Source organism: Nocardiopsis eucommiae (assembly GCF_965344335.1).
Lineage (GTDB): Bacteria > Actinomycetota > Actinomycetes > Streptosporangiales > Streptosporangiaceae > Nocardiopsis > Nocardiopsis eucommiae.
Genome location: NZ_CBDRIY010000013.1, coordinates 1 through 110,824, shown reverse-complemented (window position 1 = coordinate 110,824; position 110,824 = coordinate 1). Strand labels below are relative to the sequence as shown.

Annotated in this window: 116 protein-coding genes (1 of these 116 cut by a window edge); 64 read left to right on the top strand and 52 right to left on the bottom strand. The window is 71.2% G+C overall.

Translation table 11 applies throughout. The features are described from left to right. Positions 1 to 1,140, bottom strand: the 5' portion of a protein-coding gene (locus ACRWK8_RS10770; protein ID WP_431869948.1) for an acyltransferase family protein. 30 nt of this gene lie to the left of the window's left edge; the window shows 1,140 of its 1,170 coding nt (coding positions 1–1,140); its start codon is at positions 1,138 to 1,140; the stop codon falls past the left edge of the window. A 40-nt stretch (positions 1,141 to 1,180) separates the two neighbouring features. Beyond that, on the bottom strand, positions 1,181 to 1,801 hold the full coding sequence (locus tag ACRWK8_RS10765; RefSeq protein ID WP_431869946.1) for a TetR/AcrR family transcriptional regulator: 621 nt from the start codon (positions 1,799 to 1,801) through the stop codon (positions 1,181 to 1,183). Positions 1,802 to 1,935: 134 nt separating this feature from the next. On the opposite strand from ACRWK8_RS10765, the gene ACRWK8_RS10760 reads away from it, so the two are divergent. From ACRWK8_RS10760 to ACRWK8_RS10745, 4 genes are all read left to right on the top strand, one after another. Next, entirely contained in the window at positions 1,936 to 2,361 is a 426-nt protein-coding gene (locus ACRWK8_RS10760; RefSeq protein WP_378740399.1) for a fluoride efflux transporter FluC, read from the top strand. Continuing rightward, on the top strand, positions 2,358 to 2,720 hold the full coding sequence (crcB, locus tag ACRWK8_RS10755; protein ID WP_378740397.1) for a fluoride efflux transporter CrcB: 363 nt from the start codon (positions 2,358 to 2,360) through the stop codon (positions 2,718 to 2,720). The genes ACRWK8_RS10760 and crcB overlap by 4 nt, the downstream gene beginning before the upstream one ends. A gap of 26 nt (positions 2,721 to 2,746) precedes the next feature. Beyond that, positions 2,747 to 3,406: a class I SAM-dependent methyltransferase gene (locus ACRWK8_RS10750; RefSeq protein WP_378740395.1), complete on the top strand. Its 660-nt coding sequence runs from the start codon at positions 2,747 to 2,749 to the stop codon at positions 3,404 to 3,406. Positions 3,407 to 3,515: 109 nt separating this feature from the next. Beyond that, positions 3,516 to 4,121, top strand: coding sequence for a class I SAM-dependent methyltransferase (locus tag ACRWK8_RS10745; RefSeq protein WP_378740392.1), 606 nt, complete (start codon positions 3,516 to 3,518; stop codon positions 4,119 to 4,121). A 164-nt stretch (positions 4,122 to 4,285) separates the two neighbouring features. Here the strand turns inward: ACRWK8_RS10745 and ACRWK8_RS10740 are convergent, their stop codons facing one another. Then, positions 4,286 to 4,828, bottom strand: coding sequence for an NUDIX hydrolase (locus ACRWK8_RS10740; protein WP_378740390.1), 543 nt, complete (start codon positions 4,826 to 4,828; stop codon positions 4,286 to 4,288). A 276-nt stretch (positions 4,829 to 5,104) separates the two neighbouring features. Between ACRWK8_RS10740 and ACRWK8_RS10735 the strand changes: the two genes are divergently transcribed. Then, positions 5,105 to 6,145, top strand: coding sequence for an AsmA family protein (locus ACRWK8_RS10735; RefSeq protein ID WP_431869943.1), 1,041 nt, complete (start codon positions 5,105 to 5,107; stop codon positions 6,143 to 6,145). Between the two features lie 16 nt (positions 6,146 to 6,161). Then, positions 6,162 to 6,416 carry a hypothetical protein gene (locus tag ACRWK8_RS10730; RefSeq protein ID WP_431869941.1) on the top strand — a complete coding sequence of 85 codons (255 nt, stop codon included), beginning with the start codon at positions 6,162 to 6,164 and terminating at the stop codon, positions 6,414 to 6,416. A gap of 52 nt (positions 6,417 to 6,468) precedes the next feature. Here ACRWK8_RS10730 and ACRWK8_RS10725 read toward each other — a convergent pair whose 3' ends face one another. Further along, positions 6,469 to 6,879 carry a RidA family protein gene (locus ACRWK8_RS10725; RefSeq protein ID WP_378740384.1) on the bottom strand — a complete coding sequence of 137 codons (411 nt, stop codon included), beginning with the start codon at positions 6,877 to 6,879 and terminating at the stop codon, positions 6,469 to 6,471. A gap of 81 nt (positions 6,880 to 6,960) precedes the next feature. Between ACRWK8_RS10725 and ACRWK8_RS10720 the strand changes: the two genes are divergently transcribed. Further along, positions 6,961 to 7,332: a winged helix-turn-helix transcriptional regulator gene (locus tag ACRWK8_RS10720; protein ID WP_378740382.1), complete on the top strand. Its 372-nt coding sequence runs from the start codon at positions 6,961 to 6,963 to the stop codon at positions 7,330 to 7,332. 37 nt (positions 7,333 to 7,369) lie between these two features. On the opposite strand, the gene ACRWK8_RS10715 is transcribed toward ACRWK8_RS10720, so the two are convergent. Then, positions 7,370 to 8,032, bottom strand: coding sequence for a helix-turn-helix domain-containing protein (locus tag ACRWK8_RS10715; protein ID WP_431869938.1), 663 nt, complete (start codon positions 8,030 to 8,032; stop codon positions 7,370 to 7,372). Positions 8,033 to 8,143: 111 nt separating this feature from the next. On the opposite strand from ACRWK8_RS10715, the gene ACRWK8_RS10710 reads away from it, so the two are divergent. From ACRWK8_RS10710 to ACRWK8_RS10700, 3 genes are read left to right on the top strand one after another with little or no spacing between them, the layout of a single operon-like run. Beyond that, entirely contained in the window at positions 8,144 to 8,890 is a 747-nt protein-coding gene (locus ACRWK8_RS10710) for an aspartate/glutamate racemase family protein (RefSeq protein WP_378740377.1), read from the top strand. A 24-nt stretch (positions 8,891 to 8,914) separates the two neighbouring features. After that, the gene (locus ACRWK8_RS10705) at positions 8,915 to 10,414 is read left to right on the top strand and encodes an NCS1 family transporter (RefSeq protein WP_431869936.1); all 1,500 of its coding nucleotides are present in this window, start codon (positions 8,915 to 8,917) and stop codon (positions 10,412 to 10,414) included. A gap of 32 nt (positions 10,415 to 10,446) precedes the next feature. After that, entirely contained in the window at positions 10,447 to 11,943 is a 1,497-nt protein-coding gene (locus ACRWK8_RS10700) for an NCS1 family nucleobase:cation symporter-1 (RefSeq protein WP_378740493.1), read from the top strand. 82 nt (positions 11,944 to 12,025) lie between these two features. Here the strand turns inward: ACRWK8_RS10700 and ACRWK8_RS10695 are convergent, their stop codons facing one another. Next, positions 12,026 to 14,305, bottom strand: a complete 2,280-nt coding sequence (locus ACRWK8_RS10695) for an ATP-binding cassette domain-containing protein (protein WP_431869934.1) — start codon at positions 14,303 to 14,305, stop codon at positions 12,026 to 12,028. 82 nt (positions 14,306 to 14,387) lie between these two features. Between ACRWK8_RS10695 and ACRWK8_RS10690 the strand changes: the two genes are divergently transcribed. Continuing rightward, positions 14,388 to 15,227, top strand: coding sequence for a TetR/AcrR family transcriptional regulator (locus ACRWK8_RS10690; protein ID WP_431869932.1), 840 nt, complete (start codon positions 14,388 to 14,390; stop codon positions 15,225 to 15,227). Beyond that, positions 15,224 to 15,847, top strand: coding sequence for a nucleotidyltransferase domain-containing protein (locus ACRWK8_RS10685; RefSeq protein ID WP_378740369.1), 624 nt, complete (start codon positions 15,224 to 15,226; stop codon positions 15,845 to 15,847). The genes ACRWK8_RS10690 and ACRWK8_RS10685 overlap by 4 nt, the downstream gene beginning before the upstream one ends. Before the next feature lie 294 nt (positions 15,848 to 16,141). Here ACRWK8_RS10685 and ACRWK8_RS10680 read toward each other — a convergent pair whose 3' ends face one another. Then, complete coding sequence (locus tag ACRWK8_RS10680; protein ID WP_378740366.1) at positions 16,142 to 16,903, bottom strand: class I SAM-dependent methyltransferase; 762 nt, start codon at positions 16,901 to 16,903, stop codon at positions 16,142 to 16,144. A 76-nt stretch (positions 16,904 to 16,979) separates the two neighbouring features. Between ACRWK8_RS10680 and ACRWK8_RS10675 the strand changes: the two genes are divergently transcribed. The 4 genes from ACRWK8_RS10675 to ACRWK8_RS10660 all read left to right on the top strand — a co-directional run bounded on the left by ACRWK8_RS10675 (position 16,980) and on the right by ACRWK8_RS10660 (position 19,550). After that, complete coding sequence (locus ACRWK8_RS10675; protein WP_431869929.1) at positions 16,980 to 17,948, top strand: aminoglycoside phosphotransferase family protein; 969 nt, start codon at positions 16,980 to 16,982, stop codon at positions 17,946 to 17,948. A 49-nt stretch (positions 17,949 to 17,997) separates the two neighbouring features. Further along, positions 17,998 to 18,786 carry a phosphodiesterase gene (locus tag ACRWK8_RS10670; RefSeq protein WP_431869927.1) on the top strand — a complete coding sequence of 263 codons (789 nt, stop codon included), beginning with the start codon at positions 17,998 to 18,000 and terminating at the stop codon, positions 18,784 to 18,786. 78 nt (positions 18,787 to 18,864) lie between these two features. Then, positions 18,865 to 19,308: a pyridoxamine 5'-phosphate oxidase family protein gene (locus tag ACRWK8_RS10665; RefSeq protein ID WP_378740360.1), complete on the top strand. Its 444-nt coding sequence runs from the start codon at positions 18,865 to 18,867 to the stop codon at positions 19,306 to 19,308. Between the two features lie 32 nt (positions 19,309 to 19,340). Then, a complete protein-coding gene (locus tag ACRWK8_RS10660; protein WP_378740358.1) occupies positions 19,341 to 19,550 on the top strand; it encodes an LbetaH domain-containing protein in 210 nt (69 codons plus the stop codon). Positions 19,551 to 19,553: 3 nt separating this feature from the next. On the opposite strand, the gene ACRWK8_RS10655 is transcribed toward ACRWK8_RS10660, so the two are convergent. Further along, a complete protein-coding gene (locus tag ACRWK8_RS10655) occupies positions 19,554 to 20,060 on the bottom strand; it encodes a DinB family protein (protein WP_431869924.1) in 507 nt (168 codons plus the stop codon). Positions 20,061 to 20,269: 209 nt separating this feature from the next. On the opposite strand from ACRWK8_RS10655, the gene ACRWK8_RS10650 reads away from it, so the two are divergent. Together ACRWK8_RS10650 and ACRWK8_RS10645 are read left to right on the top strand one after the other, a co-directional pair. Further along, the gene (locus ACRWK8_RS10650) at positions 20,270 to 20,401 is read left to right on the top strand and encodes a hypothetical protein (protein WP_378740353.1); all 132 of its coding nucleotides are present in this window, start codon (positions 20,270 to 20,272) and stop codon (positions 20,399 to 20,401) included. A 90-nt stretch (positions 20,402 to 20,491) separates the two neighbouring features. Next, positions 20,492 to 21,466, top strand: coding sequence for an aldo/keto reductase (locus ACRWK8_RS10645; protein ID WP_431869922.1), 975 nt, complete (start codon positions 20,492 to 20,494; stop codon positions 21,464 to 21,466). Between the two features lie 72 nt (positions 21,467 to 21,538). Here the strand turns inward: ACRWK8_RS10645 and ACRWK8_RS10640 are convergent, their stop codons facing one another. Beyond that, positions 21,539 to 22,147 (bottom strand): TetR/AcrR family transcriptional regulator, encoded by a 609-nt coding sequence (locus ACRWK8_RS10640; RefSeq protein ID WP_378740348.1) that lies wholly within the window; start codon positions 22,145 to 22,147, stop codon positions 21,539 to 21,541. Positions 22,148 to 22,261: 114 nt separating this feature from the next. On the opposite strand from ACRWK8_RS10640, the gene ACRWK8_RS10635 reads away from it, so the two are divergent. Both ACRWK8_RS10635 and ACRWK8_RS10630 read left to right on the top strand, forming a co-directional pair. Beyond that, entirely contained in the window at positions 22,262 to 22,912 is a 651-nt protein-coding gene (locus ACRWK8_RS10635; protein ID WP_378740346.1) for a hypothetical protein, read from the top strand. Positions 22,913 to 22,932: 20 nt separating this feature from the next. Next, positions 22,933 to 24,165 (top strand): DUF418 domain-containing protein, encoded by a 1,233-nt coding sequence (locus tag ACRWK8_RS10630; protein ID WP_378740344.1) that lies wholly within the window; start codon positions 22,933 to 22,935, stop codon positions 24,163 to 24,165. Positions 24,166 to 24,302: 137 nt separating this feature from the next. Here ACRWK8_RS10630 and gdhA read toward each other — a convergent pair whose 3' ends face one another. Beyond that, positions 24,303 to 25,673, bottom strand: coding sequence for an NADP-specific glutamate dehydrogenase (gdhA, locus tag ACRWK8_RS10625; RefSeq protein ID WP_378740341.1), 1,371 nt, complete (start codon positions 25,671 to 25,673; stop codon positions 24,303 to 24,305). 156 nt (positions 25,674 to 25,829) lie between these two features. Continuing rightward, positions 25,830 to 26,528: a GNAT family N-acetyltransferase gene (locus tag ACRWK8_RS10620; protein WP_378740339.1), complete on the bottom strand. Its 699-nt coding sequence runs from the start codon at positions 26,526 to 26,528 to the stop codon at positions 25,830 to 25,832. 99 nt (positions 26,529 to 26,627) lie between these two features. Between ACRWK8_RS10620 and ACRWK8_RS10615 the strand changes: the two genes are divergently transcribed. Further along, positions 26,628 to 27,671, top strand: a complete 1,044-nt coding sequence (locus ACRWK8_RS10615; RefSeq protein ID WP_431869918.1) for a Gfo/Idh/MocA family protein — start codon at positions 26,628 to 26,630, stop codon at positions 27,669 to 27,671. A gap of 171 nt (positions 27,672 to 27,842) precedes the next feature. After that, on the top strand, positions 27,843 to 28,679 hold the full coding sequence (locus tag ACRWK8_RS10610; RefSeq protein WP_431869916.1) for an aminoglycoside phosphotransferase family protein: 837 nt from the start codon (positions 27,843 to 27,845) through the stop codon (positions 28,677 to 28,679). Between the two features lie 17 nt (positions 28,680 to 28,696). On the opposite strand, the gene ACRWK8_RS10605 is transcribed toward ACRWK8_RS10610, so the two are convergent. Then, entirely contained in the window at positions 28,697 to 29,257 is a 561-nt protein-coding gene (locus ACRWK8_RS10605) for a helix-turn-helix domain-containing protein (RefSeq protein WP_378740333.1), read from the bottom strand. 41 nt (positions 29,258 to 29,298) lie between these two features. Here ACRWK8_RS10605 and ACRWK8_RS10600 point away from each other — a divergent pair, with 41 nt between their 5' ends. Both ACRWK8_RS10600 and ACRWK8_RS10595 read left to right on the top strand, forming a co-directional pair. Beyond that, the gene (locus ACRWK8_RS10600) at positions 29,299 to 29,811 is read left to right on the top strand and encodes a GNAT family N-acetyltransferase (protein ID WP_378740330.1); all 513 of its coding nucleotides are present in this window, start codon (positions 29,299 to 29,301) and stop codon (positions 29,809 to 29,811) included. Positions 29,812 to 29,887: 76 nt separating this feature from the next. Beyond that, the gene (locus tag ACRWK8_RS10595; RefSeq protein ID WP_431869913.1) at positions 29,888 to 30,859 is read left to right on the top strand and encodes an EamA family transporter; all 972 of its coding nucleotides are present in this window, start codon (positions 29,888 to 29,890) and stop codon (positions 30,857 to 30,859) included. Between the two features lie 68 nt (positions 30,860 to 30,927). Here ACRWK8_RS10595 and ACRWK8_RS10590 read toward each other — a convergent pair whose 3' ends face one another. Beyond that, a complete protein-coding gene (locus tag ACRWK8_RS10590) occupies positions 30,928 to 31,857 on the bottom strand; it encodes a ribonuclease Z (protein WP_431869911.1) in 930 nt (309 codons plus the stop codon). A 44-nt stretch (positions 31,858 to 31,901) separates the two neighbouring features. Then, on the bottom strand, positions 31,902 to 32,663 hold the full coding sequence (locus tag ACRWK8_RS10585) for an MBL fold metallo-hydrolase (protein WP_378740324.1): 762 nt from the start codon (positions 32,661 to 32,663) through the stop codon (positions 31,902 to 31,904). 158 nt (positions 32,664 to 32,821) lie between these two features. Here ACRWK8_RS10585 and ACRWK8_RS10580 point away from each other — a divergent pair, with 158 nt between their 5' ends. From ACRWK8_RS10580 to ACRWK8_RS10570, 3 genes are all read left to right on the top strand, one after another. Continuing rightward, on the top strand, positions 32,822 to 33,826 hold the full coding sequence (locus ACRWK8_RS10580; RefSeq protein WP_431869909.1) for a pirin family protein: 1,005 nt from the start codon (positions 32,822 to 32,824) through the stop codon (positions 33,824 to 33,826). A 210-nt stretch (positions 33,827 to 34,036) separates the two neighbouring features. Next, complete coding sequence (locus ACRWK8_RS10575; RefSeq protein WP_431869907.1) at positions 34,037 to 35,656, top strand: sodium-dependent transporter; 1,620 nt, start codon at positions 34,037 to 34,039, stop codon at positions 35,654 to 35,656. Continuing rightward, positions 35,656 to 35,769, top strand: a complete 114-nt coding sequence (locus ACRWK8_RS10570; protein WP_378740319.1) for a methionine/alanine import family NSS transporter small subunit — start codon at positions 35,656 to 35,658, stop codon at positions 35,767 to 35,769. The genes ACRWK8_RS10575 and ACRWK8_RS10570 overlap by 1 nt, the downstream gene beginning before the upstream one ends. A 91-nt stretch (positions 35,770 to 35,860) precedes the next feature. On the opposite strand, the gene ACRWK8_RS10565 is transcribed toward ACRWK8_RS10570, so the two are convergent. From ACRWK8_RS10565 to ACRWK8_RS10555, 3 genes are all read right to left on the bottom strand, one after another. Next, on the bottom strand, positions 35,861 to 36,403 hold the full coding sequence (locus ACRWK8_RS10565) for a type 1 glutamine amidotransferase domain-containing protein (RefSeq protein ID WP_378740317.1): 543 nt from the start codon (positions 36,401 to 36,403) through the stop codon (positions 35,861 to 35,863). A gap of 267 nt (positions 36,404 to 36,670) precedes the next feature. After that, entirely contained in the window at positions 36,671 to 38,509 is a 1,839-nt protein-coding gene (locus ACRWK8_RS10560; protein WP_431869904.1) for an outer membrane protein assembly factor BamB family protein, read from the bottom strand. A 416-nt stretch (positions 38,510 to 38,925) separates the two neighbouring features. Beyond that, the gene (locus ACRWK8_RS10555; RefSeq protein ID WP_431869902.1) at positions 38,926 to 39,132 is read right to left on the bottom strand and encodes a hypothetical protein; all 207 of its coding nucleotides are present in this window, start codon (positions 39,130 to 39,132) and stop codon (positions 38,926 to 38,928) included. A gap of 861 nt (positions 39,133 to 39,993) precedes the next feature. On the opposite strand from ACRWK8_RS10555, the gene ACRWK8_RS10550 reads away from it, so the two are divergent. Then, on the top strand, positions 39,994 to 40,605 hold the full coding sequence (locus ACRWK8_RS10550) for a histidine phosphatase family protein (protein WP_431869900.1): 612 nt from the start codon (positions 39,994 to 39,996) through the stop codon (positions 40,603 to 40,605). A gap of 1 nt (position 40,606) precedes the next feature. Here ACRWK8_RS10550 and ACRWK8_RS10545 read toward each other — a convergent pair whose 3' ends face one another. The 3 genes from ACRWK8_RS10545 to ACRWK8_RS10535 form a co-directional block, all read right to left on the bottom strand. Next, positions 40,607 to 41,290 carry a type III secretion system chaperone family protein gene (locus ACRWK8_RS10545; RefSeq protein WP_378740312.1) on the bottom strand — a complete coding sequence of 228 codons (684 nt, stop codon included), beginning with the start codon at positions 41,288 to 41,290 and terminating at the stop codon, positions 40,607 to 40,609. Between the two features lie 47 nt (positions 41,291 to 41,337). Beyond that, complete coding sequence (locus tag ACRWK8_RS10540; protein WP_431869898.1) at positions 41,338 to 41,967, bottom strand: helix-turn-helix domain-containing protein; 630 nt, start codon at positions 41,965 to 41,967, stop codon at positions 41,338 to 41,340. Between the two features lie 188 nt (positions 41,968 to 42,155). Further along, on the bottom strand, positions 42,156 to 42,833 hold the full coding sequence (locus ACRWK8_RS10535) for a GntR family transcriptional regulator (RefSeq protein ID WP_431869896.1): 678 nt from the start codon (positions 42,831 to 42,833) through the stop codon (positions 42,156 to 42,158). 120 nt (positions 42,834 to 42,953) lie between these two features. Here ACRWK8_RS10535 and ACRWK8_RS10530 point away from each other — a divergent pair, with 120 nt between their 5' ends. From ACRWK8_RS10530 to ACRWK8_RS10505, 6 genes are all read left to right on the top strand, one after another. Further along, entirely contained in the window at positions 42,954 to 44,306 is a 1,353-nt protein-coding gene (locus ACRWK8_RS10530) for a malonyl-CoA decarboxylase domain-containing protein (RefSeq protein WP_431869894.1), read from the top strand. A 47-nt stretch (positions 44,307 to 44,353) separates the two neighbouring features. Next, entirely contained in the window at positions 44,354 to 45,874 is a 1,521-nt protein-coding gene (locus ACRWK8_RS10525; protein WP_431869892.1) for an AMP-binding protein, read from the top strand. 67 nt (positions 45,875 to 45,941) lie between these two features. Then, positions 45,942 to 46,340 carry a malonate transporter subunit MadL gene (madL, locus tag ACRWK8_RS10520; protein ID WP_378740302.1) on the top strand — a complete coding sequence of 133 codons (399 nt, stop codon included), beginning with the start codon at positions 45,942 to 45,944 and terminating at the stop codon, positions 46,338 to 46,340. Between the two features lies 1 nt (position 46,341). Continuing rightward, positions 46,342 to 47,106 carry a malonate transporter subunit MadM gene (gene madM / locus ACRWK8_RS10515; RefSeq protein WP_378740300.1) on the top strand — a complete coding sequence of 255 codons (765 nt, stop codon included), beginning with the start codon at positions 46,342 to 46,344 and terminating at the stop codon, positions 47,104 to 47,106. A gap of 417 nt (positions 47,107 to 47,523) precedes the next feature. Continuing rightward, positions 47,524 to 47,808, top strand: coding sequence for a hypothetical protein (locus ACRWK8_RS10510; RefSeq protein WP_378740298.1), 285 nt, complete (start codon positions 47,524 to 47,526; stop codon positions 47,806 to 47,808). A 26-nt stretch (positions 47,809 to 47,834) separates the two neighbouring features. Beyond that, a complete protein-coding gene (locus tag ACRWK8_RS10505) occupies positions 47,835 to 48,548 on the top strand; it encodes a MerR family transcriptional regulator (protein ID WP_378740296.1) in 714 nt (237 codons plus the stop codon). Positions 48,549 to 48,621: 73 nt separating this feature from the next. On the opposite strand, the gene ACRWK8_RS10500 is transcribed toward ACRWK8_RS10505, so the two are convergent. Next, positions 48,622 to 50,010 (bottom strand): FAD-binding oxidoreductase, encoded by a 1,389-nt coding sequence (locus ACRWK8_RS10500; protein WP_431869889.1) that lies wholly within the window; start codon positions 50,008 to 50,010, stop codon positions 48,622 to 48,624. Between the two features lie 237 nt (positions 50,011 to 50,247). Between ACRWK8_RS10500 and ACRWK8_RS10495 the strand changes: the two genes are divergently transcribed. After that, positions 50,248 to 50,994 (top strand): SDR family oxidoreductase, encoded by a 747-nt coding sequence (locus tag ACRWK8_RS10495; protein ID WP_378740292.1) that lies wholly within the window; start codon positions 50,248 to 50,250, stop codon positions 50,992 to 50,994. A gap of 70 nt (positions 50,995 to 51,064) precedes the next feature. On the opposite strand, the gene ACRWK8_RS10490 is transcribed toward ACRWK8_RS10495, so the two are convergent. Continuing rightward, positions 51,065 to 52,300: an erythromycin esterase family protein gene (locus ACRWK8_RS10490; RefSeq protein ID WP_378740289.1), complete on the bottom strand. Its 1,236-nt coding sequence runs from the start codon at positions 52,298 to 52,300 to the stop codon at positions 51,065 to 51,067. Positions 52,301 to 52,358: 58 nt separating this feature from the next. Here ACRWK8_RS10490 and ACRWK8_RS10485 point away from each other — a divergent pair, with 58 nt between their 5' ends. Continuing rightward, positions 52,359 to 53,123 carry a TioE family transcriptional regulator gene (locus ACRWK8_RS10485; RefSeq protein WP_431869886.1) on the top strand — a complete coding sequence of 255 codons (765 nt, stop codon included), beginning with the start codon at positions 52,359 to 52,361 and terminating at the stop codon, positions 53,121 to 53,123. Between the two features lie 189 nt (positions 53,124 to 53,312). Here the strand turns inward: ACRWK8_RS10485 and ACRWK8_RS10480 are convergent, their stop codons facing one another. Genes ACRWK8_RS10480 through ACRWK8_RS10470 form a run of 3 tightly spaced genes read right to left on the bottom strand, consistent with a single transcriptional unit; the run spans position 53,313 to position 55,998 of the window. Beyond that, positions 53,313 to 54,182 carry an ABC transporter permease gene (locus tag ACRWK8_RS10480; RefSeq protein WP_431869884.1) on the bottom strand — a complete coding sequence of 290 codons (870 nt, stop codon included), beginning with the start codon at positions 54,180 to 54,182 and terminating at the stop codon, positions 53,313 to 53,315. Beyond that, complete coding sequence (locus tag ACRWK8_RS10475) at positions 54,179 to 55,174, bottom strand: ATP-binding cassette domain-containing protein (protein ID WP_431869882.1); 996 nt, start codon at positions 55,172 to 55,174, stop codon at positions 54,179 to 54,181. The genes ACRWK8_RS10480 and ACRWK8_RS10475 overlap by 4 nt, the downstream gene beginning before the upstream one ends. Then, positions 55,171 to 55,998 carry an alpha/beta hydrolase gene (locus ACRWK8_RS10470; RefSeq protein WP_431869880.1) on the bottom strand — a complete coding sequence of 276 codons (828 nt, stop codon included), beginning with the start codon at positions 55,996 to 55,998 and terminating at the stop codon, positions 55,171 to 55,173. Before ACRWK8_RS10470 ends, ACRWK8_RS10475 begins: the two co-directional genes overlap by 4 nt. Positions 55,999 to 56,209: 211 nt before the next feature. Between ACRWK8_RS10470 and ACRWK8_RS10465 the strand changes: the two genes are divergently transcribed. Both ACRWK8_RS10465 and ACRWK8_RS10460 read left to right on the top strand, forming a co-directional pair. Then, entirely contained in the window at positions 56,210 to 56,950 is a 741-nt protein-coding gene (locus ACRWK8_RS10465; RefSeq protein ID WP_378740278.1) for a hypothetical protein, read from the top strand. Between the two features lie 15 nt (positions 56,951 to 56,965). Further along, positions 56,966 to 57,787: a nucleotidyltransferase gene (locus ACRWK8_RS10460; protein WP_431869878.1), complete on the top strand. Its 822-nt coding sequence runs from the start codon at positions 56,966 to 56,968 to the stop codon at positions 57,785 to 57,787. Between the two features lie 239 nt (positions 57,788 to 58,026). Here the strand turns inward: ACRWK8_RS10460 and ACRWK8_RS10455 are convergent, their stop codons facing one another. Both ACRWK8_RS10455 and ACRWK8_RS10450 read right to left on the bottom strand, forming a co-directional pair. Next, on the bottom strand, positions 58,027 to 59,238 hold the full coding sequence (locus tag ACRWK8_RS10455) for an FAD-dependent oxidoreductase (protein WP_431869876.1): 1,212 nt from the start codon (positions 59,236 to 59,238) through the stop codon (positions 58,027 to 58,029). After that, on the bottom strand, positions 59,235 to 59,813 hold the full coding sequence (locus ACRWK8_RS10450; protein ID WP_378740273.1) for a TetR/AcrR family transcriptional regulator: 579 nt from the start codon (positions 59,811 to 59,813) through the stop codon (positions 59,235 to 59,237). Before ACRWK8_RS10450 ends, ACRWK8_RS10455 begins: the two co-directional genes overlap by 4 nt. A gap of 154 nt (positions 59,814 to 59,967) precedes the next feature. On the opposite strand from ACRWK8_RS10450, the gene ACRWK8_RS10445 reads away from it, so the two are divergent. Then, entirely contained in the window at positions 59,968 to 60,831 is an 864-nt protein-coding gene (locus tag ACRWK8_RS10445; RefSeq protein WP_431869874.1) for a helix-turn-helix transcriptional regulator, read from the top strand. 129 nt (positions 60,832 to 60,960) lie between these two features. After that, a complete protein-coding gene (locus ACRWK8_RS10440) occupies positions 60,961 to 61,608 on the top strand; it encodes a dioxygenase family protein (protein WP_431869872.1) in 648 nt (215 codons plus the stop codon). 48 nt (positions 61,609 to 61,656) lie between these two features. Here the strand turns inward: ACRWK8_RS10440 and ACRWK8_RS10435 are convergent, their stop codons facing one another. Further along, positions 61,657 to 62,898, bottom strand: coding sequence for an RNA polymerase sigma factor (locus tag ACRWK8_RS10435; RefSeq protein WP_431869870.1), 1,242 nt, complete (start codon positions 62,896 to 62,898; stop codon positions 61,657 to 61,659). Between the two features lie 25 nt (positions 62,899 to 62,923). Next, entirely contained in the window at positions 62,924 to 63,295 is a 372-nt protein-coding gene (locus ACRWK8_RS10430) for a YciI family protein (protein WP_431869868.1), read from the bottom strand. Between the two features lie 226 nt (positions 63,296 to 63,521). On the opposite strand from ACRWK8_RS10430, the gene ACRWK8_RS10425 reads away from it, so the two are divergent. Then, on the top strand, positions 63,522 to 63,956 hold the full coding sequence (locus tag ACRWK8_RS10425; protein WP_431869866.1) for a hypothetical protein: 435 nt from the start codon (positions 63,522 to 63,524) through the stop codon (positions 63,954 to 63,956). 105 nt (positions 63,957 to 64,061) lie between these two features. Here ACRWK8_RS10425 and ACRWK8_RS10420 read toward each other — a convergent pair whose 3' ends face one another. Next, entirely contained in the window at positions 64,062 to 64,682 is a 621-nt protein-coding gene (locus ACRWK8_RS10420; protein ID WP_378740259.1) for a TetR/AcrR family transcriptional regulator, read from the bottom strand. An 83-nt stretch (positions 64,683 to 64,765) separates the two neighbouring features. Between ACRWK8_RS10420 and ACRWK8_RS10415 the strand changes: the two genes are divergently transcribed. From ACRWK8_RS10415 to ACRWK8_RS10405, 3 genes are read left to right on the top strand one after another with little or no spacing between them, the layout of a single operon-like run. After that, positions 64,766 to 65,671, top strand: coding sequence for an oxidoreductase (locus tag ACRWK8_RS10415; protein WP_431869864.1), 906 nt, complete (start codon positions 64,766 to 64,768; stop codon positions 65,669 to 65,671). 14 nt (positions 65,672 to 65,685) lie between these two features. Then, the gene (locus tag ACRWK8_RS10410; RefSeq protein WP_431869862.1) at positions 65,686 to 66,603 is read left to right on the top strand and encodes an SDR family NAD(P)-dependent oxidoreductase; all 918 of its coding nucleotides are present in this window, start codon (positions 65,686 to 65,688) and stop codon (positions 66,601 to 66,603) included. Continuing rightward, positions 66,600 to 67,061, top strand: coding sequence for a nuclear transport factor 2 family protein (locus ACRWK8_RS10405; protein ID WP_431869860.1), 462 nt, complete (start codon positions 66,600 to 66,602; stop codon positions 67,059 to 67,061). Before ACRWK8_RS10410 ends, ACRWK8_RS10405 begins: the two co-directional genes overlap by 4 nt. Before the next feature lie 301 nt (positions 67,062 to 67,362). On the opposite strand, the gene ACRWK8_RS10400 is transcribed toward ACRWK8_RS10405, so the two are convergent. Together ACRWK8_RS10400 and ACRWK8_RS10395 are read right to left on the bottom strand one after the other, a co-directional pair. Next, positions 67,363 to 67,557 carry a hypothetical protein gene (locus ACRWK8_RS10400; RefSeq protein ID WP_431869858.1) on the bottom strand — a complete coding sequence of 65 codons (195 nt, stop codon included), beginning with the start codon at positions 67,555 to 67,557 and terminating at the stop codon, positions 67,363 to 67,365. Between the two features lie 823 nt (positions 67,558 to 68,380). Further along, positions 68,381 to 69,115, bottom strand: a complete 735-nt coding sequence (locus ACRWK8_RS10395) for a TetR/AcrR family transcriptional regulator (protein ID WP_431869856.1) — start codon at positions 69,113 to 69,115, stop codon at positions 68,381 to 68,383. A gap of 89 nt (positions 69,116 to 69,204) precedes the next feature. Between ACRWK8_RS10395 and ACRWK8_RS10390 the strand changes: the two genes are divergently transcribed. Next, a complete protein-coding gene (locus ACRWK8_RS10390; RefSeq protein WP_431869854.1) occupies positions 69,205 to 71,079 on the top strand; it encodes a CPBP family glutamic-type intramembrane protease in 1,875 nt (624 codons plus the stop codon). Positions 71,080 to 71,495: 416 nt separating this feature from the next. Here ACRWK8_RS10390 and ACRWK8_RS10385 read toward each other — a convergent pair whose 3' ends face one another. Further along, the gene (locus ACRWK8_RS10385; RefSeq protein WP_431869852.1) at positions 71,496 to 72,446 is read right to left on the bottom strand and encodes an NAD(P)-dependent alcohol dehydrogenase; all 951 of its coding nucleotides are present in this window, start codon (positions 72,444 to 72,446) and stop codon (positions 71,496 to 71,498) included. Positions 72,447 to 72,571: 125 nt separating this feature from the next. Here ACRWK8_RS10385 and ACRWK8_RS10380 point away from each other — a divergent pair, with 125 nt between their 5' ends. Next, a complete protein-coding gene (locus tag ACRWK8_RS10380; RefSeq protein ID WP_431869850.1) occupies positions 72,572 to 73,168 on the top strand; it encodes a TetR/AcrR family transcriptional regulator in 597 nt (198 codons plus the stop codon). 156 nt (positions 73,169 to 73,324) lie between these two features. Here the strand turns inward: ACRWK8_RS10380 and ACRWK8_RS10375 are convergent, their stop codons facing one another. From ACRWK8_RS10375 to ACRWK8_RS10360, 4 genes are all read right to left on the bottom strand, one after another. After that, entirely contained in the window at positions 73,325 to 73,636 is a 312-nt protein-coding gene (locus ACRWK8_RS10375) for a winged helix-turn-helix domain-containing protein (RefSeq protein WP_431869848.1), read from the bottom strand. Then, positions 73,633 to 74,124, bottom strand: a complete 492-nt coding sequence (locus tag ACRWK8_RS10370) for a hypothetical protein (RefSeq protein WP_431869846.1) — start codon at positions 74,122 to 74,124, stop codon at positions 73,633 to 73,635. The genes ACRWK8_RS10375 and ACRWK8_RS10370 overlap by 4 nt, the downstream gene beginning before the upstream one ends. A 325-nt stretch (positions 74,125 to 74,449) precedes the next feature. Next, positions 74,450 to 75,232, bottom strand: coding sequence for an SDR family NAD(P)-dependent oxidoreductase (locus ACRWK8_RS10365; protein WP_431869844.1), 783 nt, complete (start codon positions 75,230 to 75,232; stop codon positions 74,450 to 74,452). Between the two features lie 627 nt (positions 75,233 to 75,859). Continuing rightward, positions 75,860 to 76,825: a phosphotransferase family protein gene (locus tag ACRWK8_RS10360; RefSeq protein ID WP_431869842.1), complete on the bottom strand. Its 966-nt coding sequence runs from the start codon at positions 76,823 to 76,825 to the stop codon at positions 75,860 to 75,862. A 163-nt stretch (positions 76,826 to 76,988) separates the two neighbouring features. On the opposite strand from ACRWK8_RS10360, the gene ACRWK8_RS10355 reads away from it, so the two are divergent. Continuing rightward, a complete protein-coding gene (locus tag ACRWK8_RS10355; RefSeq protein WP_431869840.1) occupies positions 76,989 to 78,290 on the top strand; it encodes a purple acid phosphatase family protein in 1,302 nt (433 codons plus the stop codon). A gap of 73 nt (positions 78,291 to 78,363) precedes the next feature. Here ACRWK8_RS10355 and ACRWK8_RS10350 read toward each other — a convergent pair whose 3' ends face one another. Beyond that, positions 78,364 to 79,320, bottom strand: a complete 957-nt coding sequence (locus tag ACRWK8_RS10350; protein WP_431869838.1) for an NAD(P)/FAD-dependent oxidoreductase — start codon at positions 79,318 to 79,320, stop codon at positions 78,364 to 78,366. A gap of 136 nt (positions 79,321 to 79,456) precedes the next feature. On the opposite strand from ACRWK8_RS10350, the gene ACRWK8_RS10345 reads away from it, so the two are divergent. Continuing rightward, entirely contained in the window at positions 79,457 to 80,479 is a 1,023-nt protein-coding gene (locus ACRWK8_RS10345; RefSeq protein WP_431869836.1) for an aminotransferase class V-fold PLP-dependent enzyme, read from the top strand. Positions 80,480 to 80,535: 56 nt separating this feature from the next. Here the strand turns inward: ACRWK8_RS10345 and ACRWK8_RS10340 are convergent, their stop codons facing one another. Continuing rightward, on the bottom strand, positions 80,536 to 80,961 hold the full coding sequence (locus ACRWK8_RS10340; protein WP_378740491.1) for a pyridoxamine 5'-phosphate oxidase family protein: 426 nt from the start codon (positions 80,959 to 80,961) through the stop codon (positions 80,536 to 80,538). A 338-nt stretch (positions 80,962 to 81,299) separates the two neighbouring features. Next, positions 81,300 to 82,463 carry an aminotransferase class V-fold PLP-dependent enzyme gene (locus ACRWK8_RS10335; RefSeq protein ID WP_378740489.1) on the bottom strand — a complete coding sequence of 388 codons (1,164 nt, stop codon included), beginning with the start codon at positions 82,461 to 82,463 and terminating at the stop codon, positions 81,300 to 81,302. A gap of 188 nt (positions 82,464 to 82,651) precedes the next feature. On the opposite strand from ACRWK8_RS10335, the gene ACRWK8_RS10330 reads away from it, so the two are divergent. After that, a complete protein-coding gene (locus tag ACRWK8_RS10330) occupies positions 82,652 to 83,635 on the top strand; it encodes an adenosine deaminase (RefSeq protein WP_378740221.1) in 984 nt (327 codons plus the stop codon). Positions 83,636 to 83,704: 69 nt separating this feature from the next. On the opposite strand, the gene ACRWK8_RS10325 is transcribed toward ACRWK8_RS10330, so the two are convergent. Further along, positions 83,705 to 84,688 (bottom strand): DUF2332 domain-containing protein, encoded by a 984-nt coding sequence (locus tag ACRWK8_RS10325; RefSeq protein ID WP_378740219.1) that lies wholly within the window; start codon positions 84,686 to 84,688, stop codon positions 83,705 to 83,707. 285 nt (positions 84,689 to 84,973) lie between these two features. On the opposite strand from ACRWK8_RS10325, the gene ACRWK8_RS10320 reads away from it, so the two are divergent. Beyond that, positions 84,974 to 85,651, top strand: a complete 678-nt coding sequence (locus tag ACRWK8_RS10320) for an ABC transporter ATP-binding protein (RefSeq protein ID WP_431869834.1) — start codon at positions 84,974 to 84,976, stop codon at positions 85,649 to 85,651. A gap of 9 nt (positions 85,652 to 85,660) precedes the next feature. Further along, the gene (gene soxR, locus ACRWK8_RS10315) at positions 85,661 to 86,125 is read left to right on the top strand and encodes a redox-sensitive transcriptional activator SoxR (protein WP_378740215.1); all 465 of its coding nucleotides are present in this window, start codon (positions 85,661 to 85,663) and stop codon (positions 86,123 to 86,125) included. 78 nt (positions 86,126 to 86,203) lie between these two features. Here soxR and rnhA read toward each other — a convergent pair whose 3' ends face one another. Continuing rightward, entirely contained in the window at positions 86,204 to 86,677 is a 474-nt protein-coding gene (gene rnhA / locus ACRWK8_RS10310; RefSeq protein ID WP_378740213.1) for a ribonuclease HI, read from the bottom strand. 307 nt (positions 86,678 to 86,984) lie between these two features. Here rnhA and ACRWK8_RS10305 point away from each other — a divergent pair, with 307 nt between their 5' ends. After that, on the top strand, positions 86,985 to 87,644 hold the full coding sequence (locus ACRWK8_RS10305; RefSeq protein ID WP_431869831.1) for a 5' nucleotidase, NT5C type: 660 nt from the start codon (positions 86,985 to 86,987) through the stop codon (positions 87,642 to 87,644). 310 nt (positions 87,645 to 87,954) lie between these two features. On the opposite strand, the gene ACRWK8_RS10300 is transcribed toward ACRWK8_RS10305, so the two are convergent. The 3 genes from ACRWK8_RS10300 to ACRWK8_RS10290 all read right to left on the bottom strand — a co-directional run bounded on the left by ACRWK8_RS10300 (position 87,955) and on the right by ACRWK8_RS10290 (position 90,325). After that, on the bottom strand, positions 87,955 to 88,773 hold the full coding sequence (locus ACRWK8_RS10300) for an MBL fold metallo-hydrolase (RefSeq protein ID WP_431869829.1): 819 nt from the start codon (positions 88,771 to 88,773) through the stop codon (positions 87,955 to 87,957). A gap of 341 nt (positions 88,774 to 89,114) precedes the next feature. Beyond that, positions 89,115 to 89,780, bottom strand: a complete 666-nt coding sequence (gene def, locus ACRWK8_RS10295; protein WP_378740206.1) for a peptide deformylase — start codon at positions 89,778 to 89,780, stop codon at positions 89,115 to 89,117. Between the two features lie 101 nt (positions 89,781 to 89,881). Continuing rightward, positions 89,882 to 90,325, bottom strand: a complete 444-nt coding sequence (locus ACRWK8_RS10290; protein WP_049579761.1) for an SMI1/KNR4 family protein — start codon at positions 90,323 to 90,325, stop codon at positions 89,882 to 89,884. 248 nt (positions 90,326 to 90,573) lie between these two features. On the opposite strand from ACRWK8_RS10290, the gene ACRWK8_RS10285 reads away from it, so the two are divergent. The 3 genes from ACRWK8_RS10285 to ACRWK8_RS10275 all read left to right on the top strand — a co-directional run bounded on the left by ACRWK8_RS10285 (position 90,574) and on the right by ACRWK8_RS10275 (position 93,551). Then, positions 90,574 to 91,536 (top strand): hypothetical protein, encoded by a 963-nt coding sequence (locus ACRWK8_RS10285; protein WP_352387852.1) that lies wholly within the window; start codon positions 90,574 to 90,576, stop codon positions 91,534 to 91,536. 147 nt (positions 91,537 to 91,683) lie between these two features. Continuing rightward, on the top strand, positions 91,684 to 92,952 hold the full coding sequence (locus ACRWK8_RS10280; RefSeq protein WP_378740202.1) for a sensor histidine kinase: 1,269 nt from the start codon (positions 91,684 to 91,686) through the stop codon (positions 92,950 to 92,952). After that, complete coding sequence (locus ACRWK8_RS10275) at positions 92,904 to 93,551, top strand: LuxR C-terminal-related transcriptional regulator (RefSeq protein WP_378740199.1); 648 nt, start codon at positions 92,904 to 92,906, stop codon at positions 93,549 to 93,551. Before ACRWK8_RS10280 ends, ACRWK8_RS10275 begins: the two co-directional genes overlap by 49 nt. Positions 93,552 to 93,602: 51 nt before the next feature. On the opposite strand, the gene ACRWK8_RS10270 is transcribed toward ACRWK8_RS10275, so the two are convergent. The 5 genes from ACRWK8_RS10270 to ACRWK8_RS10250 all read right to left on the bottom strand — a co-directional run bounded on the left by ACRWK8_RS10270 (position 93,603) and on the right by ACRWK8_RS10250 (position 99,563). Then, the gene (locus ACRWK8_RS10270; protein WP_431869826.1) at positions 93,603 to 95,612 is read right to left on the bottom strand and encodes an AMP-binding protein; all 2,010 of its coding nucleotides are present in this window, start codon (positions 95,610 to 95,612) and stop codon (positions 93,603 to 93,605) included. A gap of 141 nt (positions 95,613 to 95,753) precedes the next feature. Beyond that, a complete protein-coding gene (locus ACRWK8_RS10265) occupies positions 95,754 to 97,010 on the bottom strand; it encodes a multidrug effflux MFS transporter (protein WP_431869824.1) in 1,257 nt (418 codons plus the stop codon). A 206-nt stretch (positions 97,011 to 97,216) separates the two neighbouring features. Continuing rightward, positions 97,217 to 97,645, bottom strand: a complete 429-nt coding sequence (locus tag ACRWK8_RS10260; RefSeq protein WP_352387824.1) for a DUF3037 domain-containing protein — start codon at positions 97,643 to 97,645, stop codon at positions 97,217 to 97,219. Next, the gene (locus ACRWK8_RS10255) at positions 97,642 to 98,409 is read right to left on the bottom strand and encodes a HipA family kinase (RefSeq protein WP_431869822.1); all 768 of its coding nucleotides are present in this window, start codon (positions 98,407 to 98,409) and stop codon (positions 97,642 to 97,644) included. The genes ACRWK8_RS10260 and ACRWK8_RS10255 overlap by 4 nt, the downstream gene beginning before the upstream one ends. Positions 98,410 to 98,846: 437 nt before the next feature. Next, positions 98,847 to 99,563 carry a protein kinase family protein gene (locus ACRWK8_RS10250; protein WP_431869820.1) on the bottom strand — a complete coding sequence of 239 codons (717 nt, stop codon included), beginning with the start codon at positions 99,561 to 99,563 and terminating at the stop codon, positions 98,847 to 98,849. Positions 99,564 to 99,747: 184 nt separating this feature from the next. On the opposite strand from ACRWK8_RS10250, the gene ACRWK8_RS10245 reads away from it, so the two are divergent. From ACRWK8_RS10245 to ACRWK8_RS10225, 5 genes are all read left to right on the top strand, one after another. After that, positions 99,748 to 100,815: an AAA family ATPase gene (locus tag ACRWK8_RS10245; RefSeq protein WP_378740183.1), complete on the top strand. Its 1,068-nt coding sequence runs from the start codon at positions 99,748 to 99,750 to the stop codon at positions 100,813 to 100,815. A gap of 21 nt (positions 100,816 to 100,836) precedes the next feature. Next, entirely contained in the window at positions 100,837 to 101,805 is a 969-nt protein-coding gene (locus ACRWK8_RS10240; RefSeq protein WP_431869818.1) for a DUF58 domain-containing protein, read from the top strand. An 88-nt stretch (positions 101,806 to 101,893) separates the two neighbouring features. Next, on the top strand, positions 101,894 to 102,841 hold the full coding sequence (locus tag ACRWK8_RS10235; RefSeq protein ID WP_378740179.1) for a VWA domain-containing protein: 948 nt from the start codon (positions 101,894 to 101,896) through the stop codon (positions 102,839 to 102,841). A 129-nt stretch (positions 102,842 to 102,970) separates the two neighbouring features. Then, positions 102,971 to 103,705: an HAD family hydrolase gene (locus ACRWK8_RS10230; protein ID WP_431869816.1), complete on the top strand. Its 735-nt coding sequence runs from the start codon at positions 102,971 to 102,973 to the stop codon at positions 103,703 to 103,705. Beyond that, the gene (locus ACRWK8_RS10225) at positions 103,702 to 104,481 is read left to right on the top strand and encodes an NUDIX hydrolase (protein ID WP_431869814.1); all 780 of its coding nucleotides are present in this window, start codon (positions 103,702 to 103,704) and stop codon (positions 104,479 to 104,481) included. Before ACRWK8_RS10230 ends, ACRWK8_RS10225 begins: the two co-directional genes overlap by 4 nt. Before the next feature lie 76 nt (positions 104,482 to 104,557). On the opposite strand, the gene ACRWK8_RS10220 is transcribed toward ACRWK8_RS10225, so the two are convergent. Both ACRWK8_RS10220 and ACRWK8_RS10215 read right to left on the bottom strand, forming a co-directional pair. Then, on the bottom strand, positions 104,558 to 105,820 hold the full coding sequence (locus tag ACRWK8_RS10220; RefSeq protein WP_378740170.1) for an APC family permease: 1,263 nt from the start codon (positions 105,818 to 105,820) through the stop codon (positions 104,558 to 104,560). 289 nt (positions 105,821 to 106,109) lie between these two features. Then, positions 106,110 to 106,610: a dsRBD fold-containing protein gene (locus tag ACRWK8_RS10215; protein ID WP_378740168.1), complete on the bottom strand. Its 501-nt coding sequence runs from the start codon at positions 106,608 to 106,610 to the stop codon at positions 106,110 to 106,112. Positions 106,611 to 106,748: 138 nt separating this feature from the next. Here ACRWK8_RS10215 and ACRWK8_RS10210 point away from each other — a divergent pair, with 138 nt between their 5' ends. The 4 genes from ACRWK8_RS10210 (at position 106,749) to ACRWK8_RS10195 (ending at position 110,765) form a co-directional block, all read left to right on the top strand. Further along, positions 106,749 to 107,396 (top strand): class I SAM-dependent methyltransferase, encoded by a 648-nt coding sequence (locus ACRWK8_RS10210; protein WP_431869811.1) that lies wholly within the window; start codon positions 106,749 to 106,751, stop codon positions 107,394 to 107,396. Between the two features lie 190 nt (positions 107,397 to 107,586). After that, positions 107,587 to 108,147, top strand: coding sequence for a TrmH family RNA methyltransferase (locus tag ACRWK8_RS10205; protein WP_378740163.1), 561 nt, complete (start codon positions 107,587 to 107,589; stop codon positions 108,145 to 108,147). A gap of 228 nt (positions 108,148 to 108,375) precedes the next feature. Continuing rightward, positions 108,376 to 109,758 carry a hemolysin family protein gene (locus tag ACRWK8_RS10200; RefSeq protein WP_431869809.1) on the top strand — a complete coding sequence of 461 codons (1,383 nt, stop codon included), beginning with the start codon at positions 108,376 to 108,378 and terminating at the stop codon, positions 109,756 to 109,758. After that, positions 109,755 to 110,765 carry a hemolysin family protein gene (locus tag ACRWK8_RS10195; protein WP_378740157.1) on the top strand — a complete coding sequence of 337 codons (1,011 nt, stop codon included), beginning with the start codon at positions 109,755 to 109,757 and terminating at the stop codon, positions 110,763 to 110,765. Before ACRWK8_RS10200 ends, ACRWK8_RS10195 begins: the two co-directional genes overlap by 4 nt. The last annotated feature ends 59 nt before the right edge of the window (positions 110,766 to 110,824 follow it).

Genomic DNA, 110,824 nt, shown 5'->3' with positions numbered 1-110,824 from the left:
CCGGACCCCGGCGGCCACGACCCAGCACAGCGGCACGGCCAGCACCGCCATCCCGGCGAACTTCGCGAGGGCGACCGCCTCCCAGCCGCTCAGCGCCAGCCCGAGCGCGACCAGGACCAGGGCGTGCAGCACGTAGACCGCGAAGGCGTTGTCGGAGAGGAAGGCCAGGAAGCGGTTGCTCCGGTCGAACAGCCTTCGGAAGAGCACCAGCAGCATGACCACCACACCCATGGCGAAGAGGGTCTCCCCCAGGATCTGTGCCAGCGCCTGCCAGCTGCCGGGGGTCAGGGAGTCCACACCCAGGACCGCCAGGGTCGCGGCCAGGGAGACCAGGCCCAGCACAGCCATCGCCAGACCTCCCCACCCGGCCGAGTTCGGCAGCCGTGTGAGCCACTCGCGCCGGTAGGCGAACACGCCGACGGTGAACAGGGCCGCGTACTGGGGCAGGTAGCCGGGGCTGGGCAGCCCCACGACCGGCCAGTAAGGCGCGGGGAAGGCGAACCGCCACGCGAAGGTGACCAGCGCCAGACCCACGGAGAAGAGGACGACCGGGACGAACCAGCGCAGCGGCTCGGAACCGGCCGGGCGGGAGACCTCCCGGTCCGCGCCGGCGGCGCGACGCTCGCCCGGTCCCCGGACCACCACGTAGACCAGGCTCATCACCAGCAGGACCTCCACGAACCACAGCGGGCCGGGGTCGATCGAGAACAGGTAGAGCATCCAGTACGACAGGTCGGGGTCGGCGGCGAGCAGGTCCGCGTGCGCGGGCGCCATGACCAGGGGGCGCAACAGCACCAGGAACAACAACAGCGGCACCCCCAGACGGACCAGGCGTTCGCGGACGAACGGCCGCCGTCCCCTGCGATCCACGGCGCCGGGGACGAAGTACCCCGCCAGCAGGAAGAACAGGCCCATGAAGAAGGTCTGGTTGAGGATCACGAACAGGTCCAACAGGCCGCCGGTGGGGTCCTGGGCGGGTTCGGTGTAGAACCACAGCGGGATGTTGCCGTAGGTGACGGCGACGTGGTGCAGGACCACCAGCACCGTGAGGAAGACCCGCAGGTTGTCGACGAAGAACAGGCGTGCCCGTGGGGCCTGGGGCGGGGTCGCGGGGGTCGTGGTGGGGTACTGCCGTGTCATGGTGCCCTCGCGTCCGGGAGTGAACGAGCTTCGGGGGCAGTCAGTCGGCTCGGGCGGCGCGGACCAGGAGTTCGCCCAGCTCGTCGGCGTGCGTGAGCAGGTCGTGGTCGGGGTGGACGCGCCAGTACTCGAACATGGCGTCGATGGACGACTGCTGGCTGACCGCCATCACGCGCACGTCGAAGGCGCGGAACTCCCTGCTCCGCTGTCCGAGCCGGTAGAACGCTTCGAGGCCCTGGTAGAGCGGTTCCGCCTGGCGCCCCCCGAACCGGGGAGCGCCGTGGGCGTCGCGTGCGTGGATGAGGATCTGCGCGAGGGCGGCCATGCGGTCACGGTGTTCCAGCGCGTACTCGGCGACGCTTCGCACGTGGGCGCGCAGCATCTCCTCAGCGGTGGTCTGTGCCGTGACCCTGGCGGCGACGGTCTCCGCGATCTCCGTGTAGACACCCGTCACCACCTGGTCCATCAGTTCGTCCTTGCCGTCGAAGTGGTAGGAGATCACGCCCTTGCTGATCCCCGCCTCCCGTGCGATCCGCGCCAGGGAGGCGCTGGGGTAGCCCACCTCGGCGATGGTGCCCACCGCAGCCTCGATGATCTGCGCCCTGCGGGCCTCCTCGATGAAGGACCGCTTCTGTCCGTCTGGCTTGTTTTCTGACTGCATGGCCAGAATCCTATCTAGCGGACCAGGAATCCATGGGGGATGGCCCTGAACGCCCCCTGAACCCGGACCCTGAGGCCCCGCGACGCACCGGTGGCCCATGCGCGGAGAGGGGCGGGCGGGTGGAGAATGGCCCCATGTCCCTTTCCGAACGGGGGCCGCTGCTGCCCCTGGTCGCCACGGTGTCCGCCGGTGGGGCCCTGGGCGCCCTGAGCCGCCACGCCCTGGACGTACTCTGGCCGCCCGCTGCCTCCGGGGTCTCCTGGACGATCCTGGCCGTCAACGTCACCGGCAGCCTGCTGATCGGCCTGCTCATGGAACTGGTCGTGCACCGCTGGCCCGGGAACCGCCTCGTCCGCCCCTTCTGGGGAGTGGGGTTCCTCGGCGGCTACACCACGTTCTCCGCCTACGCCACCGACGTGGTCACGGCCCTCGAACGGGGCGCCCCGCAGGTCGCGCTGGTCTACCTCCTCCTCACCCTGGCGGGGGCGCTCACCGCGGCCTGGGCGGCCTCGTCACTGGCCCACCGGTTCCTCACACACGGAGGAGGGCGCAACCCGTGAGCGCGCTGATGGTCGTCCTGGGCGCGGCCGTGGGAGCCCCCGTCCGCTTCCTCGTGGACCTGGAGCTCAAGCGCCGGTTCGGGGAGGGCTTTCCCTGGGGGACCCTGGTGGTGAACGTGGTCGGCAGCCTGGCCCTGGGCGCGCTGCTGGCGCTCCCCCTGTCCCCTGAGCTGTCGGCACTCCTGGGTGTGGGCCTGTGCGGGGCGCTGACCACCTACTCCACGTTCGCCTACGAGACGGTGCAGCTCTCCCGGACCGGTTCCCGCGGCCGCGCCCTGGTGAACGTGCTGGCGCACCTGTGCCTGGGCGTGGGCTCCGCCTGGGTCGGACTGACCGTGGCCGGGGCACTCCTGGGCTGACTGACGCTCGTCACTACTGTGTCGGTATGCCTTCCCTGACGCCGGTGACCACCTGGCTGGACCGCCTCAACCAACGGCATCCGTGGAGCCACAACGACCGTCTGGGACCCTGGGTGGTGCGCCGCGTCGCGGCCAGCGGTGCGCGCGACGTCCTGGACGTGGGCTGCGGCACCGGAAACCTGCTGGCGCGGCTGCGTCGGCGCGTGGACGAGGTCGTGGGCCTGGAGCCCGATCCGGCCGCCGCCGCGCTCGCCGGGGGGCGGTTCGCGGACGATCCGGGAATCACCGTCATGCGGGCGGGCTTCGCGGAACGCGACCCCGACCGGCGCTGGGACGCCGTCACCCTGGTGGCGGTCCTGCACCACCTGCCGCTGGAGGCGACCCTGCGGGAGCTGCGCGCGAGCCTGGCACCCGGCGGTCGGCTGGTGGTCGTGGGCTGCCACCGTGACGGCGACCCGGCCGACCACCTCACGGGACTGGTCTCCGCCGTCCTGAACCCGTTGGTGGGCCTGGTCAGGCACCCGGGCGCCGCCACCGAGCCGCCCCCGCACATGCGCGCCCCCACCAGAGAACCCGAATGGACCCTCGACCGGATCCGCGCGGTGGCCGCCCGGGAGCTGCCCGGGGCCCGTGTGCGCCGACGCCTCTTCTGGCGGCACACCCTCGTGTACGACCACCCCGCCTGAGCGTTTGCCGTTCCGGCAAAGTTTCTTGCCCCCCACCTCGTTCCGGGGTCACCTTGGTGGCGGAAGGGTCAGCGGACCTCTCCTCACCCCATCACCAAGGAGCACGAACATGGACGCGCAGTTCTGGGACGACAGGTACGGCGGTCGGACGCGGCTCTTCAGCGGCGAGCCCAACGGCGTCCTCGTCACCGAGCTGGCCGACCTCCCGCCGGGCCAGGCGCTCGACGTGGGCTGCGGCGAGGGCGGAGACGCCCTCTGGCTGGCCCGCGCGGGCTGGCTGGTCACCGGAGTCGACATCTCGCGGGTCGCCCTCGACCGCGCGGCCGCCGCGAGCACCGACGTCCGGGACCGGGTCTCCTGGAAGCAGGGCGACCTGACCACGGCGCCGCCCCCGGTCGGCGCCTTCGACCTGGTGACCGTCCACTACTTCCCGCTCCCGCGCGAGCCCGAGCACACCGCCCTGCGCGCCCTGCTCGCCTCGGTCGCCCCGGGCGGCACCCTCCTCTTCGTCGGACACGACATCACCCCGCTGCCCGAGCGGCTGGACGACGGCCACGCCCCCGCCGACTACTACCAGCCCGCCGAAGTGGCCCGGCTCCTGGATGCCGACTGGACCGTCACCGTCAACGAGACCCGGGCCCGGGTGTCCCCCGCTCCCCCGGGGTCGCACCACACCCACGACACCGTCCTGCGTGCCCACCGCGCACGGCGCTGACCCCGTGACCGGGTCTCCGGTGCCAGGGTCGCCGAGGCCACCGGCCGCGACTGCGACGCCTGGCTCACGCTGCTGGACGCCTGGGGCGCAGCCTCCCGGTCCCACACCGAGATCGCCGCGTGGCTCGTCGGGGAACGGGACGTGCCCCAGAAGGTCCTGGAGGGTCAGACCCACACGTAGTCGTCGTCGGTCACCGCTGGCAGGGCGGCGTCGGCGACGACCGCGCGCGGGTGCGGGAGCGCCGCGAGAGCCGGGCCGATCAGCGGGAAGATCGGCAGGTCGGCGGTGCTCCGGTAGTCGACCCACTCCACGATGCCGATCTCGTGCCCTCCTCCGGGCTGCTCGTCGTACTCCTCCACGGCCAACACGTCGCGCACCTCGGGCGTGACGTGCAGGCGGTGGATCAGGTGGAGCTTGCGCGGTGGCGGCGTCGGCCCGGGGCGGCTGACGCGCTGGTCCACCACCCACAGCAGCTGCGGCGGGGTGGACTGGTGCGGTCGCAGGTCCAGCTCCTCGGCCAGTTCGCGCCGGAGTGCGACGTCCAGGTCCTCGCCCGGCTCGACGTTGCCGCCGGGTGGCGTGTAGTGGACCGACCCGGGCCGGTCGCGCCGGATGAGCGCCACCTCGTCGCCGCAGAACACCAGCGCCCCCACACGGATCTTGATCCGGGTGAACGGCACGGGTGGGGAACCGGATGAAGTCGTCATGCGGCCCAGTATCGCGCGGCGACCCGGTGCGGCCCGAGAGCCGTGGTGTCCTCCCGCCCCCGATCCACCAGGAAAACCACCTCTGAGCAGGGGGAACAGTTTCCCGGAGCGCGCGTCGGGTACATGGGGCGGACACGCTCTCATCGACCCCACAACGGTGACCGGCGGAACACTCCGGGCAGGAGTCCGCGACCGAGGCCGACCGTGCGATGACACCCCCTGGAAGGGCGCTGAGAACGCTGGGTGTGCCCAGCCACGTGGAAGGTTGTGGGAAAGGTGGAAGACACTCCAAAGACCGGAGCGAGCACGTACGAGGACGCGGCGAGTGCCTCGAAGGAACTGGAACCGGAGGGTGTGGGCGCGGAGGCCGTTCCGGAGCCGCGCCGAGAACCGGACGGCAGCCCGGTGGCGGGCAGCGACACGGACGTCCTTCTCGAGGTCCCGAATCTGCGGGTCGACGAGATCGACCTCGAGGTCGACAACCTGGTCGCCTCCGTCTCGCTCCAGGCCGAGGTGCTGGACCTCCTCAAGCTGAAGGTGGGAGCCGACGTCGGACTCGGCCGCGTCCACCTGAACATCAAGGGTGTCGAGGCCGAGGCCCTGCTCAAGGTCAGGCTCGACAACGTTCGGGAGATCATCGCCCGGGTCCTGCACACCGTCGACACGAACCCGGAGGTGCTGGAACACGTGGCGCGCGGCGTGGAGTCCACCCTCGATGAGGTGGGCGGCGGCGCGGGCCGGGCCGTCGGAGCCCTGGGCGAGGGTGCCGGTGGCGCGGTCGAGGACGTCGGCTCCGGCGCTGGAAGCGCCGTCAGGGACGTTGGCTCCGGGGCCGCGAGGACGGTCCAGGATGTCGGTTCTGGCGCTGGAAGCGCGGTCGAAGATGTCGGTTCTGGGGCCGGTGGTGCCGTCGAGGATGTCGGTTCGGGCGCTGGAAGCACGGTCGAGGACGTGAGCCAGGTCGCGGGAGACACCGCCCGGGACGCGGGTTCCGACGCCGCGAGCACGGTCGGGGACGTCGCACAGGATGACGAATCCGGCGATGACGATGGGGCGTCGGAGGAGCCCGACCCGGACATCGAGGACGAGGCGCCCGACGAGGCCCGAGGGTCCGACGACACGGACGACGACCCGGCGGAGGACACCGGCTCGCTCCCCGACGATGCGGTGAGGTCCGTGGAGGCGGCGGCGAAGAGAGCGGAGGCCGCCGCGAAGAGCGCGGGGGAAGCCGCACGGACGGCCGCGAACGTGTTGGGCAGCGCCGCGAAATGGGCCGGTGACACGGTGAGGCGTTCCGGTGGCGAGGCCGACCGGTGAATCGGAGGTGATCACCATGGGCAGCCGGAGGGAACCCGAGTACGACGTGGAGATCGGCGCGTCCGTCACCGCGAGCGAGCTGACGTTCCACGAGGTGCCGGACGTCGAGTCCCGCCACCGGGCGAGCCCCCGGTCGGAGGGTACGGCGGGCAGTGACCGATCGGGCGTTCCCCGGCCCGTCGAGCCCGGGAAGGTCTACGAGGACGTTCGTGTCGACTACCGGCTCGCCAGCCGAGTGCGGCCCGAGGAGGACGAACCCGAGGAGGGCTGAGCCGCGACTCCGACGGGGTGGCCCCGCTCGGTGCGGCGGGGCCACCCACGGGTCAGTCCAGGATGGCGTCGGCCTCCAGCTCGACGAGGACGTCGGGCTCCCAGAGGTAGTTCACACCGATCAGCGACGTGGGCGGAAGCGGGGTCGGAAGCCCCAGTTCCTCGGTGACGTTCTCGATGCCCTTCATGAAGGCCTCGGCCTTCTCCGGCTTCCAGTCGACGGCGTAGAAACGCAGGCGCACGACGTCGGAGAAGGTCGCCCCCGCCCCGGCGAGCGCGCGGGCGGTGTGGCGAAGGACGATCTCGACCTGACCCGTGAGATCGCCGGTGGCCAGGTGGTTGGCGTCGCCGTCACGGGCGATCTGGCCGGACACCACCACGTGGCGGCTGCCGGTGCCGACCGCGACGTGGTGGTAGGGAACGGGCTGGAACAGGCCTTCGGGGGAGAGCAGCTGCACGGTCATGGAAGGTTCCTCCGGTTGGCGTTTGGCAGGTATCCCATGTCTACTAGGTGCCCAAAGGGAACTTCAACGAGACCAGGTATCATGCCGGAAACCACGCCCGCCCAGCCCGTCCCCCAGATCACCGCCGAACACCGCGAGCTCCTCGACCAGACGCTCGACAAGTGGTCGCTCCAGGTGCTGGACTGCCTCTGCGAGCAGCCCCTGCGCTTCAACGGCCTGCGCCGCGCGATCCCCGTCATCACCCAGAAGTCCCTCACCGCCACCCTGCGCCGCCTGGAGCGCAACGGGATGGTCGACCGGGTCGTCGTGAGCACCCGGCCGCTGGCCGTGGAGTACCGCATCTCCTCCCTCGGCAGGACCCTCCAGGACCTCGTCGACGCGCTCCTGCGCTGGACCACCGAGACCATGCCGGACGTCGAGCGCGCCCGGGCGAGGTTCGACGAACTGCCCTGAGCACTCCGGGTGGCGCCGACCCTCGTGCGAGCGCCCGTCAGTCCAGGTTGAGCCAGACGGCGACAGCGTCGCTGTCGCCCTGGTTGGAGATCCGGTGCGGGGTGGTGGAGGGGTACGTGATCGAGTCGCCGGGCCGGAGCTCGTAGGTGTCGAACCCGACGTCCACGGTGAGCACCCCGCTCACGACGTTGCCGATCTCGTGTCCCCGGTGCCGCACGTACTCGGCGTTCTGGCTGGAGTAGGAGCCGGGCGGGTACACGGACTCGAAGTAGTTCATCCCCGGGACCGGCCCCGGGGTCAGGCGGCGGTAGCGCACCCCGTGGCCGAGTTCCAGGGTGGCCGCCTCGTCCCGTCGGGTCACCGCGACGCGGCCCACGGCGGTGTCCCCGGGCTCCCAGCGCGGACCGGGCGCCTCCCCCATGGGGGTCGTGTAGGCGTCGGGCGCCGCCGGGGCGCTCTCCTCGGGGCTGAACACGGCGGCCATGGGCACGTTCAGCTCGCCCATGATCTGGTACAGCCGGGTCACCGAGGGGCGCATCCTGCCGCGTTCGATCTGGGAGAGCGCGCTCGCGCTGATCTCCAGCCGCCCGGACAGCTCACGCAGGGACAGGCCGCGCGCGGTGCGCAGTTCGCGGATGCGCTCACCGATCCTGCGCTCGTCGAACCGTGGGGGCGCGGGGTTCTGGGTGAAGTCAGCCATGGCGCGTTAAGTATAGATGCCGGTCTTGTGAAGTCATGGCTTTAACGATACTGAAGTAATAGCTTCAATCGTGGGCGGGGTCACCCCCCGCACGGCTCGCGAAGGGACCGCATGCGCCTCCTGATCGTCAACGTCAACACCTCGACGGCCATCACCCGTGCCCTGGCCGAACAGGCCCGCGCCGTCGCCCGGCCCGGTACGGAGGTCGAGGGGCTCACCCCGCGCTTCGGCCCCGAGTCGGTGGAGGGCAACTTCGAGAGTCACCTGGCGGCCGTGGCCGTCATGGACCGCGTCATGACCTACGAACGCCCCTACGACGCCGTCATCCAGGCGGGCTTCGGCGACCACGGCAAGGAGGGCCTCCAGGAGCTCTGCCCCACCCCGGTCATCGACATCACCGAGGCCGCGGCCCACACCGCCTGTCTGCTCGGCCACCGGTACTCCGTGGTCACCAGCCTGGACCGGACCGTCCCCATGATCCGGGACCGCCTCACCCTGGCCGGACTCCACACCCGCTGCGCCTCGGTGCGCGCCAGCGGCCTCGGTGTCCTCGAACTGGAGAGCGACCCCACCGCCGCCGCGCGTGCCGTGGCCCACCAGGCCCGGGCCGCCGTCGAACGGGACGGAGCCGAGGTGATCGTCCTCGGCTGCGGCGGCATGGCCGGAATGGAACTCACCCCCGAGGACACCGCGGGAGCGCCGGTCGTGGACGGCCTCACCAGCGCGGTCGCCCTGGCCGAGTCCCTGGTGGGCCTCGGCCTCACCACCAGCCGGGTCCGCACCTTCGCCGCGCCCCGCCCCAAGAGCGTCACCCACTGGCCGCTGAGCCCCGCACTGGAAACTCCCCACCACCCCTGACCCCCTCCGGAGGAGCACAGGCCCATGGACACCTCCACCCCCCGTCAGAGCGTCCCGCCCAACAACCACCTGCTCGAAGAGTCGATCCTGCCCACCTGGCTCAACCAGCGCCCCATCTCGCTGTTGGGCTTCGTCTGGATGTGGGTGGCCCTGGCCATCGTCATCGTCACCTTCCAGTACGGCGCCAACGGCGTCGAGGGCGGGCTCTCCCTGCCCATGGTCATGGTGGTGGTGCTCACCGCCACCATGGCGCTGGCCGTCATCATGACCCTCACCGCCGACATCGGCACCGAGCACGGCCTGTCCTTCGCGGTGTTCCTGCGCGCTCCCTTCGGCACCATCGGCACCCACATCCCCTCGGTCTCGCGCGGGGTGGTGGCCGCCTGCTGGTTCGGCATCCAGACCTACATCGGGGCCCTGGCCATCAACGGCCTCGTGGAGTACTGGACCGGGTTCTCCTCCTGGCCGCTCTGGTACGCCCTGTTCCTGGCCGTGCAGATCGCCAACGTCGCCCTCGGCATCAAGGCGGTCGAACGCCTGGCCTCCGTCGCCGCCCCGTGCATCCTGGCCATCTCGATCTGGATGTACTACACGCTGGATGGTGTGGCCGACCTGGAGGGCACCAACATCTGGACCTTCGCCTCCGGCGGGGACCTGTCGCTGGTGGCGTTCTTCCTGATCAACATGGTCGTGTGGGCGCCGCTGGCCGTGGACATCCCGAGCATCACCCGCTTCGTGCGCACCGCCCCCGGTGAACGCCGCTTCCTGCGCCGCAACCGGGCGGTCCTCACCGCCCACTTCGTGGCCCTGCCGATGATGCAGGCCTGGATCTCCTTCATCGGCGCGGTCTCCTTCATCGTCACCGGGGAGTGGAACCCCGTCGACGTCATCCAGGGGCAGAGCACGGGCCTCGTACTCGGCGTCCTGCTGCTGATGATCGTCCTGGCCCAGTGGTCCACCAACACGGCGGCCAACGTCGTGCCCGCGGCGCTCAACTTCGTCAACGCCGCCGCGCCCCACCTGTCCTACCGCTCGGGCGTGGTGCTGGCCGGGGTGGTCGGCACCGCCGTCATGCCCTGGCTGCTGCTGGACAACCTGTTCACCTTCCTGAGCTACTACGGCGGCTTCATCGCGGCCATCGCCGGGATCATGATCTGCGACTACTACCTGCTGCGCCGCCGTCGTCTCAACGTGCCCGCCCTGTACGACCCCCACGGCCAGTACCGGTACGCGAGGGGGCTCAACCCGGCCGCGCTCATCGCCTGGTTCGGGGCCTCGGGTGTGTCCCTGTGGCAGCCCGACTACGCCTACGTCATCGGGTTCCCGGTCGCCTTCGTGCTCTACCTGGTCCTGATGCGCGGCTGGATCCTGCGCCGCCATCCGCAGGCGGAGATCGACGACCCGAGCGACGCCTACCTGGCCACCAGTGTGGGACGCAGCTGGGTCCACGACGCCGACGCGGGCACCTTCCGCCGTCTGGCCATGGAGGAACTGCCGGAGAGGGGCCGCCGCGCCGACATCTGACCCGCCCGGCCCCCACCCCCTTGAGGATCCCCATGAGCGACACCGCGTCCCCCTCGCCCGCCGACTCCGCGGTCGGCCCCGACGGCACCGACCTCACCCTCCACTCCCCCGACCCCTCGCTGCACAACGACGACCTCGCACCCGTGCCCCGGAGCCGGCGCGGCTGGGGCGGTTTCGAGATCTTCAACGTCTGGACCAACGACATCCAGAGCCTGTTCGGCTACACGCTGGCCGCCACGCTCTTCATCTCCTACGGCCTGAACGGCTGGGCGGTGTTCGCCGGGATTATCCTGGCCGGACTCATCGTCATGTTCCTCTGTGACCTCGTCGGCCGCCCGAGCGTGCGCTACGGCATCCCCTACGCCGTCATGGCCCGCGCCAGCATGGGTGTGCACGGCACCCAGTTCCCCACGCTCATCCGGGGCATCACCGCCATGTTCTGGTACGGGGCCCAGACCTACTTCGCCTCCACGGCGATGGCCCTGCTCATCACGGCCCTGTTCGGCCCGGGCCCCGAGGGCACCTTCCTCGGTCTGTCCGCCGTGGGCTGGATCTCCTACGTGATCGTGGCCGTGGTCCAGCTGGCGCTGTTCAGCCGTGGCATCAGGTCGATCGGCGTGTTCCTGAACTGGGCCGGACCAGCGGTGTACGCGGTCATGATCGCCATGATGATCGCGTTGTGGGCGATGGCCGGGGGCGACCTGCTGTCCGAGCTCGGTACCGTGTTCGCCGGGGACGGTGACTACCCGGGGGGCACGATCGCGGCCTTCTCGGCCGTGGTGGGCACGATGGTCGCCTACTTCGCGGCGGTGGTCGTCAACTACGGGGACTTCGCCCGGTTCGCCCGCTCCGAGCGCGCCATGCGGCGCGGCAACCTGTGGGGGCTGCCGGTCAGTCTGGCCCTGTTCTCCTTCCTCACCCTGGTCATCACCGCCGGAAGCTCGGTGCTGTACGGGGAGGCGCTCACCAACCCGGCCGACATCGTCGCCCGCGTGGACAACATCTGGCTGACCGTGGTGGCGGCGCTGACCTTCTTCGTCGCCACCGTGGGCATCAACCTGGTCGCCAACTTCATCCCGCCCGCGTACGGCCTCGCCAACCTGGCGCCCTCGGTCATCAGTGCCCGCACGGGAGGCCTCATCACGGCCTCGGTGGGCTTCGTGGTGGGAGCCCTGTGGGTGGCCTACATCGACAACATCGGTATCGCGTCGTTCGTGGACACCCTCGGCGCCGTCCTGGCCCCGCTGTACGGCATCATCGTCGCCGACCACTACCTGCTGCGGCGCCAGCGCCTGAACCTCGCGGCCCTGTACTCGGCCGACCCCGGTGCGGAGTACTACTTCACCCGGGGCTGGAACCTGCGTGCCCTGTCCGCCTTCTGCCTGGCCTCGGTGTTCTCGGTGACGGCGGTGTGGCTGCCCGCCCTCGCGTCCTGGTCCGGGTTCGTGTGGATCTTCGGCGCCCTGCTGGGCGGCACCCTGCACTACGTGATCGCCCGTGCCCGCAGGGGTGACCCGGCGGCGTCCTGAGCCACGGCGTCGGGACCCCACACGGGTCGGGCCCACCACCGGAGGTGCTCCGGTGGTGGGCCCGACCCACGTCCGGCGTCGGCTATCTTTCGCGGCCCAGGTAGGCGCGCAGGTGACGGGCGGTGAGGGTATCCCCCGTCTCGACCAGCTCGGCCGGGGTGCCCTCGAAGACCACCCGGCCGCCGTCGTGACCGGCCCCCGGACCGAGGTCGATCACGTGGTCGGCGTGGGCCATCACCGCCTGGTGGTGCTCGATCACCACCACCGTGTTGCCGGCGTCCACCAGACGGTCCATGAGCGCCAGCAGCCGGTCCACGTCGGCCAGGTGCAGCCCGGTGGTCGGCTCGTCCAGAACGTACACGGCACCGTTCCTGGCCATGGAGATCGCCAGCTTCAGCCGCTGGCGCTCCCCGCCGGACAGCGTCGTGAGCGGCTGCCCCAGGCCCAGGTACCCGAGGCCGACGTCGTACATCCGGTCCAGGATGACGCGGGCGTTGCCCGAGGAGAAGAACTCGCGCGCCTCGACCACGGACATGGCCAGCACCTGGCTGATGTCCCTCCCGCGCAGCTTGTGTTCGAGGACCTCGGCCCTGAACCGGCGCCCCTCGCACTTCTCGCAGGTGGTGGCCACCCCGGCCATCATGGCCAGGTCGGTGTAGATCACCCCGGCGCCCTTGCACTCCGGGCATGCGCCCTCGGAGTTCGCGCTGAACAGGGACGGCTTCACCTTGTTGGCGCGGGCGAAGGCGGTGCGGATGGGGTCGAGCAGGCCGGTGTAGGTGGCCGGGTTGGAGCGGCGCGACCCGCGGATCGCGGACTGGTCCACGACCACCACGCCCTCGCGACCGGGCAGCGCTCCGTGGATCAGCGAGCTCTTGCCCGAGCCCGCCACCCCGGTGACCACGGTCAGCACGCCCAGCGGCACGTCCACGGACACGTCCCGCAGGTTGTGGGTGCTGGCCCCCCGGATGGGGATGGTCCCGTTGGGGGTCCGCACCTCCTCCCGCAGCCGCGCCCTGTGGTCCAGGTGGCGCCCGGTGAGCGTGCCGGAGGCGCGCAGACCGGCCACGTCACCGCTGTAGGTGACGGTGCCGCCGGTGGGACCGGCGCCCGGACCCAGGTCCACCACGTGGTCCGCGATGGCGATGGTCTCGGGCTTGTGCTCGACCACCAGCACGGTGTTCCCCTTGTCGCGCAGGCCGAGCAGGAGGGTGTTCATCCGCTCGATGTCGTGCGGGTGCAGGCCCACGGTGGGCTCGTCGAAGACGTAGGTGATGTCGCTGAGGCTGGAGCCCAGGTGGCGGACCATCTTGACCCGCTGGGCCTCCCCGCCGGACAGGGTGCCCGACTCCCGGTCCAGGCTCAGGTACCCGAGGCCGACCTCCACCAGCGAGTCCAGGGTGTGTCCGAGGGTGTCCGCGAGCGGCTTCACCGAGGGGTCGTCGATCTCTCGCACGAACGCCGCCAGGTCACTGATCTGCATGGACGCGCACTCGGTGATGGTGCGCCCGTTGACCTTCACCTCGCGGGCGGCGGCGTTGAGCCGGGTCCCCTCGCACTCGGGGCAGATCGAGAAGACCACGGCGCGGTCCACGAACGCGCGGATGCCGGTCTGCATCTTCTCGCGCTCCTTGGCCAGGTAGGTCCGCTTGATCTTGGGGACCAGGCCCTCGTAGGTCAGGTTGCTGTTGCCGACCCTCACCTTGGTGACGGGCTGGTGGAGGAGGCTGTGCCACTCCTCCTCGGAGTAGTCACGGAGCCTCCGGTCCGGGTCCAGCAGCCCCGAGGTGGTGAAGATCTGCCAGTACCAGCTGTCCACGGCGAACCCGGGGACGGTGATGGCGCCCTCGTTCAGGGAGAGGTTCCGGTCGTAGAGCTCCTCGACGTCGATCTGGTTGGTGCGGCCCAGCCCCTCGCACTCGGGGCACATACCCTCGGAGTTGTTGAAGCTGAACGCGCTCGCCGGCTCCAGGCGGGGGGTGCCCACCCGGCTGAACACGATGCGCAGCATGGCGTGGGCGTCCGTGGCGGTGCCCACCGTGGAGCGCGCGTTGGCGCCCATGCGCTCCTGGTCCACGATGATCGCGGCGCTGAGGTTGCGCAGCGCGTCGACGTCGGGGCGGCCCACGCTCGGCATGAAGGACTGGAGGAAGGCGGTGTAGGTCTCGTTGATCAACCGCTGGGACTCGGCGGCGATGGTCCCGAAGACGAGCGAGGACTTCCCCGAGCCGGAGAGCCCGGTGAACACGCTCAGCCTCCGCTTGGGGATGTCGACGGAGACGTTGTCGAGGTTGTTCTCCCTGGCCCCTCGGACCTGGATGGTGTCGTGGGTGTCCGCCAGGGTGGTGGGTTCGGAAGACAAGCTGCTCCTCAGGGTCCTCGGAAAGCCTTATGCGGTAAACTAACAGCCAGCGAACGTTAGTTTATTCCATAAGGAGATGCAAGTGGTTGTCTACGCCGGGCAGGGTGACCCCCGTCGCTCCATGCAGCTGCTGTGGCGCGACCACGAACCGCCCGAGCGCACCGGGCCCGGCCCCCGCGCCCAGCTCAGCGTGGACCTGGTGGTGGAGACCGCCATCGCGGTCGCTGACGCCGAGGGTCTGCAGGCCCTGTCCATGCGTGCCGTGGGCGAACGCCTGGGCCGCACCGCCATGTCCCTCTACACCTACGTGGCCAGCAAGAACGAACTCGTCGACCTGATGTACGACCACTCCTTCGCCGAGCTCGTCCGCGAGTGGGAGGAGACCACCGGTCCCGCGAGCCTAGGCGCGGGCACCGACAGAACGGAGTGGCGCGAGGAGGTCCTGGCCTGGTCCGGCCAGTTGTGGCGCTTCTACCTGCGCCACCCCTGGACCCTGGATATCTCCGCGGCCCGCCCGGTGCTGGGCCCCCACGAGTACCGGCTCTTCGAGTCCCTGGCCACGGTGCTGTACGGCGCCGGACTCCCCGCCAAGGCGGTCGGCGGCGCCTACAACAGCATCGTCAACCTGGTCCGGGGCATGGTCCGCACCGCCGCCGAGGCCCGCCAGGCCGAGGCCGTCACCGGACAGCCGGAGGACCAGTGGTGGTTCGCGCGCTCCGCGCAGCTGGAGGAGATCGTCGACGACTTCTCCGAGCGCTTCCCCACCCTGACCCTGATGACGGAGCAGGGGGCCTTCGACAACGCCGACTCCACTGCGCCGTACCTCGAGCAGGAGGCGCGGGAGTCCTTCCAGTTCGGCCTGGACGCCCTGCTGGACGGCGTGGGCGGCCGCATCGCCGCCGCCTCGGACACTCCGGCGTGAGCTCCGCCGCCGACCCCGCCGCCCCCTGGGACCCGTTGCCGCCCGAAGCGGTCGCCACGCTGTTCTCCGGGGTCGGGGCGCGGTGGTGGATCGCGGGCGGGCACGCCGTCGCGTTCGCCGTGGGCCACCGGTTCCGGGAACACGCCGACACCGACGTGCTGCTGCTCCGCCGTGACCAGCACACCGTCCGGGAGGCGCTCCCCGACTGGGAGTGGTGGGCGGCGGACCCACCCGGCACGCTCCGCCCCTGGCACGCGGGCGAGACCCTGCCCGAGGCCGTCCACGACCTGTGGTGCCGCCCCGGCCCCGCCGCGCCCTGGCGGCTCCAGTTCATGCTCGACGACGCCGTGGGCGAGCGCTGGACCTACCGCCGGGACGCGCGGATCACCCTCCCCCTGTCCAGGTTGGGACGGCGTACCGGGGAAGGGCTGCCCTACCTGACCCCGGAGGTCCAGCTCCTGTACAAGGCCAGGGGCACGCGACCCAAGGACGAGCGGGACCTCACCGCCGTACTGCCCGTCCTCGACACCGACCAGCGCCGGTGGTTGGCCCGGGCGTTGGCACGGGCCCACGGGGCCCGCCATCCGTGGCTGCCGCGCCTGGGCCGGGAGAGCCCGTGAGGGAGCCCTAGATCCAGCCGAGCAGGTAGAGCACCAGCAGGGTCAGTCCGGCCGAGAGCAGCAGGGAGGTCACACAGCCCAGGCGGCTGCTGTAGAAGAAGAACACGGACGCCTCCTCGTGGGGTCGCTCGGCCTCCAGTATCCCGCCCCGCCTCGCCCCCGGGTACCGAGGCCCCGCGGACGGTCATCGCTCAGCCGGTTGGAACGCCTCCGCGACGGCCAGTGTGTCCTCGGGCGTGCGCTCGCGGACCGCGAGACCGGTGCCGCCGCGCCCCCGCCCTCGGACCCGCGTTCTCAGGCGGGGCGGGCGAAGGTGATGATCTCCATGCTGGTGTCAGTGAGCGGGCTCCGGTCCCAGTAGCCGTACTGCGCGGTCACCCGGAACCCGGCCTCGACCAGGAAGCCGTTGAGGCGGTCAGCGTCCAGGAACCGCAGCGTGCTTCGGCTGACCAGCGGTTCCGACCACCCCTCGACCAGGTGGTCCGAGGTGAAGGTGACCAGCTCGCCGTCCACCTCGCGCAGCCGGTGCACGCGGGTCGCGTCCCGGCCCCCCGGCCCGCGCACCGTGCGCGCCCGCTCGGGAACCCAGGCCTCCCAGGCGCGATAGGCGGGATTGCGGGTCTCGAACACGAACCGTCCGTCAGGGGTGAGCGCACGCCGCACGGCGGCCAGGTTGGCGCGCACCTCCTCGTCGGTGGTGAACACCTGGAAGGCGTGCCCGGACATCATCACCAGGTCGAACGCGTCCTCGAACGGCCCCGCCGCCCTGGAGCGGGGGCCCGAGACCAGGTCGCCCAGGGTCCACTCGACGTCGTCGCGGTCCCGGCGGCCCACCTCCAACATCGCGTCGGCCGGGTCCAGGCCCACCAGGCGGCCGGTGTGCCCGCGCTCGCGCGCCACACGCTGGATCTTCCCGGTTCCGCAACCCACGTCCAGCACGGAGCGGGCGCCCATCACGAGGTCGAGGTAGAAGTCGTCCTGCGGACTGCTCCGCCAGGGGTGGAAGGAGTCGTAGAGGTCAGCGAGTTCCGGGGCGGAGAAGTGTCGGTCGACCATCCGGCCATTCTGGCGGGCGACTCCGGACGACGGCAAAGGTTTTCTCCCTGGTGCCCCGACGTGGAATCATCGCCCCGTGACTGCCTATCTCACCCCTGAACAGCTGGCCCAGCGCACCTCCGACGCCGTGAGCGCCGTCGTCGGGGCCGGGCGCGACCTCGGACTCACCGTGACCGACCCGCGCGTGCTCCACGACCTGTTCTCCGTGGTCGTCCACCTGGCGCCCGCACCGGTCGTGGCCCGTGTCCCCACCGTCCTGCCGGACTCGGTGACCGTGGACTCCGTCACCGCCCGCCAGCGCGCGGAACTGGACGTCACCCGGTGGCTGTCGGAACAGGGCACCCCGGTGCTCCGGCCCAGTCCGCTGGTGCCGTGCGAGCCCGTCCAGCGCGACGGCCTCTCCATCACGTTCTGGGAGTACGTCGAGGAGAGGCGCGGCGAGGAGCCCGACTACGTCGCCAACGCCGAGAGCGTCCCCGCGCTGCACGCCGCCCTGCGTGACTACCCGGGAGAGCTGGAGTTCCTCGGCGCGGCCGAACCGCCCTCCCTCACCGCCGCCCTGGAACGGCTGGAGGAGAGCCCCGACCTCATCTCCCCGCACGACCTGGCCCGGGCCCGCGACCAGTGGCGCGTCCTGGAGCCGATCGCCGCCTCACGTGAGGCGTTCGAGCGGGCCTACCCGGGTATCGGACTCCAGCCGATCCACGGTGACTCCCCGCCCGCGAACGTCTTCTCCGCCCTGGACGGGGACCGTCACGCCGACTTCGAACTGGTGTCGCTGGGACCGGTGGAGTGGGACCTGGCCGCGCTCGGCCCCGAGCTGGAGGCCGCCTACGACCGGGGCGCCCGCCGCGTCGGCACGCGTGAGCTCGACCGGGACGTACTGGCCTTCGTGAACGCCGTGGGGGCCCTGCGGGTCGTCGCCGCCCTCGAACTCGTGCCGAAACTGCCCGTGCTGGCCGGGTTCCTGAACCCGGCCGTCGACCAGTGGCGGGCCACACCCTTCACCGTCGACCCGCCCGGCCCCGACCGACTGAGCGGCTGACAGCCAACCCTGTTGCCCGCGAGGCGTCCGCTGGGGCACTGTGTCCGTCATGACCCCTTCCTCCGGATCCACCTCCGTCTCGGTCGCGCACCTGAGCGACCCCCACCTGGCGGCGGGTGCCGCCGCGCCCGCCGCCGGGCTGAGCCGGGCGCTCGCCCAGGTACTGACCCTGAACCCGCCTCCCACCTGCGTGGTCATCTCCGGGGACCTGGCCGACCTCGGTGCCCCGGAGGAGTACGACCTCCTCCGTGAGATCGTCGACGGCTTCCCGCTCCCCCTGTTCCTGGCGACCGGCAACCACGACGACCGCGAGAACCTGGTGGCCGCCTTCGGTGGCGGCGAGCACCTCGGCGGGGGCGAGAGCGCCCACTACCTGGTGGAGTATCCCGAGCTCACCCTCGTGGTCCTGGACTCCCTTGTCCCGGGAGCTCCCGGAGGGCTGCTCGGCTCCGAGCAGCTGGACTGGCTGGACACGGTCCTGGACCGTCGGCCGGAGGTCCCGGCCCTCGTGTGCGTCCACCATCCGCCGGTCCCCCTCGGCCTCCCGTTCCAGGACGGGATGCGGCTGGACGACGGCGCGGAGCTGGAGGCGGTGGTGGCCCACCACCCGAACGTCGCGCGGGTCCTGGCCGGACACGTGCACCGCCAGACCGCCACCGGCTTCGGCGGCAGCGTGCTCTCCACCGCCCCGAGCACGTACCTGCAGAGCCCCCTCCAGAGGGACTCGGACGGTCCGCCGGGATTCGCTCCCGAGCCCACGGCGTTCCTGCTGCACCAGCAGACCGACCACGGCTGGGTGACCCACACCGTCCAGGTCAACCACGTCGTGAACCCGTGACCGTCGGCGCCTCGTCCACCGGACGGTGCGGCCGCTCCCCTACCGTCACCGTGCCCGCCTGGTCCCTAGTCTGGATGCATGACCGACACCCCTCAGCCCGAGCACCCCTTCGACGTCGACGCCTTCCTCTCCCGGCCGTTGGTGGCCCGCGTGGCCACCGTCAACGCCTCCGGGGCGCCCACCGTTCGGCCGGTCTGGTTCCTGCGGGAGGGAGGGGTCCTGTGGTGGATCACCGGCGAGTACGCGGTGATGGCCCGGCACCTGGAGCGGGACCCGCGGACGGCGGTGGTGGTGGACACCTGTGACCTGGAACGACACGAGTTCCTCCAGGTGATCATGCGCGGCGTCGCGGAGGTGGTGCCCTTCGACCCCGCGCTGAGCAGACGCAAGCTCCGCCGATACCTGGGCGACGACGAGACCACGTGGCACCCCGACTTCCGGTACTTCGCCGACGACGCCCGCCTGGTCCGCTTCGTGCCCGAGCGCACCGTCGTCAAGGACCTGTCCAAGACCTTCTCCTGAACGCGGGAGACGATCCGACCTACCCGTTCACCGTGCTCGGCGGAGACGTCGCACCCTACGCGCTGGTGGGCGGGAACCCGGCGCGCCACGTCCGCTCCCGGTTCCCGGAGCCGGACGTGGCGCTGCTGCTGGAGGCCCGCTGGTGGGACCGGCCGATCGAGGCCGTCACCGAACACGCCGCCCTCATCATGGGCGGCGCACCCGCCGACCTCGCGGCGGTCGCCCGGGGCGTCCGGGGTTGAGGGCTACTCCCCCGTCGCCCCGTCGACGCGCTCGCGGATGAGGTCGGCGTGGCCGTTGTGGCGGGCGTACTCCTCGATCATGTGGACGAGGATCCACCGGAGGGAGCAGTCCTCGCCGTGCCGTTGGCTCTTACCGACGGAGTCGAGAGAGAGCCCGGCCGACGCCCGCCGGGCGCCGTCGATCTCCGAGCGCCACACCGCGAAGGACTCCTCGACCGAGGCGGTGTCGACGTCCAGGAAGTCACCGTCCGGGTTGTCGGGCTCCTTGATCGGTGAGTGGGGCTGCTCTCCCGCCAGGACCACGCGGAACCACATGTGCTCCACGTGGGCCATGTGCCGCACCAGTCCCAGCAGGCTCATCGGCGAGGGCGGAGTGGAGCGTTCGCGCAGCTGCTCGTCGGTGAGGCCCTGGCACTTGACGGCGAGGGTCTGCCGGTGCCACTCCAGCCAGTTCTCCAGCATGGTGCGTTCGTCGGTGACGAAGGGCGGGTCGACGCGGGGATCGTTCATGATCCGCGACCCTAGGCGGACACCGTCCCGTCGGCAACGGAATTGATCCGTCGCAACCCTACCCACGAACGCCCTGCATTCCGCTGTCGAAGGATGAGGCCTCCACCAGGGGCTGAGCGTGACCGCGAATCGGAGGGTCGCGTTGCGCGGGCCCTGAATCCGGCCGCCGCCCAGGTCCGCGCCAAGGCAGGGCGATGAGGCGGGCCTGCTTGCGATGGCCCGGCACCCTGGCCAGGAAGGACACCGTCGCTACGCTGGGCGCGCCGCACACCGGGGCCCTGTTCGCCCTGGTCACGCGCCTAGTCGTGGCCGTGGTGCGCGGTGCCCTCGCCCGGTGCTGACCGCGTACACGGGAGATGGAGGTCCAACTCCGGCGGACCCGGGCCCTAAGCCCCGTGTGGGAGCGATTCCAGAGGACTTAGGATCACGCCATGGACACACGTGAACTCGGTACCGTCGCCCGCGTCGGAGCCGTCGGATTCGGCGCCTGGCAGATCGGCTCCGCCTGGGGCGAGGTCAGCGAGGCGGACGCCATGAGCGCCCTGAACACGGCGGTGGAGGAGGGCGTCACCTTCGTCGACACCGCCGACGTCTACGGCGACGGACGCAGCGAACGGCTGGTCGGCCAGCTGCTCAAGGTCCACCCCCACCTCACGGTGGCCACCAAGATGGGCCGCCGCATGGCCCAGGACCCTGCCCACTACAACTCGGGCAACTTCCGTGCCTGGAACGACGACTCCCGCCGCAACCTGGGCGTGGACACCGTCGACCTGGTCCAGCTGCACTGCCCGCCCTCGACGGTCATCGACAGCGACGCCGTGTTCGACGACCTGGACGCGATGGTGGACGAGGGGCGTATGCGCGCCTACGGGGTCTCGGTGGAGACGTGCGACCAGGCCCTGGCCGCCATCGCCCGGCCGAACGTGGCCAGCGTGCAGATCATCCTCAACGCCTTTCGCCACAAGCCCCTGGAACGCGTCCTCCCCGCCGCCCGCGAGGCCGGAGTGGGGATCATCGCGAGGGTCCCCCTGGCCAGCGGGCTGCTGTCCGGTCGGTTCTCGGCCGAGAGCAGGTTCGGGGAGGACGACCACCGCAACTTCAACCGCGGGGGCGAGGCCTTCGACCGGGGCGAGACCTTCTCCGGCGTTGACTTCGAGACCGGCCTGGAGGCCGTCGAACGCCTGCGACCCCTGGTTCCCGAAGGTGCCACCCTGGCCCAGTTCGCGTTGCGCTGGATCCTCGACCAGGAGGGGCTGAGCGTGGTCATTCCCGGCGCCCGCAACGCCGATCAGGCCCGGGGCAACGCGGCAGCGGCGCACTTGCCGCCGCTCGACGCCAAGACCCACGACCAGGTCCGCGAGATCTACGACGAGCTCATCCGTCCCCAGGTCCACCACCTGTGGTGATCCCGGTCGGGGCCGGGCGCTGACGCGTCCTTCCAGCGCCCGGCCCGACCGCGGGGGGCACCCGGGCCCCTCCTACACACAGCCGCCCAGGACGCCGTCGACCGCGGCGAACAGAGTGGCGGCCTCGGACTCCAGCAGGGACTCCGAGGCAGGCAACGCCCTTTCGAGCGTGACGCCGTTGACCACGGTGAGCAGGAACTTCGCGCGCCTGCCGTTGTCGCCCTCAGCGAGCGCTCCCTCCTCCACGAGCACGGAGAGCCAGTGCTCGACGCGGTGCTGCATCTGCCCCTCGACCTCCAGGTACGTCCTGCGGGCGGCCTCGGTCGGTTCGGAAGCGATGAAGGTCTCGTAGGTCCTGCGCAGGGCCTCCCTCGCCTCGTTCCCGGTCCCGGCGTGCGCGAGGATCTGCCGTAGGCAGGCGACCAGGCGTTCCCGCGCTGGCAGCGTCGTGTCGTGGATGGGCTCGCCCGGGGCGATGTGCGCGTAGATGCCCGCGAGCACCGCGTCCATCAGGGCCCGCTGCGTGGGGAAGTGGTGCCGTAGAGAGCCGGTGCTCACCCCCGCTCTGGCCGCCACCGCCCGCACGCTCGGCCGCTCCGCCGGGTTCTCGCCCACCATCGTCGCCGCCGCGATGAGGATCCTGTCGCGCGAGCTCCGCTGGGCGTCGTCTGCTTCCTTCATCACTACCTCCTGCCCCCACCTTACTAGTACACCGTACTAGCACAGTGTGTTAGTGTCTCTCGTGTCGCCAACACACTGTGTTGGAAGTGGATCGGTGAGAGGCGGAGGAGAAACATGCTCGACCAGTGGCGCCGCCGACGCGCGGCGCACCGCGTCACGACCGGGGACGGCCGCCGCCTGAAGGCCTTTCGCTGGTGGCAGCTCTTGAGCCGATCCCTGTTCCACCTTCCCCTCCGCCAGGCAGACGGGCGCACCACGCTCTGTTCGGTCGACGTCCGACACTGGGGCCGGAAGGAGGACGGTGAGGTCACGGCTGACCTGTATCTCGACGGCGTACGGCACGCCCGCTCCACGATGCCCGCGGTCCTTCCCGTCCCCGGCGGCCGTGTCGAGGTCGCCACGAGCTCCTTCGGACTCCGACGCTGCCACCACGTCCCCGACGACGGAGCGGAGCGGCAACTCGTCCCGGACCCCCGCTCCGCCGAGGGACGACGCGCCCGCCTCGACCGCGAACACCCGGCCCTGAGCCGCTGGATCGGCGCGGTCTCGGTGGCTCTGCTGGTGGTCGGACTCGGCCTCAACCTGCTCCAGGCCCTCGAACCCCTCTCACAGATCCCCCCGGTCAACGACGTGACCGGAACCTTCACCTCGCCCGTCCTCCTGCCGCTCTGGCTCAACGTCACGCTCGGCGTCGGCGCGGCCCTGGGCAGCGTCGAGCGCGCCCTCCGCCTGCGCTACTCCTGGCTCGACGACGCGGGCAACTGAACACCCCCCGAAAGGACGACATGACCACCCGCACCCCTGATCACGCGCCGCCCCCCTCCGGGGGGCCGATCCGCTCGACCCCGCTGTCCGAACGCTCCCTGGCGCCCGACATCGCACGGGGGATGATGCTCCTGCTCATCGCCTTGGCGCACACCCCGTACTTCCTGTACACGGCGCAGGTGGGATCCGTGGGTCTGCACCCGGTGGAGGGCGGTCTGGCCGACCGGATCGCCCAGGCGCTGACCCTCGTCGTGGTGGACGCCCGGGTCCACACGATGTTCGGGTTCCTGTTCGCCTACGGCATCGGCCAGATGTACGCGCGCCAGACGGCCAAGGGGACCAGCCCCCTCCAGGCCCGACGACTCCTGAGACGACGCCACCTGTGGATGCTCGTGTTCGGCGCCGTCCACGCGCTCCTGCTCTGGCAGGGCGACATCATCGGGGTCTACGGACTGATCGGCCTCCTCATGGTGCCGCTGTTCTTCGGGCGCTCGGACCGCACCCTCAAGATCTGGATCGGCGTCCTGCTCGGTCTGGGCGCGCTGGTGGCCGTGGCGGGGATGGTCGTCCCCGCCGACGCGGGCACGGCCGCCGCCGACATGCAGCGCGCCAGCATCGCCGAGGAGTCCTACCTGGCCGCGGCCATGGTGCGGCTCACCACCTGGTCGTTCCAGCTCGTCGCGGGGGTCGCGACGCTCGCGCTGCCCGCCGCCTTCCTCATGGGCGTCCTCGCCGCCCGTCACCGGATCCTGGACGAGCCCTCCCGACACCTCGTGCTGCTGCGGCGGCTCGCCGTGTGGGGCATCGCCGCCGGGTGGATCACCGGCGCCGTCCTGGCCCTCCAGCACACCGGGGTCGTCACCGAGATCGCCCCGGTGTCGGCGCTGACCGGCCTGAACTTCTACACCGGGATCTTCACCGGTGTCGGCTACGCGGCGCTGTTCGGACTCGTGGCGCACCGGCTGAGCGGGCGGGCGGCGGCCACGTCACTCCCGGTGCGGTGGCTCGGTGCCCTGGGCCGCCGGTCCATGAGCGGCTACCTGGCGCAGTCCGTGGTGTGGGGCCCGGTGATGGCCGCCTGGGGTCTGGGACTGGGCGCGCACCTGTCGAGCTGGTCGGCCTCGGCCCTGGCCGTCTCCACCTGGGCCCTCACGGTGGTCGGCGCGGCCGCCATGGAACGCGCGGGCCGACGGGGACCGGCGGAGGTCCTGCTGCGCCGGCTGACCTACCGTCCTCGGTCCGTCGACGCCTGATCCGGGCCCGGCCCTCCGCCCCGAACAGAGTGAAGGGCGGCCACCTCGGGCCCACGGATCCGGCCACCGACCGACGAGAACGCCGTGCCCGTGTCGCCCCGGCGACACGGGCACGGCGTGTGTCCGCAGAACTCGGCCTAGATGAGGCCCTGGGCCAGCATCGCGTCGGCGACCATCTCGAACCCGGCGACGTTGGCACCGAGCACGTAGTCACCCTTGGCGCCGTGCCGGACGGCCGCCTCCTCGCAGCGGTCGTGGATACCGGCCATGGTCTCGGCCAGCTCCGACTCGGCGTGCTCGAAGGACCACGAGGTGCGCCGGGCGTTCTGGCGCATCTCCAGCACGCTCGTGGCCACACCGCCCGCGTTGGCGGCCTTGCCCGGAGCGAACAAGACCCCGGCCTGACGGAACACCTTGGCCGCCTCTGGCGTGGTGGGCATGTTCGCGCCCTCGGCCACCGCGAGCACGCCGTTGCCGACCAGTGCCTGGGCGGCCTTCGCGTCGAGTTCGTTCTGGGTGGCGCACGGCAGCGCCACCTCGCAGGGGACGTCCCACACGCTGCCGCCCTCGACGTACGTCGCGCCACCGCGCCGCTCGGCGTAGGCGCTGATCCGCGCGCGCTCGACCTCCTTGATCTCCTTGAGCAGGTCGAGGTCGATGCCCTTGTCGTCCACCACGTAACCGCTGGAGTCCGAACACGCCACCACGGTAGCGCCCAGCTGCTGGGCCTTCTCCACCGCGTAGATCGCCACGTTGCCCGATCCGGACACGACCATGCGGCGTCCCGCCAGGCCCTTGCCCGCACGCTCCAGCATCCGCTCGGTGAACATCACCGCTCCGTACCCCGTGGCCTCGGTACGGACCGCCGAACCACCCCAGTCCAGGCCCTTGCCGGTGATGACCCCGGCCTCCCAGCGGTTGCTCAGCCGCCGGTACTGCCCGAACATGTAGCCGATCTCGCGGCCACCCACACCGATGTCGCCGGCGGGGATGTCGGTGTACTCACCCAGGTGACGGTGGAGCTCAGTCATGAACGACTGGCAGAAGCGCTCGATCTCCGCGTCGGAGCGACCCTTGGGGTCGAAGTCGCTGCCACCCTTGCCGCCGCCGATGCCCATGCCGGTGAGCGCGTTCTTGAAGATCTGCTCGAACCCGAGGAACTTGATGACGCCCAGGTTCACGCTGGGGTGGAAGCGCAGACCACCCTTGTACGGGCCCAGGGCGCTGTTGAACTCCACCCGGAAACCACGGTTGACGTGCACCCGCCCCTGGTCGTCCCGCCACGGGACGCGGAAGATGATCTGCCGCTCGGGCTCACAGAGACGCTCCAGTACTCGCTGGTCGACGTACTCGGGGTGGCTCGACAGCGCGGGAGAGAGGCTCTCCAGCACCTCCAGGACCGCCTGCTGGAACTCGGGCTCGTCCGGGTTGCGCCGGGCCACGTGCTCGAACGCCGAACGCACGCCCGGGTGGTGGTTCTCCATTTCGGAGCCGATGACAGAGGTCATGTGGGTCTTGGGTCCCTTCGGCGCTGGCGCCCCTCACGGGTCACCGCCCTGGGGGACGTCAACGCGATCAGTGATGCGGCCACGTTCGAGGCCCTCAACGACGTTACACGTCCGGTTCCGGACCTCCTCGACCGCTCCCCGCTCTGGCCCGTGTCGTCACTCGACCCCGGGCGCCCGCGCGACCACCACCGTCGCGCGGGGCCGCCACCCCAGGGAGGAGTACAGGCCGCGCCCCTGCGGGGTCGAGACCAGGAGCCCGCCCCGGCCCCCGAGCGCGCGGGCACGGGAGGTCAGAGTCCCCATCACCACCGAGCCCAGCCCGCGCCGACGGTGCTCGGGCTCGGTCCCGATGGCGTGGGCGATCATGTCGGTGCCCACCAGCGCGCCGATCCCGCTGCCCGCCCGGACGTGCCCGGGCGCCGACAGACTGGCTCTGAGCACCGTCTCCCGACCGGGCACCACGCACTCCTCGTCCAGGTGGACGGTGTAGGGGGCGACGGGCGGCGTCGCCGCGGGGTGCTCGACGAGGTTCGTGGTCATGAGGGTCTCGTGCGCGGGGTCCACCTCCAGCCCCGTCCCGGCCAACAGCCGAACGGTCGCCTCGGCGTCGCGGGTGGGCACGGTGAGCCAGTCCGGATCCGGTGAGGCGGCGACCCGTTCCGCCAGGGCCAGCGTCCGCTCCGGGTGCCGGTCGGCGTCGAGGACGATCCGCTCGACCCATCTCCTGGGCCGCTCGAACCGTACGTGCAGCGCGCCGTCGGCCTCCGTCGCCGGGGTGAGCGCGGCGGCCAGCGCCCACCCTCGCTGCCAGCGTCGGACCAGGGGTGCCAGGGTGTCGGGGGATGTCGGCCTCATGCGGGCATTCCATCATCCGGGGACGACGTTCCGAGGCCGATCACCGGCACCGCGCGCGATGCGCTTGCGGCCCCACGCGGTGACCGCCATGATCGCCCCATGCGCGTGGGAGTGGTGGGACTGGGGATGGGATCGCTCCTGGCGACCTGGTGCGAGCGGCTCGGGATGCGGGTCGAGGCGGTGTGCGACCGTGATCCGGCGGTGCTGTCCCGGGCCGGTGCGGCCCTGCCCGACGCACGGAGGGTGAGCGACTGGCGCGACCTGCTGGACACGGGCCTGGACGGCGTGATCCTGGCCAACGACTTCGACGCCCACGCGCCCCTCGCGGTCGCCTTCCTCGACCGGGGCGTGCACGTGCTGTCCGAGACGGCCGCGTGCGCCGACGAGGAAGAGGGGCGCCGCCTCGTCGAGGCGGCCGACCGCTCCAGTGCCAGCTACTCCCTGGCCGAGAACTACGTGCTCCTGCCGCACGTGCGCCTGATCCGCGAGGCCCTGCCCGAGATCGGCCGTGTCACGCACGTCGAGGCCGACTACCTGCACGGCATGTCGCCCCAGGACGTCAACGGCCTCATCGGGGACCCGGGCCACTGGCGGGGCACGATCGCCCCCACCGCCTACTGCACCCACTCGCTCTCCCCCATCCTGGCCCTGACGGGCGCGCGTCCCGTGGAGGTGACGGCCTTCACCGCCGACACCACCGCGCCCCGCCAGGCCAGCGTCATGGCGGTGCGCCTGTCCACCGGGGCGCTGGCCCTCACCCGCAACGGCTTCCTGCAAGGGGAGCCGGACAGCCACTGGAGCTGGGTGTCGGTGCGCGGCGAACGGGGGCTGGCCGAGTCGGTCCGGGCCCGGGGCGACCAGGCCTGGTCCGTGCGGGTGCGGACCGAGGGGTGGACCCAGGTCGACGGCCGTCCCCGCGAGGAGGTGCGCGTTCCCCCGGAGCTGACCCTGGACGGCGCGGCCGTGGACCGGAGCGCGGAGGGCACGGTGCTGCTCCTCCAGGCCTTCCGCGCCACCGTCGAACAGGGGGCGCCACCGGTCACCGGCGTGCGCGAGGCCGTCGCGGCGTCCCTGGTGGGGGTGGCCGGAGCCCGTTCCCTCGAACAGGGCTCGGTCCCCGTGCCCCTGCCCGACCTGGGGTGAGCGCGATCAGCCGTGGTTGAGCGGCTTCTCCTCCCGGGACCGCCAGCGGCGCGGTACGGTGCCTCACGGTCCACTCACGACCGGGTCCGAACGGTGACACGCGGCCGGGTTCATCCGGGACACCCACCACACTTCCCACGCACGTCACGCGTTGAGGCACGGAGGTCGGACATGAGCACCGGACACCAGGAACGGGACCAGCCGCTGAGCGGCGGCATGATGAACACGGTCGTCCGTCGGGGCGAGCGCGTGGTGCGCGTGGCCCCGCCCCACGCCGCCGCGCTGCACGACTTCCTTTCCGCCCTGACCGGCGGCGGGTTCACCGGTGCTCCCCGTCCGCTGGCCCTGCGCCCCGCCGAGGGAGACGAGGGGCCCGGGACCGAGGAGCTGACCTTCGTGGAGGGCGACGTGGCCCTTCCTCCCTTCCCCGCCTGGTCCCGAGCGGACCGCGTGGTGGCCAGCGCCGCCCGGCTCCTGCGCCGCTACCACGACGCCGCCGAGCACGTCCCCCTGCGCGCCGGGACGGCCTGGCCCACCGCCCTGAGCGACCCCGAGGGCGGCACCGTGCTCTGCCACAACGACCCCTGCCTGGAGAACCTGGTCTTCCGGGGCGGCGAGGCCGTCGCCCTGATCGACTTCGACCTCGCCGCCCCGGGGCGCCCCGTCTGGGACCTGGCCGCCCTGGCCTTCTACCTGGGCCCCGCCCTGCCCCCGGAGGCCCTGGCCCGTACGGAGTTCGCCGGCGCCCGCCTCCCGCACCGGCTCCGTCTGATCGCGGACGGCTACGGCCTGTGCGACGCCGAACGCCGTTCCCTTCCCGAGGCCCTGGAGCAGTACGACGAGGTCTCCCGCGACTTCGCCCGGGACATGGTGGACCAGGGCAGCCCCCCGTTCGTCCGGAGCGTGGAACGGGCGGGCGGCTGGGCCGCGTGGGAACGGACGAAGGCCCGTCGCGGGCGGTGGCTGCGCGAGCAGCGTCCCGTCCTCCTCTCCGCCCTGACCGGCTGATCCCTGGCAGCCGGGCGCTACGCCCTGCGGGTCACTGCCACCAGGTAGCGGCAGGCACTCCCCGTCGGGTTGCGGTACTCGCAGGGCGCGGGGGCGCCGAGTTGGAGGCAGTCCCCGCGCTCCAGGAGGTGTTCCGTCGGGCCCTCGCGGAAGGCGAGCACGCCCTCCAGGACCCAGATCTGGTGGTGGGTGAAGGTGAACACCTCCTCCGGGTAGGGCACCCGGGCACCGGGAGGAAGTTCCACCTCCACCAGTTCGAGTGATCCCCCGGAGGTGGGCGAGACCGCGCGCCGCCGGTAGCCGGTCTCGGGGTCGGTCCACAGGGGCTGCTGGTCACGGCGTGCCAGACGACGGTCCCCCTGTTCGGCCTGGGCGATGAGTTCGGACAGGGTCAGCCCGAGGGCCCCGGAGAGACGTCCCAGCAGCGCGGCGGTGGGCTGGGCGTCCCCGTTCTCGATCCGGCTGATCATGGCCCGGGAGACCCCGGAGAGGTCGGCCAGGGCGGCGCCGCTGAGTCCGCGGTCGCGGCGCAGGGTCTGGAGGGTCACGGCGAGGGCGGGCCCCAGTTCGTCACTCATGTGTTCACCATAGTGGACAACCTCGTTTATCATGCTCAATTATGGACGCCCTGCTCACGCACGACAGCATCCGCGACGCCACCGTCACCGACGCGGCGGTGTGCGCGGCGATCTACGCCCCCTACGTCACCGACACCTCCATCACCTTCGAGCTCGAACCTCCCTCGGAGGAGGAGATGGCCCGGCGCATCACCGAGGCCCAGCGCCACCACGCGTGGATCGTCATGGAGGACGAGGAGGGCGTGCTCGGCTACGCCTACGGCGGCACCTTCCGTACCCGCGCCGCCTACCGCCGGACCTGCGAGGTCAGCGTCTACCTCGAACGCGGGCGCCGCCGCCGGGGCGCGGGACGAGCCCTTTACACCGCGCTGATGCCGCGCCTGGCCGCACGCGGGATGCGCACCGCCATCGCCTGCATGACCCTGCCCAACGACGCCAGCCTGGGCCTGCACCGGGCCATGGGCTTCGAGGACGTGGGAGTCATGCGTCGGGTGGGCCACAAGCACGACGCCTGGCACGACGTGGCCTGGGCCCAGCTGGACCTCACCCCGTAGCCACGCCGACCCCCCGCACACCGGCCCCCTATGCTCGACGAGGTCCCCTCTCCCCACCATCCCCCTGGAGTGACCCGTGTCCGCGCACACCGCCCGCCACCGCCCCTCGGGGCTGGCCTTCGCGCTCGCCGCCGCCCTGGCCTTCGGCGGCGCGGGGGTCTTCGCCCGCCCACTGCTGGACGCGGGCATGGACCCGCTCCAGGTCACCTGGCTGCGGGTGGCCGGGGCCGCGCTCATCCTGCTCCCCGTCGCCGTGCGGCACTGGCGCACGGCCCGGAACCGGCCGCTGCTGGTCCTGGCCTACGGAGTCTTCCCCATGGCCGGAGTGCAGGCCCTGTACTTCGCCGCCGTCGCCCGCATCCCGGTGGGGATCGCGCTGCTCGTGGAGTTCCTCGGCCCGGTCCTGGTGCTGCTGTGGGTCCGGGTGGTGCGCCGCGACCGGGTCTCCCCCGCCGCCGTCGTGGGGGTCGTCCTCGCGGTGGCCGGGCTCGGCCTGCTCCTGGAGATCTGGGCGGGCATGAGCCTGGACGCCATCGGCGTGGGTCTGGCCCTGGGCGCGGCGGCCGCGCAGGCCGCCTTCTTCCTGCTCGGGGACGCCATGGGTCAGGACACCGACCCCCTGGCCGTGATCGCCTTCGGCGCGCTGATCGCCGCCGTCCTGCTGGGGGCACTCGCCCAACCCTGGACCCTGCCGTGGGGCCTGCTCGCGGACCCGCTCCCGCTGGGGACGCTCACCCTGCCGGGCTGGGCCCTGGTGCTGTGGCTGTGCCTGGTGTGCACCGCCGTCGCCTACTTCGCCGGGGTCTCGGCGATCCGACGCCTGTCGCCGCAGGTGGCGGGTGGTGTGGCCTACCTGGAGGTGGTCACCGCGATCGTGCTCGCCTGGGTGCTGCTGGGCGAGGCGCTCAGCCTCGTCCAGGTCGTCGGCGCGGTCGTCATCGTGACCGGAGCCTTCATCGCCCAGACCTCCGTGCCGAGCTCTCCGACGCCCGCCACGGAGGACGCCCCGGCCGCCCCCGAGCCGGAACACGCTCCGGACCGGAGCTGACCTGCGAGGACGCCGTCACAAGACATCGGACCGACCCGTCCGCACCGGGGGAGGCGCCGCCGGGCGCGTCAACGCCGTGGCGGCACCGCGATCCGGTCCAGGTCAGCGGCGAGCACCACCTGCCCGTCGAACTCCTCGCCCGCCTGGGCCGTGAAGAGGCTCTCGTCTGCCTCCTCGTAGCGCTCCGACAGATGGGTCAGCACCAGCGTGCGTGCCCCCGCACGAGCGGCGATCCGCCCGGCCTGGCGCGCCGTCAGGTGGCCGTACGCCTCGGCCAGGTGCTCCTCGGAGTCCAGGTACGTGGACTCGATGACCAGCATGTCCGCCCCACGGGCCAGCTCCACCGCCTGCTCGCACTCACCGGTGTCCATCACGAACGCGAACACCTGGCCGGGGCGGGGCACCGCGCAGTCGGCCAGCTCCACCACGCGGCCGTCCGCCAGTTCCAGGGATCCCTCCCGCCGCAACCGGGAGATGGCGGGGCCGCGTACCCCCAGGTCCCGCAGACGGTCGGGCAGCATCCGCCACCCGTCGGGTTCGGTCAACCGGTACCCGTAGGCGGGCATGGAGTGGCGCAGGGGCAGGGCCGTGACCGTGAACGGCTCGTCCGGGCCCACCACGCAAGTCCCGGAGCCGCCCACCGGCTGGGGCACGATCACGTCGGTGTCGCGGAAGGAGGTGGCGTGCCGCAGGCGCCGCCAGTACTCCTCACCGGCGCCCGGGTAGGCGATCCGCACCGTGTGCTGGACCTGGTCACGGGCGATGCGCTGGAGGACTCCGGGCAGTCCCAGACTGTGGTCCCCGTGGAAGTGCGTCACGCAGACCCTGGTGATGTCGTTGGCGGCCAGACCGGCCAGACGCATCTGCCGCTGGGTTCCCTCCCCCGGGTCGAACAGCACACCCTGGTCGCCCCAGCGCAGGAAGTAGCCGTTGTGGTTGCGCCGACGGGTGGGCACGGCACTGGAGGTCCCGAGGACCACGAGTTCGCGTACGGACATGGAGCGTATGGTCCCACTCTGCGTGGCGGCGGCGCCTCTCGGTTTCAGCGGACTCCGGTGGCGCGGGCGCGGATCATCGCGGCACGCGGACCCTCGGTGAAGGGAGCGCCGTGTCCCGGCAGCAGCACGCTCCGCTCCGGCAGCGCGGCCAGGCTCTCCAACGACTCCATCGCCCGGGCGCTGTCGTGCGTGGACATCCGGCTGACCACCCGGGGCCCGTCGCACCCCGTGCTGGGATCGGTGGTGACCAGGGCGTCCCCGGTGAAGGCCACCCCACGCTCCTCGAAGACCACCAGCACACTGCCGGGGGTGTGCCCCGGCGCGGACACCACCCGCGGCTGGCCCGGCACCTCCTCCAGTACCTGGTCGTCACCGAAGACGGAGAACTCGCTCACCCGGTCCGAGGTGAACGCCCCGGCGTGCCCCAGCCGCACCAGGACCCGCACGGACGCCGGGTGCCGCGCCAGGTAGGGGAGCAACGGTCGCTCAGGGCGCGCATGGATCATCGCGCTGGTGGGCCCGTCCACCAGGATCGGCGCGTCGGCCTCGTGTACCCACACCCGGGCGCCCGCCTTGTCACGGGCCCGCTCGGCCAGGCCCGTGTGATCCGGATGGGCGTGGGTGAGCACCACCGCCCGCAACCGGCCCCCCACCCAGGCGACCGCGTCCAGGAACCGACCGCTGTGCGAGGGCAGACCGGCGTCGACCATCACCAGCCCCTCCACGGTCTCCACCAGGTAGAAGTTCACGAGCGGGTCACCGATCCGGTACACACCGGGGGCGACCTCCTCGGGGACATGGGTCATGATTCCTCCCGGACGGGCACGCGTGAGAACCCGAGAACGGACCCCGTCCCCCACTCCTACCCGCGAACTCACCGTCTAGCGCAGTACGACTCACCCACCTCTTCCGCCACACCCCCGCCCACGTGCGTCAGCACCCCGGCTGGACTAGCGTCGACCAGGTGAGCAACATCGAACCCCACCCCACCGAACAACGAGTCTGTGAGGCCGACGCCCCCGGCCCCGAACACGGCACCGAACTCCTCGAACCACGCGAGGTCCCCCTCGGCGGACCCCGCGCCATGCTCGTCCACCGCGCCCTCCCCGGCCGGAACCGCCGCATGGTCGGCGCCTGGTGCTTCGCCGACGTCTACGGGCCCGCCGACGTCAGCACCGGTCCCGGCATGCAGGTGCCGCCCCACCCCCACATCGGGTTGCAGACCGTGAGCTGGCTGGTCCAGGGCACCGTCCACCACCTGGACGGCCTCGGCTCCGACCAGGTGGTCCGCCCCGGCCAGCTCAACCTCATGACCGCCGGAAACGGCATCGCCCACTCCGAACGCACCCCCGAGCACGCCCCCGACCTCCTCCAGGGGGCACAGCTGTGGGTGGCCCTGCCCGGCCACGACCGGCGGGGACCCGCCCGCTTCGAGCACCACGACGACCTGCCCGGGTTCTCCCTGCCCGGGGCCCGGGTCACCGTGATCATGGGCGAGCTCGGAGGCCACCGCTCACCCGCGCGCACCCACACTCCGCTGGTCGGCGCCGAGGTCGTCATCGAGGCGGGAAGCACCGTCACCCTGCCCGTCCGACCCGGTTTCGAACACGGACTGCTCCCCCTGGACGCCCCCGTGCGGGCCCACGGTCACCGGGTCGTCCCCGGCTCCCTCCTCTACCTCGGCACCGGACGCGACCACATCGAGTTCCACGCCACCGAACGCACCCACCTGCTCGTCATCGGCGGCGAACCCTTCGCCGAGGACCTGGTGATGTGGTGGAACTTCGTGGGTCGCGACCATGACGAGATCGTGCGCGCCCGCGCGGACTGGGAGGAGCAGCGCGAAGGCCACGACCGGGGCGAGGGCTTCCGGTTCGACCCGGTGCGCGCCGACGGCGGCGCCGCGCTGCCCGCTCCCGACCTGCCCAACGCAAGGCTGCGTGCGCGCCCCCGACACCGCGGTGCCTGACCCGGCGCCCCGCCCTCCGGCTGAGGGGCGCTGAACGTGAAGGGTAAGCGGGGCTTGCTCAGGCCTCCAGAGTGAAAGCTGGACGATTCCGCACGAAATGCCGACCGAACGACGACATCCAGCGCCCGGACCTGCCCCAACGATGCTCAAGGGCACAAATCCTGCTACGGTGCGGGTCGCGAACTACGGGATGATTTAGGAGACCTGAACATGGGGCAACAGCCTCGCGAGCAGTGGGGGACGCGCGCGGGATTCCTGATGGCCGCGATCGGATCGGCCATCGGACTCGGCAACATCTGGCGATTCCCCTACGTCGCCTACGAGAACGGGGGCGGCGCGTTCCTGCTGCCCTACCTGATCGCGATGCTGACGGCGGGCATCCCGCTGCTCATCCTCGAGTACGGCATCGGGCACAGGTACCGTTCCTCGGCTCCGCTGTCCTACCGGCGCATCTTCCGCCCGGCCGAGGCCATCGGGTGGTGGCAGGTGGCGATCTGCTTCGTGGTCGCGGTCTACTACGCCGTGATCATCGCCTGGGCCATCCGCTTCACCTGGTTCTCCGTCAACCAGGCCTGGGGTGACGACCCCGACGGGTTCTTCTTCAACGACTTCCTCCAGATGAGCCCCGAACCGGGCGTCGTCTCCGGCTTCGTCTCCGGGGTGGCCTGGCCACTGGTCGCGGTCTGGTTCGTGACCCTCGCGGTCCTGATCATCGGGATCCGGCGCGGCATCGAGATCCTCAACAAGATCACCATCCCGCTACTGGTGGTCCTGTTCGGCCTCCTGGTCATCCAGGCGCTCACCCTCGACGGCGCCGTCATCGGCCTCAACGCCTTCTTCACACCCGACTGGGAGGCGATGCTGACCGGCAAGGTGTGGATCGCCGCCTACGGACACGTGTTCTTCTCGCTGTCCATCGGCTTCGGCATCATGGTCACCTACGCCTCCTACCTGCGGCGCAAGTCGGATCTGACCGGCTCGGCCATGGTGGCGGGCTTCGCCAACAGCTCCTTCGAGCTCCTGGCCGGCATCGGCGTGTTCGCCGCCCTCGGCTTCATGGCCACCGCCGCCGGAACCGCCGTTGACGAGGTCGCCACCTCCGGTATCGGACTGGCCTTCATCGCCTTCCCGCAGATCATCTCCAGCCTGCCCTTCGGCGGTTCGCTCTTCGGCGTCCTGTTCTTCGGGTGCCTGGTCATCGCCGGACTCACCTCGCTGATCAGCATCGTCCAGGTGATCGTCTCGGCCGTGCAGGACCGCACCGGCCTGGGCCGCACCCAGACCGTGCTGCTGGTCGGCGGCGCCACCGCGCTCGCCTCGATCCTGCTCTTCCCGACCCCGGAGGGCCTGCACTTCCTGGACGTCTTCGACCACTTCATCAACCAGTACGGCATCGCGCTGGCCGGTCTGGTCCTGGTCATCTTCGTCGGCTGGGGCGTGCGCAAGCTGCCCCTGTTCCAGTCGCACGTCAACGCCGTCTCCAGCATCCACCTGGGCCTGTGGTGGCGCGTGACGCTGGGTGGCGTCACGCCGGTCCTGCTCGGCATCATGATGTGGGACAGCCTGCGCACCGAGCTGGCCACCAACTACGGCGGCTACCCGACCGGGTACCTGCTCGCCGCGGGCTGGGGTGTGGCCATCGGCGCCATTGTCTTCGGCGTCGTGATGTCCTGCTTCCCGTGGAAGCGTGCCGACGCCATCGCCCGCCACGACGCCGAACGCGTCTCGGACGAGGACGGCACCCCGGTCCAGTTGGAGGCGCCCAACGACATCGCGCCCTCCGGCACCGCCGTCCCGGCCTTCGACAAGGAAAAGGAAGAGGACCGCTGATGTCCACCAGCGCCATCGTCATGATGGTCATCTCCATCACCGTGCTCTGGGGCGGCCTCGTCGCGGCCGTCATCCACCTGCGCCGCCACCCCGACGACCCCGGGTCCGAGTGACCACCAGCCTCAGCCCGAGGGGCCGCGAACCGCACACGCGGTCCGCGGCCCCTCGGCCGTGTACGGGACGCTCCGTTCCCTGCGGGGAGGGTCAGGCCGCGAACTCCCGGACGATCCGCGCGCAGAACGCGGGCAGGTCGTCCGGGTCGCGGCTGGTGGTCACGCCGTGGTCGGTGACCACCTCCTCCTCCACCACGGTCCCCCCGGCGTTGCGGATGTCGGTGCGGATGCTGGGGAAGGAGGTGACGGTGCGCCCGCGCACCACGTCGGCCTCCACCAGCACCCAGGGCCCGTGGCAGATGGCCGCGACGGGCTTGCCCCGGGCCACGAAGTCGCGCACGATCCGCACCGCGTCCGCGTCCGACCTCAGGTTGTCCGGGTTGATCGTGCCCCCCGGAACCATGAGCGCGTCGTAGTCGTCGACACCGACCTCCGACACCACCCGGTCCACCGCGAACCGGTCGGCCGGTTCGATGTCCCCGTTCATGGCCTGGATCTCTCCCTCACGCAACGAGACCAGATCCACCTGGGCTCCGGCCTCGACCAGCGCCTGGCGTGGTTGGACCAGCTCCACCTGCTCGACACCGTCCGCGGCCAGAATCGCCACCCGGCGTCCGGTGAGTGGGTCAGCCATCGTGTCCCCCTGTGTGCTCCTCGGGTGCGCGGATCCGAACGGATCCGCCGACACGTGCGGCCCTACCCGCCCAGCCCCCTCCGCTCACGTACCGCCGAGGGATCGATCCCCGGGACTCCCCCGCTCCCCGGAGCCGCCCGACGGTGATCGGTGTGCTCATGGGCGCGACGATGTCGACGTCATCATCAGGTGGCCCAGGCTCCCGTTCAGCGTTCGTGCGGGCACAGTGGTGCGGAACATGCCGTGCTCGACTGGATGATCAGCGTTTCAGTCCGCCGGGGACGGCAGCCCGAACATCACTGTCTCCGCAGGCCGGTTCGCGACGGACTGGGTGAAGAGGTTCCCGGAGGGCAGACCGGTGTGGCTCAGGAAGACGTCCGCGCCCTGCTCGATTTCATCGGCCTTCAGAGGGCCCGCGGCGATGTCCCCGTTCCGGGCGTCCACCGCGACCACACGTCCGCCCTTGTAGGCGTGGCCGTAGAGGAACCCGTCCCGCACGACGTGCCTGCTGCCGGAAGGCAGTCCGATGCGGTACTCCGGTTCCCAGGCGTCGGACCCGTCACTGATGTGGAAGGCTCTGTCACTCTTGGCGAAGACCCCGTCGACCACCTGGACCACCCCGGAGAGGCCGTAGTCGCCCAGCGCGAGCGACCAGTCGGCACCGGGTTCGGGGGCCGTACGGTGCCACAGTTCCTCCCCGGAGGGGTCGAAGGCGATCAGCTCCGTGCCCTGGTAGTTGCGGCTGGAGCGGGAGTCGTGGCTGTCGACCTCCACCACGGTCGCCGCTTCGTCAAGGATGACGTTGTACACCGCGTGCCCGTCCTCCTCGTCCAGTTCGCGCGTGCTGGGAGCAGGAGCCGGGAGCGTCGCGTCGTGGATCGGGCTTCCGACCGCGGAGTCGTAGACGGCGATCGCTGGCCCTCTGGTCAGCACGATCCGACCACCTCCCAGCACGGCCCGCTCGGTGGGCCAGTAGGCAGCGGAGAACAGCCCCATCCTGCTTTCCTCCGGAGCCACATGGGCCAGAGAGGTCTGGTCGATGTCGAGAGTTGCCACGGTGCGGCCGTCGTCCGGGTTCAGCAGGTTCCAGGAACCGTCGAAGACCGCGATGCGGTCATGGGTGTCCGGATCCACCTGGAGACTCGTGAAGCCCACCGCGCACCAGAGCCGTTCTCCGGTCTCCATGTCGAAGGCGAGCAGGGCGTCCTTCGGAAGTGCGCCCCGACCCCTGTCGGGGCTGAGGTGGACGAGCAAGGTCTCGCCGAGGGCGTGTACGCGGTCGCCGTGGATGCTTCTCTGGCCGTCGTCGCCCCTCCGACCGAACGCCCCGTCGATCCCGCTCTCGAGCGTCCAGCGCACCCGGCCGTCGTCCGCGTCGTAGACGCCGATCCCGTCCACGTCCACCATGGCCACCGAGGTGGAGTTGCCCGTGGCGACCCCGCCCCAGAGCGGAACCCACCAGGCGGCCGTACCGAAGCCCGCGTTGCCCTCGAACTCCTCGGCGGCGTCCAACATCGCCGAGTCCTCTCGCCTGGAGTCGCGTTGGGTCAACGGACGCGCGTCGGGCCACACGTCGTCGGCTCCCTGCTGCACCGTGGGCCGTGCGCACAGTGCCGCACCGGCGGCCGGGGACCAGTACCAGGGAGACAGGGCTCCGGCGAGGACCGCCATCGCGATCGCCGCCATCGCGGTGCGGGCGCCGATTCTTCCCAGGCGCCCTCGGTCACCGTCCACCAGCCTGATCCAGGCCCTCAGCCGGAAGACGGTGTCGGCCGTGACGAGCCCGACGACACCGACCGCGACCGGTGTCGGCCAGAGGGCCCAGGCCGCGACGGCCGAAGCGCCGAACAGCACGATCTCTCCGATGACCAGCAGGAGCCCGGGTGCTCGGACGAGGGGGGTGCCGTCGCGGCGGGGCAGCCGCAAGGCGATCAGGGTGAGCACGGCGACTGCCCCGACCAGGGCCGCGATGAGCGAGAACACGCCGAGTGCCCACACCACCGCCAGCAGGCTCACCAACAGCGTGGCGGCGTGCAGGGCGGCAAGGCCGATGCTGGCGGGTCTCCGCGAAGGAGGAAGAGATGTATTGGGGGATTCGTGGGTCACTTCGACAGCTTCCTACGGCGCGATGGGCTGCTCTGGCTTGCGGTGCGCCGATCAGCGGGGCGCGGGCTCCTTGAGCCGCCCGTGAAGGTCTGGGCCACACCGAACGGCCGGTGATCGACACGGAACCCCTGTACGTCACCGGGCGGAGCTGACCGAACCCACCGCCATACGTTGGTCCCCGTGTTCCCGGCGTCGTGGAGCGCGGGAGCTCGCTGTTGAGACCAGCCTCCGTCCTCCGGTACCCAGCCCGGGTGAAGGGACCACCGCGTTGACCCAGGGCATGGTCCTGGGTCAACACGATCTCGCGACCTCGTAGCTCACGAGATGACCTAGCGGGGACATCGGACACGGTGACCGGCCTGGCGGTGGGTGCTGTGGCCCATTGGACCCCAACGGCCCGAACGGTAACGAGGGGGTCAGCAGCCCTTGGTGACGTCGGTGATGGCCGTGGCGTTGTAGCGGACGTTGCTCTTCGTCCCTGCCTTGGTCACCAGGCACACCGAGGGGACGACGGCGCCACGCAGTTTGACGGTGACGCGCTGGTCATGGCTGCAGTGGTTGTTGTAGTACAGCGTCGTGGTGACGATGCCGTTGCTCCACGAGAAGTTGACCTTGTTTCCCACCGGCTGGTTGCAGCTGATGCTCCTGGTGGCCTGGGTTTGGACATCAGCTGCTGCTGAAGGCACAGGGTTGAGTGCCAGGACGAGGGCGAGGGACGCGGTCAGGGCCAGAGCACGCTTCATCAGACGCACAGGGGACCTCTTTTCAGGTCGTGTCGGGGTATCTCTTAAGGAATCAAACTTCTGCTGGAGGGTTCCGCGTAAGCCATCTACACTTATTGGCCGAATGAGGCCACCGAAAGATCACGAGGGTTCGCGGAACAGGCTCCCAGCATCTGGTTCGGAAGATCACCGCATCAATTTCCGTGATCCGTGAAGGTTGTCGGACAAATCGCTAGTGATAGGAATGGGGATGCCAGTCTCCCCCCCCCACGGCCTCTCGCCGACATGCGAAACGATCTTCGAATGCTACTCAGGCCCTTTGGTCAGGAGCGCGTGGGCGGATCCCCATGGAATACAGGGGAAATGGGGAATGTGCTCGCTCATCAAGTTTGGCGAGAACTGTGTCTGAGAGTCCATAGCCTGTGGTGAACTCTTCTTGGTCCAGAGTGAACTGGTGGAGGCGCTGACTCACAGCCGCGAAATGCTGTGAGTACGGTAAGCGACCTCCTCACCCCGGCGGCTGGGGCGGTGACCGACAGGACCGAGTCGTGCGTGGTTCTCGATTCAGTTGAGGGGTCCAGCCCAACCACGCCCTCCGGGGCCGAGGCGATGGCGCCGACGGTGACGACTCGGCGGCTCGCTCGGGGGTGGTTCGGCACCGAGGACGGAGGCCTCCCACTCGTCCGAGGTGAACCAGGCGCCATCGAGGTGGGTCCCAGGAGGGGAACACCACCAGCAGCCCCCACCCGGAAGGGGTCCCCCATGGCCGCGACCCGACGCCTGTATCTGGCCCGCCACGCCCAGGCCGACCCCGACACCGGGGATCTCACCGACACCGGACGCCGCCAGGCCGACCTGCTCGGAGCCCGTCTGAGCGAGTTCGCGCCCCACACCCTCCGGCACGGCCCCCTGCCCCGCGCCGCCCAGACCGCACACCTGGTGGCCTCCCATCTGGAGGACGTGACCCCGGTGGAACTCCCCGAAGCCGGGGACTACGCCCCCTACCTGCCCGAACGCCACGAACTGCCCCCGACCCACGCCGACGGTGTCCTCGACTTCCTGCACCGCGTCCCACCCGACGCACGCTCCGCCGACCTGGGCCGCAGGGCGCTGGAGCTCCTGACCGGCCCCGTCGAGGGTCGGACGGAACTCCGGGAGGTGGTCATCACCCATGCCTACCTCGTCGGTTGGCTGGTGACGGCGGCGCTCGACGCGCCGCCCTGGCGGTGGGTGAGCGTGGGCGCGGCCAACGCCGGGCTGACCGTCATCCGGTACGCCCCGCACGGCCCGGCCTCGGTGGTCACCCTCAACGAGCTCACCCACCTGCCCGACGAGCTGCGGTGGACTGGTTTCCCGCCCCACCTGCGGCCCTGACTCAGCTCGGGGTTCCCTCCCACGCCTGGGCGGGGACCTTCTCCAACAGGTCGATCAGGGTGTCGGCGTCCGTCACCACGGCGTCGGGTTCGATCCTGCCCGAACCCCAGGTCATGAGATGGTCACCGGTGAACCGGAACGGGACCCGCTCCTCGGCGCCCGCCAACAGCCAGGCCCGCAGCTCCGGTCCCAGCACCGCCAGGGCGAACGCGTCGTCCTGCGCGGTGATCCGGAAGGTCCCGTCGAAGGTCGGCTCTCCCACCTGGAGGTCGTGCACGCCCAACAGGCCGAGCAGGGTGTGTCCGAGGTGCTCGTTCCTGACCTCCAGGACCGACGTACGCGGGGTGCCCACCGCCACGACGTTGAAGCAGTGCGTGGTCGTGGTCGTGTTCTGACCGTTGTGGCTGGTCGTGGTGTACGAGTACTCGAAGGCCAGGACCCTGTGCCCCCGGTGGTCGGCCGTCAGCACGTGTCGGGCCTTGGCGTTGGAACGCCCCGACCGGAAGGGGGTGCCGTGGAACCGGTAGGTCAGCTCGGGACGTTCCCTCTCGTAGCTCCAGCCCCGTTCCCGGGCCCAGGTCTCCAGGTACTCAGCCCGCTGTCGTTCGGCGGCCGAGGACATCACCACGATCGCGATGACGATGACGACGGCGATCATCATGATCGCCAGGGTGCCACCAGACATGGGTGAATCTTCCTCTCAGTGCGGCTCTGCACCCACTGAGACGCCGTTCACTCCTCGCCCGGTTCCCCCCTTTTTTCCGAGTCCTCCCTGGGGCGCACCCGCACGTGCGCCCGTTCTCCCTGCGGTCCGAACAGGCCCAGGTACTCGACGGGGCCCGGCCCGGGGTTGGCCAGCGCGTGCGGGATCCGGGTGTCGAACTCCGCGACCTCACCGGCCTCCAACACCATGTCGTGATGGCCCAGGACCAGCCGCAACCGCCCCTCCAGGACGTAGAGCCAGTCGTGCCCCTCGTGGGTGCGCTGTTCGATCTGGTCCGCCGGAACGGTGAGCGGGGCGTTCGGCGTCGGGTTGGTGATCCGGTACGCCTGGAGACCGCCCGGCCTGCGGTTGAGGGGGACGTAGGTGACACCGTGGCGGACGAAAGCCCCGCGCTGGACCCGGGGGTCCCGCACCGGGGGCTGTCCCACCAGCCGGTCCAGGGGCACCTCGTACACGCGGGACAGCGGTAGCAGGAGTTCCAGGGTGGGACGCCGCTGTCCCGACTCCAGCCGGGACAGGGTGCTCACCGAGATCCCGGTCTGCTCCGACAACCCCGCCAACGTGGTGCCCCGTTCCCTACGCAGGGACCGCAGCCGCGGCCCCACCGCCTCCAGCACCGGGGTGAGTTCGTCGTCCATACCCCGAATCTGTCACAGCTCCCCCGTCACCTCCGACACCGCACGCCCTCACGGCCTCCCCGGAACGTCGAACCCGTTCAGGCGGGCAGGCTCGTGTGGAATGACCGTACTCGCCGCCATCGACCACCCGCCCCGACCCAGCAGCCGGGGTCGAGCCCTCCAGTTCGGGGCGGTCGTCCGCCCGGTCCTCACCCGACTCCGCGCGCCGAATCGGTGAGGTGCCGCCAGGTCCGTACGAGCTGGCTGAACTCCTTGACCTGCACGAGCACGTGGTCGCGGGCGGCGTTCTCCGCGGCCTCGGCGTCCCCGGCCACGATGGCGTCGGCGATCGCGCGGTGCTCGGCCAGGGAGCGCCGCATACGGTCCGGTACCCGAAGCTGGAGCCGCCGGTACGGCTGTAGGACCCGTTTGAGCGCCTGGGCCTGCTGTCGCAGGTATTCGTTGCCGCACGCCTCGTAGACGACGCCGTGGAAATCGGCGTTGGCGTAGTAGTACCCGTCGGCGTCCCCCGCCGTCGCGTGCCGCTCGCACGCGCGCAGGGTGTGCTCGAGCCGGTCCATCGACTCCCGTTCGATGCGGCGTGCGCAGAGGCGTGCCGCCATCCCCTCGAGTTCGGCCATGACCTCGAAGCGCTCGGCCAGTTCGGAGACGCCGAGCTCGGTGACGTACGTGCCCTGTTTGGGGCGGATCTGCACCAGCCCGGAGCGCTCCAGAGCCTGGAGCGCCTCCCGGATCGGTGTGCGCGAGCACCCGAACTCGCGCTCGAGCCGCGCCGGGTCCAGGCGCTCACCCGGCCGGTACCGGCCCTCGACGACGGCGTTCTCCAGCGCGTCCCGTACGCGGTGGGATTCCGGAACCCGAGCCATCGACACCTCCGTGCCCAGATTAGCCGACCGGCCGCGGGGGGTTGCGCTCCCCTGTTCCCTGCCCTACGTTCCCTGTTATATATATCACCCCCCGTGATGTATGTTACTGAAGGAGCGGAGATGCGGCCCGACGAAGCGTGCGAGACCGGTCCGGTCCGACCGGCGAAAGAGGGGCACGGCGGTGGCCCCCAGACGGCCGGCACGTCGGGGACGCCTGCCCTGGACCGCCTGATCACCGCCTGCGAGGTCCTCATGGGCGACGTGGGCGAGGCCTCCGTCCGCGCGGTCGCGGCGCGGGCCCTGGCCGCCTACGGCGAGCTCGACGACTCCGGCAGGACGGCCTTCTTCACCCACGTCATCAAGGACCACGGCGTCGACCCCGACCGGGTCCGCACCGCCTTCCACCGCTGGGACGAGGCCAGGAACAGCGGGTCCGGGGGCGAGGAGGAACTGGTCGGGCTCTTCGACGCGGTCGAGCCGGCGCGCCAGCGACTGCTCCGCCGGATGAACCACGCGCCCGACGCCACGCTCGCCCTGGTCGGGATGCGCGCGGACCTGCGCCGACTGATGCGCCGCCGTCCGGAGCTGCGGCCCCTGGACCACGACCTCCACCACCTGCTCGCCTCCTGGTTCAACCGCGGTTTCCTCCGCCTGGCGGAGGTCACCCCGGACTCGCCCCGGCGGTTGCACGACCACCTGCTGCGTTACGAGAGGGTCCACCCGATGGCGGACCGCGCCGATCTCCGCCGCCGACTGGAGCCCGCGGACCGCCGCGTCCACGCCTTCTTCCACCCGGCCACCGGCGACGTGCCGCTGATCTTCGTGGAGGTCGCCCTGGTGCGTGGGACGCCGGGCGACATCACCCCCCTGCTGGAGCCCGGCCCCGCCTTGGACCCCGGGGAGGCCGACACAGCGGCGCTCTACTCGATCAACAACGCGCTGGACGGCCTGACCGGGATCTCCTTCGGCAGCCTCCTCATCAAGCAGGTCATCGAGCAGGTGCGCGACCGGTTGCCGCACCTGGCGCACTTCGTCACCCTGTCACCGATCCCGGGGTTCCGGCGTTGGCTCGAGGAGCGGGCCGGAAGCGAGGCCGACCTGCGGGGGCTCGCCCGGGACCTGGGAGCCGCGGACGGACCGGCCGACCTCGGCCCCGCGGACACCGCGCGGATCCGTTCTCGCCTCCTGCCCGTCCTGGCCCGGTACATCGCGACCGAGAAGCGCGGCGACGGGCGGCCCCTCGACTCGGTCGCCCGCTTCCACCTGGGCAACGGAGCCGCCGCGTGGAGGCTCAACTGGCCGGCGAACACCTCGGCTCAGGCCTGGCGGCAGTCCTACGGCGCGATGGTCAACTACCGCTACGAGCCGGAGAAGCTCGAACGCCGCCACGAGGACTTCGTCCGCCGCCGCACCGTGGCGCTCGACGGCCCGCTGCGGGACGCACTGCCGGACGCCCCGGGCTCCGACACGTGAGACACCTCCACCTCCACCGCACCGAACGAGAAAGAGGAACACCACCGATGGCGCCATTCACGGCCATTCACCGATCCTTCGCCGAGCAGGCGCGGCGGCGGCCGGACCGGACCCTGTTCGCGCTGCCCGGCGGCGGGAACATCACCTACGGGGAGACCGAGGAGACCGTGCGGCGGATCGCCGCCCGCCTCCTCGCCGACGGCGTCACCCCCGGCGACCGGGTCGCGATGCAGGTGGAGAAGTCCCCCGAGGCCGTCGCGCTGTACCTGGCGACCCTGCGCGTCGGCGGGGTCTTCCTCCCGCTCAACACCGCCTACACCGACGCGGAGATGACGTACTTCCTCGGCGACGCCCGGCCCCGTGTGCTCGTCTGCTCCCCCGGCCGCCGAGCCGAGCACGCCGGTCGCGAAGCCGAAGGGCTCGTCGTCGAGACCCTGGGCACCTCCGGCGACGGCACCCTCCTGGAGGGGGGCGGCCACCACGACGGGGACCACGACGCCTCGGCCGAGGACCCGGCGGCCATCCTGTACACCTCCGGCACCACCGGACGGTCCAAGGGGGCCGTGCTCACCCACGGCAACCTCGCCTCCAACTGCGAGACGCTGCTCCAGGCCTGGCGGTACACCTCCGAGGACCGGCTGATCCACGCCCTGCCGATCTTCCACGTTCACGGGCTCTTCGTCGCGGTCAACATGACGCTGGCGGCGGGCGCGTCCATGCACTACCTGTCCGGGTTCGACACCGACGCGGTCATCGACCTGCTGCCGCGCGCCACCGTGCTCATGGGCGTCCCCACCTTCTACACCCGCCTGCTGAAGAGCGACCGGCTCACCCCCGAGTCCTGCGCCCCGATGCGGCTGTTCGTCTCCGGCTCGGCCCCGCTGCTCGCGAGCGACGCCGAGGACTTCCGGGCCCGCACCGGCCACGCCATCCTCGAGCGCTACGGGATGACCGAGACCGGGATGAACACCACCAACCCCTATGAGGGGCCGCGCAAGCCCGGCACGGTCGGACGGCCACTCCCCGGCGTCGAGATCCGGGTGGCGGACCGGGAGACGGGACGGGAGCTCCCCGACGGAGAGGTCGGCATCATCGAGGTCCGCGGCCCCAACGTCTTCTCCGGTTACTGGCGGATGCCGGAGAGGACCGCCGCCGAGTTCCGCGCGGACGGCTTCTTCGTCACCGGCGACCTGGGCCGCGTCGACGAGGACGGCCACCTGTGCATCGTCGGCCGGGACAAGGACCTCGTGATCTCCGGCGGCTACAACATCTACCCCAAGGAGCTCGAGGAGCTCATCGACGCGCACCCGGGGGTGTTGGAGTCCGCCGTGATCGGCGTCCCCCACCCGGACCTGGGGGAGGCTGTGGCGGCCGTCGTCGTTCCCCGGCCGGGGGAGGAGCTCCAGGCCGGGGAGCTGCTGGAGTCCATCGCCGCAGACCTCGCCCGGTTCAAGCGGCCGCGCGCGGTGCGCGTCGTCGCGGCACTGCCCCGCAACGTCATGGGGAAGGTGCAGAAGGCCGAACTGCGCGAGCGCTACGCGGACCTGTTCACCGGCACGGTCGCCTGACAGCCTGCCGCTCCGGTCACCCCCCGGCGCTCCCGCCGACCCACCCCCCGAAGCAAGGAGAGAATCGATGGTCCTCTACGGAGTCGCGGCCCTGGCGGTGTGCCTGCTCACGGGTGCGCTCGTGGGCGAACTCCTCGGTGCCGCGGTCGGCGTCGACGCCAATGTCGGCGGCGTCGGCTTCGCCATGATCATGCTGGTGCTCGTCTCCGACCGGCTGCGCAGGAACGGGAAACTCCCCGAGGCCACCGAGCAGGGCGTGCTCTTCTGGAGCGCGATGTACATCCCGGTCGTCATCGCCATGGCCTCCACCCAGAACGTGGTCAAGGCGATAGCGGGTGGTCCGATGGCGATCACCGCGGGCCTGGGAGCGATCGTCGCGGGGGCCGTCCTGGTCCCCCTCCTGTCGCGGATCGGCGAACCAGCGGAACCGCTGCCGCCGCTGGTCGAGGAAGGACGGGAGGTCTGAGATGGACCGGATCATCGGCGTCTTCGAGAGCAATGACCTGCTCGTGGCCTTCGTGGTGGTCGGCGGGCTGATGGCGGTCTCCGGGTGGCTGTCCAAGAAGCTCACCCGCGGCTGGCTGCACGGCTCGGCCATCGCCATCGTCCTCGGCCTGGCTCTGGCGTACTGGGGTGGATGGGCAACCGGCGGCGAGCACGGACTGGCTGACATCGCGGTCTTCTCCGGACTGGGCCTCATGGGCGGCGCGATGCTGAGGGACTTCGCGATCGTCTCCACCGCCTACGGCGTGGACCTGCGGGAGATCAGACGCGCCGGAATGGTCGGCGTGCTGTCGATCGTGCTGGGCGTGCTGGTCTCGTTCGCCGTCGGGGCGGCGATCGCGGCCGCCTTCGGCTACACGGACGCCGCGTCGATGGCGACCATCGGCGCCGGCGCGGCCACCTACATCGTCGGTCCGGTGACCGGGACCGCGGTGGGCGCGAGCTCGGAGGTGATCGCGCTGTCCGTGGCCGCCGGGCTCGTCAAGTCCGTGGTGGTGATGGTGGGGACGCCGCTGATCGCCCCGCTGATCGGACTGAACAACCCCAAGTCCGCGATGGCCTACGGAGGCCTGATGGGCACCACCTCCGGTGTGGCGGGCGGGCTGGCGGCCACTGACAAGCGCCTGGTGCCCTACGGCGCCATGACCGCCACCTTCTACACGGGCCTGGGCTGCCTGCTCGGACCGTCGCTGCTGTACGTGGTGCTCAGGGCCCTCGTCGGCGGGTGAGGCGGGTCGGGTGCGCGGCCTCCGGGAAGGCCGGGTCAGCCGCGCATCCGCTCCAGCCGTCGGTGCCTACCGCCGCCCGAGCCGAGTGTGGTCGGGCTCCGACCCGGTCACCCGCACGGGACGGCTGGCCCGGCCCGAACGCGACCACCTGACGACCACCCGCTCACTGGACCGCCGGGCCGCTGTCACCGGCACGGCCACCGCCCCGTCCTCGAGGTACGGGTGTCCTCCAGGGTGAGGACGGTGGTGGCGCCCCCGTTCTGGACCTCTTCAATCGAGTGTGACGTCGGCGGTCAGCTCCCCCTCAGGAGACCCCCTGGCCGAAGCCCCGTCGAAGGACGCACCCGACCCCCGACCTTCGTCGTGACAACCAGCCGCAGAGCACCCTCACCACGGCTCCCGTCCTAGGCTGACCCCATGCGACTCGGCCTGCCCACCCCCGACCGGCACACCCTGCCGGATGTGGCGGCCGTCGGGATCAGCGCCGCCATGGGGGCCGCCCTGGCCCGCACGGTCCCACCCGACTCCCCCGTCCCGGCGGCAGTGGTCCTGACCGCCTGCCTCCTGCTCTCGGCCACCCTGCTGTGGCGGCGCACGCACCCCATGGCCGTACTGTGGTCCGCCCCGCAGCCGAGGCTCCGATCAAATGGGGGCAGACAGGCCCGCCTCCCCCGCCGCACCGGGGGCCGCGCCCTATCCTGATCACCCACAGCCGGGAGGAACCCACCTTGGACGCGCCCACCGACCGCCTCCGCCCCATCGACCTGGCGCGGGCCGCCGGGATCTCCACGCAGCAGGTGCGCAACCACGCCGACGAGGGCGTCCTCCCCCCGACCGGCCGCACCGCCTCCGGCTACCGGATCCTCACCGACCTGCACCGCCGGGCCCTGCTCACCTTCCGCGCCCTGAGCGCGGGGTTCGGCGGCGCCACCGCACGCGCCGTCATGGCCGCCGTGCACGAACACGACCTCCCCACGGCGCTGGCGCTGATCGACGCCGCCCACCACACCCTGCACGAACAACGCACGGCCCTGCACGCCACCGGCCGGGCCCTGGCGGCGGTCGCCGAACACGCCCCCGACGCGCCCGCCGCTCCCGACGGCGACGTGCGTATCGGTGAACTCGCCGCCCACCTGGGCGTACGCACCTCCACCCTGCGCGTGTGGGAGGACGCCGGGCTGCTCTCCCCCCGGCGCGAACACCCCACCGGGTACCGCCTGTACTCCCCCGCCGACGTCCGCGAGGCCCGGATGGTGCACCTGCTGCGCCAGGTCCGCTACCCGCTCACGGACATCCCACCGGTCATCCGCGAACTCCGCCGCAGCGGACACAGCCGGGCCCTGCACACCGCCCTGGACCAGCGGGCGGACGAACTCACCCAGCGGTCAAGGGCCATGCTCACCGCCGCCGCCCTCCTGGACGACTACGCCCGCACCGTGTGAACCGCGACCCCGTTCCCACACGGGTGCGGGCCGCCCGGGACCGCCCGGACGGCCCGGGATCCTCCCCCGTGCCTCAGGCCTCCTCCGGGGCGAAGACCTTGCCCGGGTTGAAGATCCCCTCGGGGTCCAGCGCCCCCTTGACCGCCCGGTGCATCGCCAGCACGTGCGGGCCCAGCTCGTCCGCGGCGCCGCGCATCTTCAGCAGACCCACCCCGTGCTCGCCGGTGACGGTCCCGCCCACAGCGAGGGCCTCGTCCACGATCACCTCGAACGCCTGCTTGGCCCGCCGCTTGGCCTCCTCGTCACCGGCCGGGACGATGAACAGGGGATGCAGGTTCCCGTCGCCGGCGTGCGCGATGTTGCCGATCCTGGTGTCGAACCGCTCCCCGGCAGCCTCGATCGCCTCCAGCATGTGCGGCACCCGGGCCTTGGGCACGCACACGTCCTCGGTCAGCAACGGCCCCAGCCGCTCCAGCGCCGGGTAGGCCAGCCGTCGCGCCTGGAAGAGCGCCTCGGCCTCCTCCTCGTCGGTGGAGCGCACCGCGTAGACCGCCTTCTCCTGCTCGAAGCACTCCAGGATGCGGTCGGCCTCCTCCTGCCCGGAGGCCCCGGGCAGGTCGCTGCGGGCCAGCAGCAGCACCTCGCCCTCGGCGGACAGCCCCATGTTCTTCCACTCGTCCACGGCCTGGAGGCAGAACCGGTCGATGAGCTCCAGCGCCGAGGGCACGATCCCCGCGGCGGACACCGCCGCCACCGCCCGCCCGGCGTCGGTCAGCGAGTCGAAGTAGCCCACCACCGTGTGCTCCACGCCCCGGCGCAGCGGCACCAGACGCAGCGTCACCTCGGTGACCAGGCCCAGCGTCCCCTCCGATCCCACCATGAGTCCGGCCAGGTCGTACCCGGTCACCCCCTTGGCGGTGGTCCTGCCCAGCCGCACCACCTCACCGGTCCCGACCACGGCCTCCATGCCCAGCACGTAGTCGCGGGTGACCCCGTACTTCACGCAGCAGAGCCCGCCGGCGTTGGTGGCCACGTTCCCGCCGATCGTCGACCACGGCGCCGAGGCCGGGTCCGGCGGATACCACAGTCCGTCCTGGGCGACCCGCGCCCGCAGGTCGTCGTTGACCACACCGGGCTGGACCGTGGCCGTCTGCTGGACGGTGTCCACCTCCAGCACCCGGTTCATGCGCTCGAAGGAGACCACCACCCACCCCCGACCGGAGTTGGCCGCACCCGACAACCCGGTTCCGGCACCGCGCCCGACCACCGCGACCCCGCTTCGCGCGCAGACGCGCACCACCGCCGCGACGTCGGCGGTGTCCCGGGGCCGGACCACCGCCGCCGGTGCCCCGTAGGGTGCCCACTCGGCCTCGTCATGCGAGTAGCCCTCCATCACGGCGGGATCGGTGACCACCTGTTCGGTCCCGATCGCGGCCACCAGCTCCTCGACGACCCCCGGCATGGACCCTCCTTCACCTGTGTGGCGGCGCTCACTGCGCCGACGCTGCCCAGCACTCTAACCGGATGCCCCACCCCAGGAGTCACTCACGTACCAGGATGAACAGGGACGTTCCCTCACCCCACGCCTCGGCAAAGCACCACGAAATCCCATCAAACCTCCCCAAAAACGGACCCGTGCGGTGTTAGCTTGGACCTCCGGCACCCCAGTCACACCACCAACGGCCGCGGAGGTGGGCACATGAGCACGATCCTGGTCACCGGCGCCACCGGAACCCTCGGCGCACCCCTGGTGGAACGACTGCGCGAGACCGACCACCGCATCCACACCCTCAGCCGCCACCCCGACCCCCAGGACCCGAACGCCCACGCCGTCGACCTGCGCACCGGGGACGGACTCGACGCCGCCCTGAACGGCGTCGACACCGTGGTGCACTGCGCCAGCGCCCCCACCGGCGGCGACATCCCGGCCGCCACCCACCTCCTGCGCGCCGCCAGGGCCAACGGCGTCACCCACCTCGTCTACGTCTCCATCGTGGGCTGCGACCAGGTGCCCCTGGGCTACTACCGGACCAAGCACACCGTCGAGGAGGCCCTGCTCGCCTCCGGCCTGGGCGTGACCGTCCTGCGGGCCACCCAGTTCCACCAGCTCGTCGCCGCGGTCTGCGCCCATGCCGCCCGCATGCCCGTGATGCCCTACCCCGACGTCGACGTCCAGCCCGTCGACCCCGCCGAAGTCGCCCTGCGCCTGGCCCGCCTGGCCCAGGAGGAACCGGCCGGACGCGTCCCCGACCTGGGCGGACCCCGGGTGGAGTCCTTCCACGACCTGGCCCGTACCTACCTGGACGCCACCGGAACCGAGCGCCGCCTGCTGCCGCTGCGCCTGCCCGGAGCGACCTTCGCCGCCTACCGCGCCGGAGCCCACCTGGCCCCGGAACACGCCGTGGGGCGCACCACCTTCACCGAGTACATGGCCGCCCACGCCTGAGCGGACACACACCGGTCCCTGCCGCGCGGTCCCGGCACGGGCCCGCACCTGCCCAGGCTCCGTGACGCCCCTACGCTCCGGAGTGCTCCCCGCCACCCGCCCCCACCGAGGGGACGACCTCCCGGACGAACACCAGACCGTCGGCGCCCGCCAGGTGCGCCGGATCCAACGCGGCGTACCCGAACCACGGCGACACCCGGGGCTCGGCACCACCCTCGCCCAGCACCCGCGCCAACCCGGGGGCGTCCACCACGCACCGCTCCGCACCCAGCGCGTACAACTCGCCCTCCACACTTCCCCGGGACGGATCCTCCACCCCGTGGTGCCGCAGCGTGCCCAACGCGGTGGGCAGGAACGCGTACCCGCGCCCCAGCCGCCCCGCCACCAGCGCGCCCGCGCTCCACCACTCCATCAACCCCTGCCACATCCGCATCGAGCTTCTCTCCCGTTGCAGGTGGGAGTTGTGCGCGTGCACCAGCACCGGCCCCCGGTCGGCCAGAGCCAGGAGATTGTGCGCCATCATCTGGTCCCGCACCCCCAACAGTCGGTTGACGCGTGCGGGCGAGGTGTCGGCCAGCCAGTGGTGGTAGCGCAACAACCCCACGGCCGTGCGCCCGTACAGCTCGGCCCGTTCCAGTTCCGCGCGCGAGGTCGCCGCCACCAAGTACGGGGCCTGCGCGCCCAACAACGCCACGAGGTCGTCCGCGACCAACCGCAGCGCACCCGCCTCCGACGTCCGCCCCACCGACCGCCCCGGGTCCATCATCGTCTCCGGGTCGGCCCACGGCCCGTCCGCCCCGAGCAGCCGATCGAGGGTCCCGGCCGAGCAGGGCAGCAGGTCCGCCTCGACCTGTTCCGCGAGGTAGTCGTACAGGGCGCTCAGGGACTGCCGAGGGCTCTCCGCGCCGGAGATCTCCAACGGACCGTCGAACCCGGCGAACCGCACACGCTCCCCGACGGGGCGCCCCTCGTTGTGGGCACGCAGCCACCGCACCAGTTCACGGTTGGCGGTGTAGGCGCCGAAACCGTGGCTGAACCCCCGTTCCATCACCTCGTCGAGCGTTCCGTGGCCCGAGGTGACGTACTCGTCCACGAGCAACCCCCGAAGACAGTCGCTCTCCACCGCGACGGTCCGGAACCCCTCCTCCTCCACGAGTTCACGGAACAGGTCGTTGCGCGCCCACAGCAGCGAGCCGTCGTCATGGGTCGGCTCACCCAAGGCGAGCACGCGCGGCCGCTCGGAGAGCAGTCCCATGACCGAGGCCGCCCCGAACGCGCGGACAGTGTCCTTCGTCTTCGTAGCCATACCTTCGACGGTATCGCTGAACCCTCGGTGGAGACTTTGATCAGCTAGCATCGCGAACATGGCGGAAAAGCTTCAAAGCGGTGTGCGTCTGAGGCCGATCGACCTCGCCCGACGGCACGGCCTGTCCACCCAGGCGATCCGGAACTACGAGGCCGAGGGCATCCTCCCGCCCGCCGAACGCTCCCCCCACGGCTACCGGACCTACACCCCACCGCACGCCTCGGCCCTGCGCGCGTTCCTGGCCCTGCTCCCCGGCCACGGCCACCGGCGGGCCGCGGCCATCATGCGGGCGGTCAACAACGGAGCGATCGAGGAGGCCCTGCACCAGATCGACCTGAGCCACGCCCAACTCCTCGAGGACCGCGGCACCCTGACCGCCGTCCGGAACGCACTGCGCGACCTGGAGACCCACCGTGCGGCGCCCCCGCAGCGCCCCACCCCGGTGCTTTCCGGTCTCACCCCCACGGACGACGCGTCCCGGGCCACCTTCATCGGGCCGCTCGCGGACCGCCTCGGCGTCCGACCGGCCACCCTGCGCAAATGGGAGCAGGCCGGACTGGTCCGCCCCGGCCGCGACCCCCGGACCGGCTACCGGGTCTACGACGCCGCCGCCGTACGCGACGCCCGACTGGTCCACCAGCTCCGGCGCGGCGGCCACCCGCTGGGACGGATCGCCCCCCTCATCGACCAGGTGCGCGCGGCCGGAGGCCTCCAACCCCTGGAGGAGACCCTGGACGGCTGGCACCGGCGCCTCGACGCGCGAGGGCGCGCGCTCCTGGCCGGGGCCGCCCAGCTGGAGGACCACCTGTCCACACACACGTGACGCCCACCCGCGTGCCACCGGTCCCTCGAACCCGGACCGTCCCCCGTCGCACGGCTCCGTGGACCGACACCACACGCACCCGGGCTCCACACCGCCCTCTCCCCGGACTCCTTCTCCCCGCCGAGAGCGCGGCCCCACCACGAACCACCGGGACGCGCGCCCCCGCACGCGCCCCCGACCGAAGAGGGCTCAGCGGCCCAGCTTCCGGTACCGTCGCGTCGCCAACGGAACGAACACCGCCAGCAACACCAGCGGCCACACCACCGCCATCAGCAACGCGTTCTGCGCCACCCACGACTCACCCACCACCGTGGTGCTCCCGAACAACTCCCGGCACGCCAGCACCGTCGCCGACAGCGGGTTCCACTCCGCCACCGGAGCCAACCACGTCGGAATCACCTCCGTGGGCACGAACGTCTCGGCCACCATCGCCAGCGGGAACACCAGCGAGAAGAGCTTCATCGCCGCCTCGGGACCGCGCACCAGCAACCCCAGGTAGATCCCGATCCACGTGAACGCCAACCTCAGCAGCAACAACAACCCCAGGGCGGCCAACGCCGACCCCGGGCCCTCATGCCACCGCCACCCGACCAGCAACCCCATCCCCACGAGGACCACAAGGTCCACCAGGGCCGAGACCACGTCGGCCATGCTCCGCCCCACCAGCAACGCCGAGGGCGCCATCGGCAACGTCCGGAACCGGTCCACCACACCCCGGCCCACGTCCGTGACCACCGCGATCGTCGTGTTCCCGATCCCGAACGCCATCGTCAACGCGAACAACCCCGGCATCAGGAACTCGCGGTAGTCCTCACCGCCCACCCCCATGGCGGCGCCCATCGCCTCACCGAACACGAATCCGAACAGCAGCACCGCCAGCACCGGAATCATCAGCGTCCCGACCAGCTCGTCGGGCTTGTACACCAGGTGGGCCAGGTAGCGGCGGGCCACGACGGTCGCGTCGGCCACCGCCCACCCCGCACGCCCCGCCCAGGCACGCGGCCCACGGGGCTCACCCTCCACCGGAAGCGGCTCCGCGCCCCGCCCCGTCACGGTCATGACCGCTCCCCCAGGGCTCCGCGCCCCTCCGTGTCCCCGACGTCCGTACCGTGCCGCCCGGTCAGCCCCAGGAACACGTCGTCCAGGGTCGGCCGCCGCAACGCGATGTCCTCCACGCCCAACCCGCCCTCGTCCAGAGCCCGCACCACCTTGGTCAAGCCCGCTCCGCCTCCACACACCGGTGCGCTCACCCGCAACGCGTCCCGATCCACCTCCGGCGGCGCACCGGCCATCCGGCCCAGCACCTCAGCCGCCACCGGCAACTCCCCGGCGTCGGCCACCACGACCTCCACCCGGCCACCGCCCACCCGCGACTTCAGTTCCTCCGGGCCGCCCTCGGCGATCACCCGACCCCGGTCCAGCACCGACACCCGGTCCGCCAGACGGTCGGCCTCCTCCAGGTACTGGGTGGTCAACAGCACCGTCGTACCCCCCGCGACCAGCTCCCGCACCGCCCGCCACACCTCGGCCCGGCTACGCGGATCCAACCCCGTCGTGGGCTCGTCCAGGAACAGCACACGGGGGTCCAGCACCAACCCCGCCGCCAGGTCCAACCTCCGACGCATCCCACCCGAGTACGTGCGCACCGAACGGTCAGCCGCGCCGGTGAGGTCGAACCGCTCCAGCAGCTCCACGGCACGCTCACGCGACCGCCGCCGCCCCAGGTGGTAGAGGCGCCCGAACATCTCCAGGTTGCGGCGCCCGCTGAGGATCTCGTCCACCGCCGCGTACTGTCCCACGAACCCGATGCGCGAACGCACCAGCCGGGGCCGCGAGGCGACGTCGGCCCCCGCCACCCGGGCCCGGCCCCCGTCGAACCCCAGGAGGGTCGCCAGCACCCGCACCGTCGTCGTCTTGCCCGCGCCGTTCGGCCCCAGCAGCCCGTGCACGGTGCCCGGCTCCACCGCCAGGTCCACCCCGTCCAGCGCCACGCCGCCCCCCGGGTAGAGCTTGCGCACCCCCTCGGCCAGGATCACCGGTCCACCGCTCACGAGGCCACCGCCTCCGCGACCCGCACCTCGCGCGGCCGACGCGGTCGCGGCACCGTCACGGGCGTGACCTCCTCGTACCGGCCCACCGCGATCCGCGCGATGTTGCGCACCGACTCGCTTCCGGACCGGTAGTACGAGCAGTGCCCCGGGATGTCCCCCGTCTCGAACACGCGCGCCCCGTACCCGCGCCGTGTCGGTGAGGGCCCGTGCCCGGCCTCCCCCACGTGTCCCCGAGGGAAGAACCGGATCCAGTCGTTGGGACCCCGCGCCGCCCACAGGTTCCCCGTGAACCCCAGCTCCTCGCGCGAGCGCGTCCCCATGCCGGGGCTGCCCAGCGCCACGCAGTCACTGACCCGCCCCCGCCCCAGGGCCAGACCGCACACCACCGTGCCGTAGCTGTGCCCCACCAGCGTCACCCGCGCCGAGCCGGGCAGGAAACGGGTCAACCGCACCAGGTCCGGCGCCCCCTCGATCGCCGGGCGACGCGAGACCGCCTCCCCGAACCCGCGCGGCGTCCGGTACCCCACCCACACCACCACCGCCACACGCTCCTCCGGTGCCACCTCACGCATCGTGCGCAGGAGCGTCTCCCCGTTGGCGCGGGGCCGCGTGGCCCGCTTCTGGTTGAAGTAGTTGCCGAGGTAGTTGTCGTTGCCCGGGACCAAGACCGCGACGTGGTCCGCGGTGGCCGCGTCCCCCAGCTCCTCCACGATCCGCCCGTCCTCGGTCCCGTCGCACGCCAACAGACGAACCCCGTACCCCTGGGCGCGCTCGTACCGCAACGGCTCCGGGGCCGGGATGGTGGATGGGCCCGCCGCGATCATGGCTCTCCCGAAGTTCCTCGTACACCAGGCTCTCTGACACACCCAACGCTAGAACCGCGGGTACGACGGACACGATGACGCTGACACCCTCTTGCGAGTCCACTCCCACCCACCTCCCTCAGTGGTGCCAGCACTACCGGGCTCCCGACCCACCCTCCTGACCGGCCGTAATCCGCTTGCCCCGCCCACGGCGCCCTGCCACGATGCACCCATGCCGATCGTGACCCTGGCCCAGCGCCCCGACCTCGTCGAGGTCATGGAACGCCCCGAGCTCAACCCCGGCCCCGAGGTGATGTTCCAGGACACCACCGCGCACCGGTACTGGGGCCGCCTGGCCCACGACTTCGCGAAGTACCAGATCGCCCTCGTACGCGGCGACGAGGTCGTCGCCCGAGCCAACAGCGTCCCCCTGGCCTGGCACGGCACCCCCGACGAACTCCCCGACGAGGGCTTCGCCTGGGCCCTCGAACAGGCCTTCGCGGACAGGGACGCCGGACGCGCACCCACCATCGCCTCGGCCCTGTACATCGCGGTCTCCACCCGCCACCAGGGCGCCGGGGTCAGCGCCCTCATGGCCCAGGCCCTGCGCGACAACGCCTCCGCACACGGACTGACCGCCCTGGCCGCGCCCCTGCGCCCCACCCTCAAGCACCGCTACCCGCTGATCCCCATGGCCGAGTACGCCAGCTGGACCCGTGAGGCCGACGGGCTGTCCACGGACCCCTGGCTCCGCACGCACCAACGCCTGGGCGCGCACCTGCTCCACCCCTGCGAGACGTCCATGCGCGTGGAGGGCACCGTCGCCCAGTGGCGCCAGTGGGCCGGGATGGACCTCCCCGGCAGCGGCCGCCACATCGTGGAGGGAGCCCTGGCCCCCGTCACCATCGACCTCGCCGCCGACCAGGGCACCTACCTCGAACCCAACGTGTGGGCCTGGCACCCGCTGACCTGACCCGGAGCCGCCTCCGTGACACCGCCTCCCCCCGTCCGGGGGCTCCACCCCGACGGCACCATCGCCCGCGAAGGCTCCCCGGACCGGGTCACCGCCGCCTTCACCCCCGTGGTCGAGGCCCTGCGCGGCCGACTCCACGAGGTCTTCGGCGCCCGGATGCACAGTGCCTACCTGTACGGCAGCATCCCTCGGGGCACCGCCGTCCCCGGTGTCTCGGACCTGGACGCCCTGGTGGCCCTGCACACCGCACCCGATCCCACCGACCGCGACCGGACGCGCGCCCTCCAGGAGGAGATCGACGCCGCTTTCCCGCAGGTCGACGGCGGCGGCATCCTCCTGGACGGGGTGGCCAACCTGACCAGCGCCCTCGAACGGCACGACGCCGGATTCTTCGTGGCCTGCCTGTGCACCCCCCTGGCCGGCCCCGACCTGGGCGCGCGGCTACCCCGGTACCGGCCCACCAGCCTCCTGGCCCGCGAGACCAACGGAGACCTGCACCTGACCCTGCCCCGTTGGCGCGCCCGCCTGGCCGAGGCCGCCACCGACGACGACCTCCGCGTCCTGAGCCGACGTGTGGCCCGCCGACTGATCCGCACCGGGTTCACCTTGGTCATGCCGTCCTGGGGTGGATGGACCAGCGACCTCACCCTGGCGGCTGACGTCTTCGGCCACTACCACCCCGACCGCCACGGGCTGATGCGCACCGCGGCCCACACGGCCCGGAACCCCGGCAGCGACCGCGACCACCTGTGCGCACTCGTCGAGGACCTCGCCCCGTGGTTGGCCCGGGAGTACGCGGCCACCCACGGCCTCAAGGCACCCCGCCCCGCTCCCTGAGACCGTCCCGTGCGGTCGGTCGCCGTCACAGGTCCTCCGGCTCCCCGGACCCGCCCGCCATCGTGGCGCGGTCGGGGGGCAGGGCGACCCGACCGCCCTGCCCCCACTCCTGGTCCTAAGGGTGCTCGCGGCGCTGCTCGTCCTGCTCCTCGCCTCCAGGGCCGCCTACTGGCGGCGTACGGGCGGCGGATCGGACCTCGGCAGGACGAGCGGCCACGGCGGGGAGTGGGCACCCCCGGTCAGCTCCCCGGGGAGGCCACGGGCCCCAGATCCTTCACCACCCGGCTGGGTTTGCCCGACAGAGAGGTCGCCACCCACCGATCGACGCCCGGCAGAGCGGACCACCGCAGGAACAGCCTGCGCAGACGCAACCTCCCGGAAGTGGTCGGCAGGAACCAGGAGGTCCCCCGACGGGCGACCCGCTGGCGCTCCTCCACGACCGGACGCCAACGCCGTTCGTAACGCTCCAACCCCTCACCCACGCTTCTCGCCCGGGCCAACTCCTCCCCCAACACGAAGGACCCGCCCACCCCCATCGAGGCGCCCTGCCCCGCGAGCAACGACACCGCCTGACACGCGTCACCCACCAGCACCGTGCGGCCTCGGCTCCACCGCTCCATCTCCACCTGGGCGACGTGGTCGTAGTACACCCGCTCGGGCTCCGGACACAACTCCAGCGCACGCGGAACCACCCAACCCAGCCCCGAGCACGCCGCGCGCAACGCCTCCCGGGGGTCCCCGGGCAGCCGGGTGTCCCGGCTGCGGTGCACGGTGAAGGCCGCCACCCGGTCCCCCTCCAACGCGTACAACCCCATCTGCGCCCCCAGACTGTCGGTGAGCCGGAAGCTCCCACGGGTGGCCGCGTGCACACGGGCGTCCTCGAAGGTGAACGCGCCGGTGTGGAAGCCCAGGTGACGCAGGTACCCCTCCTCCTCACCGAAGACCAGCCGCCGCACGGTGGAGTGGACCCCGTCGGCGCCGACCAGCAGGTCCGCTTCCAGCACCTCGCCTCCGGTCAGGCGCACCCGCACCACCCGCCCGTCGTCGGTGACCGCCTCGGGGGAGGTGGAGTGGCGCACCTCCACCCGGTCGGGCAACGACTCGCGCAGGGCCCGCTCTAGGTCGGGGCGCATGATCGAGACCAGTTCCCCGCCCAGAGCCTCGGCGAAACGAGCGAAGCTGATCGAGGCGCGCTCACGGCCGTGCTCGTCCACGAGGGAGGCCTCGGTGAAGTGGTGGCCCAGCTCACGCAGGCGTGGACCCAACCCCATCCGCTCGGCCGCGTCGTAGCCAGGACCGAAGAAGTCGATCATGTACCCCTGTGGTCGCGGGCCAGGCGCCCGCTCGACCACGACCACCCGCCATCCGTGCTGGTCCAGGCGCTGCGCCAGGGACAGCCCGGCGATCCCGGCACCCACGATGACCACACGCCCGCGCCGCACGCCGTTCACTCCCCCTCCCCGGCGCCGACGGGCGCGGGAACCAGGAGACGGCGCAGCACCGGCCCCACCGTCTCGGCGCCCAGACGCGGATCCAGTGTCCGGTGCAGCATGACCCCGTCCAGAGCCGAGGCCAGAACCCGGGCGGTCGCCTCGGGGTCGGCGACCCCACCCGCCCGCAGCCAGTCGGTGAGCGGGGCGCGAAACCGTTCCAGGAGCGCGGTGATGCCGTCGCGCAGATCATCGTCACGCCCGGCCGCGAGGTAGGCCTCGACGAACAGGGCGGAGACGGGGTCGTCACCGGGGTAGACGTCCAGTGCCGCCAGCATCATCTCCAGCCCCGGGCCGGGGTCGGTCCCCTCCAGCTGCTCGGCGGTCCGCTCGGCCACGGCACGCATCGTGGCCAGGGCGGCCTCGTTGAGCAGGGCGTTCAACGAAGGGTAGTGGTAGTGCACCAGCCCCGGGCCGACCCCGGCGCGCTCGGCCAGCATCCGTGTGCTCACCGCGCCCCAGCCCACCTCGGCGATCAGCTCGCTGGCCGCGCCGAGCAGGCGCTCCCGCACCTGGCGGCCCCGTTCCGTGGTCATCCCGGCTCCTCCGGATCGCGTGACTTGGGCATCCGCCTTGGACGAACGCCTTGGGCGAGTGCCCAAATCCAAGGATGCCACGCACCCGACGCCCGTGTACACCCCCGGCCCACCGGAGCGGAGTAGCGGCCCCCCGCCCGGGTAGGGAGCGCCCATGCGCAACGCCTCCCCCCTGGAACTCCACCGGCTGGAGGTCCCCGCCCCGCAGCACCTGCCCTTCGCCATCGGGACCTTCGACTCCATCGGCCCACTGTCCCGAGCGGCCTTCCCCCACCGCCACACCTTCCACGAGATCGTCCACGTCACCGCGGGCACCGGAGAACACGTCATCGACCTGCACCGATGGCCCATCACCCCACCCAACCTCGGCATCCTCGCCGCCGGACAGGTCCACCACTGGGGCCGCGCCCACGGTGTGCAGGGCCGTGTCCTGCTCCTGGAGGACGCCTTCCTCCTGGACCACCCCCGGGACCGCGAACTCCTGCGCCGCCTGGCCACCGAACGCCCCTGGCACACGCCCACCGCTGAGACCGCGGCGCAGATCAGCGCCCTCCTCGACGAGATGCTGAGCGAGTTCCGCGCCCGCCGCCCCGGCATGGCCTCGATCCTGCGCGCCTACCTGCACATCCTGCTCACCCGCACCGCACGCGCCTACGATCGCGACCCCCGCCCCGTGGCCCCCACCGCCGACACCCTCGGGGAACGCTTCCTGCGCCTGCTCGACCACCCCGACACGACCGCCGGGTTGACCGTGTCCCAGGCCGCCACCCGCCTCGGAGTGACCCCCGGCCACCTGGCCGACGCGGTCAAAGACGCCACCGGACGCACCCCCGGGGAACTCCTGCGCGGAGCCCGCACCCTGGAGGCCCAGCGGCTCCTGGTCGGCACCGACCTCACCGTGGCCGCCATCGCCCGCACCGTCGGCTTCCACGACCCCGCCTACTTCTGCCGGTTCTTCCGCCGCGAGACCGGCACCACCCCCGGACGGTTCCGAGACCGCTCCCCCACCGCCTCCTGAGAAACACCACGTCCCCCGGGATCCGTCCATCGCCCACCCACGGGACGCACCGTAATCTCGTGCTCACCCGCAGGGAGGCACGGCCACACCCCTCCTCCCCCCTCTCTTCCCCCCACGAGGAGCACCCCCATGCCCCAGAGCGAAGACCACCCCGAGCAGGACGGACCCACCCGCAAGAGCCTGCTCAGGGCCGCCCTGGTCGCGGCCCCCGCCGCCGCGCTGCTGTCCACCGCCGTACCCGCACTCGCGCGCGAGGCCGCCGAACACGGCCGCACCCTCGCACCCACCCCCCAGTGCGACGACGGCGACGACCCCACACCCCCGCAGATGGAGGGCCCCTACTTCAAACCGAACTCCCCGCGACGCACCGACCTGGTCGTGCCCGGCCACCCCGGAGTCGCCCTGGCCGTGTCCGGCTACGTGTTCTCCCGCGACTGCCGCCCCGTCCCCGGCGCCCTGGTCGACTTCTGGCAGGCCGACAACGCCGGAGGCTACGACAACGTCGGCTTCAACTACCGGGGACACCAGTTCACCGACGCCCAGGGCGCCTTCCAGCTCACCACCATCATCCCGGGCCTCTACCCGGGCCGCACCCGCCACCTGCACGTCAAGGTCCAGGCCCCCGACCAGCCGGTGCTCACCACCCAGCTCTACTTCCCCGGCGAACCGCGCAACGGCACCGACATGCTCTTCGACCCCCGCCTACTGATGAACGTCACCAACGACGGCACCGGGCAGCTCGCCGAGTTCGACTTCGTCCTCGATTTCACCGCCTGAGCCACCGAGGGGCCGGGGCCGGACACCACGACGACGGCGCCCGGCCCCTCACCCCAGGAGATCGGCGCGCCCCCGGAGGTAACGTTCCTCCACCCGGTTGGCACCCAGGTCCGCGGCCTCACGGAACAGCTCCGCGGCCGCCCGCACCCGACCGGTCCGCTCCCACAGGTGGGCGCGCACGATCCGCTCACGTCTGGCGACCAACGGATCCGCCCGCAACCCGTGGCGACCCTCCAGGTCGTCCAACAGCGCCAACCCCCGCTCCGGCCCATAGGCGCGGGAGACCGCCACCACCCGGCTCAACCGCACCGGCGCCGTCGGCACCAACCGCTCCAACCACAGGTACAACACGGCGATCTGCACCCAGTCCGTCTCCCCGTCCGATCCGGCCGCCGCGTGCACGGCCGCGATCGCCGCCTGCACCTGGTACGGCCCCGCCTCCCTCTGGTTCCACACCCCGTCGATCAACGCGGTGCCCTCCACGATCGCCTCCGCGTCCCACGAGGACCGGTCCTGTTCCTCCCACGGCACCAGAGCACCGTCGACCCCCACACGCGACGCACCACGCGCCCCCGTCAGCAGCAACAACGCCAACAGCCCCGTCACCTCGGCGTCACCGGGCAACGACGCGTGCAGCATCCGCGCCAGCCGCACCGCCTCCGAGGTCAGGTCCACCCGCGAGAGCTCCTCACCCGCCGACGCCGTGTGCCCCTCGTTGAAGACCAGGTACAGCACACGCATGACCACGGCCGTGCGCGCCGCCCGGTCCTCGGCGTCCACGGGCGGCGTGAACCGCGCCCCCGCCCGCACCAACCGCTGCTTGGCCCGGCTGATCCGCGTCCCCATGGTCGCCTCACCCACCCCGTGGGCGTGCGCGATCTCCGCCGTCGTCAGACCACGCACCGCACGGAGCGTCAACGCCACCTGGGAGGCGGTGTTCAACGCGGGGTGGGCGCACAGCAACAGCAGGGCCAGGCCGTCGTCGCTGTCCGGGACCGTCGCCCGACGCCCCGGATCGAGCAGGTCCGCGTCGGTCGCCGCGGACCGTTCCTCCCGTCGCGCCCGCGCCCGCTCCGACCTCAGCAGGTCCACCATCCTGCGATAGCCGACCCGGATCAGCCAGGAGCGCGGATCCCGGGGCAGCCCCTGGTCGGCCCACCGCTGGGCGGCGGCCAGCAGGGCCTCCTGCACGGCGTCCTCGGCCAGGTCGAAACGGCCGAACCGCCGCACCAGGGCGCCGAGCACCTGCGGGGCCTCCTCACGCAGCACCCGCTCCACGTCAAGGTTCATCGTGGGGTCCCCCTCCCGCGCCAGCTCACGCCGTGAAGTCCGCGCCCATGATCGGGCGGACCTCGACCGGTTCCCCCAGCACCCGCACGATGCGGGAGGCGATCTCCACCGCGCGTTCGTGACCGCTCACATCGATCACGGCGAAGCTCGCCAACACCTCCTTGAGTTCGGTGAAGGGCCCGTCGGTGGCCATCACCCCCGCCTCACCCCGACTGACCGTGGTGCTCACGGCCGGATGCCCCAGCCCCTCACTGGAGACCAGCTCACCGTTGCCCACGAGTTCGCGTTCGATCTCCTGGTAGGCGGCGAAGGCCGCCAACGCCTCCGCGGTGGGGGTGCGGGCGCTCTCGGCGTCCCAGGAGGCAGCGGGGGTGTAGCCCAACAACAGGTACTTCACAGGGGTTCCTCTCGATCGGTGCGACGGATCCCGGACGGGTTCGCACGAGTGGCGTCGGTGGTGAGCATCTCCTGCTCCGTGGTCGCGGGTGTCCACCGGCTACCTCGAAGCCACCGCCGCCACCCCGACACCCCAGGCAAGTGATCCAGACCACACCCCGATGGTGTCGAGGCACCCGACCCGGCCACGAGGTACCACCGAACACCCACTCACGAAGGAGAACACCGTGACCGCCTACGACGACCCCACCCCGCCCACCGACGAACTCCGCGCCCTGGACCGACTGGCCGGCACCTGGACCGTCAGCGGACAGGCCCGGGGCACCGTGCGCTACGAGTGGATGCCGGGCGGGTTCTTCCTGCTCCAACACGTCGCACTCACCCAGGACGGGCACGAGGTCACCGGAATGGAGGTCATCGGCAACCCGCGCCCCTTCGGCGAACCCACCGGCGCTGACGTGGTCTCCCGCTTCTATGACTCCCTCGGCAACACCTTCGACTACGTCTACGAACTCACCGGCGACCAGCTGACCATCTGGGCCGGAGCCAAGGACGGCCCCGCCTACTACCGGGGCACGTTCAGCGCCGACGACACCACCGTCACCGGCGCCTGGACCTACCCCGGAGGCGGCGGCTACACCTCCACCATGACCCGCGCCTGAGCACCGGGGTGGCGCCGGGACCGACCCGACGCCACCCCGTCACCCACCAGGGCGGTGGCTGGAGACCGAGGCGGGTGCTCTCAGGACCGTAGGCGCGAATGGTGACTAGCGTTCCTCAACCCTTGAGCTGGCGCCTTGCAGGAACTGTGTCACCGCCGTGTCCACGAGCGCCTCGAGCCTTTCGGACTCGATGATGCCGTCGTTGACCATGCCGGTGATCCCCTGGACGGCGGCGTAGATGACGAGGCCGATGTCCTCGGGGTCGCCCTCCTTCAGCTCGCCGCGCTCCTGGCCCTCCTCGATCAGTTCTCGGATCTGCCCGAACGCGGCCGCTGCGGCCACGGCGACGGTCCTCGCCCCGGGACGGTGCTTGCTGGAGTTCATCAGCCTGGTCAGCGCGGCGTTCTCGGTGGCGAACCGCGCATAAGCCGACGCGAACGCGTGCAGACGGTCGTGCAGGCAGCCCTCGTCCCCGATCTCGTCCACCGCGGCTCGCAGCCTCGCGCCCAGGCGGACGAAACCCGACTCGGCGAGGGAGTCCAGCAGCGCGCGGCGATCCGCGAAGTGTCGGCGGGGCGCCGTGTGACTCACACCGATCTCTCGTGCGAGGTCTCGTAGGGAGAGCTGATCGACTCCGTGCTCCCTCAGGCTGCGTTCCGCCGCGTCGAGGAGTTCCGTGCGGAGATTGCCGTGGTGGTAGGGCCGATGCTCGCTGGTTTCAGGCATGAGAGCAGCGTACTCAAGAGCATGTTTCCCCTGGAAACAATGTTTATGTTGACAACAATGTTTCCACTGCCTACTCTCGCGGTATGTTCAGATCCTCCCCCTCCGAGCTTCCCGACCTCACCGGCCGCACCGCCGTCGTCACCGGAGCCAACAGCGGCATCGGACTCGTCACCGCACGCGTTCTCTCCGAGCGCGGTGCACAGGTGGTCCTCGCCGTACGCGATCCGGACAAGGGAGAGGCGGCAGCGGCCACCATCGCGGGCCGACCCCAGGTCCGGGCCCTCGATCTCGCCGACCTCTCCTCCGTCCGCGAGTTCGCCCGCACCCTCCCAGGCCCCGTCGACCTGCTCATCAACAACGCCGGCCTCTCCCTGGGGCCGCTCTCCCGCACCACCGACGGGTTCGAGCTGCAGTTCGGAACCAACCATCTGGGCCACTTCGCCCTGACGAACCTGCTCCTCCCACGCATCAGGGACCGGGTCGTGACGGTGGCCTCGCTCGGACACCGCATTGGGTCCCTGGACTTCTCCGACCTCCAATGGGAGAGCAGGCCCTACCGGCCCAACGCCGCCTACACGCAGTCCAAACTGGCCAATCTCCTGTTCGCCTCCGAGCTCCAGCGCAGACTCGCCCACGCGGGGTCACGTGTCATCTCGACCGCCGCTCACCCCGGCATCTCCTCGACGAATCTGATGAGAGCGCAGGAGAAGCCCTCCCTCGGATTCCGCGTCGAGAGGTTCCTCGTCGGGCTCGTCGCCCACAGCGCCGAGGACGGTGCCCGGCCCACGCTCCACGCCGCCACCGCCGACCTTCCCGGCGACAGCTACGTCGGCCCTGACCGACTGTGGGGCATGCGCGGTGCGCCCACGCTGGTCGGGCGGTCCGCCCGGGCACGCGACGCATCCGCGGCTCGACGGCTGTGGGAGGTCTCGGAGGAACTGACCGGCACGCACTTCCCCCTCGACACGACCGCACCTCCTGTCCGATGAAGGGAACCGTCGCTGTGACCCGTCCACGGAAAAACCCGAGCGAGAAGCCTCAGAAGAACGAACTCGCCGTCGTCTCCGGCGCTTCGTCGGGCATCGGAGCCGCAACGGCGCAGGCCCTCGCTGCCAGGGGCTACCACGTCCTCGCCGGGGTACGGACCGAAGGTGAGGCCGCCGCCGTCCGGGCCGAGGGCATCGAACCGGTGACCCTGGACATCACCGTCCCCGAACACATCGAGGCCCTGGCCCGGCGGATCGGCGACGACCCCGGACGGCGCGTTCTGCGCGTCCTGGTCAACAACGCGGGGATCGAGATCAACGCCCCCGTCGAGGTACTGCCCCTTTCCCTGTGGCGCGAGCAGTTCGAGGTGAACCTCTTCGGGCACATCGCCGTCATCCAAGGACTCCTGCCCTTCCTGCGGCGCGGCCGCGGCAGGATCGTCAACATCAGTTCCGTGGGCGGAGTGGCCGCGCTCCCCGTCTTCGGTGCGTACGCGGCAACCAAGTTCGCGCTCGAAGCGGCCAGCGACTCCCTGCGCCGCGAAGTCTCCGCACACGGCGTGCAGGTGGTCGTCGTCCAGCCCGGCGGTGTCCGGACCGAGATGGCCCTCCGCAGCGGTGAGACCTCGCTCGACATCGCCGCCGGGATGAACACCGAACACCGGCGTCTCTACGGCGGCCTCGTCAACGCCACGGTCTCGTCCAACACGGCCTTCCTGGAACGCGCGATGTCGGCGGCCAGGGCAGGGGAGAGGATCGCCAGGGTGGCGACCACTCGCCGCCCGCGCACCCGGTACACCCTCGGCACGGACGCCGCTCTCATCATCCCGCTCGCCCGCTTCCTCCCAGCTCGTCTGATGGACGGCATCCTCGCGGTGAGTCACCGCTCCCGCACCCCCATACCCGTACCCGAGTCCGCCCGGAGCCCTTCATGACCACGCTCGCCGACCGCGCCGCACTTATCGAACTCATGGGCCGCTACGCCGACATCGCCGACCGCGGGGACCTCAGCCGCCTCCCCTCCCTCGTCTACGCGGACTCGGTGACCCTCGACTTCTCCTCAGTCATCGGCCTGCCACCCATGACCGTCGCCCTCGACGAGTACGTCCACGTACTGGGCCAAGCCTTCGCGCCCTTCACCGCCACCCACCACACCATCACCGGCCACGTCCTCGACATCGACGGCGACCGCGCGACCCTCCACGCGCACGTACGCGCCGAACACTGGGTGCCCAAGGAACGGGCGGGTGGCGGTCCGGACCGGTGGCTGGTCGTCGGCTTCTACGACAACGAGGCCGTCCGCACACCGCACGGCTGGCGCCTCAGCGGCGTCAAGCTGACCGCCACGCACCAGGAGAACACCCACCTTGCGGGTCCTCCCCCTGCCATGTAAGCACCCCGCCGGGTAGGCGCGAGGCCAGGTTGTCGGGTAGCTGGGCCACTGCGGATCGGAATCGTTCGCCACTGCCGACGCGCCGGCGCCCCCGGACCGGTCATGGGGGTCGATGACCGCCATGACCGGTCCTCCCCCCTGTCGGACCGCGCCGTCCCCGTTGCAGGCAGCCGCAGCGCGCGCACCGTGCTGCCCTACGGTCACGCCTCCCGCTCCGGAACGTACGCGGGATGGCGCCGCACCGAGGTGCTCTGCTCCAACCGCCCAGCCACGGCACTCATTCAAGGGGGGCGAACACGGGTCAGCGATCGGTGACTGTGGCGGACGCCCCCGCCGTGAGCACCACCGGACCCGACAACATCAACGCCCGGACGCTGAACCGATCGACCGACCACCCCAGGGTCAGCGCCACCACCATCGACCCGGCGCCGAAACAGGCCAGCGCCAGTGCCACACCCACGTCGCCGCCACCCAGGTGGGAGCGGACGATGACCACGGTGTCCGCGAGGACCAGGTGGGCGGTACGGCCAGGGCGCGTGGCTGCTCAACCCGGTCACCCCCCAGGCGCGCTCAGACCGGGTAGCGGGAGCGGGTGGTCGGGCCGACGGGAAAGGGCCTGGTCGAACGGGGCGCCGGTGTCTCCCCGCTGGCCCACGCCCGGGCCCGAAGGAGGGCCACGGGTCCTCCTCGCCCGCTTCCGCAATCGCGGACTCCTCCGGCATGGCCGTGAAGGCAGGAGGGCGCCGGACTGGGCGCATCGGGTGGCGCCACCGAACCGCTGCCCAGGTCGCGCCCCTACCGCCCCGTCCTCCTCGCTCCGAAGACCGTCACGCGCGGGTGCGGGTGGGCAGGCCGGGAGCGTGTGCCCGTGTGTGCGAGGGGGATCCGGGGACCTCTTCTTCATATCGTTTCGTTGGTAACGTTATGTATGAAACGTTACACAGTTCTCGTGACGAAACAGATCCCGGAAACAGGGAAATCCTGACTTCCGATAACCAAACCTTCTAGGAAGTCAGCGCCTTAGAGGTGCCCCAACCCACGCCAGTGCCCCGATCCGGGCCGCCAACGTTATTGCGCCCACGCCGCGACCCGCGAAAACGCGATGGATACACCCATGGCTGTACTGACATCTGGGGGCCACCCACCCGTGCGCACGGCCCCGCACCCGGGCCAGCGGGTCGACGTACACGCTCTCTCGGGGCACCGGTCGGCGCCCCGTCGTGTTACGTGAGGACGTCCGCGCCTTCGTGGCGGCCCTCTTGGGCGGAACCCCGGAAGGCGCGTTCTTCCTCTTCCAGTGGCCAGGCCCCGGGGGTGCGTCAGGGCACGTCGCGCCCGGCGATATCGCGCTCGACGCCGTCGAGCAGCCAGGCCAGGGCACGCTCGAAGACCGCCATGGCGTCCAGGGGTGCCTGGAGGCGCTCGATGGAGGCCGAACGGGCCCCCTCGGCGCGTCGGGTGGCAAGGTAGCTCTCCTGGACTGAGGCGAACGAGCGTCCCTGCGAGTCGCTCCAGCTCTCGGCCCGGTCCGCGACGACGATCTGGGCGACGTGGCCTCGCACCAGGGCGTCGACGGACTCCACGACGGCGAGGGCCACCTCGGCGCTCAGGCCCGTGTCGTCGAAGACGCGGATGGCCGAGTCGGTCCAGGCGAAGGCGTGGGGGCCGATGAACGGGCCGGAGGTGACCTCGATCAGCCAGGGGTGTGTGCGCAGGGACGCCATGTCCTCGCGGGCCCAGGCCTCGACCTTCTCACGCCAGGTGCCCGGGCGGGTGTGCGGGAGGGGTGCCTGGCTGATCATCTCGTCGACCATGAGCGCCAGCAGGGCGTCCTTGTCGGGGACGTAGGTGTACAGGGTGGAGGCGCCGACTCCCAGGTGGGCGGCGACCTTGCGCATGGACAGTGCATCGACGCCCTCGGACTCGGCGACGGCCATGGCCGCCTCCATCACGCGACGCACGGTGAGCTGGTGGCGGGGGCCGCGTCTGGGTCGGCCGAGGCCGGTCCACAGCAGGTCCAGGGTGGCCTCGATGCTCCTGCGTGTGGGCGCCACTCACGTCCTCCTCGCCGGACTCCCTCGCCAAAACTCCGTACACTGTTCTACATTAATCGAACAGTGTACGGAGTTTCTTTGGAGCACGCATGCCCCCATCCGAACCCCCCGGCACGCGCGGCGACCTGATCCGTGTCGGGTCGCTCGTCGTCGCCTTCACCCTGGTCGGCACCGCCGCACACACGCTCCTCGGCCGGTTCGACGCCGCGCCGGACGGCCTCCCGGGACTGTTGGCGCGTTCGGCCGTCTTCCTCCTGGTGCTCCTGCCGCTGGTGTGGGCGCTGTGCCGTTCCGCCGGGCGCACCCTGTCCTCGATCAGCCCGGTCTCCCCCGCTCGGGCCTGGCCACCGTTGGCCACCGCCGCCCTGAGCACCTGGTGCGGCACCGCCCTGGTCGTGACTGCCGCCCTGGTCAACGGCGACGCCGACCTCGACACCACGGCCCTGGTCTCCGCCGTCGTCTCCGCCCTGCTCCTGACCGCGCTGATGCTGTTCGCGCAGATCCTGCCTGAGGAACTGGTCTTTCGCGGCTACGTCCCGCACCTGCTGGGGTACCGGCTCTCCCCGCTCACCGTGGTCCTCGTCCAGGCCGCGCTGTTCGCCGTGTCGGTGTCCCTGATGACGGGGAGCACGGACGAACTGTTCGAGCTCGCCCTCTTCGGAGTCCTCCTCGGCCTGTTGCGCACCACCACCGGCTCGCTGTGGGCCGGGGTGGGAGTGCGACTGGGACTCACCGCGGCCGTCGTCGTGCTGCACGAGGCGGAGCTGGCCTTCGAGACCAACGCCCCGGCCTGGAACCTGGCGCTGGGCGTGGTCGGCGCGCTGGTCGCCTACCTGGTGGTCCGGTTCCTCTTCCCGGCCCGACCCGACCTCACCCCGAGGCCGACCGAAGAGGACGCGCTGCCGCGCCGACGCGTCCCGGTGCGCGGGATCCTGTACGACGTCGGTTCCAGTTACGTGCCGGGGCAGCACTCACGGGAACGCTGGAACCCCGACGCCGTGCGCGAGGACATGCGCGTCATCCACGAGGACCTGCACTGCACCGCCGTGACCCTGTTCGGCCACGACCCCGACCGGCTGGAACGGGCCGCCCGCTCGGCCCTGGAACAGGGACTGGACGTGTGGCTGCAACCGCGCTCGGTGGACGCCGACCCCGACGGGCTGGTCGAACAGATGGAGTACGTCGCCCAGAGTGCGGGGCGTCTGCTCGAGGAGTATCCCGACCGGCTGGTGCTCAACGTGGGCTGCGAGCTCACCGTCCTCAACCGCGGCATGATCCCCGGCCGAGACATCGCCCGCCGGACACGGGCCCTGTCCGTGCTCGGGATGATCCCCGCCTACTACAACCGTCGGCTGAACGAGGTGCTGCGCCGACTGGCCGCCACCGCCCGAGAGCGGTTCCCCGGTCCCCTCACCTACGGTTCGGGCACCTGGGAGACCGTGGACTGGTCCCCCTTCGACCTCGTCGGGGTGGACTACTACCTCGACGAGCTCACCCGGGGCACCTACCGCCAGGGGCTGCGGGCACTGGGCCGATGGGGCAAACCGGTGGTGGTCACCGAATTCGGCTGCTGCTCCTACCAGGGCGCCGAAACCAAGGGCGGCTCGGGCTCCGACCCCCTGGACTGGAGCGACCTGAACGACCGCAAGATACGGGGGAACCTCGTCCGCGACGAGAGCGTCCAGGCGGACATGATCGACACCCTCCTCGACGTGTACGAGACCGAGGACGTGCACGGCGCCTTCCTGTGCATGTTCGTCGAAGGCGACTGCAGGTACTCCCCCGACCCCACCCGCGACAGCGACTTGGCCAGCTTCGGGATCGTGCGCCCGCCCACCTGGGCGTCGGGGCTCTCCCCCGACGACGGCCGCTGGGAGCCCAAGGAGGGTTTCCACACCCTGGCCCGCCGCTACGGCGCCCAGACACCCGACCGGGGCGGTGACCCGCTCACCGGAACCCGCTGACGAGACAGGATCCCCCGGTTCCGGAGAACAGGGCGGGGATCCCAGGGCTCGGGGTCGAGGAAGGGCCGTGCGACCTCACCGAAGGAGCGGCTGCCCCCGCGCGACGGCGCGGGGGCAGCCGCTCCCATGAGCCCGGCCGCGACCACCATGGGGCGAGGCTCGCCCCCCCCTCCCGAGGGCTGGTGCTCGCTGCGGGCGACGTCACCGTCCCCTCGGAGCGGGCTGCCCGTGGACCACGGCGGAGAGCCGGTCAGTCGAGGGCGTTCCCCGTGTGCGAGGTGTCGGCACCCCCGGGAACCCACGACCCGCTGTCTTCGGTCGCTCCCGCGTTTCCTCTCCGTGACTCGTGAGAGGAAGAGGAGTCACGTCTAGTGCCGCCCGGGCTCACCGCGCAACAGCACGCACCCGCCCACGGGTCAGGGCGTCACGACGATCTTGCCCCGCACCCCGCCACGCTCCAGCCTGCGGTGCGCCTCCGCGATGTCCTCCATCGCCAACACGGCACTGACCACCGGCGTGATCGTGCGCTCCTCCACCAGGGCGGCGAGCTCCTCCAACTCCTCCGGGGAGGGGTCGTTGCTGAACGCGCCCAGGCGCGTGCGCCGGTCCAGACTGCCCGCCGCCACCCACAGCGCCGCCCGGATCGGACGGCTCGGGTCCAGGGCGAGCGGGAAGAGCGTGCCTCCCCGGACGAGCCTGCCCCGCACCTGGGCCAGGTGCGTGCCGACCAGGTCGACGATCACGTCGAAACGCCCCAGATCCTCCACCCGGGTCTGCCGGTGGTCGAGGGCCTCGGCGGCACCCGACCCACGCAACCAGGGAAGATGGGCGGCTCCGGCCAGCGCGGTCACGTGCGCGCCCAGCGCCGCTCCGAGTTGCACGGCGACCACCCCCACACCTCCGGCGGCCCCGCGTACCAACAGCCGTTGCCCCGGACGCAGGCGTACCCGCCGGGTCAGGGCGTGCAGCGCCGTCGTCCCCGAGGCGGGCAACGCGGCGGCCTCGGTGGCCGTGACCGAACGCGGAGCCATGGCGACGCGCTCCTGGGGAACGACCACGGACTCGGCGGCCGAACCGAAGGTGCCGTGCGGCATCACACCCCACACCAGGTCACCGGTGCTGGCCCGGGTGACGGCCGTACCCGTCTGGGCGACGGTCCCCACGAAGTCGACTCCCGTTCCGGCGGGCAGGCGCTGGCGCAGCACGCGGCGCAGCCGCCCCGCCCGGATGGGGATCTCACCGCCACCGACGGCGGCCGCCGCCACCTCGACCCGCACGTCGGTCGCGCCCACCGGGGGTGGGGTGAGCCCGTCGACGACGGCCAGGACCTCGGGCCCTCCGTAGCGGTCGTAGCGGACTGCGCGCATGGTTCCTCCTCGGGCGGGAAGCCCCCGCCGTGTTCGTGGGTTCTCACCGGTGATGGCCCGGTGCCACTGTGGGCAACCGGACCCCGCCGGTCACCCATCCCGACGACGAGGAAGTGAGACGACCCATGGCCCAGGAGGCGCAGATCCACCCGGGACCGGAGCCCCGGGAGCTGCGGCAGGACGCCCAGCGCAACCGACTCAGCGTGCTGCGGGCCGCCCGGACGGTCTTCCGGGAGCGCGGTCTGGAAGCGACGACGCGGAGCGTGGCCCACCACGCGGGGGTCTCGGCCGCCACCGTCCACCGGCGCTTCCCCGGCCGGGACGCGCTCGTGGCCGACCTGGCCGAGCACGCGGCGCGGGAACTGGTGGAACACTTCCGCGACCTGGCCCGCACGGTCCCGGCGGATCTGGCGTTGGAGCGCGCCCTGCGCGTCGTCGCCGCCGAGACGGTGGCCACGCGCGCGTGCGCACCGGAGCACCGTGAGCGCTTCGCGGACCGGGCGCGCGAGCTCGACGAACGCGTCCACCTGGCACTGCACCGGCTGCTGGTGAGCGCCCAGGAGGGCGGTCGGATCGCGGCGACGGTCACCGCCCAGGACCTGCGGTTGGTCAGGACCGCCGTCACGGCCGTCGTGGCCGCCGAACCGGACACCGAACGCGCGGGTCGGGCGGCCCAGCGCATGGTGACCCACTTCGTCCGGTCCTTCCGCGGCACGGACTGACCCCGGGCACGCGGGACGCCTGGGGCAGTGCGGGGAAGGGTTCGCGACCGCGTGACGGGCATCGGGTCTGTGGGAGAGACCGGGGTCGCGAGGAGCGGTACCAGCGAGAGACCCCCGCCCGCCCCGGATGGGGCGGGCGGGGGCGTGTGCTCGGATTCAGGGGCCCTCGGGTCCCTCGTCGGTGGAGGTCGACCCCAGTTCGTTCAGCCAGGCCAGGTGGCTCGCCAGGGCCGTGCGTCCCTCGGGGGTCAGGCGGAACCAGGTCTTGGGGCGGCGCCCGACGGCGCCCTTGCGGACCTCCAGGTACCCGGCGTCCTCCAGGGTGCGGCTGTGTTTGGAGACCATCGGGTCGCTGATGCCGATCAGGTCGCGCACGGTGGCGAAGTCGATCCACTGTGCGCCTTGGAGGAGCGCGCACATCGCCAGGCGGGGTCCGGTCTCCAGTTCCGTGTGGCGTTGGGCGCTCACGCCCGTACCCGGCCGTCCTCGATGTCACGGCGCATGGCCGTCTGCACCCACAGGTAGCCGCACAGCGAGGTCAGTGCCACGGGCCCCAGCACGGCCAGGGCCAGGCCCTCCTGCCCCCGTCCGACCAGGGTGTGGATGGCGATCAGGCCGAGGACCGTGACGATCAGGACGACCACGCGCGGGCGCCGGGCGCTGGGGTAGGCGCTGGCCCAACGCGGCAGGGTGACGCCGGTGCGCCGACGACGCGCCCAGCTCAGTCCGGCCGCCGCCACGGCCACCACGACCAGAATCCACTGGAGGTGGCGGCTCTCGAGTGAGAGCAGGGACATCCAGATCGGCAGGCCGGCGACCAGCGTGCAGCCGACCGCTTGGAGGGCCCAGAAGGAGGCGGGCGGTGCGGTGTGGGCGGCGAGCCTGCGGCGGGCTTCGGCGGCCTGGTCGAGCGGAGGTGTGGGGTCGGCGTCCATGGCCATCTCCTGTCCGTTCATCAATTACTTTCTAAAAGGAAAGTAGATTCCGTGGCGGGGGTTGTCAACCCCGGGCACCCCGTGGCCCCGGCACCGTCCGGGGTCCCGGGGCCACGGAACCCCAGCTCACGCCGTGTGTGGGGTCGCCGACGGAAAGATTCGACCAGAGGTCCCCGAAGCGACCGAGCCACGCGATCCCGAGGGCGACGAGTCCCGCCACCTCCGGCCACGCGCGTGGAGAGGACACGGGCCCGCACCGATCAGGAGACCGGCCCCGCCTCAGCGAGCCGCCACCACGGCACACGGGTCCGCCGTCCGAGACCGAGCGGACCCCCACCACCCCGGGTCACAGGGCGTGGCCGCCCGCGACCTGCACCACCTGCCCCGTCACCCAGCGAGCCTGGTCCGAGGCCAGGAACACCACCGCGTCAGCGATGTCCCCCGGCTCACCCACCCGACCCATCGGCACGATCCCCTCGACCCGCGCCACCAGCTCCTCGTCCATCCACCCCGTCTGCACCGGACCCGGCGCGACCGCGTTCACACGCACACCCCGCCCGGCCAGGTCCAACGCGGTCGAGCGGGTCAACGCCTCCAACGCCGCCTTCGACGTCCCGTACCCGGTCTGCCCGGAAAAGGCCCGCGCGGCGTCGGTCGTGACGTTGACGACGCACAGCGACTCCCGACCCCGACGACGCTCCACCACCTGGGAGGTCAGGAGCGCCGGGGCGATCGCGTTCACCCGGTAGTGGCGCTCCAGCGAGCCGTATGTCAGCGTGTCCACGGTGTCCGGGCTCTCACAGTGCGCGGCGTTGTTGACCAGGACGTGGACCGCCCCGGCCCGCTCCACGACCTCACCCACCAGCCGGGACGGCCCCTCGGGGTCAGACAGGTCGGTGCTCACCGCGAAGGAGCCGTGCCCCAGCTCGCGCGCCAACCGGTGGGCCTCCTCCTCCGCGGGGGTCACGTGTCCCCACACGGCGCCCTCCGGAACGGGGGCGTCCCGGGCCAGGTAGTGCACGGCCACTCGCGCCCCCTGCGCCGCGAACGCGCGGCTGACCGCCGCGCCGATGTTGCCGGATCCGCCCGTGACCAGGACGGTGCGTCCAGCCAGGCCAGTGTCGATCATCAGGTCTCCTTCGTGGGTGTCGGTTCGACGGGGACTCGACCCGCAGGGGAGGCCCACGCGGCGACGCCCGCCCACGGCGGAGAACTGGAGGAGAGGAGGTGACGAACACGGACGTCCCGAAACGGAGCAGGGTTCACCCCACGGGGCTGGGCGCCACGCACATGGGGACCGACGACTCTCAGGAACGCATGCCCGCATGCTACCCACCACAGGCCGACCCGACGACCCGTTTTCCACCGCCCCGAAAACCAGGGGCCCGATCCCACAGGGGGTGTCAGAATCCTCGGCCATGGAACCCACCGTCCCCGCCGCCGCGCACACGATCGCCGCACGCCACCACGTCCCACCCGAGCAGGTCCACCCACTACCTCCGGGCGGCGCTCACCACGTCCTCGCCCTCGGCCCCGACCTGGTCCTTCGTCTGCCCCGCACCCCCGACGACGCCGACAACCCACACACGGAGGCCGCCCTCATCCCCCTGGCCCGCCGCGCCGGCGTACGCACCCCCCGACCTGGTCACCACCACCCAGATCGGCCACCAACTGGCCCCTCATCCACAGCGTCCCCACGACCGACCCGCCCGCGCCCTGGCCGGACCTCGCACCACCCCACCCGTGAGGGCCGCCCTCACTCCCGGGTGAGGGCGAGCACCCGGCCCAGGTGGTGCTCCGCGATCCCCACCAGCACCGCACGGTCGGGGAAGTCCCCGTCCAACAACCGCAACGGCCCCGCCACCAACGACAGGTGCTCCGCCCACGCGTACAACTCCGTACGCGCCGGATCCAACCCCGGACGCTCCAGGTACCGGTACAGGTCACCGAACCGCACCCGCAGGAACGCGTGCTCCCACTCGGCGTCGAAGAACATCAGCCCCTCCACGTCGATCAGCACCGGCTCCCCCGAGGGATCCACCAGCACGTGGTCGGGCCCCAGCTCACCGTGTACCAACCCGTGTTCGAACCGGGGACCCACCCGTTCGAACAACGCACCCAACCGCACCTCCACGGCGGAGGCGACCTCCGCCAGCTCCGGCCTGCGCCGCGCCCCCTCGGCCAGATCCACCAGCGCCCGCTCCACCACCAGCTCCGCGCCGGAACGATCCCGCACCAGCGGGCGCGACACCTTGCCCACCCCCGACTCCCACCGGGTCCCCATCGCCGCCAACACCTCACCCAACCGGCCCAGCACACCCTCTACGAACACCGGATCACCGTGGGCGATGTGCTCCTCCAAGGTGGGACCGCGCACATCCTCCACCAGGGCCACGTCCGCGCCGCCGAGCCCCCGGTGGTCGCGCTCCACCCACAGCACACGCGGGGTACGCACCCCCAACGGCTCCAGCGCCTCGACCGCGCCCACGAACAGGTCCACACCGTCCGCGTGGGAGAAGGGCCCCTCCACGGCGGGGGAGGCGGGCCAGTAGTTCTCCGCCGCACTCCACACGTAGGCGACCACACTGGACTCGTCCGCCGTGACCAGCCGGTACACGCCCTTCTTCGTACCACCGCGCAACCGCTCCACCCCCACGACCCGAACACCCAGGGCACGACGGGCCAGCTCCCGCAACAGACCAACAGGGGGCAGGGCACGCACAGCACACTCCAAGGGGGGTGAGGGGCGGAACCGCCCCAACCTAGACCGCCCGTGCGGGGTTGTCGACCCCACGCAGGCTCTGCGTCCCCCCGCGTTCACACCCCGTTACACCCCCGCCGCTAACCTCACCAGCGTCCCGCCCCCGCACGAAAGCGAACCCCCCATGACCGCGTCCCCCCGCCACGCGGCACGCCGCCCGCTGCGTATCCGTCACGCCCTGGCCCTGCTCGGGGTCGGCGCCATGACCCTGGCCCCCGCCGTCGCCCTGCCCACCACCGCCTCCGCGCAGCAGGCCCCCGAGCGGCTCACCCTCTCCCCCACCGCCGACCCCGCCACCTCCCAGACCGTGACCTGGCGCGCCGACCACGGCCGCACCGCCGTCCTGGAAATCGCCCCCACCACCGACCCCGACCAGGTCACCCGGGTCCAGGGGCAGGTCACCGGCGACGCGGGCGGCACCCACTACGCGGCCACCGCCACCGACCTGACCCCCGACACCGCCTACCGGTACCGGGTGGGCGACGGCGACCAGACCGTCGCCGCGTGGCACACCTTCACCACCGCCTCCCACGAGGCCGACCCCTTCAGCTTCCTGTACTTCGGTGACATCCAGAACGACATCACCTCCGGCGCCGCCCCGGTCGTACGCGCCGCCCTGGCCGCCGAACCCGACGCCGCACTGGCCGTGCACGCCGGGGACCTCATCGACCACGCCAACAGCGACTCCCAGTGGGGCGAGTGGTACGACGCCTTCGGCAGCCAGACCACCGGCGGCATCAACCACGTGACCGCCCCCGGCAACCACGAGTACTCGGGCACCAACCTCAGCGACCACTGGACCCCGCAGTTCCCCGGCGCGGGCAACGGCCCCACCGACGGCGCCGACCTCAACGAGACCGTCTACCACACCGACTACCAGGGCGTGCGGTTCGTGGTCCTGAACTCCAACTACCGCAACACCACCCCGCTACGGCCCGGAGCGTGGCTGGACACCCAGCGCGACTGGCTCGCGTCGGTGCTGGAGGACAACCCGAACCCGTGGACCGTGGTCACCTTCCACCACCCGGTCTTCTCCAACAGCCCCGGCCGCGACAACGGCCCCCTGCGCGACTCCTGGCTCCCGATCCTGGAGGAGCACGACGTCGACCTCGTCCTCCAGGGCCACGACCACTCCTACAGCCGCGGCAACCTGACCGCGAACCGCACCCAGGACCCCGACACCCACACCGGCCCCGTGTACGCGGTCACCGTCACCGGCCCCAAGATGTACGACGCCCAGGACGACAACTGGGCCGACCGCGGCGCCGAGGCCCGCGTCCAGCTCACCGACACCCAGACCTTCCAGACCGTGGAGGTGGACGGCCCGCACCTGGAGTACGTGGCCCGCACCGCCGACGGCCGGGTCGTGGACTCCTTCACCATCGTCAAGGACGACCAGGGCAAGCGTGTGACCACCACGTCCTGACCCTCGAACCCTCTCCCCGAGGGCGCCCGGAGCCGCGTGCGGGCGGCCCGGGCGCCCCACCCTTCCCCCCGGCCTACCGGGTCGGGTCCAGGGCGTGCTCCGCCTCCGCCATGACCAGGTCCGCGTTGATCGCCGCCCCTGCCCTGTTGCCCGCGGCCGCCGAACCGACCACCTGTGCGCTGGGCGAGGTGACGTCGCCCGCCGCCCACACCCCCGGCACCGAGGTCGCGCCCATCGCGTCGACCTCCACATGGGTGCCCATGACGTGCTCGCCCATCCGCACCTCGCTCACCGCGACCCCCAGGTCGGCAAGCAACCGCGAACGCGCACGCATGAACGTGGGCACCACCACCACGCGCACCGCGACCACGACGCCGTCCACGGTGCGCACACCGCTCACCCCGTCGGCGTCGGACTCCACCGCCCGGACCGGGCCGTCGACCACGGTGACCCCGCGCGCCACCAGCTTCTCCCGGCCCTGCGGGCCCAGGTCCCGCGCGGGGTCGGCCAGGACCGTCACCCGATCGGTCCACTGCCGCCACAACAGCCCGGCGTGCACGGCCACCGGCCCGTCGGCCACCACCGCCACCGGTTGGTCGCGCACCTCCCACCCGTGGCAGTAGGGGCAGTGCAGCACCCCCGAACCCCAGTGCTCGGCCAACCCGTCGATGTCGGGCAGCTCGTCCACCAACCCGGTGGTCACCAGCAACCGCCGCGCCCCCACCACGGACCCGTCCGCGAGCCCCACGGCGAACCCGTCGCCCGCGCGCTCCACGGCCACCACCCGGCCCGACTCGACCACACCCCCGTAGGAGGCCACCTCCGCACGCCCGCGTTCGAGCAGCTCAGCAGGGGAGACACCCTCCTGCCCCAGCAGGCCGTGCACCCCCTCGGCCGGGGCGTTACGCGGGCGCCCCTCGTCCACCACCAGCACCGACCGGCGCGCCCGGGCCAGGGACAGCGCCCCCGCCAACCCGGCCACACCGCCACCGACCACCACGACCTCGACCTCACGCGTGGGCTCGTCCATCACAGTCCTCCTCAGTTCGTGCCCCCATCCTCACCCCCACCCCACCAACCGACAACAATCCTTGCCAGAACAGCAAAACACCAGGTGGGAACCTCCCCCCACACGCAAACCCACCCATGCCCTAGGCTCCCCACCCATGAACAGCACCTGGAACACCGACACCATCTGGCTCAACACCGCCCAGTACGGCATCCCACCCACCACCGCCCACCACGCCCTCACCCACGCCACCCACACCTGGCACACCGCCACCGCCGACCCCCAACACTGGAGCCAGACCACCGAAACCGTCCGCGCCCGCTTCGCCCAACTCCTCCACGCCCCCACCGACGACATCACCCTGGGCGCCAGCACCGCCCAACTCGTCGGCACCATCGCCGCCTCCCTCCCCGACGGCGCCCACGTCCTCGTCCCCCAAGGCGAGTTCACCTCCACCACCTTCCCCTTCCACGCCCACGCCGACCGCGGCATCACCGTGCACACCGCACCCCTGCACGCCCTGGCCGACCACATCACCCCCACCACCCACCTCGTCGCCTACAGCCCCGTCCAATCAGCCAACGGCGCCCTGGCCCCCACCGACGACATCCTCACCGCCGCCCGCACCCACCACACCCTCGTCCTGGCCGACGCCACCCAGGCCGCCGGCTGGCTCCCCCTGGACGCCACCCGCTTCGACGCCCTCGTCTGCTCCGCCTACAAATGGCTCATGTCCCCCCGAGGCCTGGCCATGGCCTACCTCTCCCCCCACCTACGCACCCGCCTGCGCCCCATCAACGCCGGACCCATAGCCGACACCGACCCCGCCACCGCCTTCTACCGCGACCACTTCACCCCCTCACCCACCGCCCGCGCCTTCGACCTCTCCCCCAACTGGCTCGCCGCCGTCGCCGCCGCACCCGCCCTGGACACCCTCCTGCACCACGGCGTCGACCACGTCCACACCCACAACACCCGCCTCACCGACCGCTTCCGCGCCCACCTGGACCAACCCCCCGCCCACTCCGCCATCACCACCGTCGACCACCCCGACGCCCTGGCCACCCTGCGCGCGGCCGGCATCACCGCCACCGAACGCGAGGGCCACACCCGCCTCGCCTTCCACCTGTACAACACCGAAGCCGACGCCGACCTGGCCGCCAAGGTCCTCACCACCTGACCCCCCACACGACGAAGGGGGCTGGAACACCAGCCCCCTCAACGCCCCACCACCGGTCAGGGAACGATCCCCTCCCGCTCGGGCCGCACGTTCCCCATCACCCGCTTCACCACGATCTCGATCACCGCGCGATCCGCGTTCGCACGCGGCTCCCGATACCGCGACGCGTACCGGCGCACCGCCTCGGCCACCACCGCCGGATCACGGCTCACCCACGCCTCACCCTCCAACGTCGACCACCGCCGCCCGTCCACCTGGCACACCGACACCCGCGACCCCGGCCGCGCCTCCAGGTTCCGCACCTTGAAACTCGTGGCCGAGGAGATCACCCGCGCCAGATGCCGCTCCGGGTCATAGGTCACCCCCACCGGCACCTGGTGCAGACTCCCGTCCGCACGCGGCGACGCCAACGTGCACAGGTGCCGCTCACCCCAGAACACCAGGAACGGATCCGTCTCCCCGAGCACGGACTCCCTCTGCACACCACTCACACCCGACTCCCCCGACACAGGACCCCCTACTTCCACACCCGGACCACTGCCCCCAACGATCCCAGCCCCGCCACCCACCACCACACCAACCCCACCAAAAACACACAAAACCCACCAGCGGCACCCCCACCCGACCGCAACCGCCGCCACACCACCGCCCACACCAGCAACACCAGCAACACCGGCGGCATCGCCGAGACCGTGGTCGCCGCCACCGACCTCTACTCCCACCCGCACTGACACACCAGAGCGGGGACGGCACCGCCACCGGATCGCCGCGCGGCCCGCTCCCCGACACCGCACCACCACACACGACCCCACCCACGGGCCTACACCAACCCCCGCACCAACCCCACCGTGCGCTCCAACTCCTCCTCCGAGTTGTAGTAGTGCACCGACGCCCGCACCACCGCGTGCCCCGGCCCCTCCGACCACCGCTGATCAAAGGGCCGCGCCACACTCGTACGCACCCCCCGCTCCCGCAACGCCCCCACCACCCACTCCGACTCACGCCCACCCACCGAGAACGTCACGATCCCCGACAACTCCCGCCCCCGGTCATGCACCACCACCCCCGGCACCTCACCCAACGCCCCCCGCAACCACCCCGCCAAACCGTCGATCCGCTCCCGCGCCCACCCCATCCCCACCCGACGCGCATAGGCCGCCGCCACACCCAACCCCACCTGCGCCGCCACCGCGTGCTCGAACGCCTCGAACCCCGCCGCCCCCGGCAACACCCGGTACTCACCCGGCCCGCTCCACCGACCACCCACGTGGTTCACCACCAACGGCTCACCCAACCGGGTCCCCTCCCGCACATACAGGAACCCCGTCCCCCGCGGCCCCCGCAGGAACTTACGCCCGGTCCCCGAGAGCAGATCACACCCGATCCGCTCCACATCGACCTCCCACTGCCCCACCGACTGGCAGGCGTCCAACAGGTACGTCACCCCGAACCGCCGACACGCCGCCCCCACCGCCTCGGCCGGATTCACCAACCCGCTGTGCGTGGGCATGTGGTTGATCGCCACCAACCCCACGTCCCCACGCCCCAACTCCTCCGCCAACACCCCCACGTCCACCACCCCGTCGGCGTCGTCGGGCACCACCTCCACCCGCACCCCACGCAACGCCGCCAACCGCAACAACCCCACCCCGTTGCTCGCGTACTCACTCCTGGTCGTCAACACCCGCTGCCCCGGCTCCAACACCACCGCACCCAACGCCAACGACCACGCCTGCGACGCCCCCTCGAAGAACACCACCTCCCCCGGCGACGCCCCGATCAACCCCGCCACCTGCTCCGTACACCCCTCCACAGCCCCCGCCGCACGCTCCCGCGCCTCGTACCCACCCACCCGGGTCTCCAGCTCCAGATGCCCCACGACCGCCTCGTGCACCACCGACGGCACCAACGACGACCCCGCGTTGTCCAGGAACACCAACCCCGCGCACCCCGGCGTCTGCGCCCGCAACCCAGCCACGTCCACCACGCGCCCACTCCTCACCTCGACGACGACCCCTCACCCGCACCCTGCCCCACCCCGGGCCGAGACCACCACCCCCACACCGGCCCCGATGTGTCCCACACCGCCCCCACCACAGGCCAACCCACCCCCCGCCATCAGCCACAATGGCCAACAACCCACACCACCCGAAGAAAGGGCGCCCGGCTGCCATGGCCATCCCCAAAGCCGAACTCCACCTCCACATCGAAGGCACCCTGGAACCCGAACTCGCCTTCCACCTGGCCGACCGCAACGGCATCACCCTGCCCCACGCCGACGTCCAGGCCCTGCGCGACGCCTACTCCTTCACCGACCTCCAGTCCTTCCTCAACCTCTACTACGAGCTCATGGACGTCCTGCGCACCGAAGCCGACTTCCACGACCTCGCGGAGGCCTACCTCACCCGCGCCGCCACCCAGGGCGTCCGCCACGCCGAGATCTTCTTCGACCCCCAGGCCCACACCAACCGCGGCGTCCCCCTGGCCACCGTCATCAACGGCCTCTCCTCCGCCCTGGACACCAGCCTCCAACGCCACAACATCTCCACCAGCCTCATCCTCTGCTTCCTGCGCGACCTCCCCGCCAGCGAAGCCATGGACACCCTCCACGCCGCCCGCCCCCACCTGCACCAGATCAACGCCGTCGGCCTGGACTCCGCCGAGGTCGGCAACCCGCCCGAGAAGTTCACCGAGGTCTTCCAGGCCGCCGCCGACCTCGGCCTGCACCGCGTCGCCCACGCCGGAGAGGAAGGCCCCGCCGACTACATCTGGCAGGCCCTCGACCTCCTGGGCGCCGAACGCATCGACCACGGCATCCGCTGCCTGGACGACCCCGCACTCGTCACCCACCTGGCCACCACCCAGACCCCCCTGACCGTGTGCCCCTTCTCCAACGTCCGCCTGCGCGCCGTCGACACCCTCGCCGACCACCCCCTGCCCGCTCTCATGGACGCCGGCCTCCTGGTCACCGTCAACTCCGACGACCCCTCCTACTTCGGCGGCTACGTCAACGACAACTACCTCGGCCTCCAGGAACACCTCGGCCTGGACCACGACCACCTGCGCACCCTGGCCCGCAACTCCTTCACCGCCTCCTTCCTGCCCGAGGAACGCCGCCAGGCCCTCCTCGCCGAAGTCGACGCCCACACCTTCTGACCCCGCACCACACAGAAAAAAAGGGGGGCCCGCGCACCACGCGCGAGGCCCCCCTTTTTCATCCCGCCCTCACCGCCACGTCAACGACTGACCGTGCTCCCCCGTGTACCCCACCACCCGACCATCCACCGCCAACGTGAAGTCACCCTCCACCACCGGACGCGCCCCCTCCCACCCCGGGAAGACCCGCCAGTCCTCGTTCGACACCCAGTGCCCCGGCAACCCACCCACCAACCGCTCCCACTCCACCCGCTCACCCTCGGACAGATACGCCGCCACCGCACTGTGGAAGACCACCAACGTCGCCCCCGACGGCGCCCGCCCCGCCAACTCCGGCAGGGCCTCCAACAGGTTCCCCGCCACCATCACCGGCGGATCGGCCGCCGCCACCGACGCCGCCGCACGCAACCGCGCCACCCGCTCGGCCCGATGCTCCCCCGGCCAGACCAGCGACTCCAACCACCGCACGTCGTCGGCGTCCGAGGCGTCCAACGGGTTCAGGTCCAACCCCGCCCGCCACACCACCTCCGGCACCCGCCCGGGCACCGGCACCCGACCACGGGTCCCGCACTCCAACAGCACCGGACTCCCCTGCGGCCCCACCGGAGCACCCCCGTCATAGGAGTACCGGTACCGGTCCGGGTACAGGCACAACCCCGCCGACGCACCCACCTCCACCAGAGCCAACGGCCCCTCCAGCCGGGCCAGGACCGGCAGCAGCGTGGCGCACCGACGCACCTCGTTGGTCTGGGTCATGCGCGTCTCCACCACCCGGCGCACCCGCTCCCAGTGCTCCACCACCCACTCCCGGAACCCCTCCCAGGAGTCGATCGGCCCACCCAGGTACCGCACCGCCCCCAACAACAGGTTGGGCTGGCGCTTGTTCCCCTCGGGCAGCGACGCCACCAGCTCCCGCACCTCCGCGTCCCCGGCCACCCCCAGGGCGAGGCGCTCGTACTCGACCGACCCCCCGCGCGCGCAGCTGGCCGCGAACCCCCGGTACCGTTCCGCGATCCGTGCGCTCTCCCGCTCGGCCGCCGCGTCCACACTCACCGTCGCACCCTCCTCCGCGAACACTTCAGGTGCGCGGCAACCTACCGTCCCCGTCCCCGACCACCGAGCACCGCCCCACGGTCGAGCACCCCTTCAGCGACACCACGAAGACCCCCACAACACCCGGAGAACACACCCACCATCAGACCCCACCAGCTGATGTCCCCCTCACCCACCCGCCCCTACGCTGAACAACGAGACCAAGGACACGAACACATAACGAGAACTCTCACACGCCCGGGACGATCCCAGGCAGGAGACCACCACCCACACGAACGGACACCCGTGAGGCTCTCCACCCGCCACCACCTACGGCGCACCACCCACCACACCACCCCCACACCCCTGCTCACCCTCCACGACGTGTCCCTCACCACCCCCACCGGAACCACCCTCCTCCACCACCTCGACCTCACCATCAACCCCGGCCAACACATCGCCCTCATCGGCCTCACCACCACCGCCACCCACGCCCTCACCCACCTCCTCAACCACCACACCACCCCCAACACCGGCCACATCACCACCCACACACCCATCCACACCACCCACCCCAACCCCACCCTCGCCCAAACCATCACCGGCCACACCCACCCCAACCCCCACGACCCCCACCTCACCCACGCCCTCACCACCAACCACCTCGACCCCCGCCACCTCAACACCCCCACCGCCGACCTCGACCCCACCCTCACCACCCACATCCACCACGCCCGCACCCTCTACGCCCACCACACCCACGCCCGCCTCCTCCTCATCAACCAACCCACCACCCCCACACCCCGACCCGCACCCACCACCGCCCACCTCACCCTCACCAACCACCCCTCCCTCGCCCGCACCGCCGACCGCATCCACCTCCTCCACCACGGACACACCACCGAAACCGGCACCCACCACCAACTCCTCATGCGCGGCGGCGCCTACGCACGCCTGTACGCACTCCAGAGCACCCCCACCTAAACTGACCCCGTGCCACCCATCACCAAGGAACTCACCGTCGGCCAGGTCGCCGAACGCGCCGGAGTCGCCGTCTCCGCCCTGCACTTCTACGAACGCCAGGGCCTCATCCACAGCCGCCGCACCACCGGCAACCAACGCCGCTACCGCCGCGACACCCTCCGCCGCGTCTCCTTCATCCGCATCTCCCAACGCGTGGGCATCCCCCTGGCACGCATCCGCGAAGCCCTCGACCAACTCCCCGAGAACCGCACCCCCACCCGCTCCGACTGGGCCGCGGTCTCCGCACAGTGGCGCGAGGAACTCGACGCCCGCATCACCCAGCTCATCCGCCTACGCGACGACCTCACCGGATGCATCGGCTGCGGCTGCCTCTCCCTGGACACCTGCGTCCTCTCCAACCCCGACGACGAACTCGCCGCCACCGGCCCAGGCCCCCGCCGCCTCATGGTCGACCCCTTCAAGGACGAGGACTAGCCCCCGGCCCAGGGCGAACCCCGCACACGACGAAGCGGCGGCACCCCCAGGGCACCGCCGCCACACCCACCACCGCCGCTACAGACCAGCGGCCGCGTCACGCCCGCGCCGGGCCAGCTCGTCCGCGCGTTCGTTGCCCTCGTCTCCGTTGTGCCCGCGCACCCACTTCCACTCCACGTCGTAGCGCGAGGCCACCTCGTCCAGGCGCTGCCACAGGTCCACGTTCTTCACCGGCTTCTTGTCGGCCGTCTTCCAGCCGCGCTTCTTCCACCCGTGCACCCACGAGGTGATGCCGTTGCTGACATAGGAGGAGTCGGTGTGCAACAGCACCGGCACGTCGCGCTTGAGACTCTCCAGCGCCTGGATGGCCGCCATGAGCTCCATGCGGTTGTTGGTGGTCTGCGCCTCGCTGCCGAACAGCTCGCGTTCGTGCGTCCCGTAGCGCAACCACACCCCCCAGCCGCCCGGGCCGGGGTTGCCGCTGCACGCCCCGTCGGTGTAGATGACCACGCGTTCCGTCGACCCCTGGTCGACCTCGTCCCCGTTCTGCATGCCGGGAAATCTACCGCCCTCACCGATCACGGAAAGGCCACAGCCCCCATGACAAGAGCCACTTTCAAGGCCAATCGGTACCAATGGAACCGCTAAACCCACCATTGCGGACGATCATCCTGACCAGAGGCGCCCCCGGCCCCGCACACCACCAACCACCCGCTCACCGAGAGCACAACAACCCGCGGGACCCGACCCCACGACGCACCCCACCGAACACCCCCCGGACAGCGTCCGAACCCGAGCGCCCCACCACCCCCGCCAGTGCGCCCCCGACCGCGCCGTGGACATGGGCCATCATGGGCGCATGAGCGATCCCCTGACGCACGCCCTGGCCCTGCACACCGCGAAGGAGGGACGCCCGCCCACCGTTCTCGTGGACATGGACGAGGTCCTGTGCCACTGGGAGAAACACTTCGTCGCCTCCCGCCGACGCCGCTTCCCGCACATCCCCATCGCCGACGCCGGGAACCGGGACAGCTTCGACCTGTTCACCGGCCTCTCCGAGGAGGAGCGCAGGGCCAACACCACCGTGCTCGACGAGCCCGGCTTCTTCGCCGCCCTGGAGCCGGTGCCCGGCGGTGTGGAAGCGGTCGGGGAGATGGTCCGCGCGGGCATCGACGTCGCGGTGTGCACCAGCCCCTGGCTCAGCAACCCGACCTGCGCCTCGGACAAGCTGCTCTGGGTCGAGGAACACCTGGGCCCAGAGCTGGCGAACAACACCGTCATCACGCGCGACAAGTCACGGGTCCTGGGCGACGTGCTGATCGACGACAAACCCGAGGTCACCGGCGCCGTCCAGCCGCAGTGGTCGCTGCTGCGGTTCACGCGCCACTACAACCGCCTCCTGGAGGGCCCGCGCATCGACGACTGGTCGCAGTGGCGGGAGGGGCTCGCACGGGTGCTCCTGGAACGGGGTGGTCCCCCTCGGCACCCCGCGAGCGGACAGCTCACCGGTCACGGGTGAGCGCCCCCCCGGGAGGGCCCGCCCCGTCCGCGGCCCGGACGTTCGCGGCCATGCCGCATGAGTACCTCTCCCAAGACCAGATCGCCCACTACGGCCCCGAGGAGCCGTCGGCCACCGATCTGGAACAGTGCTTCCGCCCGAGGCGGGACCGGCACAAGTCACGGCTGTGCGTTCCCTGGAGCGGATCGCGCGGGCTTCGCACTCGGAGCACCCGTGCTACTCCTCGCACCCGCGCTTCCAGTGCGAGGGGTAGCACGCCTATCACCGCATCCCAGGACCTCGACCCGGGTGTGGGTGCTCGCACAACGGTTCATGACGCTCTCCTTCGGGCGAGCTTCTGGAGTTGCCCCGCGTGGATGTCGCGCACCCATTCCCAGCCAGGCTTGGGCGAGTTGACCCGCGGGTCGTCGGGAACACCGCCGTCACGCAGGGCGCACACGTACACGCGGTCCTGTTCGATCCGTGCGTGTACCTGATCAGCCCCGCAGACGGACCCGTGACCGGGGATGACGACATCGACGCCGTCCGCCACATCCTCGAGCCGTCGCAGCCCGACAAGGTAGTCCTCGACCGGCTCATTGGTGCCGTTGAAATCGTCGAGCATCGGGACGAAGACGTCAGACAGCATGTCGCCGGCCACGAGCACCCCGCGATCCTCGATCAACAGCGCCGCATGGCCCGGGGCATGCGCCGGATGCTCAACAATTCGGATCTCAGGGCCATCCCAAGGGATCCGCACCGCCCCGGCAGGCAGACCAGTGATGAGGCCGTACAGGTCCAGCGGTGTCTCCTCGGCGATTTCCGGCGGTAGCCCCTCCTCGGCGCGAGCCCTCCAGTCCGTGTGTGACCGCACATCTCGCATGTCAGCCGCGCAGCGGGCTGTGCCGTAACGCGGAACGTCGCCAAGGTCGGCGTGCCAGAGCACGTGATCCCAATCAGGATGCGTCGAGAAGCCTGCCACGACGGGCTCGCCCATCTCGGACAGGTCGTTCGCGAGGCAGGTCAGTTCGCCGCCGGTAAGCCCGGGATCGATGAGCAGCACACCCGCCTGGCCTCGCACGACAACGGCGTTGTTCTGGAGCAACTCACTTCTGTGGATCAGCACACCCTCCGCGACCTGCGTCAGCATGGCGGCCTTCCCTCCTTCGTGGTTGATCGAGCCGTTCGTGGACAGCTCGGCGAGGTCAGTGGCCGTGTCGCCGCCAGCCCATCCGCCGGAGCTCGGCCTGCTTCGGAGATTATCGACAGCCACAGACAGGAATCCGGTGGCACGTCGGCCGGAGGGTGCGGCACCTTCAGGAGGCGCCAGCACCCACCGTCACATCCGGGTGGCGCCCGAGGCCCTCACCGGGCCTTGGCGCGCGTCCCGTACCGGGCCAGCGCCTCCAGCCTGATCCGGGGAACGTCGTCCACACGACAGTGGGGGCGCACCGGACAGATCCGGTACGCCCCCACACACGGCTCAGGGAGTCACTCCGCCAGTTCGCGCTCCAGTTCCCGGGCGCGCTCCTCCCGGCGGGCGAACACGTTGTCGGCCATCTCGTTCATCTTCTTCAGCACCCGCTTGCGCTCACGCAGCGAGAGCCGGTCGACGTAGAGCTTGCCGTAGGTGTGGTCGGTCTCGTGCTGGAGGCACCGCGCGAAGTAGCCGCTCCCGCTCAGCACGACCTCGTTGCCGTCCCGGTCCAGCCCGCGCACCGTGGCGTGCTCGGCCCGGCCCAGGTCCGCGTGCGGCCCGGGCACCGACAGGCAGCCCTCGCTCTCCACCACCACGGGGTCGTCCAGGTCGCGCTCGTCCAGGACCGGGTTGATCACGTGTCCCACGTGGCGCACCCCGTCGTCGTCGGGGCAGTCGTAGACGAACAGGCGCAGGTCCACGCCGACCTGGTTGCCCGCCAGTCCCACTCCCTCGGCGGCGTACATCGTCACGAACATGTCGTCGACGAGCTGGGCCAGCTCGGCGCCGCCCAGCATGGCGGCAGGCACGTCGGCGTTGACCCGGTGCAGGACCTCCTCGCCGGTGACCGTGACCCTCAGGACACGGCCCCGGGCGGCCTCGGGAGCCAGTTCGGGGAAGTCCGAAACCTCCCGGCCCTGGACAACGGTTACGGGCACGGGCATGGACTGCTCCGACATGGTCCTTCTCTCAAGGCGGGCTCAAGGGGATACGGCGGTCACGACACCGCCAACCACGAAAAATAGCACGAACCGTCAGGTCACGCCGTGGTCGAGCTCCGTCAGCGGAACCACGCGTTGCCCTGGATGAAGCACCGCGCCAGGTAGTCACGCAACGACACGACCACCAGCCGCCTGCGGTCGCTCTCATGGTCCCACACCACGATCCCCGGACCGTAGTCCGTGTGCACGTAGGCGAACTGCGGACCCATGTCGGAGTCGCCGAAGAAGATCATCTCGTCGAAGGGCGCGTACAGCTCCAGGTAGTCGGGCTCCTGGCGCATCGCCAGGTTGTCCTCCACCAGTCGGCGGGCACTCCACACCACCGCGTCCCCGTACTCGTTGGTCACCCCGTCGGTCTCCCTCAGCAGGGAGGCCAGTTCGAACGGCAGGGGCAGCATCAGGTGCTTCTCGACCTCGGCCAGGGTCACCTCGTCGGCCGGATCGCTCAGATCGGCCTCGGGATACATCTCCAGGATCAGTTCACGCCACACACCCACGATCATCACAGGTCGTGGCAAGACACGGGAAATCGTGGGCGGCGAGTTGCGCCGAAAATCCACCGAATCCCCACCCACATCCGCCACAAAACACCTCTCAGCCCCCAAACCGCCCACTCAGGGACCAGCGGGTCACCTCCTCGCGGCGCCCGAACCGAACATCCAGCCGTGCGGCCTATGTCCCAAATGCCGATAAACGCCATGATTGTTACTCCGCGTGCGCACACCACCACCTAACGCACATAATGAAAGCCATGAAACACACCACACCACGGCTCCTCGCCACCCTCGCCCTCACCGCCGCCGCCCTCCACACCCCCACACCCGCACTCGCCGCCGAACACCCCGGCCAGGCCCCCACCTACCCCGGCCACACCACCAGCCAATACGTCCCCCTCACCAACGCCACCACCCACCACGCCCACCAGTCCGGCTGCACCGAAGCCAAAACCAACACCCCCGGCGTCCGCGTCCTCTTCTTCGGCACCCAGGAGAAGAACAACCAACTCCGCGAACCCGGCACCAGCGCGGCCACCACCACACCCCGCACACCCACCGACAAAGCCCTCGAATACGCCCACCACTGGGCCCGCGGCTACGCCGAGTGCAACACCACCAACACCCCCACCCACCTCGCCCTGGGCATCAACAACAAGGACGACGGCGGCATCAACGGCACCACCGCCGGACGCCAGTGGGCCACCCTCGTCGACACCGCCCGCAAGACCACCACACCCCACGTCACCCTCACCGCCGCCATCGACGCCGAACCCTCCTGGTCCACCCCCGCCTGGGCCCGCGACTGGATCAAGGCCTACACCGACGCCACCACAACCCCCCTCTACGCCGCCAACTCCGCCGACGGCTGCCCCTCCACCACCGACGGAGCATGCAGCAACGGATGGACCCTCAAGGACGTCCACCTCGCCGCCGGAGGCAACCAACCCACCGTCGCCGTCATCCCCCAGATCTACCGAACCGACGGCATCCAAGCCCGCCAATGGGCCAACATCAGCCACTGGGGCCACACCAACACCGGCGACCCCCTCCGCTTCGCCGCCGCCATGTCCCAGAACACCGCATGCGAACAACGCACCTGCAACAACACCGACAACACCCCCCAACAGGCCTGGACCCAACTCAAGGACTCCCTCGACACCCGCGCCCACACCCGCGTCGCCACCCTCGGCCCCGCCACCGACATGCGCTGGCCCTGACCACCCCACACACCACCACGGCCCGGGTTCACACGAACCCGGGCCGCACCCATACCAACAGGGGAGCCACCACCCCCGAAACCACCCACACCCACACCCCAGAATAGAAACGGAAGGCGACCACCACCCACCACCGGAGACACCACCATGGCCACCACCAGCCCCAGAACCGGGCCCCTCACCAACCTGGCCTACACCCTCCTCCTCGTCTCCCAGAACACCGCCGCCTTCCTCCTCACCCCCCTCGTCCTCGCCTCCTCCCTCCTCACCCTCATCTGGATCGGCCTCCCCTTCACCATCCTCACCGCCACCACCCTCCGCACCATCGCCAACGCACAACGCACCACCCTCACCCACATCAACCCCCACCAACCCGTCCCCGCCACCTACCGACCCATGCCCCCCACCGGAGTCCACGCCCGCGTCCGCGTCATCCTCACCGACACCGCGACCTGGCGCGACATCCTCTGGCTCGCCTCAGCCCCCCTCCTCACCCTCCTCGCCCTCCTCAGCTACACCCTCTACGCCCACGCCCTCTACCAAACCCTCTACGCCCTCATCCTCTGGCGCCACCTCCCCAACATCTACGGCTTCATCACCCCCCACACCCCCACCGAAGCCCTCCTCGTCCTCATCCCCGCCGCACTCACCCTCCTCCTCGCCCACTTCCTCCACCCCCTCACCACCACCGCCCACCACACACTCGCCCGCATCATCCTCGCCCCCTCCGAAAAAGCCCGACTCGCCGCACGCGTCGCCCACCTCGCCACCAGCCGCGCCGACACCATCGACACCCAGGCCGCCGAGATCCGCCGCATCGAACGCGACCTCCACGACGGAGCCCAAGCCCGCCTCGTCGCCCTCGGCATGAACCTCGCCATGGCCGAACAGATCGTCGACACCAACCCCCACACCGCCAAACACATGCTCGCCGAAGCCCGAGAAACCACCCGCCAAGCCCTCACCGAACTCCGCGACCTCGTCCGCGGCATCCACCCACCCGTCCTCGTCGAACGCGGACTCGACGGAGCCGTCCACGCCCTCGCCCTCACCCACCACCTCCCCATCACCGTCACCACCAACCTCCGAGGCCGCCCCGCCGACCCCGTCGAATCCGCCACCTACTTCGCCATCGCCGAACTCCTCACCAACACCGCCAAACACGCCCACGCCACCCACGCCTGGGTCCACATCAACCACGGCCGCCAACGACTCGTCACCACCATCACCGACAACGGACGAGGAGGCGCCCAACCCACCCCCGAGAGCGGCCTCACCGGCATCGCCCGCCGCCTCGACTCCTTCGATGGCACGATGAACATCACCAGCCCCCACGGCGGCCCCACCATCGTCACCCTGGAGATCCCATGCGCGTTGTCATCGCAGAAGACCTTGCCCTCCTCCGCGACGGCCTGATCCGACTCCTCGAAGCCCACACCTTCACCGTCGTCGCCGCCGTCGACAACGGCCCCGACCTCCACACCGCCCTCATCGACCACAAACCCGACGTCGCCGTCGTCGACGTCCGCCTACCCCCCACCTTCACTGACGAAGGCCTCCAAGCCGCCATCTCCGCCCGCACCCAGATCCCCGGCCTCCCCATCCTCGTCCTCTCCCAACACGTCGAACAGCTCTACGCCCGCGAACTCCTCTCCGACGACGCCGGCGGCGTCGGCTACCTCCTCAAGGACCGCGTCTTCGACATCAACCAGTTCATCGAAGCCGTCCGCCGCGTCGCCGACGGCGGCACCGCCATGGACCCCGCCGTCATCTCCCAACTCCTCGCCCGCCAGGACCAGAGCGGCCCCCTCGCCCAACTCACCCCCCGCGAACGCGAAGTCCTCGCCGAAATGGCCGAAGGCCGCTCCAACTCCGCCATCGCCGGACGCCTCTACATCACCGAAAAAGCCATCAGCAAACACATCAACAACATCTTCACCAAACTCGACCTCCCCCCCTCTTCCGACGACAGCCGACGCGTCCTCGCCGTTCTCGCCTACCTCAACGGCCAATGAAAAAAGGCCGCGGCCCCCACAGGGACCACGGCCACACACCCACCTCAACCACTACTCACGACGCACCCGATACAACCCGTCGATCTCCTCCGAGAACGCACGCAACACCGCCTCACGCCGCAACTCCCCCGAAGGACGCACCAACCCCGACTGCACCGTGAACTCCTCGGCCAACACATGGAACGACCGCACCGCCAAATGCCGCGGCACACTCCGATTGGCCTCATACACCAACCCCTGCACCTCCCGCAGCAGATCACGATCCCCCGCGATCTCCTCCGGCGCCATCGACAACGGCCGCCCGTTCACCAACCGCCAGTACTCCAACTGATCACGCACCAACGTCACCAGCGCACTCGCGAACGGCCGCCCCTCCACGATCACCAACACCTGACTGATCAACGGATGCGACCGCAACCGAGCCTCGAACCCAGCCACCACCTCGGCGTCCCGCGACCCCTCACCCACAGCCGCGAACTCACCCGTCCCCGCACCCACCGACTCCACCCGAGCCACCGGCTCCGCACCCCCCGAAGCCACCTCCAACTCACGCGTCGGCGCCTCCACCACCGGAAGCGAAGCCGTGGCCACCACCCCCGGAGCCACCACCTCCTCCGGACCAGCCACCACCTCGATCACGTTCGCCCGAGGCACGAACCGCCCCGGAACCTCCGCCATCGACGCCTGCGGACGCGAACGCCCCCGCACCCGGACGAAACCCTCACCGTCCTCCTCAGCCAACACACCCGTGGCCAACCACCCCTCCCGGAACGCCGCCCGCGAACCCTCACCGTCCGCCCAGTACCCCAGGAACACCGCACCACCGCGCACGAACAACTCACCCTCGCGCGACACCCACACCTCACGCCCCGGCACCGCCTGACCCACCGTGCCCGTGACCCGCTCACCCGGCGCGTTCGCCACGAACACCCCAGCCGTCTCCGGAACACCGAACACCTGCATCACCGGCACACCCACACCGTTGAAGTAGCTGTCCAACCGCTCCGAGAGCCCACCACCCCAGCACACCGCCAGGTGCACCCGGCCACCCAGCAGATCCCGGATCTTCGAGAACGACCAGTCGTACATCGACCGCGACAACCGCCGCCAGGCACCCTTCTTCGGAGACTGGTCGAACGACACCGCCGCGTCCATCGCCGCGTTGAACGTCCCCACCGAGTCCCAGTCGGTCGAGTGCGCCGACGCCCGCTCCGAACCGTGCACCCGCTCGAACAGATCCGGCCGGCACACCAGCACCGTCGGCCGGAACCGCTCCAGCTCACGCCGCAACCGCCCCGGAGGCACCAGCCCCACCCGGACCCGACCCACCACACACGCCACCAACGACGCCAACCCCGGCAGCTGCGACAACGGCAGATCCAGCACCGCGCTCGCCCGCCCCGGCGCCAGCTCCGACAACCGTGGCCACATCCGGTCAACCAGGTCCGCCGCCGCCGACAACAGCGCCCCGTGGGACAGCACCACACCCCGCGTCCGCAGCGAGACCGTGCTCATCGGGTACAACACCACGGCGGCGTCGTCGGCGACCACCTCGTCACGACGGAACCGCACCGCCGAGGCGTCCATGTACGTCCCCAGACCCGCCACCACCGGCAGGCCCTCCTCGTACCGCCACACCCGACCCAGGTCGGGCAGCTCACGCTGCAACCGCACCGCCGTCCGGTACTGGCGCTCACCCTGCACCACCATGGCCGCCGGACGCGTCTCACGCACCACGTGCGTCACACGCTCGGCGGACGCCGTCCTCGGCAGCGGCACCAACACCGCCCGGACCGACCACACGGCGAACGCGAAACGCGCCCAGTCCAGATGCGAGTCGACCACCAGCAGCACCCGGTCGCCCTCCGCGATACCGGCCGCCACCAGCCCCTTCGCCAGAGCCGTCACCTCGGTGGCGAACTCCCCGGCCGTCCGACGCTCCCAGTCCCGACCCTCCAGCACGGAGAACACGTGCGCGTGCGCGTCCGTGGTCGCCACCTCGTAGATCAGGTCACTCAACCCGGAGTGTTCTCGAGCCAACGAACCGGGGGTCTCGCCCATACCCACTCATCCTCTGTCACATCAGTAGGCGGGCCCAACGCATCCCCACCCGCCTCAGTCGGGGAATTGTGCCCTACTGTGCCCATTTCCCCACCGAACGGCAACCTCGACGTCCAGGTGCAAATCACCCGAGACCAGGGCTCATCGGACCTTCACTCGCGCGGCCCACACGTACGCCAACAACGACAGCACCGCCACGGTCGCCATCACCACGGCCATGCTCACCAACGAGGCCTCACCCGACGGAGTCATCCCCGCCATCGCCGCGATCGCACCGCCCAGGGCGAACTGCATCGAACCCATCAGCGCGGAGGCCGTCCCGGCCACCGCCACCGGCTGTCCGTCCAGAGCCGTCACCGTCGCGTTCGGCATGATGAAACCGACGCTGAACATCATCAGAGCCAACAGCCCCGACACCATCCACAGCTCGGCCGCACCGGTCAACGCCAGCACCAGCAGCACCAGCACCGCCCCCAGCGCCAGCAACAGCCCCATCAGCAACCGGCGAGCCGTGTCCACACGACCCACCAGCAGACCGTTGCCCTGGGTGCCCGCCATCGACGCCAACGCGTTCACCGCGAACAACCAGCCATAGGTCTGCGGAGAGATCCCGAACTCGTTCTGCGACACGAACGAGAACGCCGACACGTAGGTGAACAGCATCCCGAAGCTCAGACCCAGCGTCAGCACCGGGCTCACGAACCTCGGGTTACGCACCAGGGAACCCACCGTCGCGGCCAACTGACGCGGCCCCTGGGACCGCCGGGCCTCCGGCGGCAGGCTCTCCGGCAGCCACAGCAGCACCAGCACGAAGCTCAGCGCGGACATCCCCGCCAGCACCCAGAAGCTCAACTGCCACGGGCCCACCAGCAACAGCTGCGCACCCACCAGCGGAGCGAGCAGCGGGGCCAGCATCATCACCAACGCCAGACGCGAGAAGAACCGGACGGCGGCGTCACCCTGGAACATGTCACGGACGATGGCCCGAGCCACCACGGCACCGGCCGCCCCCGCCACTCCCTGGAGGAAGCGCAGCGCGATGAACACCGTCACGTTCGGCACGAAGACACACAGCACCGACGTCACCGTGAACAGCGCGACACCCACCAGCAGCGGAGCCCGTCGCCCCCAGGCGTCGCTCATCGGCCCGATGACCAACTGACCCACGGCCATGCCGATCATGATCGCCGTGAGGGTCAGCCCGATCTGCCCCTCCGTCGCACCCAGTTCCCGGGTGATCTGCGGAAAGGCCGGAAGGTACATGTCGGTCGCCAGCGGACCGGTGGCGGTGAGCACACCGAGGACCAGCACCAGAAGCGCGATCGACTTGCGCGACCGCGGCGGGGCGAGGGCGGTCCCCCGATCGGGGGCGGTGGAGGGGGACGATGGGGACTGCACAGGCACTCCAGTTCGCAGTCAGGCCGATCCGCGCACGGCAGAAGGCACCGCGACGGACCGGGAGTGGTGGGGAGCGTGTCCACAGGGATGGACCACTCCATACCAACACCGAAGGGGAGGATTTCTCTCCCCACCCAACCACCCCGAGGCCTGTGATGTCCCTTACGTCGGCGTTACGGTCATCTGCGACCACCACCGACCACGGGTCACCGCACCAACCGGTCCAGCAACCTCTCCACCTCGGCCTCCGGGTCCTCCGTCAGACCTCCGTGGATCGGCCCCGGCTGCACGATGGTGCTCCTGGGCGCGGTCAGCCACCGGAACCGCTGCCCCGGCCGCTCACGACCGGCCAGCCCGGCCTCGGCACCGCCCCTGCACATCACCTCCACCGCGGCGAGGGCCCGTCGCACACCGGCGACGTCCACCCCCGCGTCCACGGCCAGCAGCCGGGCCTCGTCCAGGTCCGACCGCGACGCCAGGAACGCCCGCTCCTGCGAGTACAGGATCACTCCCGCGTTCACGCACTCGCCGCGGTCCAGACGCGGGATCACCCGCAACAGCGCGTACTCGAACACCGCGCGTTCCCGCTCCACACCCACCTGTCCGGTGGTCACCGTGGTGTACCGCTCGCTCACGAGGACACCTCCGGCAGCCAGGAACGGTCCGCCACACGGGCCACCAGATGCCTCACGTACGCCTCTCGCACTTCCTCCGCCGAGGCGAACCCCGGCTCGTCCACCAGCCATTCGTCGGGCACCAGGCCCACCACGCCGCGCAGCAGGTCCTCGTCCAGGAGCGGGGCCAGGGCGGCGTCGGCCGCGGCGAGGTCGGGGGCTGCCCCCGACAGCACGTGGTCGGAGGCGTCGTAGGCCCGGCCGACGAACCGGTCGGCGTTGGCCCAGCTGTGGTGGAAGATCAGCGTCGCCCCGTGGTCGATCAGGTACGGCCGACCGTGCCACACCAGCATGTTCGGGTTGCGCCAGGAACGGTCCACGTTCCCGGTGAGGGCGTCGAACCACAGCACCCGTCCGGCGAACCCCGGATCGACCTCGAAGGTCAGCGGGTCGAAGCCCAGGGAACCGGGGAGGAAGTCCATCCCCAGGTTCAGTCCGCCGCTCGCCTTGAGGAGCTCCTGGACCTCCGGGTCGGGTTCACCGCGGGCGATGACCGCGTCGAACTCCACCTCGGCCAGTTCCGGGACCGGCAGTCCCAGGGCCCGGCCGAGTTCACCGGTGATGACCTCGGCCACCAGGGTCTTGCGTCCCTGGCCGGCACCGAGGAACTTGACCACGTACATTCCCAGGTCGTCGGCCTCGACCAACCCCGGGAGCGAACCTCCTTCGCGCAGCGGCAGCACGTACCGCGTCGCGATCACCTTTTTCAGCACGCTGGCCAGCATAGGCACCGAACCCGGCGACCGCGTTCGCCGCGGGCCAGCCGCCGGTCGGTCGAAGCGCTCAACCGGACACAGGCGCGACCTCCGCGCGGACCCACCGAACACCCGACCGTCTCTTCCGGAGGTCCTCTAAACAGGGCTGAACACGTTCTAGATACCGGCCCCGGGCCCCGGACAGGTCCCACCTCCCAGGAACGAGGAGTTGGGAGGCGGGCGGCGTAGCCGCGCGAATGTCATTTTTGCAGGGCGGTTCGACAGAACAGCCGCGCCACCTTTACGACGTAGATTTATATTGCGAACACGGATGATCGACGACCTCTCCACGAGATCCTCGCTGGCCCAGCCCCGGAAACACGGAGCGGGTGGTGGGGCGTCCACCCCACCACCCGCTCCCCTCCGCGACCGGGGCGGGCCCGCGACCGCGCTCCCCCGGGGACACGTCAGAGGTTGTCCTCGGGGTCCTCCCCCCAGTCACCCTCGCCCTCGTCCCCCGGCGCGGGGAGGGTCGGCACCGGACTGGCCGGGTCCCCCTCCCCCTCCTCCGGGCTCGGCTCCGCTCCCGGCTCCTCCGCCGGTTCCGACTGCTCCGCCTCGGGCTGGCTCGGGGCCGGCATCTCCGGTGGCGGGAACTGCATCATCCACAGGTACAGGGCGAACACCAGCAGGAGGAGCAACAGCAGCAGCGCGCCCAGGCCACCGATCAGCCACCAGTTGGACTCCCCCCGCGCCACCGGGCTGTCCCGGCGCCCCGCCCAGGGAGCCCAGCGCACCGCGGACCCGCCCCGCTCCCCCGCCCAGTGCGGCATCACCACCGGGCCGCGCAGGACCAGGGGGCCGCCGCGCCCCGCCTCCTCCAGGAACCGGCCCGCCCCGGCGCCGCCCTCGACGTAGGGGACCGCCACCCACAGGGCCGACCTCCCGCTCGTGCGGGCCGCCGCCACGCCCTCGCCGTCGCGCACCGCGCGGGCGAACCGTTCCCGGGTGGGTTCGTCGATCCCCGCCGCGTCGTTGAGCATCGCCACGCTCATCCGCTCACCGGAGGCGTCGCGCCCCAGGTAGACCACGCCCAGACGTGACTCCTGGAGCCGCCCCAGCAGCCGGTACCCGCCCAGCTGGCGCGGGTCGACGTCGTTCAGGCCCCTCGTGGGCGCCGTCATGTCACTTCCCCTCTCCGGCACGTCGCGGTACGTCACACTTCGCCCCGCTGTCCGCCCCGGTCCCAGTGTCGCGTTGTCTACCGGCTCGAGAGCACCTAAACAGGTAGTGTCGCCACAGGTGATCCACAACCTACTCCTTACCGGCGTCCACGCACGGGGACGCCGAGTCCGGGAAGGACGGGACATGGCAGAAACCTCACCCGGGAACGGCCCGGCCTCCGCGTCGGGGCCGGAGAGCACTCCGGGCGAGCCGACCCGCTTGCTGCGCGCGGCACTGCACGAGGTGTCCACGGTGATCGTGGGCCAGGAGCGGATGGTGGAGCGCTCCCTCATCGCGCTGGTCGCCCAGGGACACTGCCTCATCGAGGGGGTCCCCGGTATCGCCAAGACACTGGCCGTCTCCACGCTGGCCAAGGTCACCGGCGGCTCGTTCTCCCGCGTCCAGTTCACCCCGGACCTGGTGCCCTCGGACATCGTCGGCACGCGGATCTACCACCCCTCGACCGAGCGGTTCGACGTCGAGCTGGGGCCGGTCTTCGCCAACTTCGTCCTCGCCGACGAGATCAACCGCGCTCCGGCCAAGGTGCAGTCGGCGCTGCTGGAGGTCATGGCCGAACGGCAGGTGTCCATCGGCGGCACCACCCATCCGCTGCCCGCCCCGTTCATCGTCATCGCCACGCAGAACCCGGTGGAGTCGGAGGGGGTCTACCCGCTGCCCGAGGCGCAGCGCGACCGCTTCCTGATGAAGGTCAACGTCCACCACCCCAAGGCGCACGAGGAGATGGAGATCCTGCGCCGGATGAGCTCGGCGCCGCCCACCGCCCACCAGGTGCTGGACCCGGTCACCCTGGGCGAGCTCCAGGCCGACGCCGAACGCGTCCACGTGCACCAGTTGATCGCCGACTACGTCGTGCGCCTGGTTATGGCCACCCGCGAGCCGGAGAACCACGGGATGCCCGACCTGCGCCAGGCGTTGGAGGTGGGTGCGAGCCCGCGCGCCACTCTGGGGCTGGTCGCCGCCGCCCGGGCGCTGGCGCTGCTCAGGGGGCGTGACTACGTGCTGCCGGACGACGTGCGGGTGCTGGCGCACGACGTCATCGCGCACCGTCTCGTTTTGACCTTCGACGCCCTGGCCGACGGGGTCACCCCCGACCAGGTGGTCGACCGCATCCTGTCCACCGTTCCCGCGCCGCGCGTGATCTGGGACGAGCCGCCCTCGGGTGAGACCGCCTCCTTCGCCACGCAGAGGTAGGAAGGAACCAGAGGTGATCGTGTGAACACTCCCGCCATCGGTTCCGACCCCCGGCTCAGGGCGGCGCTGCGCCGTCTGGACCTGCGCATCGTGCACCGGCTGGACGGCCTCCTGCACGGGGAGCACCTCGGCCTGCGGTTGGGGCCGGGGTCCGAGGCGGCCGAGGCCCGGCTCTACCAGCCGGGTGAGGACGACGTGCGGCACATGGACTGGGCGGTGACCGCGCGGACGGACACCCCGCACGTGCGTGACGTGGTCGCGGACCGCGAGCTGGAGAGCTGGACGCTGCTGGACCTGTCCCCGAGCATGGACTTCGGCACGGGGCTGCGTTCCAAGCGCGACGTGGCGGTGGGCGCCCTGGTGGCGACCAACCTGCTCACGCAGCGGGTGGGCGACCGGTTCGGGGCGCACTTCCTGCACCAGGGGCGGGTGCGGCGCTGGCCCGCGAGGTCGGGCAAGGAGGCGTTGCTGTCGCTGTTGGCGACGGTGGCCGCCGCTCCGCAGGGGGACGTGCGCACGCCGGACGAGAGCCGGGCCACCCTGGCCGACGCCGTGACCGACCTGGTGCGGACCCGGCGCAGGCGGGGTCTGCGCGTGGTGATCTCCGACTTCCTGGACACCCCGGCCTTCGGCGGGGAGGTGCCCTGGGAGCGGTCGCTGCGCCAGCTGGGCTCGCGGCACCAGGTGCTGGTGGTCGAGGTGGTGGACCCCCGGGAGCTGGACGTGCCCGAGGTGGGTGACGTGGCCCTGCGTGATCCGACCACCGGACGGGTACGTGACGTGCGTCTGACCCGCGCCGTCCGTGAGCGCTACCGTCGGGCGGCCATGGCGCAGAGGGAGGCCGTGCGCGGGGCGCTGCGCCGGTGCGGGGTGCACCACCTCGTGTTGCGCACGGACCGGGACTGGGTACTGGACACCGCGCGGTTCGTGATCCACCAGCGCCGGACCGCCCACCACATGGCCCGGCACACGCCGGGGGTGCCCCGGTGATCGGCTCCGGCGGAGGCCGGTCCGGGAGCGGTGACGTGGGCGCGGGAGGTTCCCGTGTCCGTACGGGCTGGGGGGACGTGGGGCGGTCATGACCTTTCTGGAGCCGCAGCGGCTGTGGTGGCTGCTGGTCGTCGTGCTGCTCGTGGGCGCGTACGTGTTCACCCAGCGTCAGCGCCGTGAGTACACGGTGCGCTTCACCAACCTGGAACTGCTGAACCAGGTGGCGCCGCACCGGCCGGACGTGCGCAGGCACGTGCCCGCCGCACTGTTCACGCTGGCGCTGGGGGTGCTGATCGCCGCGATGGCGGTGCCCGCGATGCCGGTGGAGGCTCCTCGGGAGCGGGCGACGATCATGGTGGCGGTGGACGTGTCACTGTCGATGGCCGCCAACGACATCGAGCCGGACCGGTTGCACGCGGCCAAGGAGTCGGCCCGGGGGTTCGTGGAGACGCTGCCGGACCGCTTCAACGTGGGGTTGGTGTCGTTCTCCTCGACGGCGACGGTGGTGACGGCTCCCACGCAGGACCACGAGTCGGTGACGACGTCGATCGACAGCCTGCGGCTGGGCCCGGGCACGGCCATCGGTGAGGGGGTGTTCGCCTCTCTGGAGGCGATCCGGACCTTCGACGAGGACGCCGAGGAGGATCCGCCGCCGGCCGCGATCGTCCTGCTCTCCGACGGTGAGAACACGAGTGGGCGGGACATCCTCCAGGCGTCGGGTGAGGCGGCCGAGGGTGAGGTTCCGGTGTCGACGATCGCCTTCGGCAGCGGGGCGGCGATGATCGAGATCGACGGGTACCAGGTGCCCGCCGACATCGACAAGGAGGCGCTCCAGGGGCTGGCCGAGGACACCGGGGGGCACTTCTACGAGGCCGAGAGCGAGACGGAGCTGGACGAGGTGTACGAGGACATCGGCTCGTCGCTCGGTACGGAGATGGTCCATGAGGAGATCGTCACTCGGTTCGTGATGGTGGCGATCGTCCTGGCGTTGGCGACGGCATTCACCTCGCTGCTGTGGTTCCAACGCCTTCCCTGATCAGTGGCCCCTCAATCTCGACCGCCAGTGTTGTTGGTCACATCCCTTTAGGTGGGGTTTATACCTTTTCCTGTTCAGCTACGGGTTAGCGTTGGCATGTTTTGTCCTGACCACCCACTTCGAGGAACGATGCCGAACACACCCGCTCTCCCGGCCGCGATCTGTTTCGACCTGGATGACACACTCATCGACGACGTCGCCGCCTCGTCCGCGGGTCTGCGCACGGTCATGGAACGACTCGGCCACCCGGACTTCGGTTCGGCCCGCGCGCTGTGGGACATCCAGACCGAGATCTCCTTCGGCGCCTACCTGCGCGGCGAGCTCAGCCTCGACGAGCAGCGCCGCGAGCGCGTCCGCGCCCTGGCGCTCCAGGCCGGCCACTCCGACCTCGCGGACCAGCACTGCGACGAGCTGTACCGCATGTACCTGGACGGCCACCGCAGCGGCTGGCAGGTCTTCCCCGACACCTACGCGGTGCTGAACGCCCTGGGCTCCGCCGGATACCGTCTGGCCGTGGTGACCAACGGCGTCGAGGCACTCCAGCACGCCAAGCTCCAGGCCCTGGAACTCACCCCCTACTTCCACGCCGTGGTCTGCGCCGACACCGTGGGCGCGGGCAAGCCCGATCCCCGGATCTTCCACACGGCCGCCCAGCGCCTGGGCGTGGATCCCGGTGCCTGCTGGCACGTCGGCGACCAGATCCAGGCCGACGCCGTGGGCGCCGTCGCCTCGGGTATGCGCCCGGTCGTCGTGGACCGCCAGGCCCGCCAGCCCGTGGAGGGCGTCACCACGCTCCACGACCTGGACGGCCTCCTGCACATGGTGGGCCTGCCCAGCGGCATGGCCGCGACGGGGCTGCTGTGACCTCGATCGACGACTGGATGGCCCGCCGGGTCACCGTCCACCTCATCACCTCCGGACCCACCGGGCCGATCCTGGTCGGAGCGCGTGTGCTCTTCGGCCAGGACCCCGAGGACGTGGCGCGCGGCCTGGGCGGCCTGCCCGAGCAGGCGCCGCTGGTGGCGCTGGACGTGCTCACCGAGACCGCGAGCCTGCCGCGCGGACGCGCGCTGCACGTGGACCGGATCGTGTTCGCCGAGCCCGACCTCGTCTCGGCCTGGCCCTCGGTCGTGCCCACAGAGGGGCTGACTCCCCCGGCACCCGCGCTGGCCCCCGAGGAGGACCCCGCCCCGGAGGGGGCGCTCCCCCGGATGCGCCGCTTCGCCTCCTACGGGATCGTCACCGACCCGGCCGGACGCGTTCTGCTGAGCCTGATCGCCGACGGCTTCCCCGCATCCGGGACCTGGCACCTGCCGGGCGGCGGCGTGGACACCGGTGAGGACGTGCGCGCCGCGCTGCGGCGCGAGGTGCTGGAGGAGACCGGCCAGGCCGGAGTGGTGGGTGAGCTGATCACCGTGGCCAGCCACCGCCGATCCCGGAGCGCTGGCACCGACATCTACGCGGTCTGGGTGTTCTCCCACGTGCACGTGGCCGCGCCGACCGTTCCCCGGGTGGTCGAGGTCGAGGGGTCCACCGCCGACTGCGCCTGGTTCACCCCCGCTGAGCTGACCGAACTGCCGCTGTCCACCACCGCGCGGCGCGGCATGGAGTACCTGGTCCGGCACCGCCGACGCGGCTGACCGGAACCGAGCGAGCCGGGCCGGAGACGGCCCGGCGCCCGGTGGGACCGCCGGACGGCACCCGCCCGGCCCTTCCTCAGACCAGGACGTGGTGGCGCACCCACCACAGTCCCGCGCCGAGACCCAGGACCAGGACCCCGACGCCGACCACCGGCAGGGGCAGGCTGGTCGCCAGGACCACGCACCCCACCAGGCCGCCCACCGGGGCGATGAGCGGCGGGCGGTTCTCGTCCGGGCCCAGGCGCAGCGCCGAGGCGTTGGTGATGGCGTAGTAGACCAGCACGCCGAAGGCGGAGAAGGCGATCGCGCCCCGCAGGTCGGCCACCAGGATCAGGACGATCACCACGGCGGCGACGACGGCCTCCGCCCTGTGGGGCACCCCGTGGCGATCGCTCACGGCGGCCAGCGGGCGCGGCAGGTGACCGTCCGACGCCATCGCGGCGGTGGTGTGCGAGATCCCCATCAGCAGCGGCAGCAGGGCGCTCAGGCTGGCCACGGCCGCACCGGCCACGACGAACGGCACGAGCATCGGGAACCCGGCGACCTGGACCGCGTCGGCCATGGGCGCCTGGCTGGTGGTGAGCTTCTCCCGGCCCAGCACGATGAGCAGGCCGGTGCCGATCACCAGGTACACGACCAGGACCGTGCCCAGGGAGAGCGAGATCGCGCGGGGGATGGTGGTGCGGGGGTCGCGGACCTGGCCGCCCAGGGTGGCGATGCGCGCGTACCCGGCGAAGGCGAAGAAGATCATCCCGGCCGCACCCAGGACGCCGAAGGACCCGGGCCAGGGCCCGAGCCCGTCCACCTCCGCGACGGCGGCCAAGCGCCCGCTCATGAGCATCGCGACGAACACCGCCGCCAGGACGCCCAGCACGAGCAGGAGCAGGACCTTGATGACCAGGGTGGAGCGGCGCACGCCCCGCAGGTTCACCGCCGCCAGGACGACCACGGCGGCCACCGCGACCGGCTTCTGCCACGCGGGCAGCGTGTACGCGGCGAAGGTCATGGCCATGGCCGCGCAGGAGGCGACCTTGCCGACCACGAACGACCAGCCCGCCAGGTAGCCCCACAGGTCGCCCAGGCGTTCCCGGCCGTAGACGTAGGTGCCGCCGTTCTCGGGGTGCCGGGCGGCCAGGCGTGCGGAGGAGACCGCGTTGCAGTAGGCGACCAGCCCCGCGATGAGGATGGCGACGGGCAGCCAGGCACCGGCGCCCAGCGCGGCGGGGGCGAAGACCGTGAACACTCCGGCGCCGAGCATCGCGGCGGCGCCGATGGCGGCCGCGTCGACGGTTCCCAGCGTCCGGGCGGGTCTGGCCTGCGGTCCGGAAGAGGTGGCCAACGGGGTCTCCTTGAGTGGGTGTCTCCGGTCGTCGACCGGCGGACGCGCCCTGTCGGTGGAGGCCACGGCCCGGGGGCCGGGTCCTTCGGAAGCGGGACGAAGGTCGTGTCCGACTTCCGAGTGTGCCCGATACCGGTGACCGACGAGCGCGAACCCCCGTCGCGGGGGTGGCCGGTTCCGGTCCGGGGCGCGCCCTCGTCAGGGGAGGCGCGGGCGCGGGTCGGGGCCCTCGACCGTGGTCGGGGACCCCTGGGGTGTCCGGGTTTCCTCGTGGTCGCGGGCGGCCCGGTCAGACGGGACGCCAGGGAGTTCCCGTGTTGTCGTTGATGTCGGCGGCCGCGACCTGCCGCAGCTGACGTGAGAGGTCTGACAGTGCGCGGGAGACGGCGAGCTCCTCCCCGATCTCCGGCACGTCCAGGTCGGTCGGGTGCTTGCGGGCCATCCCGTGGCCGCGCAGGGCCGTGCCGTCGTCAGCGACCAGGCCGACCTCCGCCCAGGTGCGCGCGGCCGCGCCCTCGTTCTCCTCGGCGACGACCACGTCGACGTTCCAGCGCTTCATCGTCTGCATGGCATCCGCTCCCTCTCTCCCGTCCGCGCCGGGCGGGTGTTCGATGTGGGCGTCGGGTCCCGGGTGGACCAGGGCCTCGTGCCCCGGGTCGTCGCCGCTCCAGTGCACCTGGTAGGGCGGTGTCCCCTCCGAACCCCGGACCCGTGTGACCACCCCCGTGCGACGGTGGGTGTCGGCGTTCGGGCTCTCGATGACCAGTCGGTCTCCTACCTCTGCTCGCATGGGTTCCCCCACAAACCTCGCTTGTCTCCATCATCGGTGCTGTTTCGGCTCTCTGCCGAGGCTTGGTCCTTTTGTTCCCGGTGGTATGTGAGGTTTTTGCCGTCCCGTCACGCGCTCCGTGCCTGGTAGCGTCACGGCGTGGCCCAGCACTACTTCGACTCCGATCCCGGCACCGCCAGTCGGCCCTCCACCGCCGACCTGGTCCTGCCCGATCTCCACCTGCGCCTGCGCACCGACCGTGGCGTGTTCTCACCCGACCGGGTCGATCTCGGTACCCGGGTGCTGTTGGAGAGCGTGCCGCCGCCGCCCGCCGAGGGCCGTCTGCTCGACCTGGGCTGCGGGTACGGGCCCATCTCGCTGACGATGGCCTCGCGCGCCCCGGGGGCGCGGGTGCTCGGGGTGGACGTCAACTCCCGGGCCGTGGGTCTGGCCCGGCGCAACGCCGACGACCACGGGCTCGGCAACGCCTGGTTCGGTGTGGTCGCCCCCGAGGGCGGTCTGGCCGTGGAGCAGGGTGAGGGCCGTTCCCCCGCCGCCGAGGACCTGCTCGGCCCCTTCGACGCGATCTGGTCGAACCCGCCGATCCGCGTGGGCAAGGACGTGCTGCACGCGATGCTGCGCACCTGGCTGAACCGGCTCACCCCCGAGGGCGTCGCCCACCTGGTGGTCCAGCGCCACCTGGGTTCGGACTCCCTCCAGAAGTGGCTGGACGCCCAGGGGCTGCCCGCCGAGCGCGTGGCCTCCCGGGCCGGTTTCCGTGTCCTGGCCGTGCGCCGCGCCGCCTAGCACACCACGCCCCGGGCCGCGACCCCGCGCCGACGGCACGGACCGCCCCCGGAACACGCCCGAACTGCACTTCCCTTTCCGAACTTACCGACATGTGTCAGGGGTCACGCGTGCGCGCGCGACCCCTGACCGGTAACCTGTACCGACCACGCCGGACCGCCCGGCCCACACCGCGAGGAACACACCGCAGTTGAGCACGCAGTTGCGTCCCACGGACGTCAAACGCCTGAACCGCCAGTGGCGCAGGCGGACCGAGGGGCGTCTCGCCCTTCTCGTCGAATCGGTCACCCAGCCCTACAACCTGGGTTCGATCCTGCGCACCTGCGCGACCTTCGGCGTGGACCAGCTCTGGCTCACCGGTAACAGCGCGGACCCCGACGACCCCAAGGTCGGCAAGACCGCCCTGGGTACCGGCGCGAAGGTCCCGCACACCCGCCTGTCCGGCACGGCCGAGGCGCTGGCCGCCGCCCGCGCCGACGGTTACAAGGTCGTCGCCGTGGAGCTGGCCAAGGGCGCCGTGCCGCTGCACGCCGCGCCGTTGGAGCCCGACGTCTGCCTGGCCGTGGGTGCCGAGGACCACGGCTGCTCCCCCGCCCTGCTGACGGGCGCGGACGCCGTCACCTACATCCCGCAGATCGGCCGGGTCGGATCGCTGAACGTGGCCGTGGCCACGTCGATCGCCCTGGCGGAGGCACGACGCCGCGAGTGGGCCACCTTCGACGACGAGGCGAACGCGCCCGTCGGAAGCTGAGCCCGGGAATCTTTCTTCCCCGCTGGACGTCCCTCCTGTGAACCACAGACCACTCCAATCACACCCGACGCGCACAGGCGCAGAGAGAGGAACAGTGGACCCGTCCCGAAGTACCAGCAGCATCCCCAAGGGATGCTGTGACCCAGACTCCGACGAGCCCCCTTCTTCGAAGGGCGCGCACCTTCGTAGGACCCCTGCCCACGGGCGGACCCAGGCGGTGTGTGCCCGATGATCAGCACCGTCCTCAGCATCGCCTTCGGTGCCCTGGTGGTCTTCCTGATCACCGTGGCGACGGGTTACTTCGTCGCCCAGGAGTTCGGTTACATGGCCGTGGACCGCTCGCGACTCAAGTCGCGGGCCGGGGCCGGTGACGCCGGCGCGAAACGCGCCCTGGCCATCACCAACCGGACGTCCTTCATGCTCTCCGGTGCCCAGCTGGGCATCACCGTCACCACCCTTCTGGTCGGCTACGTCGCCGAACCGATGATCGGACAGGGTGTCGGGGAGCTCCTCAGCGGCGCGGGCGTGCCGGTAGGCACCGGCCTCGCGATCGGCCTCTTCCTGGCCCTGCTGTTCTCCACGGTCGTCCAGATGGTGTTCGGCGAGCTCTTCGCCAAGAACCTGGCCATCGCCCGACCCGAACCGGTGGCCCGCTGGCTGGCCCTGTCCACGGGGATCTACCTGAAGGTCTTCGGACCGGTGATCTGGCTGTTCGACCAGGCGGCGATCTGGTTGCTCAAGCTGGTGAAGATCACCCCGGTGGAGGACGTCCAGCACGCGGCGACCCCGCGTGACCTGGAACGCATCATCGCCGAGTCGCGTGAGACCGGCGACCTTCCCGCCGAGGTGTCCACCCTGTTGGACCGCACCCTCGACTTCCACGACCGCACCGCCGGGCACGCGATGATCCCGCGTCCCGAGGTGACCACCGTGGAGGAGGGCGACCCGGTCAGCCGGGTCGTGGAGCTGATGGCGTCCGACCACTCCCGTTTCCCGGTCCTGGGTGAGGGCGTGGACGACATCGTGGGCGTGATCTGTCTGCGCGACGTGCTCGCGCTGGGCGACCGCGACCTGTCCGGTGTCCGGGTCAGCGAGGTGGCGCGGGCGACCGTCATGGTCCCCGCCTCGCTTCCGCTGCCGGGTGTGCTGGACCAGCTGCGCGAGGCGGGCGAGGAGTTCGCCTGCGTGGTGGACGAGTACGGCGGTCTGGCCGGGGTCATCACCACCGAGGACCTGGCCGAGGAGCTGGTCGGTGAGATCGCCGACGAGCACACCCCCGAGGAGGAGGCCCCGGCCCACCTCGACGGGGAGAACGGCTACATCGTTCCGGGCGCGCTGCACATCGACGAGGTCGAGCGGCTGATCGGGCACGACCTGCCCGAGGGTGACTACGAGACCATAGGCGGTCTGGTCATCCACGAACTCCACCGGTTGCCGCAGGTCGGTGACCGCGTGGAGCTGTCACTGCCCCGACCCGCCAGCGCCCATGACGGCGACCCCGACATGGCGCTGACGCTGACCGTGAACGCGGTCCAGCGGCACGTTCCCAACACGGTGGAGCTGAGACTGCGTGAGGTCGTCGAGGACGGCGCTCGGGAGGTGCGGGCATGAGTGACATGAACGTGTGGTGGGCCATGGCGCTGACCGTGGTGTTCATCGCGCTGAGCGGCTTCTTCGTGGCGATCGAGTTCGCCCTGGTGGCGGCGCGCCGCTACCGGCTGGAGGAGGCCGCGCACACCAGTGCCTCGGCACGCGCGGCGCTCAAGAGCGCCCGCGACCTGTCGTTGCTGCTGGCCGGTTCGCAGTTGGGGATCACCCTGGCCACCCTGGCCCTGGGCGCGATCTCCAAGCCCGCGTTCCACCACATGCTGGAGCCGTTGTTCGACGGTCTGCCGGACTCGGTGGGGTACGTGCTCTCGTTCACGTTCTCGCTGATCATCGTGACGTTCCTGCACCTGGTGATCGGTGAGATGGCTCCGAAGTCCTGGGCGATCTCCCACCCGGAGAAGTCGGCGACGATGCTGGCGATCCCGATGCGGGCGTTCATGTGGGTGACCCGCCCGCTGATCGTGATGCTCAACGGCATGGCCAACTGGGTGCTGCACCGTTTCGGTGTGCAGGCGGTGGACGAGCTGGTGAGCGGGCACAACCCGGAGGACGTGCGCGAGCTGGTGGAGCACTCCGCCAAGGCGGGTGCCCTGGACTCCGAGCGCCGGGACCAGCTGGCCACGGCCCTGGAGGTCAACTCCCAGCCGTTGGACGAGCACTTCACCCCGCGCGAGGAGATCGCCTGGGTGACGCCGGACGCCGGGGTGGAGGAGGTCAAGCGGGTCTCCCGCGAGTCCACGCACCTGAGGCTGGTGGTGATGGAGTCGGGTGAACCGGTCGGTGTGCTGCACGTGCGTGAGGCGCTGACCAGCCCGGCCGGGACCACCGCCGCCGACCTCATGCGCCCGGTGCTGACGTTGTCGGTGGGTACGCCGATGTACGCGGCGATGGGCATCATGCGGGACAGCCGCAGCCACCTCGCTCTCGTCGAGAACGAGGGTGAGCTGGTGGGTCTGGTGACCCTCCAGGACATCCTGGACCGGTTGCTGCTGCTGGACACGGCGGCCTAGCGACCGGAGCGACGGAGAACACGGCGGGGGGGGGGGGGGGGGGGGAGAGGGCACCCCTC

Coding starts and splice junctions, on each gene's coding strand:
- ACRWK8_RS10765 (WP_431869946.1), bottom strand. CDS start 1,801: ATGCAGTCAGAAAACAAGCCAGACGGACAGAAGCGGTCCTTCATCGAG.
- ACRWK8_RS10760 (WP_378740399.1), top strand. CDS start 1,936: ATGTCCCTTTCCGAACGGGGGCCGCTGCTGCCCCTGGTCGCCACGGTG.
- ACRWK8_RS10750 (WP_378740395.1), top strand. CDS start 2,747: ATGCCTTCCCTGACGCCGGTGACCACCTGGCTGGACCGCCTCAACCAA.
- ACRWK8_RS10745 (WP_378740392.1), top strand. CDS start 3,516: ATGGACGCGCAGTTCTGGGACGACAGGTACGGCGGTCGGACGCGGCTC.
- ACRWK8_RS10740 (WP_378740390.1), bottom strand. CDS start 4,828: ATGACGACTTCATCCGGTTCCCCACCCGTGCCGTTCACCCGGATCAAG.
- ACRWK8_RS10730 (WP_431869941.1), top strand. CDS start 6,162: ATGGGCAGCCGGAGGGAACCCGAGTACGACGTGGAGATCGGCGCGTCC.
- ACRWK8_RS10725 (WP_378740384.1), bottom strand. CDS start 6,879: ATGACCGTGCAGCTGCTCTCCCCCGAAGGCCTGTTCCAGCCCGTTCCC.
- ACRWK8_RS10720 (WP_378740382.1), top strand. CDS start 6,961: ATGCCGGAAACCACGCCCGCCCAGCCCGTCCCCCAGATCACCGCCGAA.
- ACRWK8_RS10715 (WP_431869938.1), bottom strand. CDS start 8,032: ATGGCTGACTTCACCCAGAACCCCGCGCCCCCACGGTTCGACGAGCGC.
- ACRWK8_RS10710 (WP_378740377.1), top strand. CDS start 8,144: ATGCGCCTCCTGATCGTCAACGTCAACACCTCGACGGCCATCACCCGT.
- ACRWK8_RS10705 (WP_431869936.1), top strand. CDS start 8,915: ATGGACACCTCCACCCCCCGTCAGAGCGTCCCGCCCAACAACCACCTG.
- ACRWK8_RS10700 (WP_378740493.1), top strand. CDS start 10,447: ATGAGCGACACCGCGTCCCCCTCGCCCGCCGACTCCGCGGTCGGCCCC.
- ACRWK8_RS10680 (WP_378740366.1), bottom strand. CDS start 16,903: ATGGTCGACCGACACTTCTCCGCCCCGGAACTCGCTGACCTCTACGAC.
- ACRWK8_RS10670 (WP_431869927.1), top strand. CDS start 17,998: ATGACCCCTTCCTCCGGATCCACCTCCGTCTCGGTCGCGCACCTGAGC.
- ACRWK8_RS10665 (WP_378740360.1), top strand. CDS start 18,865: ATGACCGACACCCCTCAGCCCGAGCACCCCTTCGACGTCGACGCCTTC.
- ACRWK8_RS10655 (WP_431869924.1), bottom strand. CDS start 20,060: ATGAACGATCCCCGCGTCGACCCGCCCTTCGTCACCGACGAACGCACC.
- ACRWK8_RS10645 (WP_431869922.1), top strand. CDS start 20,492: ATGGACACACGTGAACTCGGTACCGTCGCCCGCGTCGGAGCCGTCGGA.
- ACRWK8_RS10640 (WP_378740348.1), bottom strand. CDS start 22,147: ATGAAGGAAGCAGACGACGCCCAGCGGAGCTCGCGCGACAGGATCCTC.
- ACRWK8_RS10635 (WP_378740346.1), top strand. CDS start 22,262: ATGCTCGACCAGTGGCGCCGCCGACGCGCGGCGCACCGCGTCACGACC.
- ACRWK8_RS10630 (WP_378740344.1), top strand. CDS start 22,933: ATGACCACCCGCACCCCTGATCACGCGCCGCCCCCCTCCGGGGGGCCG.
- gdhA (WP_378740341.1), bottom strand. CDS start 25,673: ATGACCTCTGTCATCGGCTCCGAAATGGAGAACCACCACCCGGGCGTG.
- ACRWK8_RS10620 (WP_378740339.1), bottom strand. CDS start 26,528: ATGAGGCCGACATCCCCCGACACCCTGGCACCCCTGGTCCGACGCTGG.
- ACRWK8_RS10615 (WP_431869918.1), top strand. CDS start 26,628: ATGCGCGTGGGAGTGGTGGGACTGGGGATGGGATCGCTCCTGGCGACC.
- ACRWK8_RS10610 (WP_431869916.1), top strand. CDS start 27,843: ATGAGCACCGGACACCAGGAACGGGACCAGCCGCTGAGCGGCGGCATG.
- ACRWK8_RS10605 (WP_378740333.1), bottom strand. CDS start 29,257: ATGAGTGACGAACTGGGGCCCGCCCTCGCCGTGACCCTCCAGACCCTG.
- ACRWK8_RS10600 (WP_378740330.1), top strand. CDS start 29,299: ATGGACGCCCTGCTCACGCACGACAGCATCCGCGACGCCACCGTCACC.
- ACRWK8_RS10590 (WP_431869911.1), bottom strand. CDS start 31,857: ATGTCCGTACGCGAACTCGTGGTCCTCGGGACCTCCAGTGCCGTGCCC.
- ACRWK8_RS10585 (WP_378740324.1), bottom strand. CDS start 32,663: ATGACCCATGTCCCCGAGGAGGTCGCCCCCGGTGTGTACCGGATCGGT.
- ACRWK8_RS10575 (WP_431869907.1), top strand. CDS start 34,037: ATGGGGCAACAGCCTCGCGAGCAGTGGGGGACGCGCGCGGGATTCCTG.
- ACRWK8_RS10570 (WP_378740319.1), top strand. CDS start 35,656: ATGTCCACCAGCGCCATCGTCATGATGGTCATCTCCATCACCGTGCTC.
- ACRWK8_RS10565 (WP_378740317.1), bottom strand. CDS start 36,403: ATGGCTGACCCACTCACCGGACGCCGGGTGGCGATTCTGGCCGCGGAC.
- ACRWK8_RS10550 (WP_431869900.1), top strand. CDS start 39,994: ATGGCCGCGACCCGACGCCTGTATCTGGCCCGCCACGCCCAGGCCGAC.
- ACRWK8_RS10545 (WP_378740312.1), bottom strand. CDS start 41,290: ATGTCTGGTGGCACCCTGGCGATCATGATGATCGCCGTCGTCATCGTC.
- ACRWK8_RS10540 (WP_431869898.1), bottom strand. CDS start 41,967: ATGGACGACGAACTCACCCCGGTGCTGGAGGCGGTGGGGCCGCGGCTG.
- ACRWK8_RS10535 (WP_431869896.1), bottom strand. CDS start 42,833: ATGGCTCGGGTTCCGGAATCCCACCGCGTACGGGACGCGCTGGAGAAC.
- ACRWK8_RS10530 (WP_431869894.1), top strand. CDS start 42,954: ATGCGGCCCGACGAAGCGTGCGAGACCGGTCCGGTCCGACCGGCGAAA.
- ACRWK8_RS10525 (WP_431869892.1), top strand. CDS start 44,354: ATGGCGCCATTCACGGCCATTCACCGATCCTTCGCCGAGCAGGCGCGG.
- madL (WP_378740302.1), top strand. CDS start 45,942: ATGGTCCTCTACGGAGTCGCGGCCCTGGCGGTGTGCCTGCTCACGGGT.
- madM (WP_378740300.1), top strand. CDS start 46,342: ATGGACCGGATCATCGGCGTCTTCGAGAGCAATGACCTGCTCGTGGCC.
- ACRWK8_RS10510 (WP_378740298.1), top strand. CDS start 47,524: ATGCGACTCGGCCTGCCCACCCCCGACCGGCACACCCTGCCGGATGTG.
- ACRWK8_RS10500 (WP_431869889.1), bottom strand. CDS start 50,010: ATGCCGGGGGTCGTCGAGGAGCTGGTGGCCGCGATCGGGACCGAACAG.
- ACRWK8_RS10495 (WP_378740292.1), top strand. CDS start 50,248: ATGAGCACGATCCTGGTCACCGGCGCCACCGGAACCCTCGGCGCACCC.
- ACRWK8_RS10490 (WP_378740289.1), bottom strand. CDS start 52,300: ATGGCTACGAAGACGAAGGACACTGTCCGCGCGTTCGGGGCGGCCTCG.
- ACRWK8_RS10485 (WP_431869886.1), top strand. CDS start 52,359: ATGGCGGAAAAGCTTCAAAGCGGTGTGCGTCTGAGGCCGATCGACCTC.
- ACRWK8_RS10480 (WP_431869884.1), bottom strand. CDS start 54,182: ATGACCGTGACGGGGCGGGGCGCGGAGCCGCTTCCGGTGGAGGGTGAG.
- ACRWK8_RS10470 (WP_431869880.1), bottom strand. CDS start 55,998: ATGATCGCGGCGGGCCCATCCACCATCCCGGCCCCGGAGCCGTTGCGG.
- ACRWK8_RS10465 (WP_378740278.1), top strand. CDS start 56,210: ATGCCGATCGTGACCCTGGCCCAGCGCCCCGACCTCGTCGAGGTCATG.
- ACRWK8_RS10450 (WP_378740273.1), bottom strand. CDS start 59,813: ATGACCACGGAACGGGGCCGCCAGGTGCGGGAGCGCCTGCTCGGCGCG.
- ACRWK8_RS10445 (WP_431869874.1), top strand. CDS start 59,968: ATGCGCAACGCCTCCCCCCTGGAACTCCACCGGCTGGAGGTCCCCGCC.
- ACRWK8_RS10440 (WP_431869872.1), top strand. CDS start 60,961: ATGCCCCAGAGCGAAGACCACCCCGAGCAGGACGGACCCACCCGCAAG.
- ACRWK8_RS10435 (WP_431869870.1), bottom strand. CDS start 62,898: ATGAACCTTGACGTGGAGCGGGTGCTGCGTGAGGAGGCCCCGCAGGTG.
- ACRWK8_RS10420 (WP_378740259.1), bottom strand. CDS start 64,682: ATGCCTGAAACCAGCGAGCATCGGCCCTACCACCACGGCAATCTCCGC.
- ACRWK8_RS10415 (WP_431869864.1), top strand. CDS start 64,766: ATGTTCAGATCCTCCCCCTCCGAGCTTCCCGACCTCACCGGCCGCACC.
- ACRWK8_RS10405 (WP_431869860.1), top strand. CDS start 66,600: ATGACCACGCTCGCCGACCGCGCCGCACTTATCGAACTCATGGGCCGC.
- ACRWK8_RS10390 (WP_431869854.1), top strand. CDS start 69,205: ATGCCCCCATCCGAACCCCCCGGCACGCGCGGCGACCTGATCCGTGTC.
- ACRWK8_RS10385 (WP_431869852.1), bottom strand. CDS start 72,446: ATGCGCGCAGTCCGCTACGACCGCTACGGAGGGCCCGAGGTCCTGGCC.
- ACRWK8_RS10380 (WP_431869850.1), top strand. CDS start 72,572: ATGGCCCAGGAGGCGCAGATCCACCCGGGACCGGAGCCCCGGGAGCTG.
- ACRWK8_RS10370 (WP_431869846.1), bottom strand. CDS start 74,124: ATGAACGGACAGGAGATGGCCATGGACGCCGACCCCACACCTCCGCTC.
- ACRWK8_RS10365 (WP_431869844.1), bottom strand. CDS start 75,232: ATGATCGACACTGGCCTGGCTGGACGCACCGTCCTGGTCACGGGCGGA.
- ACRWK8_RS10355 (WP_431869840.1), top strand. CDS start 76,989: ATGACCGCGTCCCCCCGCCACGCGGCACGCCGCCCGCTGCGTATCCGT.
- ACRWK8_RS10350 (WP_431869838.1), bottom strand. CDS start 79,320: ATGGACGAGCCCACGCGTGAGGTCGAGGTCGTGGTGGTCGGTGGCGGT.
- ACRWK8_RS10345 (WP_431869836.1), top strand. CDS start 79,457: ATGAACAGCACCTGGAACACCGACACCATCTGGCTCAACACCGCCCAG.
- ACRWK8_RS10330 (WP_378740221.1), top strand. CDS start 82,652: ATGGCCATCCCCAAAGCCGAACTCCACCTCCACATCGAAGGCACCCTG.
- rnhA (WP_378740213.1), bottom strand. CDS start 86,677: ATGCAGAACGGGGACGAGGTCGACCAGGGGTCGACGGAACGCGTGGTC.
- ACRWK8_RS10305 (WP_431869831.1), top strand. CDS start 86,985: ATGAGCGATCCCCTGACGCACGCCCTGGCCCTGCACACCGCGAAGGAG.
- ACRWK8_RS10300 (WP_431869829.1), bottom strand. CDS start 88,773: ATGCTGACGCAGGTCGCGGAGGGTGTGCTGATCCACAGAAGTGAGTTG.
- def (WP_378740206.1), bottom strand. CDS start 89,780: ATGTCGGAGCAGTCCATGCCCGTGCCCGTAACCGTTGTCCAGGGCCGG.
- ACRWK8_RS10290 (WP_049579761.1), bottom strand. CDS start 90,325: ATGATCGTGGGTGTGTGGCGTGAACTGATCCTGGAGATGTATCCCGAG.
- ACRWK8_RS10285 (WP_352387852.1), top strand. CDS start 90,574: ATGAAACACACCACACCACGGCTCCTCGCCACCCTCGCCCTCACCGCC.
- ACRWK8_RS10280 (WP_378740202.1), top strand. CDS start 91,684: ATGGCCACCACCAGCCCCAGAACCGGGCCCCTCACCAACCTGGCCTAC.
- ACRWK8_RS10275 (WP_378740199.1), top strand. CDS start 92,904: ATGCGCGTTGTCATCGCAGAAGACCTTGCCCTCCTCCGCGACGGCCTG.
- ACRWK8_RS10270 (WP_431869826.1), bottom strand. CDS start 95,612: ATGGGCGAGACCCCCGGTTCGTTGGCTCGAGAACACTCCGGGTTGAGT.
- ACRWK8_RS10255 (WP_431869822.1), bottom strand. CDS start 98,409: ATGCTGGCCAGCGTGCTGAAAAAGGTGATCGCGACGCGGTACGTGCTG.
- ACRWK8_RS10250 (WP_431869820.1), bottom strand. CDS start 99,563: ATGACGGCGCCCACGAGGGGCCTGAACGACGTCGACCCGCGCCAGCTG.
- ACRWK8_RS10245 (WP_378740183.1), top strand. CDS start 99,748: ATGGCAGAAACCTCACCCGGGAACGGCCCGGCCTCCGCGTCGGGGCCG.
- ACRWK8_RS10235 (WP_378740179.1), top strand. CDS start 101,894: ATGACCTTTCTGGAGCCGCAGCGGCTGTGGTGGCTGCTGGTCGTCGTG.
- ACRWK8_RS10230 (WP_431869816.1), top strand. CDS start 102,971: ATGCCGAACACACCCGCTCTCCCGGCCGCGATCTGTTTCGACCTGGAT.
- ACRWK8_RS10215 (WP_378740168.1), bottom strand. CDS start 106,610: ATGCGAGCAGAGGTAGGAGACCGACTGGTCATCGAGAGCCCGAACGCC.
- ACRWK8_RS10200 (WP_431869809.1), top strand. CDS start 108,376: ATGATCAGCACCGTCCTCAGCATCGCCTTCGGTGCCCTGGTGGTCTTC.
- ACRWK8_RS10195 (WP_378740157.1), top strand. CDS start 109,755: ATGAGTGACATGAACGTGTGGTGGGCCATGGCGCTGACCGTGGTGTTC.